106 protein-coding genes, 4 tRNA genes and 1 pseudogene (2 of these 111 running past the window's edge) are annotated in these 115,343 nt (G+C 74.8%); 78 read left to right on the top strand and 33 right to left on the bottom strand.

Annotated elements, in window-relative coordinates; genetic code table 11:
* The 3 genes from G1H19_RS06815 to G1H19_RS06805 all read left to right on the top strand — a co-directional run.
* A protein-coding gene (locus G1H19_RS06815) for an amidohydrolase family protein (protein WP_202925844.1) crosses the window boundary here: on the top strand, positions 1 to 443 show its 3' portion. 622 nt of this gene lie to the left of the window's left edge; 443 of the gene's 1,065 nt are visible here — the last part of the coding sequence; its start codon lies off the left edge, out of view; it ends in the stop codon at positions 441 to 443.
* Complete coding sequence (locus G1H19_RS06810; protein ID WP_162392648.1) at positions 440 to 853, top strand: metal-sulfur cluster assembly factor; 414 nt, start codon at positions 440 to 442, stop codon at positions 851 to 853. The genes G1H19_RS06815 and G1H19_RS06810 overlap by 4 nt, the downstream gene beginning before the upstream one ends.
* A gap of 199 nt (positions 854 to 1,052) precedes the next feature.
* Positions 1,053 to 1,688: a hypothetical protein gene (locus G1H19_RS06805; protein ID WP_152728408.1), complete on the top strand. Its 636-nt coding sequence runs from the start codon at positions 1,053 to 1,055 to the stop codon at positions 1,686 to 1,688.
* Between the two features lie 140 nt (positions 1,689 to 1,828).
* Here the strand turns inward: G1H19_RS06805 and G1H19_RS06800 are convergent.
* A tRNA-Gly gene (locus G1H19_RS06800) sits at positions 1,829 to 1,902 on the bottom strand.
* Positions 1,903 to 1,989: 87 nt separating this feature from the next.
* On the opposite strand from G1H19_RS06800, the gene G1H19_RS06795 reads away from it, so the two are divergent.
* The 5 genes from G1H19_RS06795 (at position 1,990) to clpX (ending at position 6,794) form a co-directional block, all read left to right on the top strand.
* A tRNA-Pro gene (locus G1H19_RS06795) sits at positions 1,990 to 2,063 on the top strand.
* A 97-nt stretch (positions 2,064 to 2,160) separates the two neighbouring features.
* Positions 2,161 to 3,600 carry a trigger factor gene (gene tig, locus G1H19_RS06790; RefSeq protein ID WP_163638792.1) on the top strand — a complete coding sequence of 480 codons (1,440 nt, stop codon included), beginning with the start codon at positions 2,161 to 2,163 and terminating at the stop codon, positions 3,598 to 3,600.
* A gap of 278 nt (positions 3,601 to 3,878) precedes the next feature.
* Positions 3,879 to 4,529, top strand: coding sequence for an ATP-dependent Clp protease proteolytic subunit (locus G1H19_RS06785; protein ID WP_456071368.1), 651 nt, complete (start codon positions 3,879 to 3,881; stop codon positions 4,527 to 4,529).
* Positions 4,530 to 4,531: 2 nt separating this feature from the next.
* Positions 4,532 to 5,170: an ATP-dependent Clp protease proteolytic subunit gene (locus G1H19_RS06780; protein WP_152728409.1), complete on the top strand. Its 639-nt coding sequence runs from the start codon at positions 4,532 to 4,534 to the stop codon at positions 5,168 to 5,170.
* Positions 5,171 to 5,516: 346 nt separating this feature from the next.
* The gene (clpX, locus tag G1H19_RS06775; RefSeq protein ID WP_162392646.1) at positions 5,517 to 6,794 is read left to right on the top strand and encodes an ATP-dependent Clp protease ATP-binding subunit ClpX; all 1,278 of its coding nucleotides are present in this window, start codon (positions 5,517 to 5,519) and stop codon (positions 6,792 to 6,794) included.
* A 435-nt stretch (positions 6,795 to 7,229) separates the two neighbouring features.
* Here clpX and G1H19_RS06770 read toward each other — a convergent pair whose 3' ends face one another.
* Both G1H19_RS06770 and valS read right to left on the bottom strand, forming a co-directional pair.
* Positions 7,230 to 8,081, bottom strand: coding sequence for a DUF559 domain-containing protein (locus G1H19_RS06770; RefSeq protein WP_162392645.1), 852 nt, complete (start codon positions 8,079 to 8,081; stop codon positions 7,230 to 7,232).
* 1,046 nt (positions 8,082 to 9,127) lie between these two features.
* Positions 9,128 to 11,716 carry a valine--tRNA ligase gene (gene valS, locus G1H19_RS06765; protein ID WP_152728415.1) on the bottom strand — a complete coding sequence of 863 codons (2,589 nt, stop codon included), beginning with the start codon at positions 11,714 to 11,716 and terminating at the stop codon, positions 9,128 to 9,130.
* Between the two features lie 88 nt (positions 11,717 to 11,804).
* Between valS and G1H19_RS06760 the strand changes: the two genes are divergently transcribed.
* Positions 11,805 to 13,193 (top strand): bifunctional folylpolyglutamate synthase/dihydrofolate synthase, encoded by a 1,389-nt coding sequence (locus G1H19_RS06760; protein ID WP_235928031.1) that lies wholly within the window; start codon positions 11,805 to 11,807, stop codon positions 13,191 to 13,193.
* Positions 13,190 to 13,585, top strand: a complete 396-nt coding sequence (locus tag G1H19_RS06755) for a DUF4233 domain-containing protein (protein WP_162392644.1) — start codon at positions 13,190 to 13,192, stop codon at positions 13,583 to 13,585. Before G1H19_RS06760 ends, G1H19_RS06755 begins: the two co-directional genes overlap by 4 nt.
* A gap of 6 nt (positions 13,586 to 13,591) precedes the next feature.
* Here G1H19_RS06755 and G1H19_RS06750 read toward each other — a convergent pair whose 3' ends face one another.
* On the bottom strand, positions 13,592 to 14,113 hold the full coding sequence (locus G1H19_RS06750) for a Clp protease N-terminal domain-containing protein (RefSeq protein WP_152728419.1): 522 nt from the start codon (positions 14,111 to 14,113) through the stop codon (positions 13,592 to 13,594).
* A gap of 1 nt (position 14,114) precedes the next feature.
* Positions 14,115 to 14,339 (bottom strand): helix-turn-helix domain-containing protein, encoded by a 225-nt coding sequence (locus G1H19_RS06745; protein WP_152728421.1) that lies wholly within the window; start codon positions 14,337 to 14,339, stop codon positions 14,115 to 14,117.
* 75 nt (positions 14,340 to 14,414) lie between these two features.
* Here G1H19_RS06745 and ndk point away from each other — a divergent pair, with 75 nt between their 5' ends.
* The 16 genes from ndk (at position 14,415) to G1H19_RS06665 (ending at position 32,682) form a co-directional block, all read left to right on the top strand.
* Positions 14,415 to 14,831 carry a nucleoside-diphosphate kinase gene (gene ndk / locus G1H19_RS06740; protein WP_162392643.1) on the top strand — a complete coding sequence of 139 codons (417 nt, stop codon included), beginning with the start codon at positions 14,415 to 14,417 and terminating at the stop codon, positions 14,829 to 14,831.
* Between the two features lie 79 nt (positions 14,832 to 14,910).
* On the top strand, positions 14,911 to 16,836 hold the full coding sequence (locus G1H19_RS06735) for a TIGR03960 family B12-binding radical SAM protein (RefSeq protein ID WP_152728423.1): 1,926 nt from the start codon (positions 14,911 to 14,913) through the stop codon (positions 16,834 to 16,836).
* A 2-nt stretch (positions 16,837 to 16,838) separates the two neighbouring features.
* Positions 16,839 to 17,606 (top strand): TIGR03936 family radical SAM-associated protein, encoded by a 768-nt coding sequence (locus G1H19_RS06730; RefSeq protein WP_162392642.1) that lies wholly within the window; start codon positions 16,839 to 16,841, stop codon positions 17,604 to 17,606.
* 310 nt (positions 17,607 to 17,916) lie between these two features.
* Positions 17,917 to 21,435, top strand: a complete 3,519-nt coding sequence (locus G1H19_RS06725) for an Rne/Rng family ribonuclease (protein WP_235928030.1) — start codon at positions 17,917 to 17,919, stop codon at positions 21,433 to 21,435.
* A gap of 270 nt (positions 21,436 to 21,705) precedes the next feature.
* The gene (gene rplU, locus G1H19_RS24430) at positions 21,706 to 22,020 is read left to right on the top strand and encodes a 50S ribosomal protein L21 (protein WP_162392641.1); all 315 of its coding nucleotides are present in this window, start codon (positions 21,706 to 21,708) and stop codon (positions 22,018 to 22,020) included.
* A 4-nt stretch (positions 22,021 to 22,024) separates the two neighbouring features.
* The gene (gene rpmA, locus G1H19_RS06715) at positions 22,025 to 22,300 is read left to right on the top strand and encodes a 50S ribosomal protein L27 (RefSeq protein WP_152728425.1); all 276 of its coding nucleotides are present in this window, start codon (positions 22,025 to 22,027) and stop codon (positions 22,298 to 22,300) included.
* 151 nt (positions 22,301 to 22,451) lie between these two features.
* Positions 22,452 to 23,975 (top strand): GTPase ObgE, encoded by a 1,524-nt coding sequence (obgE, locus tag G1H19_RS06710; protein ID WP_152728427.1) that lies wholly within the window; start codon positions 22,452 to 22,454, stop codon positions 23,973 to 23,975.
* An 88-nt stretch (positions 23,976 to 24,063) separates the two neighbouring features.
* Positions 24,064 to 25,188 carry a glutamate 5-kinase gene (proB, locus tag G1H19_RS06705; protein WP_202925843.1) on the top strand — a complete coding sequence of 375 codons (1,125 nt, stop codon included), beginning with the start codon at positions 24,064 to 24,066 and terminating at the stop codon, positions 25,186 to 25,188.
* 12 nt (positions 25,189 to 25,200) lie between these two features.
* Positions 25,201 to 25,683, top strand: a complete 483-nt coding sequence (gene def, locus G1H19_RS06700) for a peptide deformylase (RefSeq protein WP_162392640.1) — start codon at positions 25,201 to 25,203, stop codon at positions 25,681 to 25,683.
* Between the two features lie 29 nt (positions 25,684 to 25,712).
* A complete protein-coding gene (locus G1H19_RS06695; protein WP_162392639.1) occupies positions 25,713 to 26,969 on the top strand; it encodes a glutamate-5-semialdehyde dehydrogenase in 1,257 nt (418 codons plus the stop codon).
* Positions 26,970 to 27,030: 61 nt separating this feature from the next.
* Positions 27,031 to 27,933, top strand: coding sequence for an AAA family ATPase (locus G1H19_RS06690; RefSeq protein WP_162392638.1), 903 nt, complete (start codon positions 27,031 to 27,033; stop codon positions 27,931 to 27,933).
* A 15-nt stretch (positions 27,934 to 27,948) separates the two neighbouring features.
* Positions 27,949 to 29,364 (top strand): vWA domain-containing protein, encoded by a 1,416-nt coding sequence (locus G1H19_RS06685; protein WP_152728431.1) that lies wholly within the window; start codon positions 27,949 to 27,951, stop codon positions 29,362 to 29,364.
* A gap of 294 nt (positions 29,365 to 29,658) precedes the next feature.
* Positions 29,659 to 30,444, top strand: coding sequence for a nicotinate-nucleotide adenylyltransferase (gene nadD / locus G1H19_RS06680; protein WP_235928029.1), 786 nt, complete (start codon positions 29,659 to 29,661; stop codon positions 30,442 to 30,444).
* The gene (gene rsfS / locus G1H19_RS06675; protein ID WP_235909499.1) at positions 30,441 to 30,923 is read left to right on the top strand and encodes a ribosome silencing factor; all 483 of its coding nucleotides are present in this window, start codon (positions 30,441 to 30,443) and stop codon (positions 30,921 to 30,923) included. The genes nadD and rsfS overlap by 4 nt, the downstream gene beginning before the upstream one ends.
* Entirely contained in the window at positions 30,920 to 31,681 is a 762-nt protein-coding gene (locus tag G1H19_RS06670) for a histidine phosphatase family protein (RefSeq protein WP_162392637.1), read from the top strand. Before rsfS ends, G1H19_RS06670 begins: the two co-directional genes overlap by 4 nt.
* A gap of 68 nt (positions 31,682 to 31,749) precedes the next feature.
* Entirely contained in the window at positions 31,750 to 32,682 is a 933-nt protein-coding gene (locus tag G1H19_RS06665; protein ID WP_152728433.1) for a DegV family protein, read from the top strand.
* 46 nt (positions 32,683 to 32,728) lie between these two features.
* On the opposite strand, the gene G1H19_RS06660 is transcribed toward G1H19_RS06665, so the two are convergent.
* The gene (locus tag G1H19_RS06660; RefSeq protein WP_152728435.1) at positions 32,729 to 34,324 is read right to left on the bottom strand and encodes a hypothetical protein; all 1,596 of its coding nucleotides are present in this window, start codon (positions 34,322 to 34,324) and stop codon (positions 32,729 to 32,731) included.
* Positions 34,325 to 34,417: 93 nt separating this feature from the next.
* Between G1H19_RS06660 and G1H19_RS06655 the strand changes: the two genes are divergently transcribed.
* From G1H19_RS06655 to holA, 3 genes and pseudogenes are all read left to right on the top strand, one after another.
* Entirely contained in the window at positions 34,418 to 35,404 is a 987-nt protein-coding gene (locus tag G1H19_RS06655; protein WP_162392636.1) for a ComEA family DNA-binding protein, read from the top strand.
* A 1,001-nt stretch (positions 35,405 to 36,405) separates the two neighbouring features.
* A pseudogene (locus G1H19_RS24860) lies at positions 36,406 to 37,761 on the top strand (ComEC/Rec2 family competence protein); the annotation flags it as partial.
* Positions 37,762 to 38,213: 452 nt separating this feature from the next.
* Positions 38,214 to 39,281, top strand: a complete 1,068-nt coding sequence (gene holA, locus G1H19_RS23035; protein WP_407647109.1) for a DNA polymerase III subunit delta — start codon at positions 38,214 to 38,216, stop codon at positions 39,279 to 39,281.
* A gap of 184 nt (positions 39,282 to 39,465) precedes the next feature.
* Here the strand turns inward: holA and rpsT are convergent, their stop codons facing one another.
* On the bottom strand, positions 39,466 to 39,726 hold the full coding sequence (gene rpsT, locus G1H19_RS06645; protein ID WP_162392635.1) for a 30S ribosomal protein S20: 261 nt from the start codon (positions 39,724 to 39,726) through the stop codon (positions 39,466 to 39,468).
* A gap of 295 nt (positions 39,727 to 40,021) precedes the next feature.
* Here rpsT and G1H19_RS06640 point away from each other — a divergent pair, with 295 nt between their 5' ends.
* The 5 genes from G1H19_RS06640 (at position 40,022) to G1H19_RS06620 (ending at position 46,834) form a co-directional block, all read left to right on the top strand.
* A complete protein-coding gene (locus G1H19_RS06640; protein ID WP_152728439.1) occupies positions 40,022 to 41,407 on the top strand; it encodes a glycoside hydrolase family 36 protein in 1,386 nt (461 codons plus the stop codon).
* Positions 41,408 to 41,552: 145 nt separating this feature from the next.
* On the top strand, positions 41,553 to 42,905 hold the full coding sequence (locus G1H19_RS06635) for an ABC transporter substrate-binding protein (protein WP_202925842.1): 1,353 nt from the start codon (positions 41,553 to 41,555) through the stop codon (positions 42,903 to 42,905).
* A 22-nt stretch (positions 42,906 to 42,927) separates the two neighbouring features.
* Positions 42,928 to 43,878, top strand: coding sequence for a carbohydrate ABC transporter permease (locus tag G1H19_RS23030; protein ID WP_217269518.1), 951 nt, complete (start codon positions 42,928 to 42,930; stop codon positions 43,876 to 43,878).
* Positions 43,875 to 44,783: a carbohydrate ABC transporter permease gene (locus G1H19_RS24425; protein ID WP_202925841.1), complete on the top strand. Its 909-nt coding sequence runs from the start codon at positions 43,875 to 43,877 to the stop codon at positions 44,781 to 44,783. The genes G1H19_RS23030 and G1H19_RS24425 overlap by 4 nt, the downstream gene beginning before the upstream one ends.
* Complete coding sequence (locus G1H19_RS06620) at positions 44,780 to 46,834, top strand: beta-galactosidase (protein WP_152728443.1); 2,055 nt, start codon at positions 44,780 to 44,782, stop codon at positions 46,832 to 46,834. Before G1H19_RS24425 ends, G1H19_RS06620 begins: the two co-directional genes overlap by 4 nt.
* A gap of 8 nt (positions 46,835 to 46,842) precedes the next feature.
* Here G1H19_RS06620 and G1H19_RS06615 read toward each other — a convergent pair whose 3' ends face one another.
* Positions 46,843 to 47,049 carry a hypothetical protein gene (locus G1H19_RS06615; RefSeq protein WP_152728445.1) on the bottom strand — a complete coding sequence of 69 codons (207 nt, stop codon included), beginning with the start codon at positions 47,047 to 47,049 and terminating at the stop codon, positions 46,843 to 46,845.
* Between the two features lie 66 nt (positions 47,050 to 47,115).
* Positions 47,116 to 47,793, bottom strand: a complete 678-nt coding sequence (locus G1H19_RS06610) for an aminoglycoside phosphotransferase family protein (RefSeq protein WP_152728448.1) — start codon at positions 47,791 to 47,793, stop codon at positions 47,116 to 47,118.
* Positions 47,794 to 47,871: 78 nt separating this feature from the next.
* On the opposite strand from G1H19_RS06610, the gene lepA reads away from it, so the two are divergent.
* From lepA to G1H19_RS06590, 4 genes are all read left to right on the top strand, one after another.
* Positions 47,872 to 49,707, top strand: a complete 1,836-nt coding sequence (gene lepA, locus G1H19_RS06605) for a translation elongation factor 4 (protein WP_235928028.1) — start codon at positions 47,872 to 47,874, stop codon at positions 49,705 to 49,707.
* Positions 49,708 to 49,724: 17 nt separating this feature from the next.
* Positions 49,725 to 50,357, top strand: a complete 633-nt coding sequence (locus tag G1H19_RS06600; protein WP_235928027.1) for an MOSC domain-containing protein — start codon at positions 49,725 to 49,727, stop codon at positions 50,355 to 50,357.
* A 110-nt stretch (positions 50,358 to 50,467) separates the two neighbouring features.
* On the top strand, positions 50,468 to 51,178 hold the full coding sequence (locus tag G1H19_RS06595; protein WP_152728452.1) for an LppX_LprAFG lipoprotein: 711 nt from the start codon (positions 50,468 to 50,470) through the stop codon (positions 51,176 to 51,178).
* Positions 51,147 to 52,931: an MFS transporter gene (locus tag G1H19_RS06590; protein ID WP_152728454.1), complete on the top strand. Its 1,785-nt coding sequence runs from the start codon at positions 51,147 to 51,149 to the stop codon at positions 52,929 to 52,931. Before G1H19_RS06595 ends, G1H19_RS06590 begins: the two co-directional genes overlap by 32 nt.
* Before the next feature lie 29 nt (positions 52,932 to 52,960).
* On the opposite strand, the gene G1H19_RS06585 is transcribed toward G1H19_RS06590, so the two are convergent.
* Positions 52,961 to 53,926: a zinc-binding dehydrogenase gene (locus tag G1H19_RS06585; RefSeq protein ID WP_152728456.1), complete on the bottom strand. Its 966-nt coding sequence runs from the start codon at positions 53,924 to 53,926 to the stop codon at positions 52,961 to 52,963.
* A gap of 65 nt (positions 53,927 to 53,991) precedes the next feature.
* Complete coding sequence (selD, locus tag G1H19_RS06580) at positions 53,992 to 54,990, bottom strand: selenide, water dikinase SelD (protein WP_162392633.1); 999 nt, start codon at positions 54,988 to 54,990, stop codon at positions 53,992 to 53,994.
* Positions 54,991 to 55,271: 281 nt separating this feature from the next.
* Here selD and G1H19_RS06575 point away from each other — a divergent pair, with 281 nt between their 5' ends.
* From G1H19_RS06575 to selB, 6 genes are all read left to right on the top strand, one after another.
* Positions 55,272 to 56,243: a carbohydrate ABC transporter permease gene (locus G1H19_RS06575; RefSeq protein WP_174278023.1), complete on the top strand. Its 972-nt coding sequence runs from the start codon at positions 55,272 to 55,274 to the stop codon at positions 56,241 to 56,243.
* The gene (locus G1H19_RS06570) at positions 56,240 to 57,133 is read left to right on the top strand and encodes a carbohydrate ABC transporter permease (RefSeq protein WP_152728458.1); all 894 of its coding nucleotides are present in this window, start codon (positions 56,240 to 56,242) and stop codon (positions 57,131 to 57,133) included. Before G1H19_RS06575 ends, G1H19_RS06570 begins: the two co-directional genes overlap by 4 nt.
* Before the next feature lie 70 nt (positions 57,134 to 57,203).
* On the top strand, positions 57,204 to 58,586 hold the full coding sequence (locus G1H19_RS06565) for an ABC transporter substrate-binding protein (protein ID WP_152728460.1): 1,383 nt from the start codon (positions 57,204 to 57,206) through the stop codon (positions 58,584 to 58,586).
* Between the two features lie 239 nt (positions 58,587 to 58,825).
* Positions 58,826 to 58,921: transfer RNA gene (locus G1H19_RS06560), tRNA-OTHER, on the top strand.
* A gap of 85 nt (positions 58,922 to 59,006) precedes the next feature.
* Positions 59,007 to 60,350: an L-seryl-tRNA(Sec) selenium transferase gene (gene selA / locus G1H19_RS06555; RefSeq protein WP_162392632.1), complete on the top strand. Its 1,344-nt coding sequence runs from the start codon at positions 59,007 to 59,009 to the stop codon at positions 60,348 to 60,350.
* Between the two features lie 10 nt (positions 60,351 to 60,360).
* The gene (gene selB / locus G1H19_RS23850) at positions 60,361 to 62,106 is read left to right on the top strand and encodes a selenocysteine-specific translation elongation factor (protein WP_152728462.1); all 1,746 of its coding nucleotides are present in this window, start codon (positions 60,361 to 60,363) and stop codon (positions 62,104 to 62,106) included.
* 10 nt (positions 62,107 to 62,116) lie between these two features.
* Here selB and G1H19_RS22545 read toward each other — a convergent pair whose 3' ends face one another.
* The 4 genes from G1H19_RS22545 to G1H19_RS06535 form a co-directional block, all read right to left on the bottom strand.
* Positions 62,117 to 62,272, bottom strand: a complete 156-nt coding sequence (locus tag G1H19_RS22545; protein WP_174278022.1) for a hypothetical protein — start codon at positions 62,270 to 62,272, stop codon at positions 62,117 to 62,119.
* Between the two features lie 77 nt (positions 62,273 to 62,349).
* Positions 62,350 to 62,520: a hypothetical protein gene (locus G1H19_RS06545; protein WP_162392631.1), complete on the bottom strand. Its 171-nt coding sequence runs from the start codon at positions 62,518 to 62,520 to the stop codon at positions 62,350 to 62,352.
* Between the two features lie 91 nt (positions 62,521 to 62,611).
* The gene (locus tag G1H19_RS06540; protein WP_152728464.1) at positions 62,612 to 63,445 is read right to left on the bottom strand and encodes an SDR family oxidoreductase; all 834 of its coding nucleotides are present in this window, start codon (positions 63,443 to 63,445) and stop codon (positions 62,612 to 62,614) included.
* A 14-nt stretch (positions 63,446 to 63,459) separates the two neighbouring features.
* Positions 63,460 to 64,260 carry an enoyl-CoA hydratase-related protein gene (locus G1H19_RS06535; RefSeq protein WP_152728466.1) on the bottom strand — a complete coding sequence of 267 codons (801 nt, stop codon included), beginning with the start codon at positions 64,258 to 64,260 and terminating at the stop codon, positions 63,460 to 63,462.
* A 39-nt stretch (positions 64,261 to 64,299) separates the two neighbouring features.
* On the opposite strand from G1H19_RS06535, the gene hemW reads away from it, so the two are divergent.
* Complete coding sequence (gene hemW, locus G1H19_RS06530) at positions 64,300 to 65,544, top strand: radical SAM family heme chaperone HemW (RefSeq protein ID WP_152728468.1); 1,245 nt, start codon at positions 64,300 to 64,302, stop codon at positions 65,542 to 65,544.
* 90 nt (positions 65,545 to 65,634) lie between these two features.
* Here hemW and G1H19_RS06525 read toward each other — a convergent pair whose 3' ends face one another.
* From G1H19_RS06525 to recQ, 3 genes are all read right to left on the bottom strand, one after another.
* The gene (locus tag G1H19_RS06525; RefSeq protein ID WP_152728470.1) at positions 65,635 to 66,180 is read right to left on the bottom strand and encodes a hypothetical protein; all 546 of its coding nucleotides are present in this window, start codon (positions 66,178 to 66,180) and stop codon (positions 65,635 to 65,637) included.
* Between the two features lie 1,069 nt (positions 66,181 to 67,249).
* A complete protein-coding gene (locus tag G1H19_RS06520; protein ID WP_162392630.1) occupies positions 67,250 to 67,405 on the bottom strand; it encodes a hypothetical protein in 156 nt (51 codons plus the stop codon).
* A gap of 23 nt (positions 67,406 to 67,428) precedes the next feature.
* Positions 67,429 to 69,309 (bottom strand): DNA helicase RecQ, encoded by a 1,881-nt coding sequence (gene recQ / locus G1H19_RS06515; protein WP_152728472.1) that lies wholly within the window; start codon positions 69,307 to 69,309, stop codon positions 67,429 to 67,431.
* A gap of 148 nt (positions 69,310 to 69,457) precedes the next feature.
* Between recQ and G1H19_RS06510 the strand changes: the two genes are divergently transcribed.
* The 4 genes from G1H19_RS06510 to G1H19_RS06495 are packed head-to-tail and all read left to right on the top strand — an operon-like array spanning position 69,458 to position 72,912.
* Positions 69,458 to 70,381: an ABC transporter ATP-binding protein gene (locus tag G1H19_RS06510; protein WP_152728474.1), complete on the top strand. Its 924-nt coding sequence runs from the start codon at positions 69,458 to 69,460 to the stop codon at positions 70,379 to 70,381.
* Complete coding sequence (locus tag G1H19_RS06505) at positions 70,378 to 71,139, top strand: ABC transporter permease (protein ID WP_152728476.1); 762 nt, start codon at positions 70,378 to 70,380, stop codon at positions 71,137 to 71,139. The genes G1H19_RS06510 and G1H19_RS06505 overlap by 4 nt, the downstream gene beginning before the upstream one ends.
* Positions 71,140 to 71,164: 25 nt before the next feature.
* Positions 71,165 to 72,310: a sensor histidine kinase gene (locus G1H19_RS06500; protein WP_162392629.1), complete on the top strand. Its 1,146-nt coding sequence runs from the start codon at positions 71,165 to 71,167 to the stop codon at positions 72,308 to 72,310.
* On the top strand, positions 72,307 to 72,912 hold the full coding sequence (locus tag G1H19_RS06495; protein ID WP_162392628.1) for a response regulator transcription factor: 606 nt from the start codon (positions 72,307 to 72,309) through the stop codon (positions 72,910 to 72,912). Before G1H19_RS06500 ends, G1H19_RS06495 begins: the two co-directional genes overlap by 4 nt.
* A 7-nt stretch (positions 72,913 to 72,919) precedes the next feature.
* Here G1H19_RS06495 and G1H19_RS06490 read toward each other — a convergent pair whose 3' ends face one another.
* Positions 72,920 to 73,651 (bottom strand): class I SAM-dependent DNA methyltransferase, encoded by a 732-nt coding sequence (locus G1H19_RS06490; RefSeq protein ID WP_162392627.1) that lies wholly within the window; start codon positions 73,649 to 73,651, stop codon positions 72,920 to 72,922.
* A 60-nt stretch (positions 73,652 to 73,711) separates the two neighbouring features.
* A complete protein-coding gene (locus tag G1H19_RS06485; protein ID WP_456071367.1) occupies positions 73,712 to 74,077 on the bottom strand; it encodes a type II toxin-antitoxin system VapB family antitoxin in 366 nt (121 codons plus the stop codon).
* A gap of 240 nt (positions 74,078 to 74,317) precedes the next feature.
* Between G1H19_RS06485 and hrcA the strand changes: the two genes are divergently transcribed.
* From hrcA to G1H19_RS06470, 3 genes are read left to right on the top strand one after another with little or no spacing between them, the layout of a single operon-like run.
* Positions 74,318 to 75,340: a heat-inducible transcriptional repressor HrcA gene (gene hrcA, locus G1H19_RS06480; RefSeq protein ID WP_235928025.1), complete on the top strand. Its 1,023-nt coding sequence runs from the start codon at positions 74,318 to 74,320 to the stop codon at positions 75,338 to 75,340.
* A gap of 14 nt (positions 75,341 to 75,354) precedes the next feature.
* Positions 75,355 to 76,497, top strand: a complete 1,143-nt coding sequence (dnaJ, locus tag G1H19_RS06475; protein WP_162392626.1) for a molecular chaperone DnaJ — start codon at positions 75,355 to 75,357, stop codon at positions 76,495 to 76,497.
* A gap of 5 nt (positions 76,498 to 76,502) precedes the next feature.
* Entirely contained in the window at positions 76,503 to 77,261 is a 759-nt protein-coding gene (locus G1H19_RS06470; protein ID WP_202925840.1) for a 16S rRNA (uracil(1498)-N(3))-methyltransferase, read from the top strand.
* A gap of 15 nt (positions 77,262 to 77,276) precedes the next feature.
* Here the strand turns inward: G1H19_RS06470 and G1H19_RS06465 are convergent, their stop codons facing one another.
* Genes G1H19_RS06465 through G1H19_RS06455 form a run of 3 tightly spaced genes read right to left on the bottom strand, consistent with a single transcriptional unit; the run spans position 77,277 to position 80,619 of the window.
* Positions 77,277 to 78,887: a PhnE/PtxC family ABC transporter permease gene (locus tag G1H19_RS06465; protein WP_162392625.1), complete on the bottom strand. Its 1,611-nt coding sequence runs from the start codon at positions 78,885 to 78,887 to the stop codon at positions 77,277 to 77,279.
* Positions 78,884 to 79,597, bottom strand: coding sequence for a phosphonate ABC transporter ATP-binding protein (locus tag G1H19_RS06460; RefSeq protein ID WP_235928024.1), 714 nt, complete (start codon positions 79,595 to 79,597; stop codon positions 78,884 to 78,886). Before G1H19_RS06460 ends, G1H19_RS06465 begins: the two co-directional genes overlap by 4 nt.
* 29 nt (positions 79,598 to 79,626) lie before the next feature.
* Positions 79,627 to 80,619, bottom strand: a complete 993-nt coding sequence (locus G1H19_RS06455; protein WP_235928023.1) for a putative selenate ABC transporter substrate-binding protein — start codon at positions 80,617 to 80,619, stop codon at positions 79,627 to 79,629.
* Between the two features lie 151 nt (positions 80,620 to 80,770).
* Between G1H19_RS06455 and G1H19_RS06450 the strand changes: the two genes are divergently transcribed.
* The 5 genes from G1H19_RS06450 (at position 80,771) to G1H19_RS06430 (ending at position 84,978) form a co-directional block, all read left to right on the top strand.
* A complete protein-coding gene (locus G1H19_RS06450) occupies positions 80,771 to 81,130 on the top strand; it encodes an HIT domain-containing protein (protein WP_174278021.1) in 360 nt (119 codons plus the stop codon).
* Between the two features lie 203 nt (positions 81,131 to 81,333).
* Positions 81,334 to 82,389 (top strand): PhoH family protein, encoded by a 1,056-nt coding sequence (locus tag G1H19_RS06445; RefSeq protein ID WP_235928022.1) that lies wholly within the window; start codon positions 81,334 to 81,336, stop codon positions 82,387 to 82,389.
* A gap of 5 nt (positions 82,390 to 82,394) precedes the next feature.
* Positions 82,395 to 82,931: an rRNA maturation RNase YbeY gene (ybeY, locus tag G1H19_RS06440; protein WP_162392624.1), complete on the top strand. Its 537-nt coding sequence runs from the start codon at positions 82,395 to 82,397 to the stop codon at positions 82,929 to 82,931.
* Positions 82,928 to 84,631 (top strand): hemolysin family protein, encoded by a 1,704-nt coding sequence (locus G1H19_RS06435; protein ID WP_174278020.1) that lies wholly within the window; start codon positions 82,928 to 82,930, stop codon positions 84,629 to 84,631. The genes ybeY and G1H19_RS06435 overlap by 4 nt, the downstream gene beginning before the upstream one ends.
* A 5-nt stretch (positions 84,632 to 84,636) precedes the next feature.
* Positions 84,637 to 84,978, top strand: a complete 342-nt coding sequence (locus G1H19_RS06430; RefSeq protein WP_162392623.1) for a cytidine deaminase — start codon at positions 84,637 to 84,639, stop codon at positions 84,976 to 84,978.
* Positions 84,979 to 84,983: 5 nt separating this feature from the next.
* Here G1H19_RS06430 and G1H19_RS06425 read toward each other — a convergent pair whose 3' ends face one another.
* Both G1H19_RS06425 and G1H19_RS24855 read right to left on the bottom strand, forming a co-directional pair.
* Positions 84,984 to 85,580, bottom strand: a complete 597-nt coding sequence (locus G1H19_RS06425) for a hypothetical protein (protein ID WP_152728487.1) — start codon at positions 85,578 to 85,580, stop codon at positions 84,984 to 84,986.
* Between the two features lie 48 nt (positions 85,581 to 85,628).
* Positions 85,629 to 86,630 carry a methyl-accepting chemotaxis protein gene (locus G1H19_RS24855; protein ID WP_162392622.1) on the bottom strand — a complete coding sequence of 334 codons (1,002 nt, stop codon included), beginning with the start codon at positions 86,628 to 86,630 and terminating at the stop codon, positions 85,629 to 85,631.
* 205 nt (positions 86,631 to 86,835) lie between these two features.
* Here G1H19_RS24855 and era point away from each other — a divergent pair, with 205 nt between their 5' ends.
* From era to G1H19_RS06405, 3 genes are read left to right on the top strand one after another with little or no spacing between them, the layout of a single operon-like run.
* Complete coding sequence (gene era / locus G1H19_RS06415; RefSeq protein ID WP_162392621.1) at positions 86,836 to 87,753, top strand: GTPase Era; 918 nt, start codon at positions 86,836 to 86,838, stop codon at positions 87,751 to 87,753.
* Between the two features lie 28 nt (positions 87,754 to 87,781).
* Entirely contained in the window at positions 87,782 to 88,609 is an 828-nt protein-coding gene (gene recO / locus G1H19_RS06410; RefSeq protein ID WP_162392620.1) for a DNA repair protein RecO, read from the top strand.
* Complete coding sequence (locus G1H19_RS06405; RefSeq protein ID WP_162392619.1) at positions 88,606 to 89,370, top strand: isoprenyl transferase; 765 nt, start codon at positions 88,606 to 88,608, stop codon at positions 89,368 to 89,370. The genes recO and G1H19_RS06405 overlap by 4 nt, the downstream gene beginning before the upstream one ends.
* Positions 89,371 to 89,396: 26 nt before the next feature.
* Here G1H19_RS06405 and G1H19_RS06400 read toward each other — a convergent pair whose 3' ends face one another.
* Positions 89,397 to 89,795: an ArsR/SmtB family transcription factor gene (locus tag G1H19_RS06400; RefSeq protein ID WP_152728491.1), complete on the bottom strand. Its 399-nt coding sequence runs from the start codon at positions 89,793 to 89,795 to the stop codon at positions 89,397 to 89,399.
* Positions 89,796 to 89,863: 68 nt separating this feature from the next.
* Between G1H19_RS06400 and G1H19_RS06395 the strand changes: the two genes are divergently transcribed.
* Positions 89,864 to 90,139, top strand: a complete 276-nt coding sequence (locus G1H19_RS06395) for an antibiotic biosynthesis monooxygenase family protein (RefSeq protein ID WP_162392618.1) — start codon at positions 89,864 to 89,866, stop codon at positions 90,137 to 90,139.
* A 108-nt stretch (positions 90,140 to 90,247) separates the two neighbouring features.
* Complete coding sequence (locus G1H19_RS06390) at positions 90,248 to 91,501, top strand: hypothetical protein (RefSeq protein WP_162392617.1); 1,254 nt, start codon at positions 90,248 to 90,250, stop codon at positions 91,499 to 91,501.
* A gap of 97 nt (positions 91,502 to 91,598) precedes the next feature.
* Here G1H19_RS06390 and G1H19_RS06385 read toward each other — a convergent pair whose 3' ends face one another.
* Positions 91,599 to 93,524, bottom strand: coding sequence for a methyl-accepting chemotaxis protein (locus tag G1H19_RS06385; RefSeq protein ID WP_162392616.1), 1,926 nt, complete (start codon positions 93,522 to 93,524; stop codon positions 91,599 to 91,601).
* A gap of 259 nt (positions 93,525 to 93,783) precedes the next feature.
* On the opposite strand from G1H19_RS06385, the gene G1H19_RS06380 reads away from it, so the two are divergent.
* The 12 genes from G1H19_RS06380 (at position 93,784) to G1H19_RS06325 (ending at position 106,086) form a co-directional block, all read left to right on the top strand.
* Positions 93,784 to 95,205 (top strand): glycine--tRNA ligase, encoded by a 1,422-nt coding sequence (locus G1H19_RS06380; RefSeq protein ID WP_268895986.1) that lies wholly within the window; start codon positions 93,784 to 93,786, stop codon positions 95,203 to 95,205.
* 10 nt (positions 95,206 to 95,215) lie between these two features.
* Positions 95,216 to 95,875, top strand: a complete 660-nt coding sequence (locus tag G1H19_RS06375) for a class I SAM-dependent methyltransferase (RefSeq protein WP_162392615.1) — start codon at positions 95,216 to 95,218, stop codon at positions 95,873 to 95,875.
* Positions 95,876 to 95,989: 114 nt separating this feature from the next.
* Positions 95,990 to 96,985, top strand: coding sequence for an ABC transporter ATP-binding protein (locus tag G1H19_RS06370; RefSeq protein ID WP_152728496.1), 996 nt, complete (start codon positions 95,990 to 95,992; stop codon positions 96,983 to 96,985).
* Positions 96,982 to 97,779: an ABC transporter permease gene (locus G1H19_RS06365; RefSeq protein ID WP_152728498.1), complete on the top strand. Its 798-nt coding sequence runs from the start codon at positions 96,982 to 96,984 to the stop codon at positions 97,777 to 97,779. The genes G1H19_RS06370 and G1H19_RS06365 overlap by 4 nt, the downstream gene beginning before the upstream one ends.
* 97 nt (positions 97,780 to 97,876) lie before the next feature.
* Complete coding sequence (locus G1H19_RS06360; RefSeq protein ID WP_202925839.1) at positions 97,877 to 99,073, top strand: sensor histidine kinase; 1,197 nt, start codon at positions 97,877 to 97,879, stop codon at positions 99,071 to 99,073.
* Positions 99,070 to 99,687 carry a response regulator transcription factor gene (locus G1H19_RS06355; protein ID WP_162392614.1) on the top strand — a complete coding sequence of 206 codons (618 nt, stop codon included), beginning with the start codon at positions 99,070 to 99,072 and terminating at the stop codon, positions 99,685 to 99,687. The genes G1H19_RS06360 and G1H19_RS06355 overlap by 4 nt, the downstream gene beginning before the upstream one ends.
* Before the next feature lie 28 nt (positions 99,688 to 99,715).
* Positions 99,716 to 100,873, top strand: a complete 1,158-nt coding sequence (gene dusB / locus G1H19_RS06350; RefSeq protein ID WP_162392613.1) for a tRNA dihydrouridine synthase DusB — start codon at positions 99,716 to 99,718, stop codon at positions 100,871 to 100,873.
* A gap of 81 nt (positions 100,874 to 100,954) precedes the next feature.
* The gene (locus G1H19_RS06345) at positions 100,955 to 101,407 is read left to right on the top strand and encodes an Rv0361 family membrane protein (RefSeq protein WP_162392612.1); all 453 of its coding nucleotides are present in this window, start codon (positions 100,955 to 100,957) and stop codon (positions 101,405 to 101,407) included.
* 80 nt (positions 101,408 to 101,487) lie between these two features.
* Positions 101,488 to 102,102: a YdcF family protein gene (locus G1H19_RS06340; RefSeq protein ID WP_235928021.1), complete on the top strand. Its 615-nt coding sequence runs from the start codon at positions 101,488 to 101,490 to the stop codon at positions 102,100 to 102,102.
* A 101-nt stretch (positions 102,103 to 102,203) separates the two neighbouring features.
* Complete coding sequence (locus tag G1H19_RS06335; protein ID WP_162392611.1) at positions 102,204 to 102,671, top strand: hypothetical protein; 468 nt, start codon at positions 102,204 to 102,206, stop codon at positions 102,669 to 102,671.
* A complete protein-coding gene (gene dnaG / locus G1H19_RS23000) occupies positions 102,671 to 105,508 on the top strand; it encodes a DNA primase (protein WP_152728504.1) in 2,838 nt (945 codons plus the stop codon). Before G1H19_RS06335 ends, dnaG begins: the two co-directional genes overlap by 1 nt.
* Positions 105,505 to 106,086, top strand: coding sequence for a hypothetical protein (locus G1H19_RS06325; protein ID WP_152728506.1), 582 nt, complete (start codon positions 105,505 to 105,507; stop codon positions 106,084 to 106,086). Before dnaG ends, G1H19_RS06325 begins: the two co-directional genes overlap by 4 nt.
* Positions 106,087 to 106,111: 25 nt before the next feature.
* Here the strand turns inward: G1H19_RS06325 and G1H19_RS06320 are convergent, their stop codons facing one another.
* Positions 106,112 to 106,393: a hypothetical protein gene (locus G1H19_RS06320; RefSeq protein WP_152728507.1), complete on the bottom strand. Its 282-nt coding sequence runs from the start codon at positions 106,391 to 106,393 to the stop codon at positions 106,112 to 106,114.
* 149 nt (positions 106,394 to 106,542) lie between these two features.
* On the opposite strand from G1H19_RS06320, the gene G1H19_RS06315 reads away from it, so the two are divergent.
* Positions 106,543 to 106,615 (top strand) — tRNA-Asn (locus G1H19_RS06315).
* A 230-nt stretch (positions 106,616 to 106,845) separates the two neighbouring features.
* Here the strand turns inward: G1H19_RS06315 and ppsA are convergent.
* The 3 genes from ppsA to G1H19_RS06300 form a co-directional block, all read right to left on the bottom strand.
* Entirely contained in the window at positions 106,846 to 109,266 is a 2,421-nt protein-coding gene (ppsA, locus tag G1H19_RS06310; protein WP_152728509.1) for a phosphoenolpyruvate synthase, read from the bottom strand.
* Positions 109,263 to 110,177, bottom strand: a complete 915-nt coding sequence (locus G1H19_RS06305; RefSeq protein WP_235928020.1) for a pyruvate, water dikinase regulatory protein — start codon at positions 110,175 to 110,177, stop codon at positions 109,263 to 109,265. Before G1H19_RS06305 ends, ppsA begins: the two co-directional genes overlap by 4 nt.
* A gap of 184 nt (positions 110,178 to 110,361) precedes the next feature.
* Positions 110,362 to 110,844, bottom strand: coding sequence for a nucleoside deaminase (locus G1H19_RS06300; protein WP_162392610.1), 483 nt, complete (start codon positions 110,842 to 110,844; stop codon positions 110,362 to 110,364).
* Positions 110,845 to 110,990: 146 nt separating this feature from the next.
* On the opposite strand from G1H19_RS06300, the gene G1H19_RS06295 reads away from it, so the two are divergent.
* Positions 110,991 to 112,637: a serine/threonine-protein kinase gene (locus G1H19_RS06295; protein WP_202925838.1), complete on the top strand. Its 1,647-nt coding sequence runs from the start codon at positions 110,991 to 110,993 to the stop codon at positions 112,635 to 112,637.
* Here G1H19_RS06295 and bluB read toward each other — a convergent pair.
* Together bluB and G1H19_RS06285 are read right to left on the bottom strand one after the other, a co-directional pair.
* Positions 112,604 to 114,322, bottom strand: coding sequence for a 5,6-dimethylbenzimidazole synthase (bluB, locus tag G1H19_RS06290; protein WP_162392609.1), 1,719 nt, complete (start codon positions 114,320 to 114,322; stop codon positions 112,604 to 112,606). The genes G1H19_RS06295 and bluB overlap by 34 nt on opposite strands.
* Positions 114,323 to 114,483: 161 nt before the next feature.
* A complete protein-coding gene (locus G1H19_RS06285; protein ID WP_162392608.1) occupies positions 114,484 to 114,789 on the bottom strand; it encodes a hypothetical protein in 306 nt (101 codons plus the stop codon).
* 125 nt (positions 114,790 to 114,914) lie between these two features.
* Here G1H19_RS06285 and G1H19_RS06280 point away from each other — a divergent pair, with 125 nt between their 5' ends.
* Both G1H19_RS06280 and G1H19_RS06275 read left to right on the top strand, forming a co-directional pair.
* Positions 114,915 to 115,166: a hypothetical protein gene (locus tag G1H19_RS06280; RefSeq protein ID WP_162392607.1), complete on the top strand. Its 252-nt coding sequence runs from the start codon at positions 114,915 to 114,917 to the stop codon at positions 115,164 to 115,166.
* Positions 115,167 to 115,331: 165 nt separating this feature from the next.
* Positions 115,332 to 115,343, top strand: partial view of an ATP-dependent Clp protease proteolytic subunit gene (locus G1H19_RS06275; protein ID WP_152728511.1) — the 5' portion only. The gene runs 618 nt beyond the window's last position; 12 of the gene's 630 nt are visible here — the first part of the coding sequence; its start codon is at positions 115,332 to 115,334; the stop codon falls past the right edge of the window.

Raw genomic sequence — 115,343 nt, 5'->3', positions numbered from 1 at the left:
CCTTCGAGGTGGTGCACGGTGGGATGGCCTTCGTCGAGGAGACCGCCGTCCAGATCGAGGCGTTCCCGAACATCATGATCAACCTCGAGGCGACCACGAACATGCTGCGCTACGCGCCGCGGCGCTTCGCCGAGGCCATCGGCGCCTTCCTCGAGCGGGGCGGCGCCGACCGGCTGATCTGGGCGACCGGCTGCAACGCCGTCCACCCACGTCCGGTGATCGAGGCGTTCTGGGACTTCGAGATGCCCCGGGACCTGGTCGAGGGCCACGGCTACCCGGAGCTGACCCGGGAGATCAAGATCGACGTCCTCGGGCGCAACTTCCTGCGCATGCACGGCATGGACGAGGACGTCGTGCGGGCACGGATCGCCGGTGACGAGTTCGACACCGGCGACCTCGCCGAGCCCTGGGGTGGCCTGCTCGACGCGGCGGCCGCGCCGTGATCGGCGAGGCGGAGGTGCGGACGGTCCTCAACGAGATCGTGGACCCGTGCAGCGTCACCGCGGGCGTCCCGGCGGGACTGTGCGACATGGGGCTGATCCGCGCGGTGCACGTGTCGGGCCCCCCCGGCAGGCAGCGGGTGGCGCTGACCGTGGGCGTCACCGAGCCGGGCTGCTTCATGATCGGGCCGTTCGCGGCGGAGGCCCGGGCCCGGCTGCTCGGACTGGCCGGTGTCGAGGAGGTCCAGCTCGAGCTGGACAACGGCTACGACTGGACGGAGTCGATGATGGCGCCGGACTACCTCGCCCGCCTGACCGAGCACCGCGAGCGCGAGTCGGCTAGGCGGTCGCTCCCGCTGCACGTCGTCCGCCGTGAGGCCGGTGACACCCCTCGACCCACCACCAGCTCGTAGTCCCTGGTCGCGGGGTGCCGGGACTCGACCGGCTGCCGGCCCGCCCGTCGCGAGCCGGCGACCCCGGGGGAGCACCTGGCCACCGGGACGGCCCCGCGGTGTGGTCCGGGCTGCCATGCTGCTCGCTGAGGCGCCATCCAGGTGCCGAGAGGGGGCCATGGTGCTGAGGGTTCTCCGGGTGTGGGTGGCGGGGACGCTGATGACGTCCGGAGGCCTGCTGTTCGCAGCCTCCTGGCAGCGCTGGGCCGGTGCGTGCCCGTGGGCTGGAGACCACGAGACCCCGGCCTGCGCGACGCGGATGGACCACCTGTACGACTTCCTCCCACCCACCGAGCCCTGGGCGCCCGCCGGGGAGGCAGCACAGCTGGCGGGTGCGTCGCTGCTCGTCCTGGCCGTCGCCGTCCTCCTCCTGCCGTGGGCCCTGACCGGGCGGAAGCCGGGGCCGGTCGTCACCGGCCTCCTCCTCGCGACCGCGGCGATCACGGTCGACGTCGGACTTGCGACGCTGCGCTCCGGTCTGGACGGCGCGGTGGTCGGCCCCCTGGTCCCGGGCGTCGGCAGCTGGCTCTGGCTCCTCGCACCGCCGGTCCTGTTCGGGCACCTCGCGGTGTCCGCTGGCGGCCGGGCAACGCGCGCGGCAGCGGTCCTGCTGCTCCTGGCGACACCACTCGTCGCCTTCTCCACCTACGCGATCGGTCCCTGGGACGCCCGGCCGTGGTGGGAGGCGGTCTCCGGCCTGCTGACCTGCGCGGCCGGGGCGTCCGTGCTCGTGGCGGTGGCGCGCCGGCCGGCCCCACGTCCGGTCGCCCCCGCTGAGCCGGCTCTGGCGCGCTGACGACGGCAGTGGCTCCGTGGACCTCCGTCGTGCCACCCGCCGTGGTCGGGGCAGGGCTCCAGGTGCAGCAGGGGTTTCTATCGGCCCGCCGCACAGTTCGGTCGAGTCGGGAGGTGAGCCGCGCAGACGCAGGTCGGGAGTGGAGCGGGTGACCGGGATCGAACCGGCATGGCCAGCTTGGAAGGCTGGGGCTCTACCATTGAGCTACACCCGCGAGGCGCGCACCGAGGTGCCCGGGCAGCTTATCCCGCGCCCGAGCCCCGGTGCCCCCGGGCCGTCGGCCTAGACTCCTGCCAGGCCACGGGGTGTAGCGCAGCTTGGTAGCGCACCCGCTTTGGGAGCGGGGGGCCGTGGGTTCGAATCCCGCCACCCCGACACTGCCGCGAGGTCTGGAACACTCGCGGGCACGAGCGGACGGCGCCTGGCACGACGTCCGTGTCCACCTGATCTCGCACCTGAGGAGCACTGCGCTGTGAAGAGCACCATCGAGAACCTGGGCCCGACCCGGGTCCGGCTCGCCATCGAGGTGCCGTGGGGCGACCTGGACCATGCCTTCGGCGAGGTCTACAAGGAGCTCGGTCGGCAGGTCAAGGTCCCCGGCTTCCGGCCCGGCAAGGTGCCCAACCGCATCATCGACCAGCGCGTGGGCCGTCCTGTCGTCCTCGAGCAGGTCGTGCAGCACGCCGTCCCCGAGGTCTACTCCGAGGTCGTCCGGGAGAACCAGGTGCGCGTGCTGGGCCAGCCCGAGGTCGAGGTCACCCGGCTGGACGACGGCGACATCCTCGCCTTCACCGCCGAGGTCGACGTCGCCCCGACCGTCGAGGTGCCCCCGCTGGACGACCTGGCCGTGACCGTCGACGACGTCGAGGTGAGCGACTCCGACATCGACGAGCAGATCGGCGTGATGCGCGAGCGCTTCGCCATGCTCACCGGCGTCGAGCGGGCCGCCCAGGACGGCGACTTCGTCTCCATCGACCTCGCGGCCTCGCTGGACGGCGAGGTGCTGGAGGACGGCACCACCAGCGGCATGTCCTACGAGGTCGGCTCCGGCCAGCTGATGGCCGGTCTGGACGACGCCGTCCGCGGCCTGTCCGTCGACGAGTCGGCGACCTTCTCCACCGAGCTGCTGAACGGCGAGCACGCCGGCGAGTCCGCCGACGTCGAGGTCACCGTCCGCTCGGTCAAGGTCAAGGACCTCCCCGAGCTCGACGACGACTTCGCGTCCACCGCGAGCGAGTTCGACACCCTCGAGGAGCTGCGCGCCGACGTCCGCAGCCGGCTGTCCCGCGGCAAGGTCCTGCAGCAGGGCGCCCAGGCCCGCGACAAGCTGGTCGAGCACCTGCTCGCCTCCACCGACGTCGCGCTGCCCGAGGGCATGGTCGAGCGCGAGCTCGCCTGGCGCAACGAGGCCATGGAGCGCGAGCTCAAGCAGGCCGGCATGGACTGGGACACCTACCTGGAGATGACCGGTGGGCAGAACCGCGAGGACTACGACGCGGAGATGCGCAGCAACATCGAGAACGCCGTCCGCACGCAGTTCCTGCTCGACGCCATCGCCGACGCCCGCGAGGTCACCGTCGACAACGACGACCTCTCGGCGCAGATCATGGCCCAGGCCCAGCGCAACCGGATGAGCCCGGAGCAGTACGCGCAGCAGCTGCAGCAGGGCAACAACATCGCCGACTTCGTCGCCGACGTGCGCCGCACCAAGGCGCTGGCCCAGCTGCTGGAGCAGACCACGATCACCGACGCCTCCGGCGCCACCGTCGACCTCGAGGCGCTGCGCGGGACCACCACCCGCGCAGCCGCACCGGCCGTCGAGGACGACGCCGCCGAGACCATCGAGGTCGAGGCTGGTGGTCGACGACACGCTCCCGAGGCCGACGCTCCCGAGGCCGACGCCAAGGCCTGATCAGCCCCTCGCAGCACCCGACGCCGCCTGTCCCCGCACCCCGGGGGCAGGCGGCGTCGTCGTGTCCGGGACCGGCCGGCCGGGGGCGCTGCTGCGCCCACGGCGAACACCGCCCGGTACGGGAGTGGTGTCGTCGGTGCGCGCGTTAGGGTCGTCGTGACACCGAGAGGCCCCCGCCGGAGCGCCGGCGGAGGCGTCGGCGGCAGCAGGTCCGCACCACCGACCCACCCGTTCCACGAGACCGACTGCCCAGCAGTCCTACGGAGGTCACCACACCCGTGAGCACCCCTGATCTCATCACCCCGAGCTCCCCGCTGATGCGTGGCGGCGGCGGCATGATGAACCTCAACGACTCCGTCTACGAGCGCCTGCTGCGCGAGCGCATCATCTTCCTGGGCAGCCAGGTCGACGACGTCATCGCCAACCAGCTCGCCGCCCAGATGCTGCTGCTGTCCGCCGAGGACCCCAAGCGCGACATCCACCTGTACATCAACTCGCCCGGTGGCTCGGTCACGGCCGGCATGGCCATCTTCGACACGATGCAGTTCATCGACTGCGACGTCGCCACCTACACGATGGGCCTCGCCGCCTCGATGGGGCAGTTCCTGCTCACCGCGGGCACCCCCGGCAAGCGTTACGCGCTGCCGCACGCCCGGATCCTCATGCACCAGCCCTCGGCCGGCGTCGGCGGCACCGCCTCCGACATCGCGATCCAGGCGCAGCTGTTCAAGAACACCAAGAAGCAGCTCAACGAGCTCCAGGCGCAGTTCACCGGCCAGACCGTGGAGCAGATCGAGAAGGACTCCGACCGCGACCGCTGGTTCACCGCCCAGGAGGCGCTGGAGTACGGATTCGTCGACCACGTGGTCACCCGCGCGGACAGCATGACCTCGACCGACAACCCGGTCACCGACGGACCGGAGAAGTGACGATGAGCGACTTCCAGATGCCTTCCAGCCGCTACATCCTGCCCTCCTTCGTGGAGCGCACGAGCTACGGCATGAAGGAGTCCAACCCCTACAACAAGCTCTTCGAGGAGCGCATCATCTTCCTCGGGGTGCAGGTCGACGACGCGTCCGCCAACGACGTCATGGCCCAGCTGATCACGCTGGAGTCCAACGACCCCGACCGTGACATCACCATGTACATCAACTCGCCCGGTGGCTCGTTCACCGCGCTGACGGCGATCTACGACACGATGATGTTCGTCCGGCCCGACATCCAGACCGTCTGCATGGGCCAGGCGGCCTCCGCGGCCGCTGTCCTGCTCGCGGCCGGGACGCCGGGCAAGCGCCTGGCGCTGCCGTACTCGCGGGTGCTGATCCACCAGCCCTCGGGTGAGTCCGGTGGTCAGGTCTCCGACCTGGAGATCCACGCCAACGAGATCGAGCGCATGCGCGTGCTGCTGGAGATGATGCTGGCCCGGCACACCGGCCAGCCCCAGGAGCAGGTCCGCCTGGACATCGAGCGCGACAAGATCATGACCGCCGAGCAGGCCAAGGCCTACGGCATCGTGGACGAGGTCATCTCCAGCCGGAAGCTCAACGCGCTGCCGCCGCCGCCGGCCTGACGAAGGGCCCCTCGCTTCCCACCCCCCGTACCTCGGGGTGGGGCTCCGCGGGGGGCAGCGGGCCAGGGGGGTGCACCAGAGCCCCTCTGGCCCGTACCGTCACCGCATGACCACGGGCCGTCGCCAGACGGACCGGAACGACCCGAAATGACCGCCGCGCGAGGGTGCGTCACTGCCCGGAAGCGTCGGTGGGGGCCGGTACGTTCGACGGACGCCCGACCCCCGCACCGTCAGAGGTGGGGGACGCAGCCGGCGCCCACATGGCGGACGGCACACGCGGGGTGAGGACGAGAGCACAGCGGGCCTGCACCACGCAGCAGCCCGATCCGAGGTGGAGGTCAGCCAGGTGGCACGTATCGGTGAGAGCGGTGACCTGCTCAAGTGCTCGTTCTGCGGGAAGAGCCAGAAGCAGGTCAAGAAGCTCATCGCTGGGCCAGGGGTCTACATCTGCGACGAGTGCATCGACCTGTGCAACGAGATCATCGAGGAGGAGCTCTCCGAGTCCTCCGATCTCAAGTTCGATGAGCTGCCGAAGCCGAAGGAGATCCACGACTTCCTCGAGCAGTACGTGATCGGCCAGGACAAGGCCAAGCGCACGCTCGCGGTCGCCGTCTACAACCACTACAAGCGCATCCAGTCCGGTGCCGCCGAGCGTGGCAGCCGCGACGAGGGCGTCGAGCTCGCCAAGTCGAACATCCTGCTCATGGGCCCCACCGGCTGCGGCAAGACGCACCTGGCGCAGACCCTGGCCCGGATGCTCAACGTGCCGTTCGCCATCGCCGACGCCACCGCGCTCACCGAGGCCGGCTACGTCGGTGAGGACGTCGAGAACATCCTGCTGAAGCTGATCCAGGCCGCCGACTACGACGTCAAGCGGGCCGAGACCGGCATCATCTACATCGACGAGGTCGACAAGATCGCCCGGAAGAGCGAGAACCCGTCGATCACCCGGGACGTCTCCGGCGAGGGCGTGCAGCAGGCCCTGCTGAAGATCCTCGAGGGCACCACCGCCTCGGTGCCGCCGCAGGGTGGCCGCAAGCACCCGCACCAGGAGTTCATCCAGATCGACACCACCAACGTGCTGTTCATCGTGGGCGGCGCCTTCGCCGGCCTGGACCAGGTCATCGAGCAGCGCATCGGCAAGCAGGGCATCGGCTTCGGTGCCGAGGTGCGCGGCAAGGCCGAGATCCAGGAGGCCAACGCCTTCGCCGAGGTCATGCCGGAAGACCTGCTGAAGTTCGGCATGATCCCCGAGTTCATCGGCCGGCTCCCGGTGATCACCAGCGTGCAGAAGCTGGACCGCGAGGCGCTGATCAACATCCTCACCGAGCCGAAGAACGCCCTGGTGCGCCAGTACCGCCGGCTCTTCGAGCTCGACGGGGTGGAACTGGAGTTCGAGAGCGACGCCCTGGAGGCCATCGCCGACCAGGCCATCCTCCGTGGCACCGGTGCCCGCGGGCTCCGCGCCATCATGGAGGAGGTGCTCCAGTCGGTGATGTACGACGTGCCCAGCCGTGAGGACGTCGCCAGCGTCGTCATCACCCGGGACGTCGTCCTCGAGCACGTCGCCCCGACCCTGGTGCCCCGCAAGCCGGCCCGCGAGCGTCGCGAGAAGAGCGCCTGACGCCGGACCCGCGGCCCCCAGGGGCTGACGCAGACGCCCGCCGCGCCCCTCGGGGCCGGTGGGCGTCCGCGCGTCCGGGTCAGTGGCCCGGGATCGGCCACGCGCGGGCGATTGGTGGCCGGTGGCAGGCCGATGCTCCCCCGGGGCTGGGCTCGCGCGGGGTGGGTGTGCGTTTCCCGAGCGGTTGGCCCACGAGCGGCCAGTATTGGGCTGGTCGTGGCCGGTGGCGGGCCGATGCTCCACTGGGTCGGCGGGCGAGGTCGGCGGACCGTTCCTGAGCAGTGGCCCGAGAGAGGCCAAGACCGTCGCGGTCGTGGCCGGTGGTGGGCCAGTGCTCTCGTGGGTGGACCGGCGGGACCGCGCGGACGGGTTTGCGGGCGGTGGCCAGGAGTGGTCACAGGGTCGGGGTGATCGTGGCAGGCCACGGGAAGCTGGTCAGCCGAGCAGGTGACGGCGAGCGCGCCAGGCGGCCTCGATCTCGGCGCGGCACGCGTCCGGCTCCGTGGTGAGCCGGTGGTGGCTGAAGCGGATGACCAACCAACCTGCGGCCGCCAGCCCCGCGTCGCGGCGCAGGTCCCGCTCCCGCTGCTCACGGCTGCCGTGGAACGCGGCGCCGTCCAGCTCGACGGCCAGCTTCACGTCCTCCCATGCGGCGTCGAGCACGTACCGCCGTCCGCCCACGTCCACCGGCACCTGCTGCCGGGGCGCCGGGACCGTCAGCCGGTCGAACACGTGCACCACGCCGTACAGCTCCAGTGGGCTCTGGCACCCGCGCCGCACCAGGCCGAGCAGGACGCCCAGCTCGGCGCGGCCCGGCAGCTCCGGACGCGCCGTCCACTCTTCCTCGATGAGCGCTACGTGGGCGTAGCGGTCGCGCGTCGCCTCCAGGAGCGCCGCCCGTACGTCGTCCACCTCGCGGGGGAGTCGCCCGGCCGAGCAGGCAGCGCCCCACGCCTCGACGAGTGCCCGCTCGACGGGCGTGGTGGGCAGGCCCTGGACGAGCAGTCCCCGTGGCGGCCGGACGGTCCGGTGCACGACGAGACCGGGCCCCGAGCGGACCCGCCTGCTCGGGGCGACCGTGACGTGCAGCGGGGCCGCGTCCGGTGGGCGCAGGCCGTGGGCGGTCAGTGCGGTGCCGTGACTGAGCAGGCCCGCGGTGTAACCGACAGCGGCCCGAGCACGCACCTGCCAGTCCGCGGCCAGGTCCGGGACGGTGACCCAACCCGGGTGCAGTCGCACCAGCTCCCCAGCGGCCAGCCACCGTCCGACGCTGCGCGGGCTGGTCACATCGGTGAGCTCGGCAGTGCGCACTGCCCCGCGCGGGCGGACGAGAGCTGAGACGTCATGCACGCCCACACCCTGACCCTCAGGCCCACCTCGTGGGGGACGGCCCAGCAACCTGTGGACAACCGGAGGCAGGGACCGTCCCGCAGCCGCTCCGGTGACGCATCTGGCCGGCCGAGGGCAGATGCCCCCGCGACGACCGGGTCACCTCGATCGCGCCCGACCCGAGCGCCCTACGCCGCCGACCTACGCCGCCGACTTGCGTTGCCCCGCTCCGCTGCCCCGCGCAGCCTCTCGCTCGCCGGCGACCAGCACCGGCAGTGGCCCGCCAACAGCCACGAGCGGGTCACTTCCGGCCGACCACGGGTCACTGCTGCCGACTCCGGAGCGGGCTGAGGCCAGGATCCCGCCACGGGGCGGTCGGCGCGCCCGGCGCCCCTGGCGCTCACCCGTCGACATGCGGCGCTCGCCTCACCAGCACTGGCCCGCCGTCGGCCAGAGATCGGGCGCTACTGGCCCGCCGCGGGCCAATGCCGATGACCCAGCTGAGATCTCGTGACGAGGCCCGGCGCCAGCCAGTGCCCGGTAGTCGCATCGCCAGTGACCTTCCACCGGCGGTGGCCCGCCGACGGCCAGGCGCGGGGCGTTCCTGGCTCACAGGGGGCCACTGCCGCGGAGCGAGCGGGGATCAGGTGACGCTCCAGGCAGGCACTGCCCTCGGTAGCCGCACTCGCTGGCCTCCACCCGCCGGCACTGGCCCCACGCCGGCCAGGCGCGGGGCGCTCCTGGCCGGCCAGGGGCCACTGCTGCGGACCCAGAGGGGATCAGGTGACGCACCAGCGCAGGCGCTGACCCGACGGCCGCACACCCGGCCACCACTCGTCGGCCACCACCCGTGGCAGTGGCCCGCCATCGGCCAGGCGCGGGGCACTCCTGGCCGACCACGGGCCACTGGCCCGACTCCCGAACCGACCGGCGTCCCGGCGCGACGCCCCCGGCACGGGGCGGGAGCGGCAGCCGGTCCGCCGGCACGGGCCGCGGCCGGGCGGTCAGGCGTCGGGCGGGGTCTCGGCGAGCTCGACGTCCACGGTCAACGGGCCGTCACCCGGGACGACGGACAGCGTCGCGATCCGGCCGGCGTTCTCCAGGTCGACACGGGCCGCCTCGACCAGGGGCACCCGGTCGGCCGGGGCGTGCACGGTGGCGGTGGCGACGTCGGCCCGCATCGACACCTGGGCCTCGGACTTCGCCTTGCGGACCGCGGCCAGCGTCTCGGCGGCGGCCAGCAGCACCGCCGGGTCGCCACCGGACGGCAGCTCACCGGCCACCGGCCACGGGGCGCGGTGCACCGAGCCGGTCTGCCACCAGCTCCACACCTCCTCGGTGACGAACGGCAGCACCGGGGCGAACAGCCGCAGCTGCACCGACAGCGCCAGGGCCAGCGCGGCCTGCGCGGACGCCGCGGCCTCGTCCGACCCGTAGGCCCGGGTCTTGACCAGCTCCACGTGGTCGTCGCAGAACTGCCAGAAGAAGGCCTCGGTCACCTCCAGGGCCCGGGTGTAGTTGTAGGCGTCCAGCGCGGCGGTCGCCTCGGCCACCACCACGCCCAGCCGGGCCAGCAGCGCCTGGTCCAGCGGCTCGGTCACCAGGTCCGCCGACGACGACGCCGAGGCGCCCAGCCCCAGCACGAACTTGCCCACGTTCAGCAGCTTGATCGCCAGCCGCCGGCCGACCTTCATCTGCGCCTCGTCGAAGGGCGAGTCCGCGCCCGGGCGGGCACCGGCGGCCCGCCAGCGCACCGCGTCGGTGCCGTACTTCTCCAGCACGTCGATCGGCGTCGTCGCGTTGCCCTTGGACTTGCTCATCTTCTTGCGGTCCGGGTCGACGACGAAGCCGGAGATCGCGGCGTGCGACCACGGCACGGCGCCGAACTCGTAGTGCGAGCGCACCACGGTGGAGAACAGCCAGGTGCGGATGATGTCGTGGGCCTGGGGGCGCAGGTCCATCGGGAACACGTGGGCGAACAGCTCCGGGTCGGTGTCCCAGCCCGAGGCCACCTGCGGCGACAGCGACGACGTCGCCCAGGTGTCCATCACGTCCGGGTCGGCCGCGAAGCCGCCCGGCACGCCCCGCTGCTCCTCGGTGTAGCCCGCCGGCACGTCGGAGGAGGGGTCGACCGGCAGTGACTCCTCGGGCGCCAGAATCGGCTGGTCGAACACCGGCTCGCCGGCCTCGTCGAGCGGGTACCAGACCGGGAAGGGCACCCCGAAGAAGCGCTGCCGGCTGATCAGCCAGTCGCCGTTGAGGCCCTCCACCCAGTTCTCGTAGCGGTGCCGCATGTGCTCGGGCACCCAGTGGATCTCCCGGCCGCGGGCCACCAGCGCCGCCCGGGTGTCGGCGTCCCGGCCGCCGTTGCGGATGTACCACTGCCGGGTGGTGACGATCTCCAGCGGGCGCTCGCCCTTCTCGAAGAACTTCACCTGGTGGGTGATCGGCCGCGGGTCGCCGTCCAGGTCACCGGACTCGCGCAGCATCTCCACGATGCGCTGCTGAGCGCTGAACGCGGTCTTGCCGGCCAGTTCCGCGTACGGCCCGGCCGGCACACCCGCCGGCGGGTCGGCCAGCACGCGGCCGTCCCAGCCCACGATCGCCCGGGTGGGCAGCTGCAGCTCCCGCCACCACGTCACGTCGTTGAGGTCGCCGAAGGTGCAGATCATCGCGATGCCGGAGCCCTTGTCCGGCTCGGCCAGCCGGTGCGCCACCACGGGCACCTCGACGTCGAACAGCGGCGTGCGCACGGTGCTGCCGAACAGCGGCTGGTACCGCTCGTCGTCGGGGTGTGCGACCAGGGCCACGCAGGCCGGCAGCAGCTCGGGCCGGGTGGTCTCGATGAACACCGGGCCGGCAGGACCGTGGAAGGAGATGCGGTGGTAGGCGCCCGGGCGCTCCCGGTCCTCCAGCTCGGCCTGGGCCACGGCGGTGCGGAAGGTGACGTCCCAGAGGGTGGGCGCCTCCTGCGCGTACGCCTCACCGCGGGCCAGGTTGTGCAGGAACATCCGCTGCGCGGTCGCCCGGGACGACGCCGAGATCGTGCGGTAGACGTTCGACCAGTCCACCGACAGCCCGACCCGGCGCCACAGCTCCTCGAACGCCGCCTCGTCGACCGCGGTCAGCTGCTCGCACAGTTCCACGAAGTTGCGCCGGGAGATCGGCAGCTGGTCCTTGCCGGGCTTCTCCGGCGGCTGGAAGCCCTCGTCGTAGGGCAGCGAGGGGTCGCAGCGCACGCCGTAGTAGTTCTGCACCCGGCGCTCGGTCGGCAGGCCGTTGTCGTCCCAGCCCATCGGGTAGAAGACGTGCTTGCCGAGCATCCGCTGGTAGCGGGCCACGATGTCGGTGTGCGTGTAGCTGAACACGTGCCCCACGTGCAGTGAGCCGCTGGCCGTGGGCGGCGGGGTGTCGATCGAGTACACCTGCTCGCGCGGGGCGGTGAGCGCGGCGGCGCGGTCGAAGGCGTACGGGTCGACCTCGGCCCAGCGCGCGGTCCACTTCTCCTCGATGCCGTCCAGCGTCGGCTTCTCGGGTACGTCCACACCGGCGGCCGGGGGGGTGCTGTCCGGGGTGAGGGTGTGGGGAGGCATGCCCGCCATCCTAGGAACCCCGCCTCCGACCGAACTCCCCGACCGAACCCCGGAGTGCCCGGCCGCAGCCCACTGGCATCCTGGGGCGGTGAGCACCTCCCCTCCGGACGGGCGCCCCGCCGCCGCCCCGCACGCCCCGCGCACCGCCGCGCAGGTCGAGGCGGCGCTGCTCGGGCGCTGGCCGGAGACCCGGCTCGAGCCGTCGCTGACCCGCATCGCCGCGCTGCTGGACCTGCTGGGCTCGCCCGAGCGCGCGGCCCCCGTCGTCCAGGTGACCGGCACCAACGGCAAGACGACGACGGCGCGGATGATCGACGAGCTGCTGCGCGGCTTCGGCCTGCGGGTCGGCCGGTTCACCAGCCCGCACCTGACGTCGATGCGGGAGCGGATCGTGCTGGACGGCCAGCCGATCAGCGAGGAGCGCTTCCTCGCCGCCTACACCGACGTCGCCCCGTACGTGGACCTGGTGGACGCCGCCAACGACGTGCCGATGTCGTTCTTCGAGGTGATGGTGGCGCTGTCGTTCGCGTTCTTCGCCGACGCGCCGGTCGACGTCGCCGTCGTCGAGGTGGGCATGGGCGGCAGGTGGGACGCCACCAACGTGGCCGACGCCCGGGTTGCGGTGATCACCCCGGTCGCCCTGGACCACGCCGAGTACCTGGGGCCGGACGTCGCCACGATCGCCGCCGAGAAGGCCGGGATCATCAAGCCCGGCTCGGTCGCGGTGCTGTCCCACCAGCCGGCCGGGGCGATGGACTCGCTGCTGCGCCGGGTGGTCGAGGTCGAGGCCACCGTGGCGCGGGAGGGCACCGAGTTCGGCGTCCTGGAGCGGCGGGTGGCCGTGGGCGGGCAGCAGCTGCGGCTGCAGGGCCTGGGCGGGGAGTACGAGGAGGTCTACCTTCCGCTTTTCGGGGCGCACCAGGCGCAGAACGCCGCCACCGCGCTGGCCGCGGTGGAGGCCTTCCTGGGTGCCGGTGCCGCCACCGGCACCGTGGCGATGGAGGTCGTGCGCGACGCGTTCGCCGCGGTCCGCTCCCCGGGTCGGCTGGAGCGGGTGCGCACCTCGCCCACCGTCCTGGTCGACGCCGCGCACAACCCCGCCGGCATGGCCGCCACCGTCGAGGCGGTGCGGGAGTCCTTCGACCTGACCCGGGTGGTCGGGGTCGTCGGCTGCGTCACCGGCAAGGACGTCACCGGCATGCTGACCGCGCTGGAGGGACTCTGCGCCGACCTGGTGGTCACCCAGAACAGCTCGCCGCGGGCGATGCCGGCCGACGAGCTGGGCGCGCTCGCCGTCGACGTGTTCGGTGCGGACCGGGTCAGCGTGCACCCGCAGCTGGCCGAGGCGCTGGAGTCGGCGATCGAGCTGGCCGAGGCCGGCCCGGACGACGCCCTCGGTGGCTCCGGGGTGCTGGTCACCGGCAGCGTGATCACCGCGGGGGAGGCCCGCACGCTGCTGACCGGGCGACGCCGGTGACCGCACCGGACCCGGTCCGCGCCGGCCGGGCGCTGAACGGCGCGGCCGCGGCCCTGCTGTTCCTGGAGGGCCTGGCCGTGCTCTTCGTGCCCCGGGCGATTGCGCAGACCGAGCAGGGCCTCGGTGGCGTGCGGCTGACCCTGCTGCTGGCGCTGGCCGCGGTGCTCATCCTGTCCAGCGGGGTGATGCGCCGCCCGCAGGGGCTGCTCATCGGCACCGCGCTCCAGGTCCCGCTGCTGCTCACCGGCCTGCTGGCGTCGGCCATGTGGTTCGTCGGCGTGCTGTTCCTGGCGCTCTGGTACTACCTGCTGCAGGTGCGCAAGCAGCTCATCGGGACGACGTTCGGCACTGTGCCGCCGACCACCCCGCCCGCCACCCCGCCGGCCGGCTGAGCCCGCTCAGGCCACGTCCGGCTCGATCCTGGCCCGCAGGACGTCGGGGTCGCCGTCCAGCTGGTGCAGCACCCGCACCACCACCGGGTCGGCCAGCGACAGCACGCCGTGCAGCAGGCAGCCGGAGTCGATCACGCGCCGGCCGGGTCGCCGCATCGCCAGCCGCAGCGACAGCTCCAGCGCCTTCTTGCTGCCCGCGGTGAAGCGCAGGTGCCCGCGCGGGGCGGCCCCGCCGTCCAGGGCGCCGGGTCCGAAGGTGGCCTCGGTGGCGGCTCGCACCTGGTCCAGGTCGATGCCCAGGGCGGCCAGCGCGTCGGCGTCCAGCGCGGTGCCGCTGCGCTCGGCCGCCGTCCGGAGTCGGTGGTGGTCCAGGCCCGCGGCCTCGATGGCCTCGCGTCCCGGGCCGGGGACGGCGGCCAGGGCGAGCAGCAGGTGCACCGGCTCGATCCGGTCCGCCCGGAGGTCGCGGGCCTGCTGCTGGGCGGAGACGACGGCCTGCTTGGCCTCGTCGGTGAAGCGCTCGAACACCTCAGTCGTCCTTCCTGCCGTGGGCGTGCTTCTTGTGCGCGGCCTGCCGGGTGACCCCGAGGGCGTCGGCGATCTGCTGCCAGGACCAGCCGCGCCGCCGGGCGCTGGCCACCTGGAGCACCTCCAGCCGCTCGGCCAGCTCCCGCAGCGCGCGGACCGCCCGGAGGCCGACCGCCGGGTCGTCGGCGGCCGCGGCCGCCGTGACGTCGTGCGTCGGTGTCGCCATGCGTCAACCATGGTTGACACGACGACGTCTGTCAACCCCGGTTGACACGTCCGGGCGTGCGTAGGCTGACCGACCGTGTCCGCCACTGCTGAACGCTCCCTCGTCCTCGTCAAGCCCGACGGCGTCGCCCGCGGCCTGGTCGGTGAGGTCGTCTCCCGCCTGGAGGCCAAGGGCCTGCGCCTGGTCGCCGCCGAGCTGCGCACCCTGACCGCCGAGGTCGCCGAGACCCACTACGCCGAGCACCAGGGCAAGCCGTTCTTCGCCGGCCTGGTCGAGTTCATCACCGGCGGCCCGCTGCTCGCCCTGGTCGTCGAGGGCCCGCGGGCCATCGAGGCCTTCCGTGCCCTGGCCGGCGCCACCGACCCGGTCAAGGCCGCCCCGGGCACCATCCGCGGCGACCTCGCCCTCGAGGTCGGCGAGAACATCGTGCACGGCTCGGACTCCCCGGAGTCCGCCGCCCGCGAGATCGCGCTCTTCTTCCCGAACCTCTAGGGCAGGACCCCCTCGCAGGCCCACGGTGGGACCTGCGAGGGGGCGGGGGCCTGCGAGGGGGGCGGCTACCCTGGGCGACATGACGGTCGAGTCCCTGTACCCCCGCCTCGAACCGCTGCTCGCCCAGGTCCAGAAGCCGATCCAGTACGTCGGCGGTGAGCTGAACGCCCAGCTCACGGACTGGGACGACGCCGAGGTGCACTGGGCGCTCATGTACCCCGACGCCTACGAGGTGGGCCTGCCCAACCAGGGCCTGATGATCCTGTACGAGGTCCTCAACGAGCGGCCCGACGCCCTCGCCGAGCGCACCTACGCCGTGTGGCCCGACCTCGCCGCCCTCATGCGCGAGGCCGGCGTCGGCCAGTTCACCGTCGACGGGCACCGGCCGGTGCGGGCGTTCGACGTGCTCGGGATCAGCTTCGCCACCGAGCTCGGCTACACCAACATGCTCGAGGCGCTCGACCTCGCCGGCATCCCGCTGCACGCGGTGGACCGGGACGAGACGCACCCGGTCGTCGTCGCCGGTGGGCACGCGGCCTTCAACCCCGAGCCGATCGCCGACTTCGTCGACTGCGCCGTGCTCGGCGACGGCGAGCAGGTCGTCGGGGACATCACCGACGTCGTCGCCGCCTGGAAGCGCCAGGGCCGGCCCGGTGGCCGGGTCGAGCTGCTCGCCCGGCTGGCCCGGGTCGAGGGCGTCTACGTGCCCCGGTTCTACGCGGTCGCCTACGCCGAGGACGGCACGATCGCCTCGGTCACGCCGTCCGGGGACGCGCCGGCGACGGTCGCCAAGCGCACCGTGATGGACCTCGACGAGTGGCCCTACCCCAAGCAGCCGCTGGTGCCGCTGGCCGAGAGCGTGCACGAGCGGATGAGCGTGGAGATCTTCCGCGGCTGCACCCGCGGCTGCCGCTTCTGCCAGGCCGGGATGATCACCCGCCCGGTGCGCGAGCGCACCATCACCGGCATCGGCTCGATGGTCGACGCCGGCCTCAAGGCGACCGGGTACGAGGAGGTCGGGCTGCTGTCGCTGAGCAGCGCCGACCACTCCGAGATCGGCCAGCTGGCCACCGAGCTCGCCGACCGCTACGAGGGCACCAACACCGGCCTGAGCCTGCCGAGCACCCGGGTGGACGCCTTCAACGTGACGCTGGCGAACGAGTTCTCCCGCAACGGCCGCCGGTCCGGGCTGACCTTCGCCCCGGAGGGCGGCAGCGAGCGCATCCGGCGGGTGATCAACAAGACGGTGTCCAAGGAGGACCTCGTCCGCACGGTCACCACCGCCTACGCCAACGGCTGGCGCCAGGTGAAGCTCTACTTCATGTGCGGTCTGCCCACCGAGACAGACGAGGACGTGCTGGAGATCGCCGAGCTCGCGGTCGAGGTGATCCGCGCCGGCCGGGAGGCCAGCGGCACCAAGGACGTGCGCTGCACCGTCTCCATCGGGGGCTTCGTGCCCAAGCCGCACACGCCGTTCCAGTGGGCGAGCCAGGCCAGCGCGGAGACCATCGACCACCGGCTGCGGCTGCTGCGCGCGGCGATCAACGCCGACCGGCGGATCGGGCGCTCCATCGGGCTGCGGTACCACGACGGCAAGCCCGGCATGATCGAGGGCCTGCTGTCTCGCGGCGACCGCCGCGTCGGCCGGGTCATCGAGCGGGTGTGGCGTGAGGGGGGTCGCTTCGACGGCTGGAGCGAGCACTTCTCCTACGAGCGCTGGACTGCGGCCGCGGCCGAGGAGCTGCGCCCCTTCGGCCTCGACCTCGACTGGTACACCACCCGGGAGCGCGGCCAGCACGAGGTGCTGCCCTGGGACCACCTGGAGTCCGGCCTGGACAAGGAGTGGCTCTGGGACGACTGGCAGGAGGCCCTCTCGGAGGAGGAGGTCGCCGACTGCCGGTGGACCCCCTGCTACGACTGCGGCGTCTGCCCGACCATGGGCACCGAGATCCAGATCGGGCCCACCGGACGCAGCCTCATCCCGCTGACACCGGTCCGGAGCTAGGGGTGGCCCGGCAGCCGGAGGGCCCGCCGCCGCCGCCGACCGTGCAGAAGCTGCGCATCCGCTACGCCAAGCGCGGCCGGCTGCGGTTCGCCTCGCACCGGGACCTGGCGCGCGCCCTGGAACGGGCGCTGCGCCGGGCCCAGGTGCCGATGGCGTTCTCCGCCGGCTTCAGCCCGCACCCCAAGATCTCCTACATCGGGGCCGCCCCCACCGGCACCGCCAGCGAGGCGGAGTACCTGGAGATCGGCGTGTCCCGGCGCTGCGACCCGGACGCGGTGCGCGTCGCCCTCGACGAGTCCCTGCCCCCCGGCATCGACGTGCTCGACTGCGTGGAGGCGCAGGCGGGGACCGGTTCGCTGGCCGAGCGGATCGACTCCTCCCGCTGGCGGGTCGAGCTCGTGGACACCCCGGTGGACGACGTCCGCGCGGCGGTCGAGGCGTTCCTCGCCGCCGACGCCGTGATGGTCACCAAGCGCACCAAGGACGGCACCCGCGACGTCGACGCCCGGGCCGCCGTGGTCAGCGCCGAGGTCGCCGGGGGAGCAGGTTGTGCCATACTGCAGCTGGTGGTACGTCAGCTCACGCCGACCGTACGACCCGACGACGTGTTGGCCGCCCTGGCGGCCGTCGCCGACCTGCACCCGCCGTTGCCCCCCCGGGCCGTGCGTGAGGCGCAAGGCCGGCTCGACGGTTCCGGGAACGTGGCCGATCCGCTCGACCCGGACCGAGAGGTACGCGCCCACTGCCAGGGGGAGCGCACCCCGGCCTGACACGGGCGGAGCCGGGTGGCCCGCGACGTCGAGCACCACGACTGCCAGTCGTGACGCGCCGATGCCCCGCATCGCACAGCTCTGCACCACCGCTCCACACACGCTCTGCACGACAGCACCACGGCACCACCGCGAACGGCACCACGGCTCCGGTCTGTGCACCACGACCGGCCGGTAGCCGCACCCAGACTTCGCGGGCCGGGCAGACCCACCGCACCCGTGCGGTGCGCCCGTCCCGCCCTACCGTGCTCCTGCGCGGCCGCCAGTCCTCGTGATCGGCGCCCGGGAGCCATGAGGAGGCGAGCCCTCAGTGGCCGACCAGGACAACGACAGCACCCCCACCGCCGATGAGGACCCGGCGTCCGACGGCCCGGCCCAGGACGCGGTCGTCGCGCCCCTGGAGGGTGAGGACCCCGCCGACACCGGACTGCCGTCCGCCGAGGACGCGCCCGGCGAGCCCGAGGCGCCGACCGAGCCGGAGCCCGAGCCGGCAGGGGAGGCCGCCCCCGGCCCGACGGTGCTGACCGCGGACGAGGAGACCCTCGCCGCGGCGGCGATCCCGGTCCGCTCTGCTGTCAGCGAGCCGGCCGCGCCCCGCTTCGGTGCCCAGTTCAGCTCGCCCGAGCCCACCACGGTGACCGCGCGCCCCCGCCGGCGCGCGACCCGTCCCGCGCTCGCCGCCGACCCCGACTCGGTCGAGCCGGCTCCCTCCGCGGCACCCACGCTGCCCGCCTTCATCACCTTCGTGGCGCCGGCCGAGGTGCCCGCGGAGGCGCCGGTCGCCCCGCGCCGGCGCAGCCGCCGCACCGCCGCCGAGACCCCGGCCGAGCCGGCCGAGCCCGTGGTGGAGCCCGCCGGCCGGCCCGACGCCGAGGTCGAGGGCCCGCCGGAGGGCGCCCGCTGGGCACCCCGCCGCGGCCGCGGGGCGGCAGCGGCCCGTGCGGCCGCCGCCCGCGAGGAGGAGCGGGAGACCGCCCAGCCGGACGTCGACGACGTCCAGGACGAGACGCCGGAGCCGGTCCGGCCGGCCCCCCGGCGCAGCCGCTCCCGCCGGCGCGCGATCGACCCCGACGCCGTCGCGGACGAGACCGACGAGACCCCCGTCGTCGACGACGGTGCCGACGAGCCGTCCTCGGACCGGTCGGAGGACGCCGAGACCACCGAGGACCCCGACGAGGCCGGCGACGACGAGGACAACGCCGGTGGCACCAGCCGCCGGCGCCGTCGCGGCCGTCGTGGACGCGGTCGTGGCCGCACCGGTGAGGACGCCGGCGAGGACGACACCGACGACGACGCGCGCACCGGCGAGCAGGCCGCCGGCGAGCCCGACGACGAGGCACCCGAGACCGGGGACGCCGCTGACGCCGACGAGCCGGAGACCGCCTCCAGCACGCGCCGTCGCCGTCGCCGTCGCCGCCGGGGTGAGAGCAGCGGCACCGCCACCGAGGACGCCGTCGAGGAGACCGAGGAGCGCCCCGAGCGCGCCGGCCGCGGTGGCCGCACCAGCGAGGACGACGTCGTCCGGGGGATCGCCGGGTCCACGCGGCTGGAGGCCAAGCGCCAGCGCCGCCGGGACGGGCGGGACACCGGCCGCCGTCGCGCCCCGATCCTGTCCGAGTCCGAGTTCCTCGCCCGGCGCGAGGCCGTGGACCGGGCGATGGTCATCCGCCAGCAGGGCGACCGCACCCAGATCGCCGTGCTCGAGGACGACGTCCTGGTCGAGCACTACGTCACCCAGGCGCAGGCCACCTCGTTCGCCGGCAACGTGTACCTGGGCCGGGTGCAGAACGTGCTGCCCAGCATGGAGGCGGCGTTCGTCGACATCGGCAAGGGCCGCAACGCGGTGGTCTATGCCGGTGAGGTGAACTGGGAGGCGGCCGGGCTGACCGGCAAGTCCCGGTCGATCGAGCAGGCGTTCTCCTCCGGGGACAAGATCCTCTGCCAGGTCACCAAGGACCCGATCGGGCACAAGGGCGCGCGGCTGACCCAGCAGATCAACCTGCCGGGCCGCTTCCTGGTGTACGTGCCCGGCGGCTCGATGACCGGGATCAGCCGCAAGCTGCCCGACAACGAGCGCCAGCGGCTCAAGGACATCCTGAAGAAGATCGTCCCCGAGGACGCCGGCGTGATCATCCGGACCGCGGCGGAGGGCGCCTCGGAGGAGGAGCTCACCCGCGACGTGGCCCGGCTGCAGGCGCAGTGGGACGTCATCCAGAAGAAGGCCGAGTCCAGCAGCCAGGCCCCGGCCCTGCTGTACGGCGAGCCGGACCTGGCCATCCGGGTCATCCGCGACGTCTTCAACGAGGACTTCAAGCGCCTGGTCGTGCAGGGCGCCGACGCGTACGACACCGTCGAGCAGTACCTCGGGCACGTGTCCCCGGAGCTGTCGCCCCGGCTGCAGCGCTACACCGGCACCGGCGACGTGTTCCGTGACCTGCGGGTCGACGAGCAGCTGATGAAGGCACTGGACCGCAAGGTCTACCTGCCCTCGGGTGGCTCGCTGGTGATCGACCGCACCGAGGCCATGACGGTCGTCGACGTCAACACCGGCAAGTTCGTCGGCTCTGGCGGCAACCTCGAGCAGACCGTCACCCGCAACAACATCGAGGCCGCCGAGGAGATCGTCCGCCAGCTGCGGCTGCGCGACATCGGCGGGATCATCGTCATCGACTTCATCGACATGGTGCTGGAGAGCAACCGCGACCTGGTGCTGCGGCGGCTGACCGAGTGCCTGGGCCGGGACCGGACCAAGCACCAGGTCGCCGAGGTCACCTCGCTGGGCCTGGTGCAGATGACCCGCAAGCGCGTGGGCCAGGGCCTGCTCGAGGTCTTCTCCGAGCCCTGCGAGCACTGCCGCGGGCGCGGCGTGCTCGTGCACCTCGACCCGGTGGAGCCCGGTCGCCGCTCGAGCGGCAACGGTCCCGGTGGCAACGGCTCGGGTGGCAACGGCACGGGTGGCAGTGGCTCGGGTGGCAGTGGGTCGGGCCCGGCCCTGCCCGGCCCCGGTCGCGGTGGCGAGCAGAACGGCCGCCAGCGTGGGCAGGAACGTGGCCGTGACGGGGCCGGGGCCGGGGACGTCGTCGCCGTCGCCGAGAACGCCGGCACCGAGGCGGAGGTCGTGGAGGAGATCCCCCGCAGCGGGAGCCGGCGCAGCCGTGGCCGGCGCAACCGCGGCCAGTCCGGCGAGGCCCGGGCGGCCGAGGACGCCGCGGTCGTCGCCACCCTCGGGGACGACGTGGAGCTGGTCGACACCGCGGTCGACTCCACCGGCGACGACGCTGCCGCCGACACCCAGGCCGCCGACACGCAGGCCGCCGACACGGCAGTCGACGACGCGCCCGCCGCGGACGCATCGGCCACCGGCACGTCCGTAGTCGACGACGCCGTGACCGTGCCGGGGCCCCAGGGCGACGTGCCGGACGCGGTCGCGCCGGTCGAGGGGACCGGGACGCCCGTCGGGGAGCCCGAGGTCGTGGAGCTGGTCGTGGCCGAGGTGGTCGAGGGCTCCGGCGAGCCGGAGGTCACCGAGGTGCCGGCACCGGTGCACGCCACCGACGCCTACGTCACCGAGATCCGGCTGGCCGACGTCCAGGGCGAGGTCCAGCGCGATGTCCAGGGCGATGTCCAGGGCGAGGTCCAGGACGGGACGACGCCGTCCGGTCCCGAGCCCCGGGAGCCCGCCGTCGACCCCGCGGCCGAGGCGTCGGAGCGCCCGGCGGCCGCCGGGCCGGTGGAGCCCGCGGTGGAGCCCGCGGTGGAGGTCGCGGCACCTCAGGCCCGCCCCCGTCGGCGCCGCGCCGCATCCCGTCCCGCCGGGCCGCCGGCCTGAGCAGGCACCCCTGCCCGTCCCGACGCGCCGGCGCGCGGCGGGGCAGGCAGGGGCCCGCCCGGCCTGCCCCGACGGCCGGCCGGCGGGAGTTCGACCCCACAGCACCGCGGTTCGACCGGGCCGCAGGGCCTCGGGTACGCTCGACAGGCTGCATCGCCACGGGCCGGGCACCACTGGGTGTCCCTCGACGATGCGACGCAGCCGTCCAGCACCCGGGTCCGAGCACCTGGTCGTGCGCGCAGGACACGAGAACCGATCGAGGAGTCAGTGGTGTACGCAGTCGTCAAGTCCGGTGGCAAGCAGCACAAGGTGGTCGTCGGTGACACGTTCACCATCAACCGCGGAGCAGGCGAGCCCGGTGACACCGTCGCCCTGCCCGTCGTGCTCCTGGTCGACGGGGACACCGTCACCACCGACGCCGCGGCCCTGGCCGCCGTCACCGTGACCGGTGAGATCGTCGGCCACGGCAAGGGCCCGAAGATCAAGATCCACAAGTTCAAGAACAAGACCGGGTACCACAAGCGGCAGGGGCACCGTCAGCCGCTGACCGACGTCCGGGTCACCGACATCTCCACGAAGGGCTGACGACATGGCACACAAGAAGGGCGCATCGTCCTCCCGCAACGGTCGCGACTCGAACGCCCAGCGCCTCGGCGTCAAGCGCTTCGGTGGCCAGGTCGTCAAGGCAGGCGAGATCATCGTCCGCCAGCGCGGCACCCACTTCCACCCGGGTCTCGGCGTCGGCCGCGGCAAGGACGACACGCTGTTCGCGCTGCTCCCCGGCGCGGTGACCTTCGGGTTCCGCCGCGGGCGCCGCGAGGTCACCATCACCCCGGTCGCCGCGCAGGTCCCGGTCTCCGTCTGACGGGGACCCGTCCTCGTGCGGACGGGTCCCGGGTCGCCCTGTTGACGGGCCGCTCCAGCAGCATCAGCACTGTCGCCGGTGGCGGCGTCGACCCGGCGCCGCCACCGGCGTTTCCATTCGCAGCAGTCGTAGTACAGGAAGGGCGGCGATCATGGCCGCTTTCGTCGACCGCGTCACGGTCCACGTGTCCGCGGGCAACGGGTCCCACGGTGTCAGCTCGGTCCACCGCGAGAAGTTCAAACCGCTCGGCGGGCCCGACGGGGGCAACGGCGGTGACGGCGGTGACGTCGTCCTCGAGGTCGACCCCAACGTGCACACCCTGCTGGACTTCCACCACTCGCCGCACCAGAAGGCCGGCAACGGCAAGCAGGCCGCCGGCGACTTCAAGAACGGCGGCCGGGGCGAGGACCGCGTGCTGCGGGTCCCGCCCGGCACCGTGGTCTCCGTCGGCGGGGAGGTCGTCGCCGACATGATGGGCGCCGGCACCCGGGTGGTGCTCGCCCACGGTGGCCGCGGCGGGCTCGGCAACGCCGCGCTGGCCAACTCCCGGCGCAAGGCGCCCGGCTTCGCGCTGCTCGGCGAGCCCGGCGAGGCCGTCGACGCCGTCCTGGAGCTCAAGAGCATCGCCGACGTCGGCCTGGTGGGCTACCCGTCCGCCGGGAAGTCCTCGCTGGTGGCGGCCATGTCCGCGGCCCGGCCGAAGATCGCCGACTACCCGTTCACCACGCTCGTCCCGCAGCTGGGCGTGGTCCGCTCCGGCGACGTCACCTACACCATGGCCGACGTCCCGGGGCTCATCCCCGGTGCCTCGACCGGCAAGGGCCTGGGACTGCAGTTCCTCCGCCACGTCGAGCGCTGCGCCGTGCTGGTGCACGTGGTCGACATGGCGACGATCGAGCCCGGGCGCGACCCGGAGAGCGACATCGCCGCGCTGGAGCACGAGCTGCGCGAGTACGGCGGCGACGAGCTGGACCTCGTCGGCCGGCTGCGGATCGCCGTGCTGAACAAGATCGACGTGCCGGACGCCCGCGAGCTCGTCGACCTGGTGCGCACGACGCTGGAGGACCGCGGCCTGCTGGTGTTCCCGATCAGCGTCGCCACCCGCGAGGGCCTGGACGCCCTCGGCTTCGCCCTGGCGAGCGCGGTCGAGCGGCACCGCGCCGAGCTGCCCGAGATGGAGCCGGTGCGGATCACGCTCACCCCCCGGGCGGTCGACGACGGCGGCTTCACCGTCGAGGCCGACCCGCGCACCGGCGGCTGGGTGGTCCGTGGCGTCAAGCCCGACCGCTGGGTGCGGCAGACCGACTTCACCAACGACGAGGCCGTCGGCTACCTCGCCGACCGGCTCAACCGGCTCGGCGTGGAGGACGCCCTGGCCAAGGCCGGAGCGGTGCCCGGTGACGCGATCACGGTCGGCGACGTCACCTTCGACTGGGAGCCCAGCCTGCCGGCCGGGACGCTCACCGCGGAGGAGAGCATGTCGCTCGGTGGCCGCGGCAGCGACTCCCGGCTCGACAGCCCCTCGCGCATGCGGGCCGACGAGCGGCTGGCCGCCAAGAAGGCCCGCCGCGTGCCCTACGAGGTCGGCGTGGCCGAGGACTGGCCGGTGGAGGCCCTGGACCCCGACGAGCTGGACGACGAGCAGCGGGCCGCGCTCGAGGGCGACCGCTCGTGACCGCCGGCCGCCGGTCCGCGCCACGATCGACACGAACCCCCCGCCAAGATGGCCATCTTGGCGGGGGTGTGGTGCTGGGCGCCGCGGGGTGAGCGGGGTGCGCCCGGAGATCGCCGGCGCGCGCCGCGTCGTGGTGAAGGTGGGCTCCTCCTCGCTCACCACCCTGGCCGACGGGCTCGACGTCGAGCGGCTGCAGGCCCTGGTCGACGTCCTGGGTGCGCTGCGGGCCGGCGGCCGCGAGGTCGTGCTGGTGTCCTCCGGCGCGATCGCCGCCGGGCTGGCGCCACTGGCGCTGTCCGGCAAGCCGCGGGACCTGGCGACGGCGCAGGCCGCGGCCAGCGTCGGCCAGCTGCGGCTGGTGCAGACCTACGCCGACGCCTTCGCCGGGCACGGGGTGACCGTCGGCCAGGTGCTGCTCACCGCCGACGACCTCACCCGGCGCAGCCACTACCGCAACGCCCGGCAGACCGTGGAGCGGCTGCTGGCCCTGGGCGTGCTGCCGATCGTGAACGAGAACGACACCGTGGCCACCGAGGAGATCCGGTTCGGCGACAACGACCGGCTCGCCGCGCTGGTCGCGCACGTCGCCGTCGCCGACGCGCTGGTGCTGCTGTCCGACGTGGACGGCGTCTACGACGGCGACCCGCGGGTCGGCCCGGCGCAGCGGATCGACACCGTGCACGGCGCCGACGACCTGGCCCACGTCGTGCTGGGCTCGGCGTCCCGCAACGGCGTCGGCACCGGCGGGATGGCCACCAAGGTGGAGGCCGCGATGATCGCCGCGCACGCCGGGGTGCCCGTGGTGGTCACCTCGGCCGAGCAGGCCGGGGCGGCGCTGGCCGGCGAGCCGGTGGGCACGCTGTTCGCGGTGCGCGGACGCCGTCCCTCGGCCCGGCAGTTCTGGCTGCGCTACGCCAGCCGCCCGCGCGGTGAGGTCCGGCTGGACGCCGGTGCGGTCGCCGCGGTGCGGGAGCGGGGGGCCTCGCTGCTGGCCGCCGGCGTCACCGGGGTCAGCGGGGAGTTCCTGGCCGACGACCCGGTGGACCTCGTCGGACCGGACGGCGTCGTGGTGGCGCGCGGGCTGGTGGCCTACGACGCCCGCGAGCTGCCGGCACTGCTGGGCCGCAAGACCGCCGACCTGGACCCGGAGCACCGCCGCGAGGTCGTGCACCGCGACGAGATGGTCCTCGTCGGCCGGCGCCCCGCCTCCTGAGACACTGGGCCCGTGGCCGTCCGTCCCATCCGCCTGCTCGGCGACCCCGTCCTGCGCACCCCCGCCGAGGACGTCCGGTCCTTCGACCGGGAGCTCGCCGCCCTGGTGCGCGACCTCGAGGAGACCGTCACGCTGCCCGGGCGCGCCGGCGTGGCCGCACCGCAGATCGGGGTCAGCGCCCGCGTCTTCTCCTACAACGTGGACGGCGTGATCGGGCACCTGGTCAACCCGGCGATCACCGAGCGGTCGGAGGAGGTGCAGGACGGCGACGAGGGCTGCCTGTCCATCCCCGGGCTGTACGCCCCGACGGTGCGGGCGATGCACTGCGTGGCCGAGGGCTTCGACGTGCACGGTGAGCCGCTGACCCTGCGCGGGTCCGGGCTGCTGGCCCGCTGCCTGCAGCACGAGGTCGACCACCTCGCGGGCTCGGTCTTCATCGACCGGCTCACCGGGGAGGCCCGCAAGCGGGCCCTCCGCGCCCTGCGCGACAGCTGAACCGGGCGCGGTACGCCTATCCTCGGCTGGTGGTCGACACCGCTGACTTCCCGCTGATCGGCGCGCCCGCGCTGCGTGCCCGCGAGGCCGCCCGGGTGCTGCGCACCCTGCCCACCGCGGCCAAGGACGCCGCCCTGCTCGCCATGGCCGACGCGCTGGGGGAGCGGGCCGCCGAGGTGCTCGCCGCCAACGCCGCCGACGTCGCGGCCGCCACCGCCGCCGGCACCCCGGCCGCCATGGTGGACCGGTTGCGCCTGGACGAGGCCCGGCTGGCCGGCGTGGCCGACGCGCTGCGCGCCCTGGTGGCGCTGCCGGACCCGGTGGGTGACGTCGTCCGCGGGTCGACGCTGCCCAACGGTCTGACGCTGCGCCAGGTGCGGGTGCCCCTCGGCGTCGTCGGCATGGTCTACGAGGCCCGGCCGAACGTGACCGTCGACGCCGCCGGGCTGTGCGTCAAGAGCGGCAACGCGGCGCTGCTGCGCGGCTCGGCGTCCGCGCACGGCACGAACACCGCGCTGGTGGCGGTGCTGGGCGAGGCGGGGGAGAAGGCCGGGCTGCCGGCCGGGTCCATCGCGCTGCTGTCGGCCGACCGGGCCTCGGTCGCCGAGCTGCTGCGGGCCCGCGGCCTGGTCGACGTGGTCATCCCCCGGGGCGGTGCCTCGCTGATCCAGCGGGTGGTGACCGAGGCGCGGGTGCCGGTGATCGAGACCGGCGTGGGCAACTGCCACGTGTACGTCGACGCCTCCGCCGACGCCGCGATGGCCGAGGCGGTGGTGCTCAACTCCAAGACGCACCGGGTCAGCGTGTGCAACTCGGCCGAGACGCTGCTGGTGCACCGCGACGTCGCGTTCCTGCCGCGGCTGCTCACCGCGCTCACCGACGCCGGCGTCACCCTGCACGGCGACGCCGCCGCCCGGGCCGCCGTCCCCGGTGTGCTGCCGGCCACCGACGAGGACTGGGCCACCGAGTACCTGGCGATGGACATGGCGGTGCGGGTGGTCGACGACCTGGACCAGGCGCTGGAGCACATCCGCACCTGGGGCAGCGGGCACAGCGAGGCCGTGGTGGCCGACTCGGCGCGAGCGATCGCCGACTTCACCGCCGGGGTCGACGCGGCCGCCGTGCTGGTCAACGCCTCGACCCGGTTCACCGACGGCGGCGAGTTCGGCTTCGGCGCCGAGATCGGCATCTCCACCCAGAAGCTGCACGCCCGGGGCCCGCTCGGGCTGCCGGAGCTCACCTCCACCACCTACGTGGTGACCGGGGCTGGGCACGTGCGGTCGTGACGTGGTCTGCTGGGGCGTCCACCACCTGACCCGCGCCCCCCACCCACCGACTGGAGCCACCGTGCCGCGCCCGATCACCCAGCCCGCCCAGTTCGCCTCGGTCGCGGACGTCACCGCGCGGCTGTCGGCGGCGGGCTACCTGCCCGACGAGCAGATCGCCACCACGGTCTTCCTGGCCGACCGGCTCGGCAAGCCGCTGCTGGTGGAGGGCCCGGCGGGTGTCGGCAAGACCGAGCTGGCGAAGGCGCTGGCCACGGCCACCGGCTCGGAGCTGATCCGGCTGCAGTGCTACGAGGGCCTGGACGAGGCGCGGGCGCTGTACGAGTGGAACTACAAGAAGCAGCTGCTGCGCATCCAGGCCGCGCAGTCCGGCAGCGGCACCCCCGGGGACGGCGCCGACTGGGACAGCGTGCACGACGACATCTTCAGCGAGGAGTTCCTGATGTCGCGGCCGCTGCTCACCGCGATCCGGCGCTCGGAGCCCACGGTGCTGCTGATCGACGAGACCGACAAGGCCGACGTCGAGGTCGAGGGTCTGCTGCTGGAGGTGCTCAGCGACTTCCAGGTCACCATCCCGGAGCTCGGCACCATCGCCGCGACCCGCCGCCCGCTGGTGCTGCTCACCTCCAACGCGACCCGCGAGCTGTCCGAGGCGCTCAAGCGCCGCTGCCTCTACCTGGCCCTGGACTACCCCAGCGCCGAGCGGGAGCGGGAGATCGTGCTGTCCCGGGTGCCCGAGTTGGCCCCGGCGCTGGCCGACCAGCTGGTCAGGACCATCCGGGCGCTGCGGGCGCTGGAGCTGAAGAAGTCGCCGTCGATCTCGGAGACCCTGGACTGGGCCGAGACCCTGCTGGCGCTGGGCTTCGACACGCTGGACTCCTCGGCGGTGCGGGCCACGCTCGGTGTGGTGCTCAAGCACACCAGCGACCAGACCCGGGCCGCCGCCGAGCTCCGGCTCAACTGAGGACGGGGCGCGGCGATGACCACCACCACCGGCGGGCTGCCCGCGCACCTGGACGGTTTCGTGCGGGCGGTGCGCGCGACCGGCATCCCGGTCGGGATCAGCGCAGCCGTCGACGCCGCCGAGGTGCTCACCGTCGTGGACCTGCTGGAGCGGGAGCAGCTGCGGCACGCCCTGGCCGCGGTGCTGCTCACCCGCGCCGCGCAGCGCCCCGCCTACGACGTGCTGTTCGACCTCTGGTGGCCGCTGACCGACCGCCCGGCGGTGGCGGCCGAGCCGGACGCGGGAGTCGACGGCGACGGCGAGGCCGACGGCGCACCGGGCGAGGCCCCGGACCCCGCGGAGCTGGCCCGGCAGCTGCGCGACGAGCTGCTCGACCTGCTGCTGGACGGCGACGAGGAGGCACTGCGCCGGTTCGCCCGGCTGGCCGTGGACCAGCTCGGGCAGGGCCAGCCGTCGCCGACCGGCCAGTCGTTCTTCGCCTACCGCGTGCTGCGCGCCCTGTCCCCGGACACCCTGGTGGCCCAGCTGCTGGCCGGCCTGCTCGGGGACGCCGAGCGCGGCGGGCTGGCCGAGCAGGTGGCGCGGCAGGCGATCAAGGAGCGGCTGGCGGCGTTCCGGGCGGCCGTGGAGGCCGAGGTGCGCCGGCGCACCGCCGCCGAGCGGGGCCGGGACAAGGTGGCGAAGACCGCGGTGAAGCCGCTGGCCGACCAGGTCGACTTCCTGCGCGCGCAGACCGCCGACCTGGCCGAGCTGCGCCGCTCGGTCGCCCCGCTGGCGCGCCGGCTCGCCTCCCGGCTGGCCGCCAAGCGCCGGCTGGGCCGGGAGGGCCGGCTGGACTTCCGCACGACCGTCCGGGCCTCGCTGGCCACCGGCGGTGTGCCCGTGGTGACCCACCACCGGCCGCGGGCGGTGCACAAGCCCGAGCTGGTCGTGCTCTGCGACATCAGCGGCTCGGTGGCCGGGTTCAGCCACTTCACGCTCATGCTCACCCAGGCGCTGCGCGAGCACTTCACCGGTGTGCGCGCCTTCGCCTTCGTGGACTCCACCGACGAGGTCACCCGCTTCTTCTCACCCGGCGTGGACGTGGTCGACGCGATCGCCCGGATCGGCCGGGAGGCCGACGTCGTCTCCTTCGACGGGCACAGCGACTACGGCAACGCGCTGGAGGTCTTCGCCGAGCGGTGGCCGGCGGCCGTGGGCCCCAAGACGTCGCTGCTGGTGCTCGGCGACGGGCGCACCAACTACCGGCAGCCGGGGTTGCCCGCCCTCGCGGACCTGGTGCGGCGGTCCCGCTCGGCCTACTGGCTGAACCCCGAGCCGCGGCGGATGTGGGGCAGCGGCGACTCGGCCGCCGACCGCTACGGCGAGGTGATCCCGATGGTCGAGTGCCGGACGGCGGCCCAGCTGGCGGACTTCGTCACCACCCTCTGACCCACCCCGGGCGCTCCGTGCTGGCACGCGAACCCGAGCAGCACCTGTGCCGACCCGTAACCCCGGGCCCCCGGACGCGTTGGGCACGACGGAGAGCGCGACGCCCTCCCGCACCACGCGGTGGTGGGCCGGCGACGCGGGCCCACGACCGTGGGTCCGACCGACCGCACGGGGGGGCCGGTGACCGGGTGCGGGTGGCGTCGCCTCGCACCACCCGGTGGCCGCCGGCCCGGTCCGGGCCGCCGGCCGGGTGCTCGCGGGCCCGCGGTGGCGGCCCCGGGCTAGGCTCGGGCGGTGGCTGGCACTCGACTCGGCGTGATGGGCGGGACCTTCGACCCGGTCCACCACGGCCACCTCGTCGCCGCCAGCGAGGTCGCCGGCCTGTTCGGGCTGGACGAGGTCGTCTTCGTGCCCACCGGTCTGCCGTGGCAGAAGAGCGACCGCGAGGTCAGCCCGGCCGAGGACCGCTACCTCATGACCGTCATCGCCACGGCCTCCAACCCGCGCTTCTCCGTCAGCCGGGTGGACGTCGACCGGGACAGCCCGACGTACACCGTGGACACCCTCACCGACCTGCACCGCCAGCGCCCGGACGCCGAGCTGTTCTTCATCACCGGCGCCGACGCGCTGGCCCAGATCGTCGGCTGGCGCGACTCCGACCGGCTGTTCGACCTCGCCCGCTTCGTCGGCGTCACCCGCCCGGGCTACCAGCTGGAGGACACCGACCTGCCCGCGGGCGCGGTGAGCCTGGTGGAGATCCCGGCGCTCGCGATCAGCTCCACGGACTGCCGGGAGCGGGTGGGCCGCGGGATGCCGGTCTGGTACCTCGTGCCCGACGGCGTCGTCCAGTACATCGAGAAGCGCGGGCTGTACCGCACCGGCCGGCCCCAGCAGCGGGCGGGCACGGGGCAGACCCCCGCGCGCACCGCCCCGCACCTGGCCCCGGCCGGCGCCGGGCTGCCCGCGCGCGGCCCGGCCGGCGCGGAGACGCCCGACCCCGCGGTGGACGGTGCCGCACCCGACCAGCTCGACCGGCCAGGGGACCCGCCGTCCCCCGAACTGCAGGAGATGCCCCGATGACCGCCTCGACCGAGGCCCGGGAGACCGCGCTGCTGGCAGCCCAGGCTGCCGCGGACAAGCTCGCCACCAACGTGTCCATCGTCGACGTCAGCGACCGGCTGGCCATCACCGACGCCTTCGTCCTGGCCGCCGCGCCGAACGAGCGCCAGGTGCAGGCCATCGTGGACGGCGTGGAGGAGCGCCTGCGGGCGCACGGCGTGAAGCCGGTCCGCCGGGAGGGCGTGGCCGAGTCGCGCTGGGTGCTGCTGGACTTCGTCGACGTCGTGGTGCACGTCCAGCACGCCGAGGAGCGGGCGTACTACTCCCTCGAGCGGCTCTGGAAGGACTGCCCGCAGATCCCGTTCACCGACTCGGCCCTGCCCACCGGTGCCGCCGCTCCCGACGCCACGCCGGCCGTCACCGACGCCGGCGACCCCGCGAGCGGCGACCCCGCGAGCGGCGAGGCCGTCACCGCCGAGGGCGGCGAGCCCCGCCCGTGAGCGGCCGGCCGCTGCCGGACATCGCCGTCCCGCGGCTGGTCCTGTGGCGGCACGGCCGGACGGCGTGGAACGCCGCCGGCCGGTTCCAGGGGCAGCTGGACCCGCCACTGGACGCCACCGGGCACCAGCAGGCCCGGGAGACCGCGCCGCTCCTGGCCGCCGCCGGGGTGGGGGCGGCCGACTCCGTGCTGGTCAGCAGCGACCTGGTGCGCGCGGTGCAGACGGCCACCGCACTCGGGGACCTCCTGGGCCTGCCGCTGCGCTGCGACGAGCGGCTGCGGGAGAACGGGCTCGGCTCGTGGGAGGGCCTGACCCGGGACGAGGTGGCCGAGCGCTTCCCCGACCAGTTCGCCGACTGGATGGCCGGGCGGCCGGTGCCCGGGCGCGGCGGTGAGCAGCCGCCCGAGGTCGCCGCCCGCGCCCTGGCCGCGCTGGCCGACCTGCCGCCGGCACCGGTCGCCGTGGTGGTCACCCACGGGGGCACCAGCCTGCGCATGATCGAGGCGCTGCTCGAGCTGGGGTCGCAGCAGCGCCGGGTGCTCGGGCCGCTGGGCAACTGCCGCTGGAGCGAACTGCGGTCGCGGGACGGACGGTGGCGGCTGACCCAGCACAACACCGGGCTGCCACCGGGCACCGCGACCGGCAGCGTCCTGCCCGACCGGCGCTCCGGCGGGGACGTCGGCGTCGACGTCGGCGGGGCACCGGCGACCGTCGACGACGGCACGGCCCCCGCGCAGGACGCCGACGCGAGCAGCTGAGGGCCCCGTGGCGGGCCCGGGCAGCGATGCCGCGAGAGCGCGCGCCGCGGGACCGATAGCCTCACCGGATGCGGGTCGCCGTGGTCACCGACTCCACGGCCTACCTGCCCCCGGAGCTGGTCGAGCGGCACGGCATCGAGGTCGTCCCGCTCTACGTGGTGCTGGCCGGACGGTCGGGCACCGAGGGCCGGGACGTCAGCCCGGCCGACGTGGCCCAGTCGCTGGCGGTGCGCGGCCAGCAGGTGTCCACCTCGCGGCCCACCCCGGGCGACTTCGTCACCGCCTACCGGCGCCGGCTCGCCGCCGGCGCCGACGCGATCGTCTCGGTGCACCTGTCCGGTGAGCTGTCGGGCACGTGGGACGCCGCCCGGCTCGCCGCGGCGCAGGTCGGGGAGCACGTCGTCACGGTGGTGGACTCCCGCTCGGCCGGGATGGGCGGTGGCTTCGCCGTGCTGGCCGCTGCCCGGGCCGCCGCCGCCGGTGCGGACGCGGCCGGGGTCGCGGCCGCGGCGCGGGAGACGGCCGCCGGCACCAGGACGTTCTTCGTCGTCGACACACTGGAGCACCTGCGCCGCGGCGGCCGGATCGGGTCGGCCGCAGCCGTGCTGGGCACCGCGCTCGCGGTGAAGCCGGTGCTGCACGTGGAGGACGGCCGGATCGTCGTGCTGGAGAAGGTGCGCACCAGCTCCCGTGCCCTGGCACGGCTGGTGCAGCGCGCCGTGGAGGTGGCCGGGGACTCGTCCGCCGTGGCGGTGCACCACCTGGCCGCCCCGGAGCGCGCCGAGCGGCTCGCCGAGCAGCTGCGCGAGCGCCTGCCGCACCTGACCGAGCTGCACGTCAGCGAGCTGGGCGCGGCCATCGGCGCGCACGTCGGACCCGGTGCGGTGGGCATCGTGGTGGACGCGCCGCGCCGCCCGGGCCCGCCGGACGGCGCCGGCGACACCCACCCGGGACCGGCCGGCTCCGGCGCCGAGCGACCGGCCGCCCCGTCCGACGACTGATCGGCGGCCCCCGACCCTGCCGCCGGCTGACCGGCGCGCGACCCGCTCAGCAGTGACCGGAGGGCAGCCAGGCGCTGGTGACCCGGTAGGTGCCCGGCTCGGCGGCGTCCAGCCGGACCCGGCCCTCGCCGTCGCCGGGGCGCAGGCACCCGTCCGGGCCGCGCACGGTCAGCGCCCGGTTCCAGAACAGCGACAGGTCGACCACCCCGGCGTGCTCGACGTCCAGCACCAGGCCCTCGCGGTCGGAGGACACCAGCGTCGCCGGGCCCTGCACCAGGTCGCCGCCCTGGACGGCGTAGAGCGTCCAGTCGGCGTCGCGCCACACCTGCTGCAGCCAGGGCTGCCCGGCCCGGACGATCGCGGCCTCCCGGTGGTCGGGCCAGTCGACCCGGGCCCGCGGCAGGGCGACGTAGCCCACCCCCCGCTCCAGCAGCCAGGCCCGGTAGCTGGCCGGGTCCAGCGAGCCGTCGTAGAACAGCGGGTTGCGGACCATGTCGACCTGGCGCAGCCATCCCCGCGCGATCGGGAACTCCTCGGCGACGGCCTGGGACTCCAGGTGGCTGTTCAGCGGGACGACCTCGACCCGGCCGACCGGCGTGCGCTCGCGCAGCGCAGCCAGCAGGCCGTCGGCCCGGGCGGTGGCCACCGGGGGACCGTCGTCGTTGAGGTCGGCGGGGACCAGCGGCGGCAGCACCCACACCACCAGCGCCGCCGCCAGCGCCAGCTCCACCGGACGCCGCGGACCGATCGCCACCACCAACGGCGGTGCGAAGAGCAGCACGATGCGGGTCAGGTTGGACCCCACCGGGTCGGGCAGCACCCAGACCAGGACCAGGGCCAGCAGGGTGAGCAGCACCCCGACGCGCACCGCGGGGTGGTCGCGGGCGGCGGCCAGGACGACCAGCAGCGCCAGCGCCATCCCCAGCACCTGGTGGCTGCTGGCACCGCTGAGCCCCTGCGCGGCGCCCAGCAGCGTCATCGCCAGCAGCGGCGCCAACGCGCCACCGGCCAGGCAGACGCTCTCCGGCAGCCGGGCGCGGACGCCCGCGCGCCCACCGGCGAGCAGCCAGGCGCCCGCGGGCACCAGCAGGAGCGCGCTGGCCACCGGGCTCAGCGCCCCGGCGAGCGCCGCGGCCGCGGCCACGCCGGTGCACCGCGCCACCCGCCGGGCCCGGGTGCGCGCCGGCAGCGTCAGCAGGCACAGCGCCCCCACCCCGGCCGCCGCGCCCATGCCGAACGTGATCCGCCCGGACAGCTGGTCGGCGGCGAACATCACCGCGGCCACCGCCGCTCCGGCGGCCGGGCGCCGGGTGCCCGAGCGCGCCAGCAGCACCCCGGTGAGCACCGAGCCGACCACCGTGCCGGCCACCCCGGCCCCGGCCACCCCGACCAGCGCCATCACCCACGGCGTCACCAGGCTGTAGGACACCGACGGGGTGCCGCCGTACCAGCTGAAGTCGACCGGTGAGCCGCTGTGGGAGGCGCCCCAGCCGGCCCAGAAGCGCTGGGCGACGATGTCGCCGCCGGCCACCGGCAGCAGTGGCACGGCCAGCGCCAACGGGACGCCGACCAGCAGTGCGACGGCGACGGCGCGGCGGGTGGGGGTCGAGGTGCACCGCCGGAGGATGGACCGAGACGGCACGGCGCTGGCTCCTCCTGTCCACATGCGGGGTCGTCGTCCACAGATCCTCACAGGTGGCTCCGCTGCCCGCCCGTCGCCCCTAGCGTCCGGCGGGTGCTGACCTCCCCACGCCGCTCCGACGACGCCGACGTGATCCGCGCCCGGCTGCGGGTGCTGCTCGACGAGGGCGGCGGGCCCCGCGGGTGGCTGCCCGACGACGAGGACGACCCCGCGCTGGTCGGTGAGCTCGCCCCGGCGCCGGACCCGGACGACGAACCGGACGATGACGATGACGAGGCCTCGTGGGACGCGGGGACCGTGCCGGTCCCCGCGGGGCGGCACGCGCCCGGGCGCCCGGTGCGGGTGGACCGACTGCGGGTGGACCGGCTGCGGGCGGCGCTGCCCGACGGCCTGGGCAGGCACCGGGCGCCGGGTGCGGCGGCCCGGGTCGACCCCGGCCGGCCCGGGGCGTGGGCGATGTGGGTCGTCGGGCTGCTCGCTGCACTGGCGGTGGCCGGCTGGAGCTGGCTGGGCCGCCCGGACGTCGAACCGGTGCCCGCCGGCGTCGACACGGTGCCCGCGGCGACGGCAGACGCCGCGCCGGGTCAGGCGCCCGCATCGGGCCAGGCGCCGGCACCGGGTCAGCCGCCGGGGACCGAGGCAGGCGTCGGCCCGTCGACGCCCGCAGTGGTGGTGGTCTCCGTGGTCGGGCTGGTGCGGACGCCCGGGCTGGTCTCCCTGCCGACGGGCTCCCGGGTGGCCGACGCCCTCACCGCCGCCGGCGGCCTGCTGCCCGAGGCCGACCCCGCGTCGGTCAACGCGGCCGCGCTGGTCGTCGACGGCCAGCAGATCGCGGTCGGTGTGCCCGGGGCGGCCGCGGCCCCGACGGCGGCGGGCGCGGCCACCAGCGGGCCGGTCGACCTGAACACGGCCACGGTGGCCGACCTGGACGCCCTGCCGGGCATCGGCCCGGTGCTGGCCCAGCGGATCGTCGACCACCGCACCAGCGAGGGCCCGTTCACCTCGATCGACCAGCTGGACGACGTGGAGGGCATCGGCCCGGTGGCGTTCGAGGAGCTGGCCCCCCTGGTCCGGGTGTGAGCGGCCCGCCGGCCGGAGACGCCGCACCGCCCGGGCGCCCCGGCAGGCCGTTCGCCGTGTGGCGCACTCCAGCGCCGGGGACTCGGGCGCGGGGGACCCGGGTGCGAGGGACCAGCGGGCAGGGCGCTCGGGGGCAGGGCGCTCGGGGGCAGGGCTCTGGGGGGCAGGGCTCTCGGGGACCGGTGGCTCGGGGAGAGGCAGCTCGGGGGCAGGTGGCTCGGGAGCCGGCGGCTCGGCGGCGGGCGACCAGGGTGCAGGGGGCGCAGGTGCGGCGGGCAGCGCCGGACGGGCGGTGGTCGTGGCTGGACGCCCGGCTGGTGCCGGCGGCGGCCACCGTCTGGGCCGTCACGCTCGCGGCCGCCCGGGTGTCGCCGGTGGTGCTCGCGGGGGTGGCGCTGGGGGCGGGCGCCGCAGCCGCACGGGTGCTCGGCTCCGCGCGCCCGAGGTGGCCCCGGGCCGGGCGTCATCCGGAGTGGCGGCGGCCGGCGGCCGTGGCCCTGGTGCTGACCGCGCTCGCGGTGACCTGCGCGCTCGGGGCGGTGCGGGGCCAGCTGCAGCGGGAGTCCGCGGTGCACCCGGTGGCCGCGGCCGGTGGCACGGTGGTCGCCGAGCTGGTGCTGCGGTCGGACCCGCGGCCGCTGCCCACCGCCGGTCCGGGGCGCGCCATCGCCGACGCCGACCTGACCCGGCTCGACCAGGGCGGGCGCAGCACCGGGCTCGGCGGCGACCCGGTGCTGCTGTTCGTCCCGGCCGACGGGTGGGTGGGGCTGCTGCCGGGGCAGCAACTGCGGGTCCGGGCCGAGGTCGCCGCGCCCCGGGAGCCCGGCGACGTCGTCGCGGTGCTGACCGTGCAGGGCCCGCCGGAGCTGCTCGGGGACGCGGGCTCGGTGCAGGAGCTGGCCGGCGCCGTACGCTCCGCGCTGGCCGACTCCGCGCAGCGGGTGCTGCCCGCGCCGGCCGCCGGCCTGCTGCCCGGGCTGGTCGTCGGCGACACCAGCGAGATGGACCCCGGTCTGGAGGACGAGTTCCGGGCGGCCGGGCTCTCCCACCTGACCGCGGTGTCCGGGGCGAACGTGGCGATCGTGCTCACCCTGCTGCTGTGGCCGCTGCGCCGGCGGCTGGTCGACCGGCGCTGGCAGGCGGTGGCCGGTGCGCTCGGCGTGCTGGGTTTCGTGGTGCTCGCCCGGCCCAGTGCCAGCGTCGTCCGCGCGGCGGCCATGGCCGGGGTGACCCTGCTGGCGCTCGCGTCGGGCCGGCCCCGCGCCGCCGTGCCGGCGCTGTGCGCCGCGGTCGTGGTGCTGCTGCTCGGCCGGCCCGGGTTCGCGACCGACCCGGGCTTCGCGCTGTCGGTGGCCGCGACGGCCGCGATCGTGCTGCTGTCCCCGGGCTGGGCCCGGGGCCTGCGGCGGCGCGGCGTGCCCGCACTGCTCGCCGACGCGCTGGCCGTGAGCGCCGCCGCCGGGGCGGCGACCGCCCCGCTGGTGGCCGGCCTCTCCGGTCAGGTGAGCCTGGTGTCCCTGCCGGCCAACCTGCTGGCCGCGCCGGCGGTGGCGCCGGCGACCGTGCTGGGCCTGCTCGCCGCCCTGCTCGCGCCGCTGGTGCCCGGCGTCGGCGACCTGCTGACCTGGTGCGCCGGCTGGCCGGTCCGGTGGCTGGTGCTGGTGGCCGAGCGTGCGGCCGCGGTGCCCGACGGCACGGCCCGCTGGCCGGCCGGCACGCTCGGCGCCGCGACCCTGACCGTGGTGCTCGTCGCGGTGGTGTGGGCGCTGGTGCGCTGGCCCCGGCTGCGGCCGCTGTCGCTGGCCGCGCTGGTCGGGGTGCTGGCCCTCGGCTGGCCGGTCCGGCAGGTCACCCGCGGCTGGCCGGTGCCCGACACCGTCGTGGTGGCGTGCGACGTCGGGCAGGGCGACGCGCTGGTGCTGCCCACCGGCCCCGGCAGCGGGGTGCTCGTCGACGCCGGCCCGGACCCGGGCCTGGTGGACGCCTGCCTGACCCGGCTGGGCATCGACGCCCTGCCGCTGGTGCTGCTCTCCCACCTGGACGCCGACCACGTCACCGGGCTGGCCGCCGCGCTGGACGGCCGCACGGTGGGGGAGGTGGCCACCGGCGCGCTGTCGCCGTCCGACGAGCGGGTACCGGCGCTGGACGAAGTCCTCCGGGACGCCGGTGTCGAGCGGGTGACCCTGCTGCCGGGGGACCACCGGCAGGTCGGGACCGCGACGTTCGAGGTGCTCGCACCCGATCCCGGACGGGCGACCGCCGCCGCGGACCCCAACGACCTCTCCATGGTGGTCCGGGCCACGCAGCGCGGGGTGCGCGTGCTGCTCACCGGAGACCTCGGCGCCGACTCCGAGCGCCGGGTGCTGGCCTCCGGTGCCGACCTGCGGGCCGACGTGCTCAAGGTGCCGCACCACGGCAGCGGCGACGTCGACCCGGACTTCCTCGCCGCGACCGGGGCCGCGGTGGCGCTGATCTCGGTCGCCGCGGACAACACCTACGGCCACCCCGCGCCGACGCTGCTCGCCGAGCTCGCCCGGGACGGGATGCGGGTGCTGCGCACCGACCAGGGCGGCGACCTGGCGGTGGCCGGGTCCGCCGGCGACTGGGGGGTGGCCGAACGGGGTCGCGGGACGGCACCGCGGGCCGCCCCCGGGGCTGCCACGCCGCCCGCCCCCGGACCACCGGCGTCACCGACGGCGACGGCCCGGTCGACGCCGCAGGCCCCCTGGCCGCGGGCACCGGGGAGCCCGACCCGGTCACCCGACCGACGACCGTGGCCAGCGCGGGGTCGGGCGTGGCCGGCCGGCCGGTGGGGGAGCAGGCGTTCCCGGCCGGGGCCGTCGGAGGTGCGTGGCACGATGCCCGGGTGGCTGCGACCCCGGTGGAACCGACGTCCCGGCTGCGGGTCGTGCTGGGTGAGGAGGAGCTGCTGCGGTCCCGCGCGGTCGCCGCCGTCCGGGCAGCCACCCGAGCCCGCGACCCGGACGCCGAGGAGCACGAGATGGCCGCGCTCGGGCTCCCGCTGGGCACGCTGGCCGACGCGCTGGCGCCCTCGCTGTTCGGTGGGCACCGGCTGGTCGTGGTCACCGGGGTGCACGAGGCCGCCGGCGCCCTGGTCGACGCGCTGGCCTCCTACGCGAAGGACCCGGACCCGACGCTGACCCTGGTGCTGGTGCACAACGGCGGCAAGCGCAACGAGGCGCTGGTGAAGGTCTTCCGCGCGGCGGGGGCGGCGGTCGACGACTGCCCGAAGGTGACCAGCGCCGGTGAGCGCATCGCCTTCGTGCGCAACGAGGTGCGGCTGCACGGCGGGCGGATCACCCCGGACGCCGTCACGGCCCTGGTGGAGGCGGTCGGCAACGACCTGCGCTCGCTGTCGGCGGCCGCCGGCCAGCTCGTCTCGGACTTCGGCGGCGTGGTCGACGCCGAGGCCGTCGCGCGCTTCCACCGGGGCCAGGCCGAGGTCACCGGGTTCACCGTGGCCGAGCGCGTCCTGGTGGGGGACACCGCCGGGTCGATCGAGATGCTGCGCTGGGCGCTGGACCGCGGCGTCCCGCACGTGCTCATCGCCGACGCGCTGGCCGACGGGGTGCGCACCGCCGCCCGGGTGGCCTCGGTGGGCAGCCGGGACGTCGGCGAGCTGGCCCGCACCCTGCGGCTGCCACCGTGGAAGGTGAAGAAGGCCCAGTCACAGGCCCGCGGGTGGTCCATCGAGGGGTTGCAGCAGTCGCTGGTGGTCACCGCCGAGCTCAACGCCGACGTGAAGGGCATGGCCGCCAGCGCCGACTACGCGCTCGAGCGGGCGGTGCGCCGGATCGTCGCGATCCGCTCCGACACGTCGGCGGCCCGCGCCGGCCGGGTCCCACCTCGCCGCTGAGCACCGCCCGGCGCCGCTGAGCACGGTCCCACGCCGCTCGGCGACGCTCAGTGGTGCCGGGCAGCACCGCACGCCGCCGGGCCCGGGCACGCCGTCCTGCCGCTCCAGGGCCGGGAACGCGACGAGCCCCCGTCCCGACGGGGGACAGGGGCTCGGGCACCACCGCGCGTGCGCGGCGGGGAGGTCAGAGAGCGGCGACGCGCTTGGCCAGGGCCGACTTGCGGTTGGCGGCCTGGTTGCGGTGGATGACGCCCTTGCTGGCGGCCTTGTCCAGCATCTTGCTGGTGGCCTGCAGAGCCGTGGTGGCGGCGTCCTTGTCACCGGACTCGGCCGCGGTGCGGAAGCGCCGGACCGACGTCTTGAGGGCGGAGCGCACCGCGACGTTGCGCTGGCGCGCGATCTCGTTGGTCTTGATCCGCTTGATCTGGGACTTGATGTTCGCCACGCGTGAGCCTCGGTTGTCTCGCAGGGAGGTGTACTTCTGACAGTGCGTCCGCGGCCAGCGTCGAGCCGCCGGCGGACCGGTCTCCCAAGGTACCAGTGACGTGGTCACCACGGCACACCCGGCTGCTCGCCCGGTACCTGGGCCGGCTGCTCGCCCGGCACCTGGGCGGCGTCGCCCCCCGGCCTCACGGACAGGCGCCTGGGTGCGGCCCGTGAGGCGGGCCCGTGCCAGCATGACCGACCATGACGACGCCTCCGTGTGCCCGCTCCCACCGAGCCGGACGGGCGGTCCTGCGATGACGTCCGGGCAGGGGCCCGGCGGTGCTGCGGCCACGACGGTGCAGGTCGAGGTCGACCCGGACGCCGCCCTGGTCTACGAGCACGGCTGGCAGTCGTGGAGCCCGACCGCTGCCTACCGGCTCGACGAGGACCCGTTCCGGCCGGTCAGCGACTTCCGCCGGGTGGGCAACTACCACCCCGACCGGGCGGCGCCCCAGGGCGCCTTCTGCGGGGAGGGCCTGCTGGCCGTCGACCCGGGCACCGGGGAGGGCGTCCACGTCTTCGGCGCGGTGGACCCGGCCGGGCCGGTGCCGCAGGTCACCGCCACGGTGCAGGACGGACACGTGGTCGTGCGCAGCACCGGGGAGTGCGCGCACCAGGTCGTGGACCCGGGCCCCGTCGGGGCGACCGCACCGGCCGGCGCGACCCGGCTGGACGTCGCGCTGGCCCGCTGGGCCGACGGCGTGGCCCGCACCGCGGGCGTGCCGCCGCTGCGGGCGGCGCCCACGGTGTGGTGCTCCTGGTACCACTACTACACGCGGGTCACCCAGGACGACGTCGAGGAGAACCTGCAGGCGATCGAGGACCTCGCGCTGCCCGTGGACGTCGTGCAGATCGACGACGGGTACCAGGCCGAGATCGGGGACTGGCTGACCCTGTCCGACCGCTTCTCCTCCCTGGCGGACGTGGTCGACCGGATCCGGGCGCGGGGCCGGCGCGCCGGCATCTGGGTCGCGCCGTTCCTGGTGGGTGCCCGGTCGGCGACGGCGCGCGAGCACCCCGGGTGGCTGGTCGGCGGGGCGGAGCCCGCGGAGGGCTGGGACCAGGCACTGGCTGCCCTGGACGTCACCAGCCCCGGGGTGGAGGACCACCTGCGTGAGGTGTTCGGCACGCTGCGGTCCCTCGGCATCGACTACTTCAAGATCGACTTCCTGTACGCCGGGGCGATGGAGGGGCAGCGCGCCGACCCGGCCGTCACCGGCGTCCCGGCCTACCGCCGCGGGCTCGAGGTGATCCGCGAGGCCATCGGACCGGAGTCCTACCTGCTCGGCTGCGGGGCCCCGGTCCTGCCCAGCGTGGGCCTGGTCGACGCCATGCGGATCGGGCCGGACATCGACGCCCGGTACGAGCCGTCGGACGGCGACCTGTCCCAGCCCTCCCAGCGGGCGGCCGCCCAGAACAGCCGCTGGCGGGCCTGGCAGCAGGGCCGGTTCTGGGTCAACGACGCCGACTGCCTCGTCGCCGGGCCGCACGTGGAGCGACGGGAGGACTGGGCGGACGTCGTCGAGCGGTTCAGCGGCCTGCGGGCCAGCAGCGACCGGCTGGTCGACCTCGACGAGTGGGGTCTGCAGACCACGCGCCGGCTGCTGGCGGACAGTCCGGTGGACCCGTTCGTGCCCTGAGGGATCGCAACTCCCCGCTCGCCGACCGGCCGACCGGCGGTCGGGGAGGGCCCCCGCCGTCCGCGCAGATCACGGACTGGTGACGGCCCATTGACGCGATCGTCACGTCTCCGCAACCTGTGGGACACATCCCTCTCTCGACGTTGTGGAGTCCTCCCTGATGTACCGGCGCACCCTGACCGCGGCCCTCGCCGCCGTCCCCCTGGTCCTGCTCTCCGCCTGCGGCGGTGGTGGTGACGACGCGGACGGCGGCAGCGGCTCGGCGGCCGCGTGCGAGCCGTCGGGTGAGGACGTCGAGCTGACGTTCGTGACCTGGGTGCCCGGGATGGACCAGGTGGTCGAGCTGTGGAACCAGAAGAACCCGGACATCCAGGTGACGGTGCAGGAGACCCCGGCCGGCAACGCGGGCACGTACAACAACCTGTTCAACGGCCTGGAGGCCGGCACGTCCCCGGACCTCAGCCAGATCGAGTACGACTCGCTGTCCAGCTTCCGGCTGCAGGACGGCCTGACCGACATCTCGGCCTGCCCGGGCGTCGCGGACGCCGAGGGCCAGTTCGCGGACTGGACCTGGCAGCAGACCAAGCTCGGCGACGACGGCGTCTACGCGATCCCGCAGGACAGCGGCCCGATGGCCCTGTACTACCGCAAGGACCTCTTCGACCAGGCCGGCATCACCACGCCGCCGACGACCTGGGATGCCTACTACGAGGCCGCCAAGCAGCTCAAGCAGGCGACCGGCGCGTACATCACGCACTTCCCGCAGGCCGACGCCAACTGGTTCACCGGTCTGCTCTGGCAGCGCGGTGCCAGCCTCTTCGAGCTCGACGGCGACCAGGTCCGGGTCACCGTGGACAGCCCCGAGGCGCAGGAGGTGGCGCAGTACTGGCAGCGCATGATCGACGAGGACCTCGTCGCCACCAACCTGCAGGGCTTCTCCCCGGAGCTGTACGCGGCCTGGACCAACGGGTCGGTGGCCAGCTGGCCGTCGGCGGCGTGGGGCTACTCCACCATCCGCGACAACGCCGCCTCCACGACCGGGAAGTGGGCCGTCGCCGACCTGCCGCAGTGGGCCGAGGGTGACCAGGCGGCCGGCAACTGGGGTGGCTCGACCACCGCGGTGCTGTCCAGCAGCGACCACCCGGCCGAGGCCGCGGAGTTCGCGCTGTGGCTGAACACCGACCCCGAGGCGCTGGCGCTGGAGAACGAGCTGGGTGGCCTGTACCCGGCCGCGACCGCCGGTGCCGACCTGCCCGCCCTGGAGCAGGGCATCGAGTTCTACGGCGGCCAGACGATCTTCGACGTCTTCAACGCCGCCGCCGGCGAGGTCGACACCGACTTCACGTGGGGTCCGACCATGACCGACACCTACACCGCCATGAGCGACGGCTTCACCGACGCGCTCAACGGCCAGGGCACCCTGGTGGACACGCTCACCGCTGCCGAGTCCGCGTCGCGCGAGTCGCTCGAGGCGCAGGGCGTCCCGGTCGCGGACTGACCCGGCCGACACCCGAAGCATCGTGGCCACCGTCATCGAACCGGCCACGGCCGACCCGTCCGCCGGCGCCCCCGCGCGCCGGCGGACGGGTCGGCCGGGCCGCTCCAACCGCGCGTGGATCGGCTTCGTCCTGCCGTTCCTCGTCCCCTTCGTGCTCTTCTACGTCGTCCCCATCTGCTATGCGATCGGGCAGAGCCTCACCAAGACCGAGCGCACCGGCGGCATCTTCGGCGAGGCGACCACCCGGTTCGCCGGCCTGGAGCAGTACGGCCGGGTCTTCAGCGACCCGGGGTTCCGCGAGGGTGTCGGGCGGGTGCTGCTCTTCGGCGTCGTCCAGGTGCCGGTGATGCTCGGGTTCGCCCTGCTGCTGGCCCTGTTGCTGGACTCCACGGCGGCCCGGCTCAACCGCTTCTTCCGGATCGCGTACTTCCTGCCGTACGCCATCCCCGGGGTCATCGCGGCGCTGATGTGGGCCTTCCTCTACAGCCCGCAGCTGAGCCCGATCGTCAAGGCGCTGGACGACGGGGGGATCGGCATCGACTTCCTCGGTTCCGGCACCATCCTGTGGTCCATCGCCAACGTGGTGACCTGGACCTACACCGGCTACAACATGCTGATCATCTTCGCCGCCCTGCAGGCCATCCCGCAGTCGGTCTACGAGGCGGCCAAGGTCGACGGCGCCGGTGCCCTGCGCACCGCCTGGTCGATCAAGGTCCCGCTCGTCCTGCCGGCGCTGGTCCTCACCGCCGTCTTCTCGATCATCGGGACGCTCCAGCTGTTCACCGAACCGGTGGTCTTCCGCGCCATCTCCACCAACGTGCCGTCGGACTTCACGCCCAACCTGCTGGCGTTCAACACCGCCAGCGCGAACAACTACCCGCTGGCGGCGGCCATGTCGGTGGTGCTCGCCCTGGCGACGTTCATCCTGTCCTCGACCTTCCTGCGCTCGACGTCCAAGCGGGCCGGGCTGTGAGCGGCAGCCTGGCGCAGCGGGCGTCCCGGGCGCAGGCCTCGGCCCGGCAGGACGGCCGCCGCTCCACCACCGACTCCCCGCTGGCCATCGGCATCGCGATGGTGCTGCTGATCATCGCCGCCGTGTACTTCCTGGTGCCGATCTACTGGCTGGTCGTCAACGCGACGAAGACCCAGCCGGACCTCATCGGGTCCAACGGCTTCCTGTTCAGCACCTGGAACCTCGGCAGGAACCTGTCCGACCTGTTCTCCCGCAGCGACGGCATCTTCCTGCGCTGGGGCCTCAACAGCCTGCTGTACGCCGGGCTCGGTGCCGCCGTCGGCACGTTCCTGTCGGCGATGGCCGGCTACGCGCTGGCCAAGTACAGCTTCCGCGGCCGGGAGGCGCTGTTCACCCTGATCCTGGGCGGGGTGCTCGTGCCGGCGACGGCGCTGGCGCTCCCGCTGTTCCTGATCTTCGCCCGGGTGGGTCTCACCGACACGTACTGGTCGGTCTTCCTGCCCAGCGTGGTCAGCCCGTTCGGGGTGTACCTGTCCCGGATCTTCGCCGCCGCCTCGGTGCCCGACGAGCTGATCGACGCGGCCCGGCTGGACGGCGCCAGCGAGTGGCGGGTGTTCGTGACGGTCGGGCTGCGGCTGATGAGCCCGGCGCTGGTGACGATCTTCCTGTTCCAGTTCGTGGTCATCTGGAACAACTTCCTGCTGCCGCTGATCATGCTGCGCAGCTCCGAGCTGTGGCCGATCACCTACGGCCTGTTCTCCTGGCAGTCGCAGGTCTCCCGCGACCCGTCCCTGCAGATCCTCACGGTGACCGGCTCGCTGGTCTCCGTGATCCCGCTGATCGTCACCTTCCTGGCGCTGCAGCGGTACTGGCAGGCGGGCCTCACGGCCGGGTCGGACCGATGAGCGTGGCGCGGCCGGCGGCGGGCCGCTGGCCCACCGACTCGATCTCCTTCGGCGGGGACTACAACCCCGAGCAGTGGTCGCCGGAGGTCTGGGTCGAGGACGTCGCCCTCATGCGCGAGGCCGGGGTCGACCTGGTCACCGTCGGGGTGTTCAGCTGGGCGCTGCTGGAGCCCGAGCCCGGCCGGTACGAGTTCGGCTGGCTGGACCAGGTGCTGGACCTGCTGCACGCCGGCGGGATCCGCGTCGACCTGGCCACCGCGACCGCGTCGGCGCCGCCCTGGCTGGCGCGGCTGCACCCGGAGGTGCTGCCGGTCGCCGAGGACGGCACCCGGTACGCCATCGGCGGCCGGCAGACCTGGTGCCCGTCCTCACCGGTCTACCGGGAACGCTCCCTGCTGCTCGTGGAGCAGCTGGCCGCCCGCTACGGGCAGCACCCGGCCCTGGCGATGTGGCACGTGAGCAACGAGCTGGGCTGCCACAACGTGCACTGCTTCTGCGACGTGTCGGCGACGGCGTTCCGGGCCTGGCTGCAGCGCCGGTACGGCACCGGCGAGGCCGGGCTGGCCGAGCTGAACCGGGCGTGGGGCACCGCGTTCTGGAGCCAGCACTACGGCGACTGGGCGGAGGTCGGCGTGCCCCGGCGGACGACGGCCACCGGCAACCCCACGCAGCGGCTGGACTTCCTGCGCTTCTCCTCCGACGCGCTGCTGGAGCAGTACGAGGCCGAGGCCTCCGTGCTGCGCCGGGTCACCCCCGAGGTCCCGGTCACCACGAACTTCATGGTGACCAGCCACCAGTGGGCGATGGACTACGGCACCTGGGCGGCCGGGCAGGACGTCGTCTCCAACGACCACTACCTCGACCACCGGCTGCCCGACCCGCACGCCGAGCTGTCCTTCTGCGCCGACCTCACCCGCGGCCTGGCCGGCGGGGGGCCGTGGTTGCTCATGGAGCAGGCGACCTCCGCGGTCAACTGGCAGCCGGTGAACGTGGCCAAGCGACCCGGCGAGACGCTGCGGGACAGCCTGGTGCACGTGGCGCGGGGCGCCGACGGGGTCTGCTTCTTCCAGTGGCGGGCCAGCGTGGCCGGGGCGGAGAAGTACCACTCCGCGCTGCTGCCGCACGCCGGCACCCGCACGCGGCTCTGGCGGGAGGTCCGCGAGCTCGGCCGGGCGCTGCGGAGCATCGACGAGGTCCGCGGCACCCGGGTGCAGGCGGACGTGGCGCAGCTGTTCGACCACCAGGCCTGGTGGGCGTGTGACGCACCGAACCGGCCCAGCGAGCTGATGGGCTACACCGACGCCGGCCGGGCGGTGCACCGCGCGCTGCGGGCCGCGGGCGTGACGTCCGACGTGGTGCCGGTGGCGACGCCGGACCTCGCCGGGGTGCTCGCCGCCCACCGCGTCGTGGTCGTGCCGACGCTGCACCTGTGCACCGACGCGACGGCGGCCGCCGTCGCCGACGCGGCCGCGGCGGGCGCCACCGTGGTCGTCACCTGCTCCTCCGGCATCGTCGACGAGGACGACCACGTGCGACCGGGTGGCTACCCCGGTGCCTTCGCCGACCTGACCGGCGTGCGGATGGACCAGTTCCACCCGCTGCCGGCCGGGGAGCGCCTGGAGCTGGAGAACGGCTGGGCGGGCACGGTGTGGTCGGAGGAGGGCACGGTCGACGACGACGTCGAGGTGGTCGCCCGGGTCACCGCCGGCCCGCTGCCCGGTCAGCCGGCGGTCACCCGCCGCCCGCTGCCCGGCGGTGGCGCCGCCTGGTACGTCGCCACCCAGCTGGACGACGCCTCGTGGGCTGCGCTGCTGGACCGGGTGCTGCAGGAGGTCGGCGTGGGCCCCGCAGCGGTGGCGCCCGCCGGGGTCGAGGTCGTCCGGCGGGTGTCGGCCGACGGCGAGCGCTCCTACCTGTTCTGCCTGGACCACACGGGTGCCGAGCAGCGGGTGGCCGCCCGGGGCGTCGAGCTGATCACCGGCGCCACCGTCGACGGCGAGGTCACGGTGCCGGCGCGAGGTGCCGCGGTGGTGCGCGAGACCGCCGGCTGACCTGCGGGTCAGCCGGCGGTGCGGCGCACCAGCCAGTCCAGGCAGGCGTCGTGGAACCGGCGCTGGAACGCCCGCAGCGTCGGCAGCCCCGGCGGGGGCGGTTGCCGCATCCGGTGCGCCCACATGCCCATCAGGCCGGCGAGCAGGTCGGTGACGTCGGCCGGGTCGGCGGCGGAGACCAGCGGGCTGGCGGCGACCAGCTCCTCCGGGTCCACGCCGCCGTGGCCTCGTCCAGGGGCCCGCGGCGAGCTTGCGAGTCGTGGGGAGGACGAGGTCCTTTCTCAGTCGAGGAGCACGAGTTCGCCGTCCGGGGCGATCAGCAGGTTGTCCGCCCGCAGGTCCAGGTGCACCAGGGTGTCGCCCTCCAGGCCACCCCGGTCGGCCAGCCGCTGCTCGGCACCGGCCAGCCAGTCCAGCCGGTCGCGCTCCCACGGGTCCAGGTCCGGGGCGTCGCCGAGCTCCCGCCAGCCGGCGAACGGCCCGGCCAGGCCCTCGGCCAGCGACCGCAGTCCGGGCACCGGGCAGGGGGTGGCGGAGCGGCCGAACCGGTCGACCGCCCGCATCGCCGTCCGGGCGCGGTCGGTGGTCCAGGGCAGGGCGGGTGGTGCGCCGTCCTGGACGTCGAAGAGCAGCGCGATCCAGTCGCCGCCGTCGTCGGACCACTCGACCTGGTCGCGGAGCCGGGGGACCGGCAGCCGGCCGGGCAGCGCGGCGGTCACCCGCCCCTCCGCCCGGAGGATGTCCACCGAGTCGGCGTTCACCGGGGTGCCGACCGCCTTGACGAACGCCCGGCGGCCGTCGGCGCAGGTCAGCACGGCGGCCGGGCCGGGGGAGAAGCCACCCTGCCGGGGTGAGACGCCGGTCACCGGCGACCCGAGTGCGGCGTCGACCGCGGCACGGAGCCCGGCCGGGAGTGCGGCGTAGGGCAGGCGCGGGCTGCCGGGGAGGGCGGGGGGCATGTCGAGCAGGATCCGGGGAGCCGCGCCGCGAGGCGAGCTCTTTACCGCGCGCGCGGGCGTGGGACCATGGCAGGCACTGTGACTGAACCAGCCCGTACGGACCCGGCCCGCATCCGGAACTTCTGCATCATCGCCCACATCGACCACGGCAAGTCGACGCTGGCCGACCGGATGCTCGAGGTGACCGGCATCGTCGAGGGGCGCAACATGCGCGCCCAGTACCTCGACCGGATGGACATCGAGCGCGAGCGCGGCATCACGATCAAGGCGCAGAACGTGCGGCTGCCCTGGCGCACCGCGCCGGACACCGACGACGCCGGCATCGTGCTGCACATGATCGACACCCCGGGGCACGTCGACTTCACCTACGAGGTGTCCCGGTCGCTGGCCGCCTGCGAGGGTGCGGTGCTGCTGGTCGACGCCGCGCAGGGCATCGAGGCCCAGACGCTGGCCAACCTGTACCTGGCGCTGGAGAACGACCTCACGATCATCCCGGTGCTCAACAAGATCGACCTGCCGGCCGCGCAGCCGGAGAAGTTCGCCGAGGAGATCGCGCACATCATCGGCTGCGAGCCCGACGACGTGCTGCGGGTCAGCGGCAAGACCGGGGTCGGCGTCCCGGAGCTGCTGGACGAGATCGTGGCGAAGATCCCGGCGCCCACCGGCGACGCCGACGGCCCGGCGCGGGCGCTGATCTTCGACTCGGTCTACGACATCTACCGCGGCGTGATCACCTACGTCCGCGTGGTCGACGGCCGGATCTCCGGCCGCGAGAAGATCAAGATGATGTCCAACGGCGTCACCCACGAGCTGCTGGAGATCGGCGTCATCTCCCCGGACCCCAAGCCGGTGGAGTCCCTCGGCGTGGGGGAGGTCGGCTACTTCATCACCGGGGTGAAGGACGTCCGGCAGTCCCGGGTCGGGGACACCGTCACCCTGCAGCACAAGGCGGCGGCCGAGAGCCTGGGCGGCTACCGCGACCCCAAGCCGATGGTCTACTCCGGCCTGTACCCGATCGACGGCAGCGAGTACCCGCTGCTGCGCGAGGCGCTGGACAAGCTGCTGCTCAACGACGCCGCCCTGGTCTACGAGCCGGAGACGTCGGCGGCGCTGGGCTTCGGCTTCCGGGTCGGTTTCCTGGGCCTGCTGCACCTGGAGATCGTGCGCGAGCGGCTGGAGCGGGAGAGTGGGCTGAGCCTGATCTCCACCGCGCCCAACGTCGTCTACCGGGTGGTGATGGAGGACGGCACCGAGCTGGTCGTCACCAACCCCAGCGACTGGCCGCACGGCAAGATGGAGAAGATCTTCGAGCCGATCGTCAAGGCCACGTTGATCGCCCCCAGCGACTACACCGGCGCGATCATGGAACTCTGCCAGGGCCGCCGCGGCGCGCTGACCGGGATGGACTACCTGTCCGAGTCCCGGGTCGAGCTGCGCTACACCCTGCCGCTGGGCGAGATCATCTTCGACTTCTTCGACGCGCTGAAGTCGCGCACCCGCGGCTACGCGTCGCTGGACTACCAGGAGGCCGGCGAGCAGGAGTCGCAGCTGGTCAAGGTGGACATCCTGCTGCAGGGCGAGGCCGTGGACGCCTTCTCGGCGATCGTGCACAAGGACAAGGCCTACGCCTACGGCGTGATGATGGCCGGCAAGCTCCGCGAGCTGATCCCGCGCCAGCAGTTCGAGGTGCCCATCCAGGCCGCGATCGGCGCCCGGGTCATCGCCCGCGAGACCATCCGCGCCATCCGCAAGGACGTGCTGGCCAAGTGCTACGGCGGTGACATCAGCCGCAAGCGGAAGCTGCTGGAGAAGCAGAAGGAGGGCAAGAAGCGGATGAAGATGGTCGGCCGCGTCGAGGTCCCCCAGGAGGCGTTCGTCGCCGCGCTCTCCAACGCCGAGCCGTCCAAGAAGTGAGCGGCACGGGAGCACGCGTGAGCGCCGTCTGCGTGGTCGGCGAGCTGCTCCCGCTGCCGGGGAAGCGACCGGCCACCAGCGGCATCGACAAGCGGCCCGTCGCCGGCCGGGTCGCCGTCGGCGAGCTCGGCCTGGACGGCGACGTGCAGGTCAACAAGAAGCACCACGGCGGCGAGGGCCAGGCCGTGTACGCCTACGCCCAGGCCGACGCCGACCACTGGGCGGCCGAGCTGGACCGGGAACTGCCGCCCGGGCGCTTCGGGGAGAACCTGCGCACCGAGGGCCTGGACCTGGTCGGTGCGGTGGTGGGGGAACGCTGGCGGATCGGCACCGCGCTGTTCGAGGTGACCGCGCCGCGCACGCCCTGCGCCAACTTCGCCCGCTGGTGGGACGTGCCCGACCTGGTGAAGCGGTTCGCCCGGCACGGCGCGACCGGGGCCTACCTGCGGGTGCTGGAGACCGGTGAGCTGGGGGCCGGTGACGCCGTGCAGGTGGTCGCCCGCCCCGACCACGGCATCACGCTCGGGGAGCAGTTCCTGATCACGACGTTCCAGAAGCACCGCGTCGCCGAGCTGGCCCCGGTGCTGCCGTACGTGCCGGTCAAGGACCGGGCGCGGCTCGAGCAGCGGATCGCGGCCCGGCTGCGCTGACCTGCACCGTCCGGCGCGCTACTGTCCGCGCCGGACGTCGCGCCGCACGGCGCCGTCCCGGGGCACGTCGCCCCGTCCGGGCCCGCGTGGCCCCTGTCCCGGGAGGTCCCATGCGAGGCCGACGACTGGTCACCGCCGCCGTCACGCTGCTGCTCGGCGCCGGCGTGCTCGCCGGCTGCGGGGGCGACGACGGCGAGGACGGCGGGGAGTCCGCGGCCGATCTGCTGACCCGGGCCAAGACCACCCTGGACGCCGCCCCCAGCCTGGCGTTCGAGCTGAGCAGCGAGGGCGCCCCCGACAGCGGTCAGGCCGTGCTCGGCGGTCGCGGGTCGATCGCCCGGCCGTCCTCCTTCGACGGCACGCTGCAGGTGCAGTCGGTCGCCGGCACCTTCGACCTCGACGTCGTGTCGATCGACGGCACCGTCTACGCCCAGCTGCCCTTCGCGCAGACGTTCAGCGTCGTCGACCCGGCGACCCTGGGCTTCGGGGACCCGGGCGCCCTGATCGACCCGGACACCGGCATCTCCCAGTTGCTCACCGCCGCCGAGGACCCGCAGCTCGGTGGGGAGTCCCGGGTCAACGGCGAGGTGGTGCGCGAGGTGACGGCCGACGTGCCGGGCGAGCTGATCGACCAGCTGCTCACCACCGCCGACGCCGACGCGCCGGTGCAGGCCGTGCTGTCGGTGGTCGCCGACAGCGGGCAGCTGCGACGGGTGCAGATGACCGGCCCGTTCTTCGAGGCCGGCACGGACGCCACGTACACCATCGAGCTCACCGACTACGGCTCCGATGTCACGATCACCGCACCCCCGACCGGCTGACCTGGCCGCCGCGGCGGGCACGGCGCCGCGGGCCCCGGGCCTGGGCGCGGTGGTGCTGGCCGCGGTGGCGGTGCTGGTGTCGGCGGCGGACACCTACGTCGTCGTCCTGGCGTTCCCGGACATCCTCAGCGGCGTCGGGATCGACGTCGACGAGCTGCAGCGCGCCACCCCCATCGTCGGCTGCTTCCTGCTCGGCTACACCGCCACCCTGCCGCTGCTCGGCCGGCTCGCCGACCTGCGCGGCCGCGTGCCCGTGCTGGTCGGCTGCCTGGTGCTCTTCGCCCTGGGTTCGCTGGTCACGGCCACCGCGAGCGACCTGGCGCCGGTCGTGCTCGGCCGTGGCCTGCAGGGCATCGGCGCGGGTGGCATGGTGCCGGCCACGCTGGCGCTGGTCGCCGACCGGTGGCCGCCGGAGCGCCGGGCGGTGCCGCTGGGCGTCGTCGGGGCGGTGCAGGAGGCGGGCGCGGTGCTGGGCCCGCTCGCCGGCGCCGCCGTGCTCGCGGTGTCGGACTGGCGGGCCGTCTTCTGGCTGAACCTGGTGCTCGCCGCGGTGCTCGCGGTGGGCCTGCGGGTCACCGGGGAGCGGGCCGGCCGGCGCACCGACTGGGCCGGCCTGCTGCTCGGTGGCCTCGCCGCCGGTGCGCTCGCGCTGCAGCTGGCGGCCCCGGCCGCGCTGGTCGACGACGTCGACCTGGGCGTGGCCTACCTGCCGCTGCTCGACGGGGTGCCGGCCTCGACGCCGCTGGTGCTGGTCGTGCTCGGCGCCGCCGTGCTGCTGGTGGTGCGCTCGCTGACCGTGCCGGAGAGCACCCGTGCGGCGCTGCCGCTGCGCGGGCTGCCCCGGCTGGCGGGCGAGGTGGACGTGCTGGGCTCGGTGCTGCTCGTCGTGGCGCTGGGCAGCCTGGTGTGGGCCTTCGCCGCGGCCGACGGGGAGACCCAGGTGGTCGCGCACGGCGCGGTGCTGCTGCCGCTGGCCGCCGTGGCCACGCTCGCCTTCGCCTGGCACGAGCGGCGGGCGGCGGACCCGATCGTCCCGCTGCACGCACTGACCCCGCGCGCCGCCTGGGGTGCGCTGCTGGTCAACCTGTTCGTCGGGGTGGCGCTGGTGGCGGCGCTGGTCGACATCCCGCTGTTCGCCCGCAACACCACCGAGCCCGGGGACCAGCTCGGTGCGGCGCTGGTGCTGATGGAGCTGCTGGTGGCGGTGCCGGTGGGCGCCGTCGCCGGCGGGTGGCTGTGCCGGACCGTGCCCCCGCGGCTGGTGGCCGCCGGCGGGATGCTGCTGGCCACGGTGGCCTTCGTCGTCATGACCGGGTGGGGCGAGCGCTCGCTGGACGGCGCGGGGTCCACCGTCACGCTGCTGGCCGCCGGGCTCGGCTTCGGCCTGGCCATCGCGCCGGTGACCAGCGTGCTGCTGGCGGTCACCCCGGCCTCGGTGCACGGCAGCGTCAGCGCGCTGGCCGTCGTCGCCCGCACCATCGGCATGCTGGTGGGGCTCTCGCTGCTCACCGCGATCGCGCTGCGCCGGTTCACCGCCGAGGTCACCGCGATCGGCTCGCCGTTCGAACTCTGCCCGGACTCGCCGACCGACTGCGCCGTCTACGACCAGGCCACCAGCGCCGCGGTGCTCACCCAGCTGCACACCGTGTTCGCCGGGGCCGCGGTGGCCGCCGCGCTGGCCGCCGTCGCCGCGCTGGTCCTGCTCCGCGCGCCTGCTGCCGCACCGCAACCGGTCGCCGTCCCCGCTCGCTGAGCGGGGGACGGGTCCCGGGGCGCCAGGGGTCAGACGGTGAAGACGATCTTGCCGGCGGTGCGGCCCTCGAGCATCCGCTCGAAGCCCTCGCGGGCGCGCGCCAGCGGCAGCTCGACGTCGATCTGCGGGCGGATGCCGGTGACCCGGCACAGCTCGACCAGCGACTCCAGCTCACCGCGGGTGCCCATCGTCGAGCCGATCACCGACAGCTGGGTGAAGAAGACCCGGTTCAGCTCGGCGCCGGGGTTGAAGCCGGTGGTGGCGCCGGAGGTCACCAGCACGCCGCCGGGCTTCAGCGACTTGATGCTGTGCGACCAGGTGGCCTCCCCGACGGTCTCCATCACGCCGTCGACCCGGGCCGGCAGCCGCGCACCGGTCTCGAACGCCTGGTCGGCGCCCAGGGCCAGGGCGGCGGCCCGCTTCTCCTCGCTGCGGCCGGTCACCCACACCCGCAGGCCCGCGGTGCGGCCGAGCACGATCAGCGCCGTCGCCACGCCCCCGCTGGCGCCCTGCACCAGCACCGTCTGCCCGGGGCGCAACCCGGACTTCACGAACAGCATCCGGTAGGCGGTGAGCCACGCGGTGGGCAGGCAGGCGGCCTCGGCGAAGCTGAGCTCGGCGGGCTTGGGCAGCACGTTCCGCTTCGGGACGACGACCTGCTCGGCCAGCGCCCCCTGGTGCACCTCCGACAGCAGCGAGCGCTTCGGGTCCAGCGTCTCGTCGCCCTGCCAGTCCGGGCTGGCGATCACCGCGTGCACCACCACCTCGTTGCCGTCCGGGTCGAGGCCGGCCGCGTCGCAGCCGAGGATCATCGGCATCCGCTCGGCGGGCAGGCCCACCCCGCGCAGGCTGAACAGGTCGTGGTGGTTCAGCGACGCGGCCTTGACGGTGATCGTGGTCCAGCCGTCAGGGGCCTCCGGCGCGGGCCGGTCCGCCACCTCCAGCACCGAGAGCGGGTCCTTCGGGGCAGGGGTGGAGACGAAGGCTGCGAGCATGGCCGGACCGTATTACACCCGCCGGAGCCGTCCCGGCCCGGGCGTCGGGTCCCCCGCCCGGCCGTTCAGCGCAGGACGACGACGGCCTCCCCGCGGGGCACGAACTCGCCGATCACCGGCGCCCCGGGCACCTCGCCGCCGAGCAGCAGTCCGCCGGAGGTCTGCGCGTCGGCGAGCAGCAGGGCGTCGTCCTCGCTGGCCGCGGACAGGTCGGTGTGCGGGCGCACCCAGTCCAGGTTGCGCCGGGTGCCGCCGGCGACGTACCCGGCGGCGACGGCCTGCCGGGCGCCGGTCAGGTAGGGCACCGACGCCGCGTCCACCACCGCGGTGACGCCGGAGGCCCGGGCCATCTTGTAGAGGTGCCCCAGCAGCCCGAAGCCGGTGACGTCGGTGCCGGCGCGGATGCCGGCGGCCACGGCGGCCCGGCCCGCCTCGGCGTTGAGCGTGGTCATCGAGGCGATCGCCTCCGCGGACACCTCGCCGGTGGCCTTCATCCGGTTGTTCAGCACGCCCACGCCCAGCGGCTTGGTCAGCGAGATCGCCGTCCCGGCCTCGGCGGCGTCGTTGCGGATCAGCCGGTCCAGGTCGACCAGCCCGGTGACCGCCATGCCGTAGGTGGGCTCGGGGGAGTCGATGGAGTGCCCGCCGCCCACGTGGCAGCCCGCCGCCTGGGCCACCTCCAGTCCGCCGCGCAGCACCTCGGCGGCCAGCTCCGCCGGCAGCACGTCGCGCGGCCAGCCCAGCAGGTTGACCGCGACGACCGGGGTGCCGCCCATGGCGTAGACGTCGGAGAGCGCGTTGGCTGCCGCGATCCGGCCGAAGGTGTGGGCGTCGTCGACGACCGGGGTGAAGAAGTCGGTGGTCAGTACCAGGCCCTGGCCCCCGGGCAGGCGCACCACGGCCGCGTCGTCGCCGTCGTCCAGCCCGACGACCAGCTCGGTGGCCGGGTCGCGGGGTCCGGTGCCGGTCAGGCCGGCCACGACCGCCTCGAGCTCGCCGGGCGGGATCTTGCAGGCGCACCCGCCGCCGTGCGCGTACTGGGTCAGCCGGACCGTCGTCGTCACAGGACGAACCTAGGCCGCCCACCGCCGGTCGGCCTGCGGTGGTCAGCGCGACGCGACCGGTCCCGCGACGGTGGGACGCGACGGGACGGCTGCCCTGCCCGGGTCGTCCACGGCGCCCCGCGTCCGGCGGGTGGTCAGGCGCTGGCTGGACGCCCCGAGTTCGCCCACCGGTCACCTGCCGGTCGTCGGTCGGCCGCGCACGACCTGCACCGTCTCCTCCGGCCGCCGCGGTGGCGGCCGTCCCGGAGAGCGGAGTCCTCACGCGTGGTGGTGGAGCAGTCATGGCTGCGGTGACCGCCCCGGCGGACACCGGCACGACCACCCCGGCCGGCGCGACCGCCACCCCGGCCGGCCGCCGCCGCCGGCGCCGCGGACCCAGCGCGCGGGACCGGCGCGACTACCTGGTGTTCATCGCCCTGGCCGGACCCAACCTGGTGCTGATCGCGCTCTTCACCTACCGGCCGCTCTTCGAGAACATCTACTACTCGACGCTGAACTGGACCCTCGGGGCCACCACGGCGACGTCGGTGGGCCTGGCGAACTACCGGGAGTTCTTCACCTCACCGGACGCTGCCTCGATCCTCACCACCACGGCGGTGTTCACCGTGGCGACCGTCGGCGGCTCGATGGTGCTGGGTCTGATGGTGGCGCTGGTCCTCAACCGCCGGGTCCGCGGCGTCGGCTTCGCCCGGGCAGCGGTCTTCTCGCCGTTCGTGCTGTCCGGTGTCGGGGTCGGCCTGGTGTGGCTGTTCATCTTCGACCCCGTCGTCGGCGTGATCGGCGCGCTGCTCCGGGCGGTCGGCCGGACCAGCCCCGAGTGGTTCAACGACCCGACGCTGACGCTGGTGATGGTGATCATCGTCTACGTCTGGAAGAACCTCGGCTACGTGGCGGTGATCTACCTCGCCGGGCTGCAGTCGATCAACAAGGACCTGCTCGAGGCGGCCGCCATCGACGGCGCCGGCCCGCGGCGGACGTTCTTCTCCATCGTCCTGCCGCTGCTCTCACCGACGACCTTCTTCGTCCTGCTCACCAGCATCCTCAACTCGCTGCAGGCCTTCGACCTTCTGCGCATCATGAACCCGCTCGGGCGAGGGACGAACACCCTGATCTACGAGGCGTACCTGCAGGCGTTCGCCGGGTCCAACCGGGTCGGCTACTCCGCGACGATCTCCACGGTGCTGTTCGGGCTGCTGGTCGTGCTGACGATCGTGCAACTGGTCCTGCTCGAGCGACGGGTGCACTACCGATGACCGCCGTCCTCACGCCGGCGACGGCCGATCAGCCGCCGCCCCGGCCGCGCCCGCTGTCACGCACGAACCTGGTCGCCACCATCACGACCGGCTACGTGCCCCTGGTGCTGGCGACGCTCGTCGTCGTCCTGCCGCTGGTCTGGATGGTCCTGGCGTCGTTCAAGACGTCCTCGGAGCTGCTCACGCAGCGGCTCGACGTGCTGCCGAGCTCCTTCGCCCCGACGAACTACACGACGGCGGCCGACCGGGTGCCCTTCGGGCGCTTGTTCCTCAACTCGCTGGTGGTCACCGCGGTCGGGTCGGCGATCAAGGTCGTACTGGCGATCATGACCGCCTACGCGCTGGTGTTCGTGCGCTTCCCGTTCAAGAAGGTCGTCTTCGGGCTGGTCCTGGCGACGCTGATGGTGCCGCCGCAGGTGTCGGTCGTGCCGAACTACGTGCTGATCGTCGGGCTGGGCGGCGCCAACACCTACTGGGGGATCATCCTGCCGGGCCTGGCCACCGGGTTCGGGACCTTCCTGCTGCGCCAGCAGTTCATGAGCCTGCCCGCCTCGATCATCGAGGCGGCGGAGCTCGACGGCGCCGGTCACTGGCGGCGGATGACCCAGATCGTCGTCCCGATCTCGACGCCGGCGATCGCGACGGTGGCCCTGGTCAACATCGTGTTCGAGTGGAACGAGTACCTCTGGCCGCTGGTCATCGTCACCGACCCGGACATGATGACGCTCCCGGTCGGACTGACCCTGCTCACCAACAGCGAGAACGGCGCGGACAGCTACGGCATCCTCATGGCCGCCACGGTGATGGTCGTGCTCCCGGTTCTGCTGGTCTTCGCCGCCTTCCAGCGCTACATCGTCGCGGGCCTCACCCAAGGGGCGGTCAAGGACTGACCCGCCCGCGGTCCCGCCTCCCGCGCCACCTCGTCCCGACCCCAGCTCGCCAGACCCGAGGAGCACTCGCATGTCCCAGTACCCGTTCCGCCCCGCACCGCTGTCCGGCGTGGGCCTCGACCGCCGGCGGTTCCTCTCCCTGGCCGGCCTCGGCCTGTCCGCCGCCGCGCTCGCCGCCTGCAGCGGCGGGCCGGACACCTCCGGTGCCGGTGCCTCGGCTGCCACCGACGACACCGACTGGTCGACGGTGAGGCCGGCCGCGGCGATCACCTTCTGGTCCAGCAACCCCGGCGCCTCGCAGGCAGTCACCCAGCAGCTGATCGACGCCTACAACGCGTCGCAGTCGGAGACGAAGGTGACGCTGGTGACCGCCGGCGCCAACTACGAGGAGATCGCGCAGAAGTTCCAGACCGCGCAGGCAGGCGGTGGGCTGCCCGACGTCACGATCTTCAGCGACGTCTGGTGGTTCCGGTACTACATGCAGAAGACGATCATCCCGCTCGACGGCCTCGCCGAGGCCGTCGACATGGACCTCGGCGACTACCGCGACCAGTTCGTCGCCGACTACCAGTACGAGGGTGCGCAGTGGGCCATCCCGTGGGCCCGGTCGACGCCGATCTTCTACTACAACAAGGACCACTGGTCGAAGGCCGGCCTGGAGGACCGCGCGCCCGAGACGTGGCAGGAGTTCGAGGAGTGGGCGCCGAAGCTGCTCGCCGCCGGCACCGGCGTGCAGGCGGCCTTCCAGCTGCCCGCCCTGGCCGGCTACGCCGGGTGGACCTTCCAGAACAACCTGTGGGGCTGGGGCGGTGGCTGGGGGTCCCCGGACGACTTCGACGTGCGCTGCGACGCCACGGAGTCCATCGCCGCCCTGCAGTTCCTCCAGGACGCCGTCTACAAGGGCGGGTGGGCGGGGGTGGCCAGCAACTCGGCGCCCAACGACCTCACCGCTGCCGCCGTGAGCGCCACCATCTCCTCCACGGGTGACCTCGTCGGCATCCAGAAGTCCGCGACGTTCCCCGTCGGTGCCGGCTTCCTGCCCGGCGGCCCGGCGGAGACCTCGCCGGTCTGCATGACCGGTGGCGCCGGCATGGGGATCCCCAAGGACATCCCGAAGGAGAACCAGCTCGCCGCGGCGAAGTTCATCAAGTTCATGACCGAGCCGGAGAACGCCGTCACCTTCTCCGCCGCGACCGGCTACATCCCGGTCCGGAAGTCGGCCGACGTGTCGCAGCTGACGGCGACCAACCCGCTGCTGCAGATCGCCATCGACCAGCTCGAGGTCACCCGTACCCAGGACCGCGCCCGGGTGTTCTTCCCCGGCGCCGACCAGGCGATGGCCAACTCCTGCGCCAACATCCTCACCCAGCAGGCCGACGTGGCCGGTGAGATGAGCGCGCTCAAGGCGGCCCTCACCACGATCTACGACCGGGACGTCAAGCCCAACCTCTGACCCGGCGTACCACTCGCGCCCGCCCCGGCACCCGCCGGGGCGGGCGCGGACACGGACGCTCATCGGTGTGACCGGAGCGTCCCGCATCGTGCTCGGTGGGCGCCGGCACGGGCCGGATCGGACGGTGGCACGGGCCGGCACGATCGCGGTGGCGGGAGCGGTCGCCCGCCTCGCCACCGTCTGGGCGCCCGCACTGGCTCTGAGGGCGTGGGACCCCGGGGCGGACGTAGGCTGCCCTCGGAGGCGTCAGGGTGTCTGGTGGCCCCCGCGGCCTCTAAAGCCGACGTGGCCGAGCAGCTCGGTCAGGCGGGTTCGATTCCCGTCCGCCTCCGCCACCTCCACCCGCCCGCCCGGTGCGCGACCGGGCGGGCGGCGGGGCTCCATCGGCCCACCTACGCTGACCGGGATGGGCAGCACACCGTGAACCCGGACCCGCGCCGTGCCGTGCCGCGCACCGACGCCCTGCTCGCCGAGCCGCCGATCGCGGCCGCCGTCGACCGGCTGGGCCGGGACCTGGTGCGGGCCACGCTGCACGACGTCCAGCAGCGGGTCCGGACCGGCGACCTCGACCCGGACGACGCGGTGGCCGCCGCCGTCGCCGGCCTGCCGGGCAGCGCCGGGAGCCTGCGCCCGGTGCTCAACGCCACCGGCGTGCTGGTGCACACCAACCTCGGCCGGGCACCGCTGTCGGCCGCCGCCGTGCAGGCGATGACCGCGGCCAGCGGCACCACCGACGTCGAGCTGGACCTGGGCACCGGCCGGCGCGGCCCGCGCGGGGAGGGAGCGATCGGCGCGCTGCTCGCCGCGGTGCCGGCGGCGGAGACCGCGATCGTGGTGAACAACTGCGCGGCGGCGCTGGCCCTGGTCGCCACCGCCCTCGGCGGGGAGCTGGTGATCGCCCGCGGTGAGCTGGTCGAGATCGGCGACGGGTTCCGCATCCCCGAGCTGCTCACCTCCACCGGCGCCCGGCTGCGCGAGGTGGGGACGACGAACCGGGCGTCGGTCGCGGACTACCGCGCGGCGCTGGGCCCGGACACCGGCGCGGTGCTCAAGGTGCACCCGTCCAACTTCGTGGTGCGCGGGTTCACCCGGTCGGTCGAGGTCGCCGAGCTGGCCCCGGTGCTCGCCGGCACCGGCGTGCCCCTGGTGGCCGACGTCGGCTCCGGGCTGCTCCGGCCGCACCCGCTGCTGCCCGACGAGCCCGACCTGCAGACCACCCTGGCCGACGGCGCCGACCTGGTCGTGTGCAGCGGCGACAAGCTGCTCGGCGGGCCCCAGGCCGGGCTGCTGCTGGGCCGGGTCGAGCTGGTGCAGCGGCTGCGCCGGCATCCGCTGTACCGGGCACTGCGGGTGGATAAGACGACGCTGGCCGCGCTCGAGGCGACGCTGCGCGGCCCCACGCCCCCGGTGCCGCAGATGCTCGCCGCCGACGTCGCGGGGCTCCGGGCGCGCGCCGAGCGGCTGGCCGACCGGCTGGTCGCCTCCGGGGTCGCCGCCGCGGCGGTGAGCAGCACGGCGCGGATCGGTGGGGGAGGGGCGCCGGAGTTCCCGCTGCCCAGCGCCGCCGTCGCGCTGCCGGCGGCGTACGCCGCGGCACTGCGCGCCGGCTCGCACCCGGTGGTGGGTCACGTCGCCGACGGGAGCACCTTGCTCGACCTGCGCAGCGTGCTCCCGCAGGACGACGACGCGCTGGCCGCGGCGGTGCTGGAGACCGCCGACCGGCTCGCCGCGCCGTCCCGGCACGCCGCCGTCCCCCGCCGGTGAGCCGGGGCTGATGGACGTCGTCGCGACGGCGGGGCACGTGGACCACGGGAAGTCCACCCTGGTCCGTGCCCTGACCGGCATGGAGCCCGACCGGTGGGCCGAGGAGCGACGCCGCGGGCTCACCATCGACCTCGGCTTCGCCTGGACGACGCTCGACGGCGGGCGCACGGTCGCGATGGTCGACGTGCCGGGGCACGAGCGGTTCGTGGGCAACATGCTGGCCGGCGTCGGGTCGGTGCCCGCGGCGCTGGTGGTGGTGGCCGCCGACGACGGCTGGTCGGCGCAGACCGCCGAGCACGTCGCCGTGCTGGACGCGCTCGGGGTTCGGCACGCGCTGCTGGCGGTCACCAAGGCCGACGTCGCCGACCCCGGCCCGGTCCTCGCCGACGCCGTGGCGCGGCTGGCCGCGACGTCGATGGGGCGGGTGCGCGGGCTGCCCGTCGCCGCGCCGACCGGGCGGGGGGTGCCGGAGCTCGCGGCCGCCCTGGAGGAGCTGCTCGCCGGCCTGCCGGCGCCGGACCGGTCGGCGCCGGTCCGGATCTGGCTGGACCGGGCGTTCACCATCCGGGGAGCCGGCACGGTGGTGACCGGCACGCTCGCGGCGGGCTCGGTCGCGGTCGGGGACCGGCTCGTGCTGGGCGGCCGGGAGGTGACGGTCCGCGGGATGCACGCCCTGGGCGAGCCGGTCGAGCGTGCCGGCGCCACCGCCCGGGTGGCCCTCGCCCTGCGTGGCGTGGCCGTGGAGCAGGTCGCCCGCGGCGACGCCCTGCTCACCCCGGGGGCCTTCCGCGCGACGTCGGAGCTGGACGTCGTGCTCACCAGCGGGGACGCCGGCACCCTGCCGGCCGAGCCGGTGCTGCACGTGGGCTCGGCCACGGTGGCCACCCGGCTGCGCCCGCTGGACGCCGGCGCGGCGCGGCTGCGGCTGGCGGCACCGCTGCCGCTGCGGGTGGGCGACCGGGTGCTGCTGCGGGACCCGGGCACCCGCACCGTGCTGGGCGCCGACGTGCGCGACGTCGACCCGCCGGAGCTGCGCCGCCGCGGCTCGGCGCGGCTGCGCGGTGCCGAGCTGGCCGGGCGGGCACCGGGTGGGGCGGCGGCCGGTGCGGAGCTGGCCCGCCGCCGGGTGGTGCGGGCCGCGGACTTCACCGCGATGGGCTGGCCGGTGCCCGCCGACGCCACCGCCGTGGGTCCGTGGCTGCTGGCGGCCGGGCTGGTGGACGAGCTGGCCGCCCGGGTGCCGCAGGTGGTGACCCGCTACCGGCAGCTGCGCCCGTTGGAGCCCGGGCCGCCCGCCGAGGTGGTCCGCCGGGCACTGGAGCTGCCCGACGTGGACCTGGTGCCGGCGGTGGTGCGGCCCCCGCTGGCGCTGCGCGAGGGCCGGGTGGTGGCCGCCGAGGCCGCGCTGCCGCCGGCGGTGCAGCGCGCGGTGGACGGTGTCCGGGCGCGGCTGGCCGAGGCACCGTTCGCCGCGCCGGACGCCAACGAGCTCGCCGCCGCCGGGCTGGGTCCGCGTGAGCTGGCGGCGGCGGTCCGGGACGGCCAGCTGCTGCGCATCGCCGACGGGGTGCACCTGGCCCCCGGTGTGGAGCGGGAGGCCCGGGCCCGGCTGGCGGCACTGCCCCAGCCGTTCACGCTCAGCCAGGCCCGGCAGGCGTGGGGCACCAGCCGCCGGGTGGCGGTGCCGCTGGCCGAGTGGCTGGACGCCCGCGGGGTGACCGAGCGGCTGCCGGACACCACCCGCCGGCTGCGCTGAGCGTCTCCGGTCAGCCCGCGGCGCCCGGGCCCAGCAGCACCCGCTCGCGCGCGTCGGCCGGGTCGCCGTCCGGCAGCCGGCGGGTGTCGACGCTCTCGACCACGTCGGCCGGCCGGACCGGCTCGGGCAGGTTGCGGTAGCGGGTGCGCGGGTCGTCCTGGGTCATGGGTGCAGCGTCCACCCGCGGCCCGCCCGGCGCCAGGCCCGGCGCCGCGCCCCGCGCCAGGTCGCGCCGCGCCCGGGTCAGAGCGGACCCCAGCCGGTCAGCCGGAGCACCGCCTCCCGGTCGTCCGGCTCCTGGCCGGCCGGGGTCTGCACGACGTTCACGCTGATCGTGAACTGGTCCAGCGGCACCGGCTCCGGCAGCCGGCGGTAGCGATCGGTGGGCGCGGGGGCCGTCTGCGTCGAGGTCATGCAGGCGAGACTGGCCACGGCGGCTGGACGCTCCCGGGGAACGGCCGGTCAGCCCGCTGCGAGGTCCCTGCAGGTCCGCTGTGCGGGCTGCTCAGGCCGGCGGGTCGACGTAGACGTCGTACTCCGGGTCCTCGCCGCCGCCGTAGCGGGCGAAGTCGGTGACACCGGCGGCGCGCAGGACGTCGACGTCCAGGTGGGTGTGGCCGGTGTGCTCCCGGGCCGGCTTGGTGAGCACCTCGATCGCGGCGTCGGCCATGATCTCCGGCTCGCGGGACCGGGCGGTCAGCTCCTCGCCGCCCAGCAGGTTGGCCACCGCGGCGGTCTTGATGGTGGTCTCCGGCCACAGGGTGTTCGACGCGACCCCGGCCTCGGCGTACTCCGCCGCCCAGCCGAGCGCTAGCAGCGTCATGCCGTACTTGGCCAGGGTGTACGGCGGGTGCGCGCCCATCCAGCGCGGGCTGAGGTTCAGTGGCGGGGAGAAGGTCAGCACGTGCCCGTTGGCCGAGCGGCGCAGGTGCGGCAGGCAGGCCCGGGTGAGCAGGAAGGTGCCGCGCAGCTGGATCTGCTGCATCAGGTCGAACTTCTTGACGCTGAGGTCCTCGGTCTTGTCCACGGCCAGGGCGCTGGCGTTGTTCACGCACACGTCGATGCCGCCGAAGCGCTCGACGGCCAGGGCCACCACCCGGTCGACCGACTCCTCCTCGCGCACGTCGCCGACGACGGCGAGGGCCTGACCGCCGGCGGCCTCGATCTCGGCGGCCGCGGTGTGCACCGTGCCGGGCAGCCGCGGGTGCGGCACGTCGGTCTTGGCCAGCAGGACGACGTTGGCCCCGAGCCGCCCGGCGGCGATGCCGACGGCCAGTCCGATGCCGCGGCTGCCGCCGGACATCACGATGGTGCGGCCGGCCAGGCTCGTCTCGGTCATGTGCTCTCCTCCGGTCACGGGTGCTGCAGGTGGTCGGTGGGGACCCAGCGGGCGGGGCGCTTCTCGCGGAACGCCGCCATGCCCTCCTGGCCCTCCTCGCCGGCGAAGAACCGGGCCGAGAGGCCCAGCAGGCCGGCGAACTGGTCGGCGATCGGGCCGCTGCGCTCGCTGCGCAGCAGCCGCTTGGTCTCCGCCAGCGCGGTGGGGGCGCCGGCGGCCAGGGCCCGCACCTGCGCCTGGACGGTGGCCGACACCTCGTCGTCGGCCACGGCGAGGTCGACCAGCCCACCGGCGGTGGCCGTGGCGGCATCGAACACCTCACCGGTCAGCATCAGCCGGTGCGCCACGTTGGGCAGCATCCGGGGCAGGCACACCGCCGAGATCACCGCCGGCACCACCCCGATGCGCACCTCGCTGAACGCGAACGTGGCCGACGCCCCGGCCACCACGACGTCGCAGGCCGCCAGCAGGCCCACGCCGCCGGCGCGGGCCGGGCCGCGGACGGCGGCGATCACCGGCTTGGGCGCCTGCCACAGCAGCTCCAGCAGCGCCGGGAACTCGTTGACGCCCTGCTCGGCGGCGGACCCGCCGGAGCCCTCGGTGAGGTCCATCCCGGAGCAGAACACCCGGCCGGTGTGGTCCAGCACCAGCACCCGGACGGCGTCGTCGGCCAGCGCGTCGGTCACCGCGGCGCGCAGCCGGGCGCGCATCGCGCGGGACAGGGCGTTGCGGTTGGCGGGGGAGTCGAGGGTCAGCGTGGCCACACCACCGTCCACCCGCACCTGCAGTACGTCGTCGGAGCTCACAGCAGGCATCCTGCCGTCGTCCCCGTGGGGCGGTCACACTGGGAGCAGATGAGCACCCACCTGCCCCTGCTGCCGGCGCCCGAGCCGCCCCCGCCGGACAGCCGGCCGGGCCCGTCCTGGCTGCCGGCGTCGGCGCGGGAGCAGCTGGCCACGACGCCGTTCGGTCTGTACGTGCACGTGCCGTTCTGCGCGACCCGGTGCGGCTACTGCGACTTCAACACCTACACCTCCGACGAGCTGGGGCCCGGCGCCAGCCGCAGCGAGTACGCCGACACCGCGATCAGCGAGCTGCGGATGGCCGCCCACGTGCTGGGCCCGGACCTGCCCACCGTGCAGACCGTGTTCGTCGGGGGCGGCACGCCCACGCTGCTGCCGGCCGCCGACCTGGCGGCGGTGCTCGCCGAGGTGCGCGACCTGTTCCCGGTCGCCGCCGACGTGGAGGTGACCACCGAGGCCAACCCGGAGTCGGTGACCCCGGCGTCGCTGGCGCGGCTGCGCGAGGCCGGCTTCACCCGGCTGAGCCTCGGCATGCAGTCGGCGGTGGAGCACGTGCTGGCCGTGCTCGACCGGCGGCACACGCCGGGCCGGCCGGCGCAGGCCGCCGCCGAGGCCCGCGCGGCCGGCTTCGAGCACGTCAACCTGGACCTCATCTACGGCGCACCGGGGGAGACCGACGCCGACTGGGACGCCTCGCTGGACGCGGTGCTCGCCGCACCGGTGGACCACGTGTCGGCGTACGCGCTGATCGTCGAGGACGGCACCCGGCTGGCCCGGCAGATCGCCCGCGGCGAGCACGCCATGCCCGACGACGACGTCCTCGCCGACCGCTACGAGCGGGCCGACCGCCGGCTGAACGCGGCCGGGCTGGGCTGGTACGAGGTGAGCAACTGGGCCACCGGCCGGGCGGCCCGCTGCCGGCACAACGAGCTGTACTGGGCCGGCGGCAACTGGTGGGGCGTCGGCCCCGGGGCGCACAGCCACGTCGGCGGGCTGCGCTGGTGGAACGTCAAGCACCCCGCGGCCTACGCCGACCGGCTGCTGCAGGGCTACAGCCCGGAGCACGACCGGGAACTGCTGGACGGCGACCAGCGCGCCATGGAGCGGGTCATGCTCGGCCTGCGGCTGCGCGACGGGCTGCCCCTGGAGCACCTGTCGGACGCCGGACGGGTGCGGGCTGCCGAGCTGGTGCACGAGCGGCTGCTGGAGGCCACGCCCTGGAGCCGCGGCCGCGCCGTGCTGACCGCCCGGGGACGCCTGCTCGCCGACGCGGTCGTCCGCGACCTCACCGACTAGGCCGACCCAGAGGCGATCGGACAGCATGTGTGCTGGCTTGTCTCTCGCCTGGGCTCGAACCTCTGGCTGGCTCGCGGCAGCTGCCTCTGATCACTCCGACCACGGGGTCTCGGCCTTCAGCACGTGGATGCTGGGGCGCATGCCCCTGACCTCCATCACGCGCACCGAGGTCAGGTTCGGCAGCGCGAGAAGAGGCGCGTAGTCCAGGTCGTCAGCAGCGATGGAGTGCAGCAGCAGTGAGCGCAGCTGCGGCATCTTCCGGAGGAAGCCGAACGACTCGACATGAACGACGCGGGGTGTCATCCAGTCACCACCGAGTTCCAGGTGCTTCACGCCGATCATGTCCCCGATGGGCGACAGGTCCCTCGCCCGCCGGAGTCCCTCGATCAGCAGGTCCTCGACACAGGACAGACCGGCGAGCGGCTGGAGATCCTCGACCGAGGAGGCGCCGCGGAGGTGCAACTCCCGTAGGTGGGTCATCGCGGCGAGCGGTGTGAGATCGGCGTAGTCGCCCCACTTGACCGACAGTGCCTCGAGCTGCGTCTGCCCGCGCAGCGCCTCGAACATTCGCTTCGAGGTCCGGCTGACGAACCTCAGGTCGCGGATCGGGGAGGGGGCGGTACCGAAGAACTCCACCCACTCGTCGACGATGCGCCGGGCCTCGGACCGGCTGTGGTCGCCTCCGAGTTGAGTCGCCGCCAGGGCGACGTGGGCTGCGCCCGGCGGTACTCGGCCAGGCGCGTGATCATGCGGGGCTCGGCCCGACCCCTGCCCGTCGACAGCCATCCCACCTCTCGACGATAGATCGTTCTGGCGTTGACACCGAGCTGATGCCACCTCCGCCGACGTCGCGCTGCGCTGGCGCCCCCAGGGTCGTCGCCCTGAGTGGGTTGTTCCGGGACGTCTTGGCTGGAACGCTCGTCGGATGCCGGAGGAGGACCGAGCCGAGGACCGACGCGTGCTGCAGCGTCTCGCTCTCGAAGGCTGGTCCCCGACCGCCGGTGCACAGGTCGTGTCCGTTGCCATCACGGGACACCGCGCCGAGGTGGCCCTCCTGGTGAACGGCGACTACGGCTACTGGACGTACTTCCAGCGCGTCGACCACATCTGGTACGAGACCGTTCCTCGAGTGGCCCCACGAGCGGCTGGGACGATCCCACCGTCATCGAATGGGGCGTCGAGTTCGATCCGCCGACGACGCCGTTGCCCTCGGTGAGCGTCGATGACGCGCATGGTGCACATGCGGGTGCCCTCGAGTGTCGCCAGGAGTAGCGAGAGGCATGGGACCTGGGGTCACGCCGGTGGTCGGACCGTCACGACCGTGGAGGTCATCGGCGCACCGGATTCGCGCGTCGGCGGTCAGCAACGAGGTCTGCTGCCACTCCACGGCCGCCACGCACAGGGTGTCGGCGTACCTGAGCGACCTGCCCGCGAGGACCCGCGCCCGGCGGACGTCGGCCCAGGGCGTGGACTCGATCCGGATGCCCAGGCCGGCGGCGTCGTCGACGGCCTGCTCCACCTGCTCGACACCCAGCGGGTGCCCGGGCCGGCCTGCTGCCGCGGCCAGCCCGGACGGCACCTCGATGGCCAGGTGTCCCGGGGCGGTCCGTCGTCCGGTGGCCGGTACGGCGCCGAGGGTCGCGGGCGGCGACGCCCCGGGGTCCGGCATCGGTCACCGCGTCGATGACGAACGAAGCGTCGACGATCACGTACCAGCACGGTCGGCGGACCGCCGGGCATCGGCGTCCTGTTCGACGGCGATGACGTCCAGCACGGCGGCCCGTTCCGCGTCGGGCACCGCCGGGCCGTCAGCCAGCCGCCGGGCGGTCTGCTCCAGCGTCTCCCGTCGACGCAGGTGCACGACCTGAGCGCTGACATCGAGCATCACTCGTGCAGGGCGTCCAGCACCTGCGGCCCGAACTTCTCCAGCTTGGCCGCCCCGACGCCGCTGATCGTGCCCAGCGCGGCCAGGTCGGCCGGGGCCTCGGTGGCGATCTGCCGCAGCGTGGCGTCGTGGAAGACGACGTAGGCCGGGATGCCCTGCTCCTTGGCCGTGGCGCCCCGCCAGGCCCGCAGCCGCTCGAACGCCGCGGACGCCTCCGGCGGCAGCTCGGGCGCCGCTGCCCGGTCGCCCCGCGGGCTGCGGCCCGAGGAGCGCGCCGGCCGCTCCGGCTCACGGCGCATCAGCACCGTGCGCTCCCGGCGCAGCACGGTGCCGCTGGCCTCGTTGAGCACCAGCGTGCCGTACTCGCCCTGCACGGTCAGCAGCCCCTGAGCCAGCAGCGCCCGGACGACGCCGCGCCACTGCGACTCCGACAGGTCGGTGCCGATGCCGAAGGTGGTCAGCTCGTCGTGGGCGTGCTGGGCCACCTTCTCGGTGCGCCGGCCGAGCAGGATGTCGATCGACTGCCCCGCGCCGAAGGACTGGCCCCGCTCGCGCTGCAACCGCAGCACCGTGGACAGCAGCTTCTGCGCCGGGATCGTGCCGTCCCAGCTCTCCGGCGGGGTGAGGCAGGTGTCGCAGTTGCCGCACGGCCCGCTGTCCTGCCCGAAGTAGGCCAGCAGTCGCACCCGCCGGCACTCGACCGTCTCGCAGAGCGCCAGCATCGCGTCCAGGTGCGCGGCCAGCCCGCGCCGGTGCGCGAGGTCGCCCTCGGAGGAGTCGATCATCTTGCGCTGCTGCACGACGTCCTGCAGGCCGTAGGCCAGCCACGCCGTCGACGGCAGCCCGTCGCGGCCGGCGCGGCCGGTCTCCTGGTAGTAGCCCTCCACCGACTTCGGCAGGTCCAGGTGGGCCACGAAGCGGACGTCGGGCTTGTCGATGCCCATGCCGAACGCGATCGTCGCCACCATCACCAGGCCGTCCTCGCGCAGGAACCGGGACTGGTTGGTCGCGCGGGTGCCCTGGTCGAGACCGGCGTGGTACGGCAGGGCGGGGATGCCGCTGCGCACCAGGAACTCGGCGGTCTTGTCCACCGACGCGCGGGACAGGCAGTAGACGATGCCGGCGTCCCCGGGGTGCTCGGTGCGCAGCAGGTCCAGCAGCTGCTTGCGTGGCTCGTTCTTCGGCGCGATCCGGTACTGGATGTTCGGCCGGTCGAAGCTGGCGACGAAGTGCCGGGCGTCCTCCAGCTTCAGCCGGCTGGCGATCTCGGCGTGCGTGGCGCTGGTGGCGGTGGCGGTCAGCGCCACCCGGGGCACGTCGGGCCAGCGCTCGTGCAGCATCGACAGGGTCAGGTAGTCCGGCCGGAAGTCGTGCCCCCACTGGGCCACGCAGTGCGCCTCGTCGATGGCGAACAGCGCGATCCGGCCCCGCTCGAGCAGCCGCACGGTCGGTGACGAGCCGCCGCCCAGGGACTCCGGCGCCACGTAGAGCAGGTCCAGATCGCCGGACAGGAACGCCTGCTCGACCTCCCGGCGCGCCTCACGGTCCTGGCTGGAGTTGAGGAAGCCGGCCCGCACACCGAGCGCCCGCAGCGCGTCGACCTGGTCCTGCATCAGGGCGATCAGCGGTGAGACGACCACCCCGACGCCCTCGCGCACCAGTGCCGGGACCTGGTAGCACAGCGACTTCCCGCCGCCGGTGGGCATCAGCACCAGGGCGTCCCCGCCGGCGACCACGTGGTCGACCACCGCGCGCTGGTCGCCGCGGAAGGCGTCGTAGCCGAAGACCCGGCGCAGCACCTCCAGTGCCGCGTCCGTCCCGGCGCCGGTGGGCGACGGGACGGAGGGGGTCGGGACGGCGACGGTCCCCGGCACGGGCATGCCGCGATCGTAGGTGCCGGGGACGACGCGACGCCCGGCCCGCGCACCACCTGGGGACGACGCCCGCCGGCGCGCGTGACAGACGTCAGACGCGGCCGACGACGTCTCGCACTGGTCGGCGGGCACGCCCGCCCGCGAGGCTCGGACCATGACCGCACCGGCACTGGAGATCACCGGCCTGACCGTCCGCTACGGCGACGTGACCGCCGTGCACGACCTGGACCTGGAGCTCGCCGCCGGTGAGACCGTCGCCCTGCTCGGCCCGAACGGCGCCGGCAAGAGCTCCACGGTGAACGCCGTCCTCGGCCTGGTGCCGCCCAGCGCCGGGCAGGTCCGGGTGCTCGGCCGGCGCCCCCGCGAGGCCGTCGAGGCCGGCTGCGTGGGCGTCATGCTCCAGCACGGCGGGCTGCCGTCCCAGGCGCGGGTCGGTGAGGTGGTGCGGCTGGTGCGGAGGTCGTTCCCGAGCCCGTGGCCGGCCGAGGACCTGCTGGTGGTGACCGACGTCGCCGGGCTGGTCGACCGCCGCGTCGACCAGCTCTCCGGCGGTCAGCGGCAGCGCGTGATGCTGGCCCTGGCCCTGGCCGGCACCCCACCACTGCTCGTGCTGGACGAGCCCACCGCGGCCATGGACGTCGAGTCCCGCCGCAGCTTCTGGACGACGATGCGCGAGCTCGCCGCCCGCGGGCACACCGTCGTGTTCGCCACCCACCACCTGGAGGAGGCCGACGCCGTCGCCGACCGGGTGGTCGTCGTCGCCGGCGGCCGGGTGGTCGCCGACGGCTCCGCAGCCCAGGTCAAGGCCTCGGCGTCCGGGCGCACCATCCGGTTCACCGCCGACCCCGCCACCCGGTTCGGCGGGCTGCCCGCGGTGACCGACGAGCAGTGGCACGGCACCAGCGTCACCCTGCGCACCGCCGACCCGGAGACCACGCTGCGGGCACTGCTCGCCCGGCACGACCGGCTGCCGGACCTGGAGGTGCGCGGGGCCAGCCTGGAGGACGCCTTCGTCAGCCTGACCGCAGCCGCCGTCACCACCGCCACCCCCACCGCCACCGCAGGGGACCCCCGATGACCGACCTGCTCGTCTTCCAGCTCCGCCGGGTGCTGCGCAACTGGCAGTTCGTGCTGTTCAGCGTGCTGCTGCCGGCCGCGTTCACCGTCTTCTTCACCCAGGTGTTCGGTGGACAGGCGGCCGGCGGCACCGCGCAGGACCGGGCCGACTTCCAGCGGTACGCCACCGACTACATGGTCTCGATGATGGCCTACGGCGCGATCGGCGCCGCCCTGGGCGCGACGGTGCGGCTGGCCTTCGACCGGCACTCCGGGTGGCTGCGCCAACTGCGGGTCACCCCGGTGCCCACCGCGCGCATCGTCGGGGTGGACATCGCCGTCGGCATGCTGCTGGCGCTGCCCAGCGTGCTCGTCGTGGCCCTGGTCGGGCGGTTCGTCAACGGCGTGCAGCTGCCGCTGGGCACCTGGGTGGTGCTGGTCGGGGTCATGTGGGCCGGTGCCGCGCCGTTCGTGGCGCTGGGTCTGCTGCTGGGCCTGGCGCTGGACGAGCAGGCCGCCGGTGCGGCCATCGGCATCCTCGGCGTGGTGCTCGCCGCGCTCGGCGGGCTGTGGTTCCCGGCCGAGCTGTTCCCGCCGGTGCTGCGCTCGGTGGCCCACCTGCTGCCCTCCTACTGGTACGGCGAGCTGGGCCGCGGGGCGGCCGCCGACGGCGTCCCCGGTGCCGGCGCCGTGCTGCTGCTGGCCGCCGCCGCGGTGCTGTTCGCCGCGCTGGCCGGGCTGGTGTCCCGGCGGCGGCCGCTGTTCGCGGTGTCCGGGTGAGGCCCGCAGTGGCTACGGTCGGCACGTGATCGCCTGGCTGCGCCGCTTCGGGTGGGCGGCACCGTGGTTGTTCTTCCTGTGGTTCCCGGTCGAGGACCTCGTGTCCACGCCCCGTCCCGGCTGGGCCGTGGCGCTGGGCGGCGTGGGTCTGCTGGCCTTCGTCGCCGCCTACGTGATCAGCTGGACCGGCCCGCTGGCCGACATCGCCGACGGCGGCCCGATGACGCCGGCGTGGCTGCAGGAGCTGGGCGTCTGGGCGGTCGCCGTCCTCGGCTCGTCGCTGGCGGTCGGCTTCGGGATCAACTGGACCGGGCTGTGCATCTACGTCAGCGTGGCCGCCGCGATGGTGCTGCCCAACCGGACGGCGTGGTGGGTGACCGGGGTGTGCTCCGTGGTCAGTGCCTGGGTGCTGCTGTCCGCCGGCGCCGAGGGCATCGGGCTGCTGTTCCTGCCCGGCATCGCGGTGCTGACCGGCTTCGCCATGCGCGGCACCCGCTACCTGGTCCAGGTCAACGGCGAGCTGCGGGCGGCCCGGGAGGAGCTGGCACGCACCGCCATCGCCGAGGAGCGGTTGCGCTTCTCCCGCGACCTGCACGACCTGCTCGGGCACAGCCTGTCGCTGATCGTGCTGAAGAGCGAGCTGGCCCGCCGGCTCGGCGAGCGTGACCCGGCGGCCTCGCTGCGCGAGATGGCCGACGTGGAGCAGGTCGCCCGCCAGGCGCTCACCGAGGTGCGCGAGGCGGTCAGCGGCTACCGGCAGGTGAGCGTCGCGCAGTCGCTGGCCGAGGCCCGGTCGGCGCTGTCCGGTGCGGGCATCGCCACCGACGTCCCGGCCCGGTTGCCCCAGCTGCCCGCCGAGGTCGACGTCGCCCTGGGCTGGGTGGTGCGCGAGGCCACCACCAACGTGCTGCGGCACAGCGGCGCCCGGCGGGTCACCGTCCGGCTCTCCCGGGCCGCGGACGCCGTCGAGCTGGTCGTGGACGACGACGGCTGCGGGCCCACCCGGGAGGCCGGGTCGGGGCTGCGGGGCCTGCGCGAGCGGGTCGAGGCGCTGCGCGGCAGCCTGGCGACCTCGCCGGCGCCCGGCGGCGGCTTCCGGCTGACCGCGCGGGTGCCGGTGCCGGAGGCGGCACCGGTGGCCGCCGCGGCGCCGAGCGGGGCCGCCCGGTGATCCGGGTGCTGCTGGCCGAGGACCAGGCGATGGTGCGCGGGGCGCTGCGCACCCTGCTGGACCTGGAGGACGACATCTCGGTCGTCTGCGAGGTCGGCCGCGGGGACGAGGTGGTGCCCGCCGCCCGCACCTGCCTGCCCGACGTCGCCCTGCTGGACATCGAGATGCCCGGCGGGGACGGCATCGAGGCCGCCCGCGAGCTCACCGCGGCACTGCCGGACTGCCGTGTCGTCGTCCTCACCACGTTCGGGCGCCCGGGCTTCCTGCGCCGGGCCATGGAGGTCGGTGCCGCCGGGTTCCTGGTGAAGGACTCCCCGGTCGCCGAGCTGGCGGTGGCCATCCGCAAGGTGGTGGCCGGCGAGCGGGTCATCGACCGCGACCTGGCCGCCGCCGCGCTGGCCATGGGGGCGACGCCGCTGTCCACCCGGGAGGCCGACGTGCTGCGGGCCGCCGCCGACGGTGCCACCGTGGCAGACATCGCCCGGTCGCTCTACCTGTCCGAGGGCACGGTGCGCAACTACCTGTCCAACGCGATCGGCAAGACCGGCGCCCGCACCCGGGTGGAGGCGGCGCGGGTGGCCGAGGACAAGGGCTGGCTGTGACCCGGCCTCAGCGCCCGTAGACCGACACGTGCCGGGTGCTGCGGCCGTCGAACGGCTCGCCCGCCCAGCCCGCCGAGCGCTGCACCAGCCGCAGCCCGGCGATCCGCGCCATCAGGTCCATCTCGCTGGGCCACACGTAGCGGGTGACGATCGGTGCCACCCGGACACCGCCGGCGCCCAGGGTGACGTGGCACTCGTCGAGCAGCTGGGTGGCCGGGTCGAACCGGCCGACGTCCAGGGTGACCGAGGACAGGCCGACGGCCTCGGCGTCCACGTACTGGTCCTCGCGCAGCCGGTAGAGGAACGCGGGCACCTGCGCCTCGACCAGGAAGACGCCGTCCTCGGTGAGGTGGGCGGCGGCGTTCTCGAAGCACCGCACCTGACCGTCCTGGGTGAGCAGGTTGTAGAGCGTGTTGTAGACCAGGTAGACCAGCCGGTAGCGCCCGGGCAGCCGCTCGGTCGCCATGTCCCCGTGCGCGACGGTGAGCCGGTCCCCGCCCGGCTTGGCGCGCAGCCGGGCGATCATCGCCGCCGACTGCTCGATGCCGTCCACCGGCACGCCCCGGGCGGCCAGCGGCAGCCCGATCCGGCCGGTGCCGACGGCCAGCTCCAGGGCCGGGCCACCGCGGGCCCACCGCTGCAGGCAGTCGACGGTCTGCTGCTCGTCCCCGCGCAGCGCGTCGTCGTAGGTGGCGGCGGTCTGCTCGCCGAAGCTGGCCAGGGGGTCGAAGCCGTCCACCCGCCCAGTCCCGCACGGCCCCCGGCTGCGTCGCAACGGGGTTTCCGCCGCGGCTGGCGGCTACCCGACGGGCGTGGGCGGCATGAGGGCGTCGAGGTCGAGCACCCGCACGTGGATCACGTTGCGCTGCTGCAGCGCGGCCCGCAGCGCGCGGTGCAGCCCGTCCTCCAGGTAGAGCTCGCCGTGCCACTGCACCGCGTGCGGGAACAGGTCGCCGTAGAAGGTCGAGTCGTCGGCCAGCAGCGCGTCCAGGGCCAGCTCGCGCTTGGTGGTGGTCATGGTGTCCAGCCGGACCTGCCGGGGCGGGATCAGAGCCCAGTCCTTGGTGGAGAAGCCGTGGTCGGGGTAGGGGCGCCCGTCTCGAACCGCCTTGAAGATCAGGGACCGACCTCCGCGTCCAGCCCGGGTCCCCGCGTCTGGGGTCACGGTAGGGACCCCACCCTAGTGGCCGTCGAGAGGCCGGCGGCGGCGCGGTCGGGGTGGTCCCCGGGGGTGGGCCGGTGCCGCGCGCCACAGCGCGCCGGAGCGGTCCGGTCGTATGCTGGGCTGGCACTCTGCCCTGCGGAGTGCCAGTCTCCGAGGGGTCCGCCCCGGATGGCCCGCCCGTGGCCGCCGGCCCGGACGGCCGCCCCGCACGCACGTCGACCGGTACGGGAGGTGTCAGGAGTGGCACACGACGACCGCCGTCTCCAGGTCCTGCGTGCCATCGTCCAGGACTACGTCTCCACCAACGACCCGGTCGGCAGCAAGGCCCTGGCCGCCCGGCACGACCTCGGCGTCTCCCCGGCCACCATCCGCAACGACATGGCGGTGCTGGAGGAGGAGGGGTACATCACCCAGCCGCACACCAGCGCCGGGCGGGTGCCCACCGACAAGGGCTACCGCTTCTTCGTCGACCGGCTGTCGGCGGTCAAGCCGCTGTCGGTGGCCGAGCGCCGCGCGATCGAGAAGTTCCTGGACGGCGCGGTCGACCTGCACGACGTGCTCGGGCGCAGCGTGCGGCTGCTGGCCCAGCTGACCCGCCAGGTCGCCGTCGTCCAGTACCCGACGCTGTCGCGCAGCGCCGTCCGGCACCTGGAGCTGGTGCACCTGGGCCCGCACCGGTTGCTGGTCGTGCTGATCACCGACACCGGCCGGGTCGAGCAGCGCGTGGTGGAGTGCCCGGCCGAGGTGGGTGCCGAGGCGGTCGCGGAGCTGCGCACCCTGCTGAACTCGGCCTTCGTCGGGGCGAAGCTGGCCGAGGCCAGCTCCACGGTGCCCGACCTGGTCGAGAACGCGCCCCCGCACCTGCGCGCGCTGGTGGCCACGGTGGGCGCCACGCTGGTCGAGACGCTCGTCGAGCCCGGCGAGGACCGGCTGGTCGTCGGTGGCACGGCCAACCTGACCCGCGGCAGCGCCCTGGACTTCCCGGGCACGGTCCGCCCGCTGCTGGAGGCGCTGGAGGAGCAGGTCATCGTGCTGCGCCTGATCGGCGAGGTGGACCCCAGCACGGTCTTCGTGAGCATCGGCGAGGAGAACGCGCACGAGGCCCTGACCGGCGCCTCGGTGGTGTCGGTGGGCTACGGCTCGGGCGACCGGGCACTCGGTGGGCTCGGTGTCGTCGGGCCCACCCGCATGGACTACGCAGGGAACATGGCCGCGGTACGAGCCGTGGCCCGCTACGTCGGCCAGTTGCTGGCCGAGAGCTGAGGGGCGAGAACCACGTGCCAACCGACTACTACGGCGTGCTCGGTCTCTCCCAGGGAGCGACCGACGCCGACATCAAGCGCGCCTACCGCAAGCTGGCGCGCGACCTGCACCCGGACGTGAACCCCGCGCCCGAGGCCAAGGAGCGCTTCCAGGAGGTCAGCCGCGCCTACGAGTGCCTGACCGACCCGGACAAGCGCCGGATCGTCGACCTCGGTGGCGACCCGTACGAGACCGGCGGGGGTGGGGGCAGCCCGTTCGGCGGCGGCGCGGCCGGCTTCGGTGGCCTCGGCGACATCATGGACGCCTTCTTCGGTGGTGCCGGTGGCGCGGCGCGCGGCCCGCGCAGCCGCACCCGGGCCGGGGGCGACGCCCTGCTGCGCCTGGACCTCGACCTCGACGAGACCGTCTTCGGGACGACGAGCGACATCACCGTGGACACCGCCGTGCTGTGCGACCTGTGCGCCGGCGCCGGCACCGCCGCGGGCACCCACCCGACCACGTGCACCACCTGCAACGGCCGCGGTGAGGTGCAGAGCGTGCAGCGCTCCTTCCTCGGCCAGGTCGTGGCCAGCCGGCCCTGCCCGACCTGCACCGGCACCGGCCAGGTCATCCCGGAGCCGTGCTCGCAGTGCGGCGGTGACGGCCGGGTCCGCGCGCGGCGCACCATCCCGGTGAAGATCCCGGCCGGGGTCGAGGACGGCATGCGCATCCGGCTCACCGGGCACGGCGAGGTCGGCCCCGGCGGCGGCCCGGCCGGCGACCTCTACATCGAGGTGCACGAGCGCCCGCACGACGTGTTCACCCGCGACGGCGAGGACCTGCACTGCCGGGTCACGCTGCCGATGAGCTCCGCCGCGCTGGGCACCACGCTGAACCTGAAGACCCTGGACGGCGACGAGGAGATCGACGTCAAGCCCGGCACCCAGGCCGGCAGCCTGATCACGCTGCGGGCGCACGGCGCGCCCCGGCTGCGCGGCACCGGCCGGGGCAACCTGGTGGTGCACGTCGACGTGCAGACGCCCACCCGCCTGGACGAGGAGCAGGAGCGGCTGCTCCGCGAGTTCGCCGCGCTGCGCGGGGAGGACCGGGCCGACTCGCACCGGGAGGCGCAGGGCGGGCTGTTCTCCCGGGTCCGCGACGCCTTCAACGGCCGCTGAGCCCGGTGTCCGCCGCCGACCCCGGCCCCGCACCGGACGGGACGCCGCTGTTCCTGCTGGACGAGGTGCCCGACACCGACCTGATCACCGTCGCCGGCCCCGAGGGCAAGCACGCCGTCGACGTGCTGCGGCTCGGTGCCGGCGAGCGGGTGCGGGTCGGCGACGGCGACGGCGTGCTCGCCGAGTGCGAGGTCGTGTCCACCGCCCCGGGCCGGCTGCAGGTGCGGGTGCTCACCCGGCACGAGCTGGAGGCGCCGGACCCGGAGTTCGTGCTGGTCCAGGCGCTGCCCAAGGGCGACCGCGGGCAGCTGGCGGTGGAGCTGGCCACCGAGCTGGGCGTGGACCGCGTGGTGCCCTGGCAGGCGGCGCGCTGCGTGACGCGGTGGACCGAGGACCGGGTCGCCCGCGGCGTGGGGAAGTGGCGGGCCGCCGCCCGCGCGGCCACCAAGCAGTCCCGGCGTCCGCGGGTGCCCGAGGTGACCGAGCCGATGACCACCCGGCAGGTGTGCGGCGTGCTGGCCGACGTCGACCTGGCCGTGGTGCTGCACGAGCAGGCCCGCACCCCGCTGGCCGGGCTCGCGCTGCCGACCTCCGGCACCGTCGTCGTGGTCGTGGGCCCGGAGGGTGGGCTCACCGACGGCGAGGTCGTGGCCTTCCGGGCGGCCGGGGCGACCCCGGTCCGGCTGGGCCCGGAGGTGCTGCGCACCTCCACCGCCGGCGCCGCCGCCCTCGCCGCGCTGAGCGCCCGCACCCGCTGGGCCTGACCCGCCCGGGCGCGGTCAGCGCAGGACGGCGCGGACGCGGGCGCCGACCAGGTCGACGGCGAGGGTGAGCAGCACCGTCGCGGCCAGCACGGTGGCCACCGCGGGCCAGTCGAAGGCGGCCAGCCGCGCGCTGAGCAGCACGCCCAGCCCGCCGGCGCCCAGCAGGCCGACGAGCACCGTGTCCCGCAGCGCCACCTCCCAGCGGTACAGGGCGAACGCCGTCGCCGGCCGGGCCACCCCGGGCAGCACCCCGTACAGCCAGCGGCCCAGCGGGGCCGCGCCGAGCGCGGTGAGCGCGGCGACCGGCCGCGGGTCCAGCTCCTCCACTGCCTCGGCGCTCAGCCGGCCCAGCACGCCGAGGGTGTGCACGCCGAGCGCCAGCGCGCCGGGCAGCGGGCCGGGCAGCAGCACGAAGACGAACACCAGCGCCCAGACCGGCGCCGGCACCGCGCGCAGCAGCAGCAGCCCGGCGCGCACCGCGGCACCGGCGGCCCACCGGACGGCGCCCGTGCCGCGCGGTGCCCGGGCCGCGACACCGGCCAGCACCAGTGACCCCGCGACGGCCACCGCGATCGCCAGCACCGACATCTGCACCGTCTCCACCGCCCGGACGGCGATCTCGCTCAGCAGCGGCCCGTCGCCGGCCGGCGGCCAGGCGGCGCGCAGCAGCGTGCCCAGCTGGTCCAGGGTGCGCCCGTCGACCAACGTCGCCGGGCGCAGCGCCAGGAACCAGGCCGACCACAGCGCCAGCGCCGCCGTGGCCAGCACGGCGCCGGTGAGCACCGGGTCGCGGCGGCCGGTGGCCCGGGGCGGCGGCGCGGCGACCCGGCGGCGCACCGCCCGGCCGGCGACGTCGGCCAGCAGGCAGAGCGCGGCCAGGGCGTAGACGGCCGACCACACCTGCTCCCAGCGCAGCGAGGTGAACGACAGCGCCAGCTCCTGCCCCAGCCCGCCGGCACCGATGAGGCCCAGCACCACGGCCGAGCGCACCGCGCACTCCAGCCGGTAGAAGGCGTAGGACAGCATCCCGCCCGAGGCCTCCGGCACCAGCCCGTACAGGACGGCGACCCCGGCCCCGGCGCCCGCCGCGCGCAGCGCCTCGTACCCGCCGTGCGGCGCCTCGTCGAGCAGGTCGGCGAACACCCGGGCGGTCACCGCCCCGTACGGCACGCCGATCGCCAGGACGCCGACCCACGGGTCCAGGCCCAGCACGCCGACGAGCAGCAGCCCCCACACCGCCTCGTGCAGGCCGCGGGGCACGGCCAGCGCGCCGCGCACCGCCACCCACCCGGCCCGCCGCCGTCCCCAGGTGGTGCGGGCGGCGGCCACGGCGCCCAGCGCACCGAGCGCCACGGCCAGCCCGGCACCGAGCACCGCGTAGGCGACGGTCACCAGGGTGGCCCGGGCCAGCACCCCGAGCAGCTCGCCGGAGAGGTCGGGGTGCAGCGCGCCGGCGGCGAACCGGGTGAGCTGGCCGACCCCGGCCGGGTTGAGCACCGGACCGCCGAGCACACCGCTGCCGGCCAGCGACCACAGCAGCAGCGCGCCGGCGCCCAGCCCGCACAGCAGCCGCGCCCGGTCCCGTGCCGGCCGCAGCACGGGTGGGCGCTCCAGCACCGTGGTCACCGGTGCACCCCGAAGAAGGACTCCAGCCCCGCGACGGTGAGCGTGCCGGCCGGGGCGTCCAGCACGACCCGGCCGCCGACCAGCCCGACCACCCGGTCGCAGTGCCGCAGCGCCAGGGCCGGGTCGTGCAGGCAGGCCAGCAGCGCGCCGCCGCGCTCGCCGGCCAGACCGGCCAGCAGGGTCAGCGCGGTGTCGGCCAGCGCCGGGTCCAGCGCCGAGGCCGGCTCGTCGGCCAGCACCAGCTCCGGGCGCTGCACCAGCAGCCGGGCCAGCGCCACCCGCTGCTGCTGGCCACCCGACAGCCGGTCGGTGCGCTCGTGCAGCCGCCCCGCCAGCCCCACCCGGTCCAGCGCCTCGGCCACCTCGGCCACGCCCTGCGGGTGCAGCAGCGACCACGCCGCCCGCGGCCCGGACCAGCTGCCCAGCCGGCCGGCGTTGACGTTGTGCACCACCCGCAGCGGGCCGACCAGCTGCAGGTGCTGGTGCACAGTGCCCACCCGGGCGCGCAGCCGGCGCAGCTCCCGGCCGCGCAGCGCCGCGGGGTCGGCGCCCAGCACCCGCACCGACCCCGACGACGCCGCGACCGTGCCGTTGGCCACCGCGAGCAGCGTGGACTTGCCGGCACCGGAGGCCCCGACCACCGCCACCCGCTCACCGGCCCGCACGGTCAGGTCCACGCCGTCCAGGGCGGTGCTCGGGCCGTACCGCACCGCGACCCCGCGCAGCTCCAGGGCCGCGCTCAGGTGATCAGCCCCAGCTCGCGGCCGATCGCCTCGATCTGGTCGTAGGCCGAGGCGTCGGTGGGCAGGAACGACCCGGCGCCGAAGAGCTCCAGCACCTCGTCGCCGGGCGGCAGGCCCAGCAGCCAGGAGCGCACCCGGTCGGGCAGGTCGGCGCCGAGGCGGTCCACGGCCGCGGGCCCCAGCAGCCAGTGGTAGTCGTGGTACGCCGGGGTCCGGGCGTACTCCACCACCGATGGGGCGACGCTCCCGTCCGCGGTCCGCGCAGCCCACACCTGCTCGTTGAGCACGCCGGCCTGGTAGCTGCCCGAGCCGACCAGGGCCAGGGTCGCGTCGTGCGAGCCGGAGAAGCCGGGCCCGCCCGGGAAGCCCTGCGGGTCGACGCCGGCCCGGCGCAGGAACCACGCCGGCATCAGCCGGCCCGACGTCGACGTCTCGCTGCCGTAGGTGAAGCGCAGCGGCGCCAGGGCGCGCAGGTCGTCGGCCGGGGCGAGCCCGGTCGCGGCGTCGACCACGAACACGGAGTGGAAGGCGGCGTCGACGTCGCGCTGGGCGACCGGCACGGCGCCGGGGGTCTGCAGCCGGGCCTGCACGCCGGTCAGGCCGCCGAACCAGACCAGGTCCAGGTCGCCGGTGCGGAACAGCGACACCGCGGCGGCGTAGTCGGTGACCGGCCGGTACACGACCTCCAGGTCCAGGGCCGCGGACATCGCGTCGGCGACCGTGCCGTAGAGCCGGGCGAGCACCTCCGGGTCCTGGTCCGGGATCGCGCCGACGGACAGCGCGCCGGAGGGGGCCGGGCCGACCGGCGAGCGCCGGTCGCCGCAGCCGGCGAGCGCGGCGGCCATGGCCAGGGCGCTGCCGGTGAGGAAGCCGCGGCGGCCGAAGGTGGGGCGGCCGGGGCCGGGGCCGGGGCGGCGGGGGGCGGGACGGCCGATGGCGGTGCGGGCGTGCTCGGGGCCGCCCGACCGGGCGGCGCGGGGGCGGGGCACTACGGCGTCCTGGACGGGCTCATCGACGATCTCCTCGGTCGACGGGGGGGCGGTCCCGGCGCTGGGGACCGCAGCCGATCCTCCGCGCAGGCGAGGGGTCGCCGCCCGCCGGGCCCGTGCGTGCAGGTTGCACGCCCTATCGTCTCCCGACGTGACCGACTGCCTGTTCTGCCGCATGGTCGCCGGGGAGATCCCGGTCGACGCCGTGCACGAGACCGAGCGCACCCTCGCCTTCCGCGACATCGCCCCGCAGGCGCCCACGCACGTGTTGGTGGTGCCCAAGGACCACCACGCGACGGCGGGCGCGCTCGTGGGCGCGGACCCGGCGCTGATGGCCGAGGTCGTGGCCGCCGCGCACGCGGTCGCCGTCGCCGAGGGGCTGGCCAGCGCCGACGGCCCGGAGCCCGGCTACCGGCTGGTGGCCAACACCGGCCCGGCCGCGGGCCAGTCGGTGCACCACCTGCACCTGCACGTCCTGGGTGGCCGGGACCTCGGCTGGCCGCCCGGCTGAGGTCACCTCCGGCGGTCTCCGGGACGAGCGCACCGGCCGGCCACGGTCGCGCGTAGACTCGCCCGGGTCACAGCCCCGTCGCAGGAAGGCAGGGTCGAGGGTTCTTGCCCGACACCGCCCCAGGCACCACCCCACCCGGCGCCAGCGCGTCCCGTGAGGCGTCGGCGCGAGCCGTCGGCCTCGACGCAGCTGGCCCGGCCGCGGTGCCCGCTCCCGCGGACGGCCGCACCGCCGCCGTCCGCGCCACCATCACCGTCCCCGAGTCCGTCTCCATGGTCGCCCTGCTCGGCTCCGGCGACGAGCTGCTGCGCCTGATCGAGACCGAGCTGGACGCCGACGTGCACGTGCGCGGCAACGAGATCTCGGTGACCGGCCAGCCGGGGGACAACGCCTTCGCCGTCCGGGTGTTCGACGAGCTGATCGCCCTGCTCGGCACCGGTCAGGCCCTGCGCCCGGACTCGGTGCGCCGCGTCGTCGGCATGCTCAAGACCGGCGGCAGCGAGCGCCCGGCCGACGTGCTGAGCCTGGACATCATCAGCCGCCGCGGGCGCACCATCCGGCCCAAGACGCTGAACCAGAAGCACTACGTCGACGCCATCGACACGCACACCATCGTCTTCGGCATCGGCCCGGCCGGCACCGGCAAGACCTACCTGGCGATGGCCAAGGCGGTGCAGGCGCTGCAGACCAAGCAGGTCAACCGGATCATCCTCACCCGCCCGGCGGTCGAGGCCGGAGAGCGGCTGGGCTACCTGCCGGGCACGCTGAGCGAGAAGATCGACCCCTACCTGCGGCCGCTGTACGACGCGCTGCACGACATGGTCGACCCGGAGTCCATCCCGCGATTGATGCAATCCGGAACAATTGAAGTCGCGCCATTGGCATATATGCGTGGCAGAACTCTGAATGATGCATTTGTCATTCTCGACGAGGCGCAGAACACCACCGCCGAGCAGATGAAGATGTTCCTCACCCGGCTCGGCTTCGGGTCCAAGATCGTGGTCACCGGTGACGTCACCCAGGTCGACCTGCCCGGCGGCGCGCAGAGCGGCCTGCGGGTGGTCCGCGACATCCTCGACGGCATCAACGACGTGCACTTCTCCCTGCTCACCAGCTCCGACGTCGTCCGGCACCGGCTGGTGGGGGACATCGTCGACGCCTACGAGCGCTGGGACAGCGGCAAGCAGGCGCACCCGGCCACCGGCCCGCAGGTGCGCAACCCCGTCGTGAAGCGCCCCCGTCGTCAGCAGGGGAGCTGACCGGCGTGGCCGTCGAAGTCGCCAACGAGTCCGAGATCGCCGTCGACGAGACGGCGCTGGCCGGCATCTGCCGCTTCGTGCTCGGTGAGATGGACGTGAACCCGCTGGCCGAGCTGTCGGTGCTCTGCGTCGACGGCGAGTACATGGCCAGCCTGCACGAGCGGTGGATGGGCGAGAAGGGCCCCACCGACGTGCTCGCCTTCCCGATGGACGAGCTTGACACCGCCCGGCCCGACGACCCCGAACCCGGGCCGGCGCTGCTCGGCGACGTGGTGCTCTGCCCGTCGGTGGCGATCCGGCAGGCCCGCGCGGCCGGCCACTCGATGGACGACGAGCTGCTGCTGCTCGCCACCCACGGCGTGCTGCACCTGCTCGGCTACGACCACATGGAGCCCGAGGAGGAGAAGGAGATGTTCGGCCTGCAGCAGCAGCTGCTGGACAGCTTCCGCTCCACCCCGCGCGACCAGGTCACCGGCGAGCCGGTCACCGGCACGACCGGGGACGGCCCGCCCGCCGGCGGACAGGAGCCAGGACGGCGATGAGCTCCACCGCGGTGGTCCTCCTGGTCATCGCCGTCTGCCTCGTCCCCGTCGCCGGCCTCTTCGCCGCGATGGACGCCGCCCTCCAGCGCGTCTCCAAGGCCCGCGTGGAGGAGATGCGCCGGGAGGGCACGAAGCGGTCCGACGCCCTGGCCCAGGTGGTCGAGGACCGGGCCCGGCACGTCGCCCTGCTGCTCCTGCTCCGCACGCTGTGCGAGATGACCGCGGCGGTGCTCGCCACCGTGGTGGCGGTCGAGCTCGCGGCCCCGCTGACGGCCGGCATCGCGCTGGCCGCGGGCGTCATGACGGTGGTCAGCTACGTGCTGGTCGGCGTCGGCCCGCGCACCCTGGGCCGGCAGCACGCCTACGGCGTGGCGCTGGCGACCGCCGGCTTCACCCGGCTGCTCGGGCGGCTGTTGGGCCCGGTCGCCACGCTGCTCATCCTGGTCGGCAACGCGATCACCCCGGGCCGCGGTTTCCGGGACGGGCCGTTCTCCACCGAGGTCGAGCTGCGCGAGCTGGTGGACATGGCCGAGGAGCGCGGCGTCGTGGAGTCCGGCGAGCGCAACATGATCCACTCCGTGTTCGACCTGGGCGACACGATCGCCCGCGAGGTCATGGTGCCGCGCACCGACGTCGTCTGGATCGAGCAGACCAAGTCGCTGGGCCAGGCGCTCGCGCTGGCGCTGCGCAGCGGTTTCAGCCGCATCCCGGTGATCGGGGAGAACGTCGACGACGTCGTCGGGGTGGTGTACCTCAAAGACCTCGTGCGCCGGTCGCAGAACTCGGCCGAGGGCCGCAACGGCCCGCGCGTGGAGGAGCTGATGCGCCCGCCCACGTTCATCCCGGAGTCCAAGCCGGTCGACGTCCTGCTGCGGGACATGCAGGCCCGGCGCATCCACATGGCGGTCGTCGTCGACGAGTACGGCGGCTTCGCCGGCCTGGTCACCATCGAGGACATCCTCGAGGAGATCGTGGGTGAGATCGCCGACGAGCACGACACCCGGGAACGCCCGCCGGTCGAGGAGCTGCCCGACGGCTCGATGCGGGTCACCGCGCGCATGTCGGTGGAGGACCTGGCCCACCTGTTCCGCGTCGACCTGCCCGAGGACGACGACGTCGAGACCGCCGGGGGGCTGCTGGCCCGGGCGCTGGGCCGGGTGCCGATCGAGGGCGCGGCCGCCGATGTCGGGCCGCTGCACCTGGTGGCGGAGAGCTCCGGCGGGCGGCGCAACCGGATCGACACGCTGCTGGTCAGCCGGGTCGCCGACGAGGAGGAGCCCGAGGAGGACGGCGAGCCCGAGTCCGACCGGGACGCCGAGCGGGAACGGGAGAAGGAGCGCAAGCGGGAGAAGCGCCGGGAGCGGGCGGCCGAGCGGGAGCGCGCGGCCGAGCGCGAGCAGCGGGCCGCGGAGCGCGAACAGCAGGCCGCCGAGCCGGCCGCCCGGTCCGGGCCGGCCGCCGAGCACGTACCGGCCGCCGAGCACGTACCGGCCGCCGAGCACGTACCGGCCGCCGAGCACGTACCGGCCGTCGAGCCCGAGCCGGCCGCCGAGCACGTGCCGGCCGCCGAGCCGGAGCCGGCCGTCGAGCAGCCCGAGGCTGCCTCGACGGCGACCCACCAGCAGGAGGCGCCGGAGCCCGCGGTCACCGCGCACGGGGCGCACGCCCGCGGGACGCAGCCGGCCGCTCTGGAAGGCTGACCGGCGTGGACACCGCCGACCTGCACCCCGAGGACCTCAAGCTCGTCACGCTGGCCCGCTCCGCGCGGGGCCGCACCGGTGCCGCCGAGGGGGCTGCCGTCCGGGACACCGACGGCCGCACCTACCTGGCCGCGACGGTGACGCTGCCCTCGCTGCAGCTGTCCGCGCTGCAGGCCGCGGTGGCGGCCGCGGTGAGCAGCGGGGTGGCGGGTCTGGAGGCGGCCGCCGTCGTCTCCACGGCCGACGACGTCGAGCCCGCCGGCCTGGCCGCGGTGCACGACCTGACAGTGGCCGCCCCCGTGCACCTGGCCGGGCCGGACGGCACGCTGCGCCGCACCGTCGGCTGAACCGCTCAGTCCAGCGGCCGCCCGAGGGCGTCGGCGAAGTCCTCCGGCGAGCGCACCCACACGGTGAAGCAGCGGTCGGTCACGCCGTCGTCGTCGAGGTGCCGGACCGACACCCGGCTGCGCCCGGGCCACCAGCCGCCGCGCCGCCTGGGCCGCGGCCAGCCGGCCGGCGGCGGGCCCGGCACGACGTCCTCCACCAGCACCAGGGCGACGACGCCGAACGGTGAGGTCTGCCGCACCCCGGCGACGTCGGTGGAGACCGCGTGGTCGGAGACGGTCAGCCGGCCGGTGGCGAGCACCAGCACCAGCACACCGAGCCCCAGGGCCAGCGGCAGCTCCTCGACCAGCGCGGCCGAGCCGTCCCGCCAGCCGAGGAAGCCCAGCCAGGCGGCCACCGCGAGCACGGTCAGCAGGACCAGTCCTGGGCTGGCCGCGACGTACTGCCAGTACCGCAGCGGCGGCGGGGTGACCGTGACCGAGCGCTTGGGCCCGAGCCGGGCGAAGTACCCGTAGGACGTCGTCTGGGTGCGGTGCTGTTCACGCTGCAGCGCCGCGCGCACCGCCGGCGGCTCGTCGGTGTCACGCCTGCGTCGTCGGGCCATGCGCCCATCGTCCCAGCCCCGCCCAGGGGCCCGGTCGCGGACGCCGGGTCAGGTGGCGGGGGTGCGCTGGGCGCCCACCAGCTCGTCGATGGACTGCTGCGCGGAGGACAGGGTGGCGACCGCGGCCTCGATCTCCTTGATGGCCTGCACCGCCTCCCGGGTCTGCTCGCGGATCATCGACACCTGCTCCCCGATGCTGCCGGTGGCCCGGCCCGTCTCGTTGGCCAGCTCCTTGACCTCGTTGGCCACCACGGCGAACCCGCGGCCGGCGTCCCCGGCGCGGGCCGCCTCGATGGTCGCGTTGAGGGCGAGCAGGTTGGTCTGCGACGCGATGCCGGTGATCAGCTTGACCACGGCACCGATCTCGGTGCTGCTGGCGTCCAGGGCGGTGATCGTCGCGGCCGCCGAGGCCGCCCGTGCCACGGCCAGGGCGACCGCCTGCGACAGGTTCCTGCTCACCCCGGCCAGCTGGCTGGACCCGCTGGTGAGCGCACCGAGACGCTGCTCGGCGGTCTCGGCGAGCACCCGGGCCTCGTGCACGTCGCGCATGCCCCCGGCGATGCGTCGCGGCACGCCGTGCGCGTCCCGGGCGGCGAGGCCGGACAGGGCGAACCAGCGGTGGCTGCCGTCCCGCATCCGCATGCGGGCCTCGTGGTGGTAGGGGGTGCGGCCGCTGCGGTCGGCCAGGTGCGCGCCGATCGCGGCCCACAGACCGTCGGCGTCGTCGGGGTGGATGCGCGAGGTGAAGCTCTCCATCGTCGCGGGCAGGTCGCGCTCGTCGGCGAAGCCCAGCGCCTGGGCCATCTGCGGGGAGTACCAGACGACGTTGTCCGGGTGCCCGACCTCGCCGCCGACCACGGTCGAGTCCCAGAGCGCCACCCGGCTCGCCGCCGAGGTGAGCGTGAAGCGCTCGGTCAGCTGCGCGAGCTCGGCGCGCAGCGCGTCCCGCTCGGACTCCAGCTCCTGCACGCGGTGGTCGGTGACCTCGATGGCCGGTCCGGTCGCCCGAGGCGGCTCGAGGTGCTGCTGGGATGCGGTACGGCGTCTCATCACGACTCCTTCTCCCTTGTTCCCGGCGGACGCCGGTGTGGTCGGGTCCGGTGGCCACATCGGCAGGACCGTGCCGGCCTGGCACCGGGTGCCACCTCTCACTTCGGCCGCCGCCCACCGCCCGGGACGCCCGCCCGGCCCGGCCGGCACGGACGCCACCGGCGGCGCGGGCGGGGACGTCGGCGGTCGGTGGGAGACTGGCCCGGTGACCTCGCCGGCAGACACCCCGTACCGCAGTGGCTTCGCCTGTCTGGTCGGCCGCCCCAACGCCGGCAAGACGACGCTGACCAACGCCCTGGTGGGGGAGAAGGTCGGCATCGTCAGCAACCGGCCGCAGACCACCCGGCACGCCATCCGCGGGGTGGTGCACCGCCCCGGCGGCCAGCTGGTGCTGGTGGACACCCCCGGCCTGCACAAGCCGAAGAGCCTGCTCGGCCAGCGGCTCAACGACGTCGTCCGGGACACCCTGTCCGAGGTCGACGTGATCGTGTTCTGCATCCCGGCCGACCAGCCGGTGGGTGCCGGTGACGCGTTCATCGCCCGCCAGCTGAAGGAGATCAGCACCCCGGTGGTCACCGTGGTCACCAAGACCGACGCGGCCGGCAAGAAGGCGATCACCCAGCAGCTGATCGCCGCCAGCCAGCTCGTCGACGCCGCCGAGATCGTGCCGGTGAGCGCGGTGTCCGGTGAGCAGGTGGAGCTGCTGGAGCGGCTGCTGATCGGCATGCTGCCCGAGGGGCCGCCGCTCTACCCGCAGGAGCAGACCACCGACGAGGACACCGAGCGGCAGATCGCCGAGCTGGTCCGCGAGGCCGCCCTGGAGAAGGTGCGCCAGGAGGTGCCGCACTCGCTGGCGGTGACCGTCGAGGAGATCACCCGCCGCCCCGACACCCGCAACCCCGGCAGGGACCTGGTGACCGTGCACGCGTCGCTGCACTGTGAGCGGGCCAGCCAGAAGCCGATGCTGCTCGGGAAGGGCGGGGAGACGATCAAGGCGATCGGCAGCGAGGCGCGGGTCGGCCTGGAGGTGCTGCTCGGCTCCCGGGTGCACCTGGACCTGCACGTCACGGTGCTGGGGGAGTGGCAGGACGACCCCAAGAAGCTCCAGCGGCTGGGCTACTGATGTCCCGTGTCCCGGCCGGGGCCGGCTCGTGAGCGGCGTCCCGCAGTCGCTGTACCGCGACGAGGGCGTCGTGCTCCGGGTGCAGAAGCTCGGCGAGGCCGACCGGATCATCACCGTGCTCACCCGGCGCACGGGCAAGGTCCGGGCCGTCGCCAAGGGCGTGCGCCGCACCAAGAGCAAGTTCGGTGCCCGGCTCGAGCCGTTCAGCCACGTCGACCTGCAGCTCTACACCGGCCGCAACCTGGACATCGTCAACCAGGCCGAGTCGATCCGCTCCTACGGCCCCGCCGTGGTCGGCGACTACCGCGCCTACACCGCGGGCACCGCGGTGCTCGAGACCGCCGACCGGCTGGCCGGTGAGGAGAAGGAGCCGCAGCTGCGGCTGTTCCTGCTGGTCATCGGCGCGCTGCGCAGCCTCGCCGAGCAGACCCACCCGCCCGGTCTGGTGCTGGACGCCTTCCTGCTGCGGGCCATGTCGGTGGCCGGCTGGGAACCGGCGCTCACCGACTGCGCCCGCTGCGCCGAGCCCGGCCCGCACCGGCACTTCTCGGTGCCCGGCGGTGGCATCGTCTGCCCGTCCTGCCGGCCCACCGGCTCGGCGATGCCCTCCCCGGTGACCGTGGGCCTGCTGGAGGCGCTGCTGACCGGCGACTGGGCGCTGGCCGAGGCCAGCCAGGGCACCAACCGCCGCGAGGCCAGCGGCCTGGTGGCGGCCCTGCTGCAGTGGCACCTGGAGCGCAGCCTGCGCTCGCTGGCGCTGGTCGACCGCAGCGAGCCCGGGGCGCCGGCGCCGGTGGCGCTGCCCGACGTGCACCGGCTGGTCGGCGCGGCCCAGCTCGCCGGGGAGCCCTCGTGAACCGCCCCGTCCGGGCACCGTCCCCGCACCCCTCCGGCGCGCGTCCCCCGGCCATCCCGGCCGACAAGGTGCCCGGGCACGTGGCCATCGTGATGGACGGCAACGGCCGCTGGGCCAAGCAGCGCGGGCTGCCCCGCACCGCCGGGCACACCGCGGGGGAGTCCTCGCTGTTCGACTGCGTGGAGGGCGCCATCGAGCTCGGCATCGGCGCGATCAGCGCCTACGCCTTCTCCACCGAGAACTGGAAGCGCAGCCCCGAGGAGGTGCGCTTCCTGATGGGCTTCAACCGCGACGTGATCCGCCGCCGCCGCGACGAGATGCACGAGCTCGGGGTGCGGGTCCGCTGGGCCGGCCGGCGCCCCCGGCTGTGGGGCTCGGTGATCAAGGAGCTGGAGGTCGCCGAGGAGCTCACCCGCGACAACGGCGTCCTCACGTTGACGATGTGCGTCAACTACGGCGGCCGGGCCGAGATCGCCGACGCGGCCGCGGCGATCGCGCGCGAGGTGGCCGCCGGCCGGCTGCGGCCGGACAAGGTCGACGAGTCCACGGTCGCCCGGTTCCTCGACGAGCCGGACATGCCCGACGTCGACCTGTTCGTGCGCAGCTCGGGGGAGAACCGCACCAGCAACTTCCTGGTCTGGCAGTCGGCCTACGCCGAGCTGGTCTTCCTGGACACGCTGTGGCCCGACTTCGACCGCCGCCACCTGTGGCAGGCCTGCGAGGAGTACGCCTCCCGGCAGCGTCGCTTCGGCAGCGCCTGAGCCGGCGGCCCGCGGTGGCGCCCGCCTCAGCCCGCTGCCGGGAGGGGGGCGGCCGTCGCACCGGGTGCGGCGTCCCCGGCCCTGGCGGGCGCCGCGGGGTCGGTGACCGCGTGCCGGGCGTGGTCGACGGCGGCGCGGACGATCGCCCCCACGTGAGCGTCGACCAGCCGGTAGTGCACCTCGCGGCGGCGGCGCTCGCCGACCACCAGCGAGGCGCCGCGGAGCACCCGCAGGTGCTGGGAGACCAGCGGCTGCGGAGCGCCCAGGGCCTCGACGAGCTGGTGCACGCAGCGGGAGCCGTGCTCGTCCAGCAGCGTGATGATGGACAGCCGCAGCGGAGCCGACAGCGCACCGAGCAGCTCGGCGGCGGCCTGCACGTCGGCCGCCGGGCCCACCCGGGCGGCGGCCGGCGGGTCGGGGTGCATGGCACCATCGTGGCACCAGGGACGTCGTCGTCGCACCCGGCGGTGGTCCCCGTCGAGGAGGGTGGACCGTGTTCGCCGTGCTGAGGCTGCGGGTGCCCGACGGGGGCGCCGACGAGCTGGCCGCGCAGGTCACCGAGCTGCTCGCCGCCCTCGCCGGGCGCCCCGGGTTCCTGGGCGGCGAGTCCGGCCGTGCCGTCGACGACCCGTCGCTGTGGGCGGTGGTCACCCGCTGGGACGGCGTGGGCGCCTACCGCCGCGGCCTGTCCGCCGCCGAGGTGAAGGTGGCCGGGGCCCCGGTGTGGCTGCACGTGGTCGACGAGCCCGGCGCCTTCCTCACCGACTGACGACCCCGTGCGAGGGAGTTCTCGTCGCGTCGTCCCCCCGGACGCCGTGGCGGTCAGTAGCCTCACGGGGCGCTCCTCCCGGGTGCGCCCCCCGAACGAGGAGCACCCATGACCCAGCCGCCCGCTGACCCGTGGAGCACCCCGGACGACGGTGAGGACCGCACCCGCGAGGTGCAGCTGCCGCCGGCACCGCCCGGCCCGACCGCCCCGCCGCAGGCCCGGGCGGACACGCCCGGGCCCACCACGCCGACCGGTGCCCCGGCGTGGGGCGCCCCGCCGCCCGCGTACGGCGCGCCGGCCCAGCCGCCCCACGGCGCCCAACCGCCCTACGGCGCGCCGGCGCAGCCGCCCTACGGCGCCTCTCCGCAGGCTCCCTCCGGCGCCGCGCCCGCACCGAGCCCGTACGGCCATCAGCCCCACGCCACGCCGGCCCATCAGCCCCACGCCACGCCGGCCCAGCCGCCGTACGGCACGCCGGCCCAGCCGTCGTACGGCACGCCGGCCCAGCCGTCGTACGGCACGCCGGCCCAGCCGCCGTACGGCGCGCCGGCCCAGCCGCCGTACGGGCAGCAGCCACCCGGCGCCCCCGCGCAGCCCGGGTACGGGCAGCCGCCGCACGGCGTCCCCCCGCAGGGCGGCTGGGGTCAGCCCGCCGCCGGTCCACCGCCGGCCGCCCAGGGTCCCTACGGCACCGCGGTCTTCGGCCGGCCTGACTTCGGCGCGCCGCCACCCGGTGGCCCGTACGGCCCCGGCACCCCGGGCGGCGGCCGGCCGGGCGGGCGCAACCCGCTGCCCTTCGTCGTCGGCGGGGTGGTGCTGCTGGTCGTCGTCGTGGGCGTCGTCCTGGCGCTGGTCCTGGGCAACGGCGACGGCAGCACGTCCGCCCGCGGGACGGACACCACCACCGCGTCGACCACGACGTCCAGCCCGACCACGAGCGCCTCGCCGTCCCCTTCGGCCAGCACGTCGTCCAACCCGGTGGGCGGGGGCGCGTCGGTGTCCAGCGCGCCGCCCGTCCCGGGGGACGCCGAGCTCAACGACCCGGCCAGCCCGGAGTTCGCCGTCACGTGGCTCGCCTACTTCGTCATCGACGACGACCAGGCCGCCTTCGACGCGCTGTGCGCGGAGGGCCAGGACTCGTTCGTCGACGCGGCCACCCTGCGCGCGGACTTCGACGCCTTCGTGGGCGGGCGCATCGTCGACGGCGACATCACCGACGAGAGCTCCGACGCCGACGGTGACTACATCTCCTTCACGATCGACCTGGAGGACGGCTCGACGTTCGACCTGGCCGTCTTCGTGGTGCAGGACGTCGCCGGCCTGTCGGTGTGCGGGTACGTGCTGCCCTCCGACGTTCCCTGACCGGGCGCCCTCCCGGTCCACGCTGCGGACGAGTTCCCCGGACCGCTCTCGCGGCGGCGCTGTCCTGATCGCTGGTCGTCTCCGCTGACCGGTCGGGTCAGGGGAGCTGGAAACGGTCGGTCAGGCTGCGCAGCTCGTCGGTGATGGCGGCGAGGTCGGCTGCGGTCCGCCGGATGGACTCGGTCGACCGAGCGGTCGAGGCGGCCGCCTCGGCCACCGTGCGGACGTCGCCACTGACCCCGGCCGTGCCCACGGCGGCCTCGTTGACGTTCCGGCTCATCACCGTCGTGGTGGCGCTCTGCTCCTCGACCGCCGAGGCGATGGTCTGCTGGAAGTCGTTGACCCGGCCGACGACGGCGGCGATGTCGTCGATCGCGGCAGCGGCGTCCGCGGTGCCCGACCGGATGGCCGCGACCCGGCGGACGATGTCCTCGGTGGCCCGGGCCGTCTCCTGGGCCAGCTGCTTGACCTCGTCGGCGACCACCCCGAACCCGAGGCCCGCGTCGCCCGCCCGCTCTGCCTCGATCGTCGCGTTGAGCGCCAGCAGGTTGGTCTGCCCGGCGATGGTGGTGATCAGCCGGACCACGTCGCCGATCTCCTGCGTGGAGACGTCGAGCTGGGCCACCGTGCCCCGGGTCGCCGTCGCGACGTCCACCGCCTCGGCCCCTGCCTGAGCCGCCTGCGCGGCGTTGTGTGCGATCTGCCGGATCGACCGGCCCATCTGCTCGGCTCCGTCCGCCACCGTCCGCACGTTGTCGAGCACGGCCTGGGTGGCGGTGCTCGCCGTGGTCGCGACGGCGGTGCCCCGGGAGGCGTCCCGGGCAACGGTGTCGAACACCTCGGTCAGTCGCGCCGATGCCCCCGCGAGCTCGCCCGTCCGGGAGCGCACGGCACCGAGTGCGGCACCGACGTCGTCCAGCGACCGGTTCACCGAGCGCGCCAGCGCACGCATCTCCGAGGTGCCGGTCTCGGTGAGCCGCGTCCGCAGGTCCCCGTCGGCCACGTCGCCGAGGGCGCCCACGGCCCGGTCCAGCGGGCGGCTGAGCGCGCGGGCCACCAGGAGCGCGACGACGACGGCCACCGCGGCGACGACCAGCACGGTGAAGACGATGAAGCCGAGCAGTCCCGTGGCGGGCGCGACGGCACTGCCGGCGTCCTCGCTGAGCACGACCCCCCAGCCGTACCCGGCGAAGCCCAGGGCACCCTCGGAGGCAGCCCAGCCGCGCACCTGCGCGGACCCCCCGGTGCCGTCGGGGCCGCCGTCGTCCGATCCGTGCCCCGACCGGCCGTCGGCGATCGCGGCGGCGGCAGGTGAGCCCGCGGCCAGCAGGTCGAGCTGACCCCCGGCCCCGCTGCCCAGCAGCACCACCCCGTCGCCGCGCAGCAGCTGGGCGTGCACGTCCAGCGACCGGTCCGCCAGCCCGGCCACCTGCTCGTCCACGATCTGGCCGACGATGCGCGGCACGGACGCCCAGTTGACCCAGATGCGGCTGACGGTGCCGTCGGCTGCGAACACCGGTGCGGCGTACAGAAGCGTCGCCTCCCTGCGCCCGGTCGCGGCGACGACCAGGGGGTCGACCTCGGGTTCCTGTACGTACGTCTTCCCGGCCGGGAGCGCGGCGACCTCGGCGAGCCACGCCCGGTCGGACAGGTCGGCGTCGGTGAGCGCCCGGGCGTCGACCGGGGCACCGTCCCCCGTGACGGTGTTGCCGGCGACCACCCGGCCGTCGAGGTCGAGCACGACGAGCAGGTCGTAGATGCCGTAGTTGGTGCTGTAGAAGTCGGCGGCCGCGCTCACCGTGGGGGGTGGGCCGCTGGCATCGGGGTTGAAGGCGAACGCCTGGACGTCGCCGTAACGCTCGAACAGGTTGCGGTCGATCTTGTTGATCGCCGAGCGGGCCTCGCTCTGCAGCAGCTGCCCCGAGTTCTCCAGCCAGTCGTGGTTGCTGCGGCTCCAGGCCGTGGCGCCCAGACCGGCCATCGGCACGATCGCGCAGGCGGAGACGACGAGGACCAGCAGCACACGCAGCGAACGGAGCCTGCCTCGGCCAGCAGGTGGATGCTCGGACACGCTTCTCCCTCGGCGACGGGCGCCCGCCCCTACTGACCGGCCTCCCTTGCTTCGGCAGGCCGCGGCCGATGTCACGTCGGGATCCGGAGATCGGCGTCCGGTGGGTCGGGTGGGGACGGAGGGGAGCATCGGCGTCTGCTCGTAACGCGGTCCGGCTCGGCGACTAGCGTCTAGGGGTCCCCCGCCGACCGCCAGCCGGATGGAGCCCACCGTGGCCGCGCCCGAGAACGACACCACCACCCCCCGCAAGGCCGACCCCGCGCGCCTGGACAAGGTCGTGAACCTCTGCAAGCGCCGGGGCTTCGTCTTCCCGTCCGGGGAGATCTACGGCGGCACCCGCTCCGCCTGGGACTACGGGCCCCTCGGCGTCGAGCTGAAGGAGAACATCAAGAAGCAGTGGTGGCGCACCGTCGTCCAGAGCCGGGACGACGTCGTCGGTCTGGACTCCTCGGTGATCCTGCCCCGCCAGACCTGGGTCGCCTCCGGCCACGTCGGGGTGTTCACCGACCCGCTGACGGAGTGCCAGAGCTGCCACAAGCGCTTCCGGGCCGACCACCTGGAGGAGGCCTACGAGGAGAAGAAGGGCCGGGCCCCGGCGAACGGCCTGGCCGACATCAGCTGCCCGAACTGCGGCACCACGGGTGCCTGGACCGAGCCGCGCGACTTCAACATGATGCTGAAGACGTACCTCGGCCCGGTCGAGGACGAGTCGGGCCTGCACTACCTGCGCCCGGAAACCGCCCAGGGCATCTTCGTCAACTTCGCCAACGTGATGGGCGCCGCGCGCCGCAAGCCGCCGTTCGGCATCGGCCAGATCGGCAAGAGCTTCCGCAACGAGATCACGCCCGGGAACTTCATCTTCCGCACGCGTGAGTTCGAGCAGATGGAGATGGAGTTCTTCGTCCAGCCCGGCACCGACGAGACCTGGCACCAGTACTGGATCGACGCCCGCACCGAGTGGTACACCGACCTGGGCATCTCCCCGGACAACCTGCGGCACTTCGAGCACCCGAAGGAGAAGCTGAGCCACTACTCGACCCGCACCGTCGACATCGAGTACCGCTTCGGTTTCCAGGGCTCGGAGTGGGGCGAGCTGGAGGGCATCGCCAACCGCACCGACTTCGACCTGAAGACGCACTCGGAGCACTCGGGCACCGACCTGTCCTACTTCGACCAGGCCTCCGGTGAGCGCTGGACGCCGTACGTCATCGAGCCGGCCGCCGGGCTGACCCGCTCGCTGATGGCGTTCCTGGTCGAGGCCTACCGCGAGGACGAGGCCCCCAACGCCAAGGGCGGCGTCGACACCCGCACCGTGCTCGCGCTCGACCCGCGGCTGGCGCCGGTGAAGGCCGCCGTGTTGCCGCTGTCGCGCAACGCCGACCTCTCGCCCAAGGCCCGCGACCTGGCCGCCACGCTGCGCAAGAACTGGAACGTCGAGTTCGACGACGCCGGCGCCATCGGCCGCCGCTACCGCCGCCAGGACGAGATCGGGACGCCGTTCTGCCTCACCGTCGACTTCGACACCCTCACCGACGACGCGGTGACCGTGCGGGAGCGGGACACGATGACCCAGGACCGGGTCGGCCTGGACGCCGTGCCCGGCTACCTGGCGTCCCGGCTGATCGGCAGTTGAGCGGCCCTCGGTGCTGGTCACGTCCCGGTCTTTCGCGGAGTACGAGGCGTTCTTCGCCCTCACGCCGGCCGACCTGTCGGGCCGGGTGCTGGACTGCTCGGCCGGCGCCTCGGGGTTCGCCGCGGTCGCGAACGCCCGGGGCGGGCGGGTGACCGCGGTGGACCCGGCCTACGCCGCCGGCGTGGCGGGGGTGCTCATGGAGTCGGCGCCCGCGACCGCCCGCGGTGCCGCCGTCGTCCGGGACCACGAGGACCGCTTCGTGTGGCACTGGTACGGCTCGCGCGAGCGCCGCGAGGAGCTGCGCCGGGACGCCCGCGCGGCGTTCGAGCGGGACCTGCGCGCCCACCCCGGCAGGTACCTCGCCGGTGCGCTGCCGCGGTTGCCGCTGGCCGACGGCTCAGCTGACCTGGCGCTGTGCTCCCACCTGCTCTTCACCTGGTCCGACGTGTTCGACGAGGCGTGGCACGAGGCCGCCCTCACCGAGCTGCTCCGGGTCGCCCGGCAGGTGCGGGTGTTCCCGCTGGTCGTGCAGGCCACCGGGGACGCCGTCGGCTTCCTGCCGCAGCTGCTCGACCGGCTGCAGGCACGAGGGCACCGGGTCGACGTCGTCCCGGTGCCCTACGAGTTCCAGCGCGGCGCCGACCACATGCTCGCGGTCACCCGAGGCTGAGCCCGCCGCAGCCGCGCGGAGCTCCGCCGGCCGTCGGCGGCCATGACAACCGTCATGTCGAGGTCGTGATCGTCGGCCGAGGTCCGGCGGCCGGCCCGGCGCCAGGCTGTCGGCATGACATCGCTGCAGGTGGACGCCTCGCCGTCCCGGACGACCGTTGCCCGCGGGACCCCGTCCCGCACCGTTGCCGCCGAGCTGCGCGGCCTGGTCAAGCGCTTCGGCGGCGTCACCGCCGTCGACGGTCTGGACCTCACCGTCACGCAGGGCGAGGTGGTCGCCTTCCTGGGTCCCAACGGGGCGGGCAAGACCACCACCATCGACATGCTGCTCGGGTTGAGCACCCCGGACAGCGGGTCGGTGCAGGTGTTCGGCACGGGCCCGCGACAGGCCGTGGCCGAGGGCCGGGTCTCGGCGGTCATGCAGTCCGGCGGGCTGCTGCGCGACCTCACCGTGGCCGAGACCCTGCGGCTGACCGCCTGCCTGTTCAGCCACACCCGCAGCGTCACCGAGGTGCTCGAGCGTGCCGGGATCACCTCGATCGCCGACCGCCGGGTGGGGAAGTGCTCCGGCGGCCAGCAGCAGCGGGTCCGTTTCGCGATGGCCCTGCTGCCCGACCCCGACCTCATCGTGCTCGACGAGCCCACCACCGGCATGGACGTCGAGGGACGGCGGGACTTCTGGAACGCCATGCACGCCGACGCCACCCGCGGGCGCACGGTCGTGTTCGCCACGCACTACCTGGAGGAGGCCGACGCCTACGCCGACCGGATCGTGCTGGTCAGCGGTGGCCGGGTGGTCGCCGACGGGACGCCGGCGGAGATCAAGGCGATGTCCGCCGGGCGCCTGGTCACGGCCACCTGGCCGGGCGCCGGCACCGGGGAGGCGCTGCAGCTGCGGGCGCTGCCCGGCGTCGAGGACGTCGAGCTGCGCGGCGAGACGGTGCTGGTGCGCGCCGCCGACTCCGACGCCGTCGCCCGCCACCTGCTCACCCACACCCCCGCGCACGACCTGCAGGTCACCTCGCGCGGCCTGGAGGACGCCTTCATCGCCCTCACCGGCCACCCGCACACCACCCCCGACACCGTCGACCTGACCGGAGCGACCCGATGACCGCCACCGCGCTGCCCACCACGACCGCCCCGGTCCAGCGGGGGGTGCCCGCGCTGGGCGGGTTCTCCCTCACGTTCCTGCAGCTGGAGACCCGGCGGCTCCTGCGCAACCGGCGCACGCTGGTCTTCAGCCTGGTCATGCCGCCGGCGTTCTTCTTCCTGTTCGGCGGGAGCGCGCAGAGCGGGGAGAGCGCCGGCCGGGGCAACGTCTCGGCCTACATCATGATCAGCCTGATGGTGTACGGCGCGATGCTGGCCACCACCAGCGCCGGGGCGTCGGTCGCCGTCGAGCGTGCGCAGGGCTGGTCCCGGCAGCTGCGGCTGACCCCGCTGGACCCGGTGGCCTACATGGCCACCAAGGCGCTGAGCGCCCTGGTGCTGGGCGCGATGTCCATCGCCACCGTCATGGTCGCCGGCGCCGTCGGCGGGGCCAGCATGCCGGCCTGGGCATGGGTCGTCGCTGCGCTCGTCGCCTGGGTCGGTGCGATGGTGTTCGCCGCGTTCGGCCTGTTCATGGGCTACCTGCTGCCCTCGGAGAACGTGATGCAGCTGCTCGGTCCGGCACTGGCGCTGCTGGCCTTCCTGGGCGGGCTGTTCGTCCCGCTGGACCTGCTGGGCAGCACGTTCCGCAGCATCGCCCAGTTCACCCCGGCCTACGGCGTGGGGGCGCTGGCCCGGCTGCCGCTGACCGGGGACCCGATGAGCTGGGGTGCGCTCGCCAACGTCGTCGTGTGGACGGCGGTGTTCGTCACCGGGGCCGTGCTCCGCTTCCGCCGCGACACCGCGCGTGTCTGACCTGCTCTCCGGTGCCCACCCCGGCCCACCCGTCGGGGTGGGCACCGGGCCGTCCGCAGCTCCCGCAGCGGCAGACTGGGCGCCGGAGGTGAGCGTCATGGCGCTGGTGGAGCAGCAGGCGACGGACGCGGCCGGGCGCCCGCGGACCGCACCCGCAGCCCCCGCGGACGACGGCGAGGGGCTGCGGATGGGCACGTCGCGGGCCGGGGCGTTCTTCGCGGCGATCTGGCTGGTCTACCTGACCGATCCGCTGTCCGCGGCCTGGCGCGAGCCGTCGCTCCCGTTGCGCTGGCTGGGCGTCGTCTCCCTCGCGGCCTTCGCCGTCCTCTTCGCCGGGTCGTTCGCGGTCTGGCGCGGGCAGCGCAGCCGCGGTGGGATGCCCGCCGCTGCCGTCGTCTGGGCTGTCCTGGGACTCGAGGTCGTGCTGCTCGCACTGGCCGCCCCCGCCGCCCGCGACCACGTGCTGGTGGGGTTGCTCTACATCGCCGTGAGCGCCGCGATGATGCTCCCGCTCCGCCCGGCCGCCGGCGTGCTCGCCGCGCTGCTGGTGATCACCGTCCTGCTGCCCCGGGCCGTCCCCGGGTGGGCGTCGGCCGACGACCTCGTGTCCGAGCTGGTGCTCGCCTCCGTCGCCGCCTACGGCATCTCCCAGGTGCTCATGCGCAACGCCCAGCTGGCCCTGGCCCGGGAGCAGCTCGTGGAGCTCGCGGTCACCACCGAGCGCGAGCGGCTGGCCCGCGACGTGCACGACATCCTCGGGCACAGCCTGACCGTGATCACCGTCAAGGCGGAGCTGACCGGCCGCCTGCTGGAGTCCGTCGAGCCGGCACCGGCGCTCGACCGGGCCCGCGCCGAGGTGGCCGACCTGGAGCAGCTGGCTCGCGGGGCGCTGGCCGACGTGCGGGCGACCGCGGCCGGTACCCGCCAGGTGTCGCTGGCGGGGGAGCTGGCCGCGGCGCGGCGGGCCCTGGACGCCGCGGGCATCGAGGCCGACCTGCCCACCTCGGTCGACGTGGTCCCGGCGGAGCTGCGCGAGCTGTCCGCCTGGGTGCTGCGCGAGGGCGTGACCAACGTCGTGCGGCACTCGGGCGCCCGGAGGTGCGTCGTCCGGTTGTCGTCGGAGGGCGTGGAGGTCGGTGACGACGGCCGCGGCCCGACCGGCGGTGGCTGCGGCACCGGGCTGGCCGGCCTGCAGGCGCGCGCCGCAGCCGTCGGCGCGCGGCTGGAGGTCGGGGCGTCGCCGTCCGGGGGCTTCCGGCTGCGGGTGACGACCGCGGGGCGGGGGCGCGGGTGAGCATCCGCCTGCTGCTCGCCGACGACCAGGCGCTGGTGCGCGGGGCGCTCGCCGCGCTGCTGTCCATGGAGCCGGACCTGGAGGTCGTGGCGGAGGTCGGCCGCGGCGACGAGGTGGTGGCCGCCGCGGTCGCCGCCCGGGTGGACGTCGCGCTGCTCGACGTGCAGATGCCGGGGCTGGACGGCATCGCCGCCACCGCCGCGCTGCGGCAGGAGCTGCCCACCTGCCGGGTGCTGATCGTGACCACCTTCGGCCGGCCCGGCTACCTGCGCCGGGCGCTGGAGGTCGGGGCGAGCGGTTTCGTGGTCAAGGACACCCCGGCCCGGGCGCTGGCCGACGCCGTCCGGCGGGTGCACGCGGGCCTGCGGGCCGTCGACCCGGCACTGGCGGAGGAGACGCTGGTGGCCGGCTCCAGCCCGCTGTCGGCCCGGGAGGCCGACGTGCTGCGCGCGGCCCGGGACGGCGGCACGGTGGCCGACCTCGCCCGCGCGCTGCACCTGGCCGAGGGCACGGTGCGCAACCACCTGTCCGCGGCCATCGGGAAGACCGGGGCCCGCACCCGCGCGGAGGCCGTGCGGCTGGCCGACGAGCACGGCTGGCTGCTCGGCGGGTGAGCTGCGCCGCCCGCCTACCCTGGGCACCGTGACCAGCACCCTCGACCGGCCGACGGCGCTGCCCGCGCTGCAGGTGGGGAGCCTGACGGTCGACCCCGCCGTGGTGCTCGCGCCGATGGCCGGCATCACCAACCCCGCGTTCCGCACGCTGTGCCGCGAGTTCGGCGCCGGCCTCTACGTGTGCGAGATGATCACCACCCGGGCGCTGGTGGAGCGCAACCCCAAGACGCTGCAGATGGTCCGGGCGACACCTGCCGAGCACGACGCCTTCTCCGTGCAGCTCTACGGCGTGGACCCGGCGACGGTCGGCCGCGCGGTCGAGATGCTGGTCGACGAGCGGGTCGCCGGCACGCGGCCTGCGCACATCGACCTCAACTTCGGCTGCCCGGTGCCCAAGGTGACCCGCAAGGGCGGCGGCTCGGCACTGCCGTGGCGCCGGGTGCTGTTCGCCGACATCGTGCGGGCCGCGGTGCGCGCCGCCGGCGACGTCCCGGTGACGGTGAAGACCCGGGTCGGCATCGACGCCGCGCACCACACCTACGCCGACGCCGGCCGGATCGCCCAGGACGAGGGCGCCGCGGCGATCACGCTGCACGGGCGCACCGCCGACCAGCTGTACAGCGGCACCGCGGACTGGTCGCACATCGCCCGCCTGGTCGAGCTGGTGGACATCCCGGTGCTGGGCAACGGCGACGTCTGGGAGGCCGACGACGCGCTGCGGATGGTCGCCGAGACCGGCTGCGCGGGCGTCGTCGTCGGGCGGGGGTGCCTGGGCCGGCCGTGGCTGTTCGGCGACCTGGCCGCGGCCTTCGCCGGGTCGCCGCGGCGCACGCTGCCGACGATGGCCGAGGTGGCGGCGATCATGCACCGGCACGCCGCGCTGCTGGCCGAGGAGCACGGCGAGGTGCACGGCTGCACCGACTTCCGCAAGCACGTCGCCTGGTACCTCAAGGGCTTCTCGGTGGGCTCGGACACCCGGCGCGCGCTGGCCATGGTCAGCGGCCTGGACGAGCTCGCCGAGCTGCTCGCCGGCATCCCCGACCAGGCCTACCCCGCCGCCGTGCTCGGTGCCCCGCGCGGTCGCACCAGCCCGCCGAGGCCGGTGTCGCTGCCCGAGGGCTGGCTGGACGACCGGGACGACCCGCGGCCACCGGCCGGCGCCGAGCTGCTGGTCGGCGGGGGCTGACCGCCCGCCGGGCGGGATCCGGGGGCGGGGCGATGGGCGGGGTCCGGGGGCAGGGCGGGGCAGTGGGCGCATGCTGGAAGGGTGAGCAGCCCTGATTACCTGTACGACGACGACCCGGCCCCCCTCCACACCGGGACGCCGCGCGGCCGCAACCGCTGGATCGTGGCCGCGCTGCTGGGCACCGGTCTGGTCGCGCTGCTGGCCGCCTACCTGCTGCCGGTGGTCAACGGGTCGGCGACGGAGCAGTCCGAGCAGGCGGCCGGCGTGTTCGTCTCGGCCCTCTCCCAGGGCGACGTGGGCACCGCCTACAGCCTGCTGTGCGACGCCGAGCGGGCCCGGCTGGAGGAGGTCCAGCTGAACGCGGAGTACCTGCAGCCGGGCACCCCGCGGGTGGTCGGCTCCACCGAGCTGGACACCGACGACCCGACCGTCGAGGTGCAGGTGGAGTGGACCGACGGCGGCGCCACGACCCGCACGACGCTGACGATGGTGCCGCAGAGCGGCGCCAAGGTCTGCGGCGTCGCCGTCGGCTGAACCGGGTCGTCGTCCGGGGTGTCGCCACGCCCCCTGTGGGTGACTGCGCTGGGCGCCGGGGGGCGTGGTACCCATGTCGGGTGGCACGGCTGGTTCGGGTCCTGGGCGCCCTGGTCCTCGCGTGCGTGCTGATGGTGGGCGCCACGGCCACGGCGATCTGGTGGACCGCGCGTCAGGACGACCGCCCGCGCAGTGACGCCATCGTGGTGCTCGGCTCGGCGCAGTACAACGGCGTCCCGTCGTCGATCTTCGAGGCGCGGCTGGAACACGCACTGGCGCTCTACGAGCAGGGCGTCGCGCCGGTCGTCGTCACCGTCGGCGGCAAGGCGGCCGGGGACGCCTTCACCGAGGCCGACGCCGGCCGGGAGTACCTGGCCACCGCCGGGGTGCCGGACGACGACCTGCTGGCGGTGCCCGAGGGCGTGGACACGCTGGAGAGCATGCAGGTGGTGGCCGACGCGTTCACCGAGCGGGGCTGGCGCACCGCGGTGCTGGTGACCGACCCGTGGCACGCCATGCGGGCCGAGCGGATGGCCACCGACAGCGGCCTGGAGGCCACCAGCTCGCCGACCCGGCAGGGCCCGGCCGTGCAGACCCGCGGCACGCAGGCGCGCTACATCTTCCGGGAGACCGCGGCCTACCTGGTCTACCGGGTCACCGGCGCCAGCGTGGCCGGCGCGCCCGGCGTCGGCTGACCGCACGTCCTCCGGGACGGCCGGCAGGACCGTCGGACCGGCGGAGGATGATCGGTGCGGGAGCCACGGCGGGACGGTCGGTGGCCCCGGGGAGGGGAACGGTGCTGGAACTCGGCAGGAGCGGCGGCCACGGCGTCGGCAGCGGGGTGCGCCCTGTGCTGTCCGGTGACGCCGTCGTCGCGACGGTGCGCGCGTCGAACTGGAAGGAGGCGGCGACCGCCGCGGTGGGCGACCGCGAGTGGGTCTTCACCAGGCGCCGCGGGCGACTGACCGGACGCTGGGCCTCGGACCCGGAGACGGCGGAACGGTTCTGCGCCCACCGGCCCTCCCGGTGGAAGGACCTCTGGACCCTTCAGCTGGAGGACACCACCCTGCACATGGAGCACGCCTCCCGGTGGAAGGGCACGCACCGCTACCTCCGTGACGGGCGGCCGGTTGCCGAGAGCGGTCGTACCGGCTGGGGCAACCGGCCCACCCTCGCGGCGCAGCAGCTGCCGGTCGAGCACCAGGTGTTCCTGCTGTGGGTCGAGCTGCTGCTGATCCGGCGCTCGGCCGCGGCGGCCTCCTGATGGCAGGCGAGCGCCGCGGCCGCATCCGCGCCGCCGACATCGTCACGGTGCGCGAGCGGGCCAAGATCGACGAGATCGTGGGCGAGCACCTGCAGCTCAAGCGGGCCGGCGGCGGGAGCCTGAAGGGCCTGTGCCCGTTCCACGACGAGAAGAGCCCGTCCTTCCAGGTCACCCCCTCGCGGAACCTGTTCCACTGCCTGGCGGGGGAGACCGGGGTGCTCACCGAGGACGGGGTCGTTCCGATCCGCGAGCTGTCCGGCCGCACGGTCCGTGTCCTGGACGGCACGGCGCACTGGGTCGAGGCACCTGTCCGGTCCTACGGGGTCCAGCGCCTGATGAAGGTCCAGCTCACGCGCAACGGCCGGGTGAAGGACCTGTACGCCACCGATGAGCACCGCTGGTTCGTCCGGGCCGACAAGACCCGGGGACGCCTCGAGCGGCTGACCAAGGACCTGCGGCCCGGCGACCGCCTGGTCACCAGTTTCCCGCGCAGCCGGCTCTTCCACGCAGCCACGGTGCCCTCGCCCGTCGGCGTCGCGCGAGGCCTGGTCGCCGGCGACGGCACCCGGTCCGACGCCGGCTCGATCGCCGTGCTCTTCGGCGACGAGGACGCCGAGCTGACGCGCTTCTCCCAGGGGTGCCGGTCCCGGACGGAGGAACGGGGGATGCGCTTCTACGGCATGCCGGCGCACTACGAGGACGAGCGGCCGGCGCTCGAGGACGACACGTCGTACCGCTTCGGCTGGCTGGCGGGGTACGTCGCCGCCGACGGCTGCGTCGCCGAGGACGGTGACGCGATCCTCGATCCCGCGTGCCTCGACGACCTCGAGTACGTCCGTGCCCTGTGCACCCGGCTGGGCATCGGCACCTCCGGCATCGCCAGGCAGACGCGCATGGGCATCCACGGGGTGCCGAGCGACGTCTACGACCTGCGGCTGACGACCAGGGGGCTGCCCGAGTCGTTCCACCTCCCCCAGCAGCACCGCGAACGTGCCACACGACGGACCAAGGCCTACGAGCGCACCCACTGGGTCGTGAGATCGGTCGAGTGGTCCGACCGCGTGGAGGAGGTCTTCTGCGCCGAGGTGCCGGGGACGCACGCGTTCACGCTCGAGGACGACATCCTCACGGGCAACTGTTTCGGGTGCGGAGTCGGTGGCGACGTCATCTCCTTCGTCCAGCAGATCGACCACCTGAGCTTCACCGAGGCGGTGGAGCTGCTGGCCGGCCGGACCGGTGTGCAGCTGCAGTACGAGGACGACGGCGGTCGGCCCACCGGGGCCCCGGACCGGGCCGCCGCCGGGCAGCGGGCCCGGCTGGTGGCGGCGAACACCGCGGCCGCCGCGTTCTACGCCGAGCAGCTGATGACCGCCGACGCCGCACCGGCGCAGCAGTTCCTGGCCGACCGCGGCTTCACCCGGGAGATGAGCCTGGACTTCGGCTGCGGGTTCGCCCCCGGCGGCTGGGACGGCCTGACCCGGCACCTGCGCCAGCTGGGCTTCAGCCAGGGCGAGCTGGAGACGGCGGGGCTGTCCAAGCAGTCCAGCCGGGGCACCTACATCGACCGGTTCCACCGCCGGCTGCTCTGGCCGATCCGTGACATCACCGGTGACGTGATCGGCTTCGGTGCCCGCAAGCTGATGGACGACGACCCGGGCCCGAAGTACCTGAACACCCCGGAGACCCCGCTGTACAAGAAGAGCTCGGTGCTCTACGGCATCGAGCGGGCCAAGCGGGAGATCGCCCGCAAGCACCAGGCCGTCGTCGTCGAGGGCTACACCGACGTGATGGCCTGCCACGTGGCCGGGGTGACCACCGCGGTCGCCTCCTGCGGCACGGCGTTCGGCACCGAGCACATCGGCGTGCTGCGCCGGCTGCTGATGGACCAGGACTCCTTCCGCGGCGAGGTGATCTACACCTTCGACGGCGACGCCGCGGGGCAGGCCGCGGCGATGAAGACCTTCAGCGAGGACCAGCGCTTCGTCGCCCAGACGTTCGTGGCCGTGGAGCAGGAGGGCCGCGACCCGTGCGAGCTGCGCCAGGCGCACGGCGACGCCGCGGTGCGCGACCTGATCGCCCGGCGCAGCCCGCTGGTGGAGTTCGTGCTGCGCACCACGCTGGCCGACTACGACCTGGACACCGTGGAGGGCCGGGTCGCCGCCCTGGAGAAGACGGCGCCGATGGTGGCGGCGATCAAGGACCACGCGCTGCGCCCGGCGTACGCGGCCCGGCTGGCCGGGATGATCGGCAACACCGACGAGGCGGAGGTGCGGGAGCGGGTGCGGGTGCTCAGCGGGGACACCGGGCAGGGCCAGCGCCCCCGGCCCCGCCCGCGCGCCGCGCAGCGCACCCCGGACGACGCCGCACGGGAGGTCGAGCGGGAGGCGGTGAAGGCCGCGCTGCAGAGCCCGGAACTGGCCGGCCCCTCCTTCGACGCCGTCGACCCCGGCGCCTACACCGACCCGGACTACGCGGCGGTGGCGGCCGCCGTCGCCGCCACCGGGGGAGCGGCCGCGGCGACCGTCCGCGGCGCCGACTGGCTGGAGCTGGTCACGACCCAGTGCACCCGGGACACCGCCCGGGCCATGCTCACCGCGCTGGCCGTGGAGCCGATGCGCTCGGTGGGGGAGAACGACGCCGGGTACGTCAACGCGCTCATGGCCCGGCTCCAGCTGATGGCCGTCGAGCGTGACCTCGCCACCCTGAAGGGGAAGTTGCAGCGGATGAACCCGGTCGAGCAGGCCGACGAGTACATGGCGCTCTTCGGCCGGCTGATGGCCCTGGAGCAGCTGGCCCGGTCGCTGCGCGAGCGGGCCGCCGGCGGGCTGGGCGCATGAGCCTGCTCGACCGGCTGCGACGGCGGCTCGTCCCGCCGCCGGAGGCCGTGCGCACCGTGCTGGCCGCCTCACCCGACCCGTACGAGCGGGTGCTCGCCGTGGCCACGCTCGACCCGGACGGCTGGCTGGTCGCGACGTCCCGGGGGCTGCGCGAGGTGCCCGCCGCGGTGGGCGCGGCCGACGCCGCCGCGCTGCCGGTGCTCCGCTGGCACGAGGTGGGCCGGGCCACCTGGAAGGCGAGCGCCGCGGGCGGCGGCAGCGTCACCGTCGTCCCGCTGACCGAGGTGGAGCCCGGCGTCCAGACCCGGGGCGCGGCGGTGCGCCACCTGCTGACCGACGCCGGGCAGCTGCCGGCGGTGCTGCGGCGGCGGGTCGACGAGACGGTGGTGGCCAGCCAGCGGCACCCGCTGCCGACCGGCGGCTCGGTGCTGCTGGTGGCGCGCCGGGTGCCGGGTCAGCCGGCCCGCGAGTGGTCGGTGGTCTTCGACGACGACGCCGACCGGGCCGACCCGGAGGCACGCGAGGCCGCCCGCGCCCGGCTGGCCGCAGCGGTGGAGGCCGAGGACCCCACCCGCTGAGCCCGGCGCGGGCCGGCCCGCGGCGTCAGCGCGTGGTGCCCGCTCCGTTCACCGGGACGCGGTCGCTCATCTGGCTGACCGTGTTCGGCGGCGTCGTCGTGCTGGAGGTGTCGCTGCCCATCCGGGTCTTCACCGAGCTCACGATGGCGTCGGCACGGGCCTGCGCCATGCCCGCGACGCTCTGCAGCCGCGGGTCGTCCTTGGCGTGGTCGTAGAAGGTGCGGATCTGCTCGTACCTGCCCCGCCCGGCCTTCGCGCCGAGGACGTAGCCGGTGCCGAGACCGACGAGGAACGACAACTTGGCCACGGGATCCCCCTGGATCGTGGACCGGCCCCCAGGCCGGTCGCGAAGGCCTGACGCTACCGGCGACGGAGGTCCGCGGCACGCCGGGAACCCTCTCCGTGTGGCCCGGTGCAGTGGGGTAACCTCTCCCAGGCGAGTACGACAGCCGATGGTCCCCCGTAGCTCAATTGGCAGAGCATTCGACTGTTAATCGAACGGTTTCTGGTTCGAGTCCAGACGGGGGAGCAGCAGCAGGGCCCTGACCGGCAGCGATGCCGGGTCGGGGCCTTCACTGTTCCCGGGCCCGGGGCTCCGCGGCCGGCGTCAGCGCTGAGGGCCACCGCCGTCCGCGGTCGCTCCGGCAGCCGGGAGTACGGGTGCTCGTCGACGCCCAGTAGCTGGCCGGCCTCATCCTGCACGCCGCCGACACGACGGGGCCCGGACTGCTCGGCGGTCCGGGCCCCGGCGCGGGCGGGTCAGCCCGGCGTGGCGGTCTTGGCCAGGTGCAGCCAGGTGTCGACCACGGTGTCCGGGTTCAGCGACATGGTCTCGATGCCCTGGGCCACCAGCCACTCCGCGAGGTCCGGGTGGTCGCTGGGGCCCTGGCCGCAGATGCCCACGTACTTCCCGCGCGCCAGGCACGCCTTGATCGCCATCTCCAGGACGGCGAGCACCGCCGGGTCGCGCTCGTCGAAGCCGGCCGCGACCAGGCTGGAGTCGCGGTCCAGGCCGAGCACCAGCTGGGTCATGTCGTTGGAGCCGATGGAGAAGCCGTCGACGTGGTCCAGGAAGGCGTCGGCCAGCAACGCGTTGGAGGGCAGCTCGCACATCATCACCACCGACAGGCCGTTCTCCCCGCGGCGCAGACCGTGCTCGCCGAGCAGCGCGACCACGCCCTCGATCTCCTTCACCGTCCGCACGAAGGGGATCATGATCTTGACGTTGGTCAGGCCCATCTCGTCCCGCACGTAGCGCAGCGCCTCGCACTCCATCGCGAAGCAGTCGGCGAAGTCGGCCGACAGGTACCGGGAGGCGCCCCGGTAGCCCAGCATCGGGTTCTCCTCCTCGGGCTCGTACAGCGTGCCGCCGAGCAGGTTGGCGTACTCGTTGGACTTGAAGTCGCTCATCCGCACGATCACCGGCTCCGGGGCGAACGCCGCGGCGATCATCGAGATGCCCTCCGCGACCCGCTGCACGAAGAAGTCCCGGGCCGAGGGGTAGGCGACGATGCGCTCCTCGACCTGCTTCCTCAGCGGCGCGTCCAGGGTGTCGATGTCCAGCAGCGCGCGGGGGTGGATGCCGATCTGCCGGTTGATGATGAACTCCAGCCGGGCCAGACCCACCCCGGCGTTGGGCAGTCGGGAGAAGGCGAACGCCTGCTCCGGTGTCCCGACGTTCATCATGATCTTGGTGCTGATCTCCGGCATCGCGTCCAGCCGGGTCTCCTCGACCTCGAAGCCGACGTCGCCGGTGTAGACGATGCCGGTGTCGCCCTCGGCGCAGGACACGGTGACGGCGTCGCCGTCGGACAGCACCCGGGTCGCGGTCCCGGTGCCCACCACGGCGGGGATGCCGAGCTCGCGGGCGATGATCGCCGCGTGGCAGGTGCGGCCGCCCCGGTTGGTGACGATCGCCGAGGCGCGCTTCATGATCGGCTCCCAGTCGGGGTCGGTCATGTCGGCGACCAGCACGTCGCCCGGGGTGAAGCCGTCCATCTGGTCGATGTCGGTGAGCACGCGCACCGCCCCCGCCCCGATCTTCTGGCCGATGGCCCGGCCCTCGATGACCGGGGTGCCTGTGCCGGTGAGCCGGTAGCGCTCGGTGGTGTTGCCCGAGCGCGACTGCACGGTCTCCGGCCGGGCCTGCAGGATGTAGATCTCGCCGGTCAGCCCGTCCTTGCCCCACTCGATGTCCATCGGGCGGCCGTAGTGGTCCTCGATCCTGAGGGCCTGCCGGGCCAGCTCGGTGACCTCGTCGTCGGTGAGCGAGAGCTGCCGGCGCTCGGCCGGGGCGACGTCGACGAACTCGGTCGTGCGGCCCACCTCGGCGTGCTCGGTGTAGACCATCTTGGTGGCCTTGTCGCCCACGCCGCGCTTGAGGATCGCCGGCCGCCCGGCCAGCAGGGCCGGCTTGTAGACGTAGAACTCGTCGGGGTTGACCGCCCCCTGCACCACGCCCTCGCCCAGCCCGTACGCCGAGGTGACGAACACGGCGTCCCGGAAGCCGGACTCGGTGTCCATGGTGAACAGCACCCCGGAGGCGCCGACGTCGGAGCGGACCATGCGCTGCACCCCGGCCGACAGCGACACCACGTCGTGGTCGAAGCCGTGGTGCACCCGGTAGGCGATCGCCCGGTCGTTGTAGAGCGAGGCGTAGACCTCGCGGACTGCCTGCAGCACGGCGTCGATGCCGCGCACGTTGAGGAAGGTCTCCTGCTGCCCGGCGAACGAGGCGTCGGGCAGGTCCTCGGCCGTGGCGCTGGAGCGCACGGCGAACGAGGCCTCGGCGTCGTCGCCGGCCAGCTTCGCGTAGGCGCTGCGGATGTCGGCCTCCAGGGCCGGGGGGAACGGCTGGTCGACGACGGCCTGCCGGATCTCCCGGCCCGCCGCGGACAGCGCGCGGACGTCGTCGGTGTCCAGGGTGCGCAGCCGCTCGGAGATCCGCTGGGCCAGGCCGGTGTCGCCCAGGAAGCGCTGGTAGGCCGCGGCGGTGGTGGCGAAGCCGTCCGGGACGCTGACCCCGGCGTCGGCCAGGTTGGAGATCATCTCGCCCAGCGACGCGTTCTTGCCCCCGACCACCTCCAGGTCGTCCAGCCCGAGCTCGGCGAACCAGCGGACGTTGTCGGCGTCCGCGGACGGGTGGGCGGCGGCTGCCGCGGGTGTGCTGTCGGTGCTCATGGGCGGGGCGTCCTTCCTCTGTGGGTGTCACGGCCGACCGGGGGGCGGGCTGCGGCGCTCCGCCGTTGACGGGCCAGGGTCTGGATCACCACGGCGGCGATCTCCTCGACGGAGGCCGCCGAGGTGTCCACCGTGGGCAGGTGGTGGGTGGCGTACATCTCGGTGGCGCGGCGCAGCTCCAGGCGGCACTGCTCCTCCGAGGCGTACCGGGACTCCGGGCGCCGCTCCTGCCGGACCCGGCTGAGCCGGGCCACGGTGGTGGTCAACCCGAAGCACCGGTCGGCCAGGCCGGCGACCGGTCGCGGCAGGTCGGTGGTCTCCAGGTCCTCGTCGACCAGGGGGTAGTTGGCCACGAACAGGCCGTGCTGCAGCGCGAGGTACATGGCGGTCGGCGTCTTGCCGCACCGCGACGGCGCCAGCAGGACGACGTCGGCCCGGTCCAGCCCGCGCGGGCTCAGCCCGTCGTCGTGCTCGATGGCGAACTCGATGGCCGCCATCCGGTCGTTGTAGCGCCGGACGTCGCCCACCCCGTGCAGCCGCCGGGCCTCGCGCAGCCCACGGGACCCCAGCTGCTGCTCGACCTGGGCCATGTGCAGCCCGAAGAAGTCGATGATCGGCGCCCTGGTGCGCAGCAGCTCCTCGCGCACCTCGTCGACCGCGGCGGTGGTGAAGCACAGCGGGGTGACCGGGCCGTCCATCACCGCGTCCAGCTGGGCGACGACCTCCCGGGCCTCCTCGACGGTGGAGATGAACGGGATCAGGGTGCGCTCGAAGTGCACGTCGGGGAACTGGATGAGCAGGGCGTTGCCCATGGTCTCGGCGCTGATGCCGGTGCTGTCGGAGAGGAAGAAGACCGGCACCACCTCGTCCGGGTCCCGCGCGCCGCGGAGCTCCCCCAGCGGGTCGGTCACCGCGCACCACCGCCCGCGGCCCGGCCGTGCCCGTGGCCCGAGCCGGGGCAGCCGCCGGTCCGATCGGTCGTGCCTGGACCTTCGGTGTTCACGCCACCTCCCAGCGGAGCAGCCAGCTCGGGGGGTGAGTATGACCTGCCGGTGGCCGGTGGGGGCACCCGCGCTTCGCCCCGGGGGGCGCTGGTCAGCCGGTCGTGTGCAGGGTCACGTGCAGCGCCCGCACCCGCGCGGACAGCTCCTCGTCCGGCCCCGCGACGGGCACCGCCGGTGCGACCGTGGTGACCGGCAGTGTCGCGACCGGCCCCGCCGGCACCCCCAGCTCACCCAGCCACCGGCCCAGCTGGGCCGAGGAACTGGCGTACACCAGCCGGCCCAGCCCCACCCACGCGTGCGCGGCCGCGCACATCGGGCAGTGCTCGCCGGACGTGTAGACGGTCGCGGCGGCCCGCTCGTCCGGGTCCAGGTGCGCGGCGGCCCAGCGGGCGAGGGCGAACTCCGGGTGCCGGGTGGCGTCGCCGCCGGACACCTCGTTGCGCTCCTCGGCGCGGACGGTGCCGGCGGCGTCGACCAGCAGCGAGCCGAACGGCTCGTCCCCGGCGGCCAGTGCCTGCTCGGCGAGCTCGACGCAGCGGGTGAGGTGGGCGCGGTCGACGGGGGAGAGGGTCACGGGGGCAGCCTGCCAGGCACGACCCGGGCCGGGCGCGGGCCGCCGCGGCCGCGCGACGCCACCCTCAGCGTGTCGGGCCGGCGACCCGTCCGGCCGGTCGAGGTGTCGCGTCGACCGGTGGTCGGCGCCAGTGGTTGAGTTGTCGGGTGACCACCGGACCCGACGACGTCGTCGCCGGGCGCTACCGGCTGCGGTCGCAGATCGGCGGCGGCGCCATGGGCGCCGTGTGGCTGGCGCACGACGAGCGGCTCGGCCGGGACGTCGCCCTCAAGCAGGTGCTGCTGCCGCCCGGCCAGAGCGCCGCGCACGCCGAGGAGAACCGGCAGCTGGCCATGCGCGAGGCCCGGATCGCCGCGCGGTTGCAGCACCCGCACGCCGTCGTCGTCTACGACACCGTCGTGGCCGAGGGGCAACCGTGGCTGGTCATGGAGTACCTGCCCTCGCGCAGCCTGGCCGAGGTGGTGGCGGCCGCCGGCGTGCTGCCGGTGGAGCAGACCGCCCAGGTCGGCGCCCAGGTGGCCGACGCGCTGAGCGCGGCGCACGCCGCGGGGATCGTGCACCGGGACGTGAAGCCGGGCAACATCCTGATCGGCGAGGGCCCCGGCGCCGACGGCCTGGTGAAGATCACCGACTTCGGCATCGCCCGGGCCCGGGGGGACGTGCGGCTCACCCAGACCGGGATCGTGAAGGGCACCCCGGCGTTCCTGGCCCCCGAGGTGGCGCGTGGTGAGGAGCCGGGCAGCGCCAGCGACGTGTTCTCCCTGGGGGCGACCCTCTACGCCTGCCTGGAGGGCCAGCCCCCGTTCGGGGTCGCCGAGAACAGCCTGAAGATGCTCTACCGGGCCGCCGCCGGCGACATCTACCCGCCGGAGCGCTCCGGGGCGCTCACCAAGCCGCTGCTGCGGATGCTCTCCGGCGACCCGGAGCAGCGCCCCACGATGGTCGAGGTGCGCGACGAGCTGATCGCCGTCGCGCGGGACGACGGTGACGCCACCGCGGTGCTGACCACGCCGGCGGTGCTGAGCCCCGTCCCGCCGTCGGCGGTGCGGGCCACCACGGCCCGCAGCGCCGCGCCCCGGCAGCAGCCGGCCGCCGCACCGGGGGCGACCGGCCGGCCCCCCGAGCGCACCGCGACCCGCACCGACCTGCCCGCCGGGTCACCGCCGCGCGGGCCGGCGCCGTCGGTCGCCCCGGCGACGCCCCGCCCGGCGCCGGCCCTGCGGCGGTGGCCGCTGCTGGTGGCCGGCCTGCTGCTGCTGGCGCTGGTCGGTGCCGGCATCGCCCTGGTGGTGAGCACCCTGGGCGACGGCGAGGCGGGCTCGAGCGCCGCGAGCAGCAGCGCCAGCACGTCGGCGCAGGAGCCGGCGCCCGCGCCCGCACCGGCCCCCGAGCCGACGGCGCCGTCCACCACGCCCAGCCCCCCGGCCAGCACGATCGCCAGCACCACGGCGGCCCCGGCGCCGACCACGCCCGGCGCGGAGGTGACCGCGAAGGACCTGCAGAAGGAGCTGGAGGAGTACTACAAGCTGCTGCCGGGCAACGCCGACGAGGCCTACGACCGCACCGGCCCCACCCTGCGGGCGCGGCTGGACCGGGAGTCCTACCGCGGCTTCTGGAGCGGCTTCGAGAAGGTCGAGCTGGGCGAGGTCCAGGCCACCGACGGCTCGCTGGTGGTCACCGCCCCGGTCACCTTCGTCCGGCGGGGCGGTGAGGAGGTGCGCGAGCAGCACCAGATCACGTTCGTCCGCGGCCCGGAGGGTCAGCTGCTCGTGGACGTCGACGTCCCCGTCTGAGCAGCCGTGCGTGCGGTGCCGGCGCGCAGCCGCAGGCCGGTGAGCAGCAGCTGGGCGCCGAGTGCCGCGCCGACGCCCTCCCCGGCGCGCAGCCGCAGGTCCAGCAGCGGCTCCAGGCCGAGGCAGCCGAGCACGAGCGGGTGCGCGCGCTCCCGGCTGCGGGACCCGGCGACCAGCGACGCCGCCACCGCGGGCTCGGCCCGCACCGCCACCAGGGCCGCGACGCCGGTGGCCAGCCCGTCCAGCACCACCACCGCCCCGGCTCGGGCCGCGCCGCCGACCACGCCGGTGAGCAGGGCGAACTCCGGTCCGCCGAGTGCGGCCAGCAGCGCCTCGGGGTCCCGGGAGGCGCCCGCCGCCCGCCAGCGGTGCAGCGCCGCGGTGACGACGGCGGCCTTCCGGGCGAGCGTGGCGGAGTCCGCCGAGGTGCCCAGGCCGACCGCCTCGGCCGGTGGCAGGTCCAGCAGCGCCGCGGTCAGCGCCGCGGCCACCGTGGTGTTGCCCACCCCGATCTCGCCCAGCGCGACCAGCCCGGCGGCGGCCAGCTCCGCGCCGAGCCGGGTCCCGCGGTCCAGCAGCTCGCGGGCGGCGGCCGGGGTCAGCGGGTCGGTGTCCCGCAGGTCGCCGGTCGCGCTCCCGGCGTCCACGACGGCGACCGCCAGACCGGCCGCGCGGGCAGCCACCGTGCCCATCGCCCGGCCGGCGCGGGCGGCGTCCAGCAGGTCGTCGGTGACCGACCCGGCGAAGGCGGTGACGCCCAGCCCGGCCACCGGGTGCCGGCCCGCGGCGACGAGCAGCGTGCCGCCGGTGAGCCCGCCGTGGCCGAGGGCGACGACGCGGTCCACCGCCCGGTCCAGCACGCCCAGCGACGACGGCGGCGTCAGCAGGGTGTCCGCGTCGTCGCGCGCGCCGACCACGGCGGCCCGGCCCGGGGCCCGCAGCCGGGACGGCGGGGGAGCGGGGTCGGCCGCCCCCGGCCAGCGGTTGCGGAAGACCACGCTGTCCACCGGCGTGCGCCGCGACCACCCGGCCCGCTCCAGCCCGGGGGCCGGCGGCCGCTCGTCCGGCCAGCCGAGGCACAGCCAGCCCAGCGTCTGCACCCCGTCCGGCAGCCCCAGCAGTCCGGCCAGCTCGTCGGGGCGGAACAGCGTCACCCAGCCGGTGCCCAGCCCCTCGGCGCGGGCGGCCAGCCACAGGTTCTGCACGGCGCACGCGCAGGACCACAGGTCGGCGTCGGGGAAGGTGGCCCGGCCCAGCACGCCGGCGGCCGGCGTGCGCCGGTCGCAGCAGACCACGACGCCCAGCGGTGCCTCCCGGATGCCCTCCAGCTGCAGGTCCAGCAGCCCGCGCGCGGAGTCGGCGTCCAGCTGCGCGGCCTGGGCCAGCCGGGCGGAGTCGGCCATCAGCGCGGCGCTCTCCCGCAGCGCCGGGTCGTCGACGACGAGGAAGCGCCACGGCTGGGAGTGGCCCACCGACGGCGCGGCGTGGGCGGCGGTGAGCACCCGGTCCAGCACCTCGGTGGGCACCGGGTCCGGGCGGTACCGGCGCACGTCGCGGCGGGCGGCGACGACGTCCTGCAGCGCCTGCCGGGCGGCCTCGGGGAACCGCCAGCCGTCCGGTGCCCCGGCCCGGTCGGCCGCGGAGGTGGTGTCGCCGATCAGCGGCACGGGGCGGGGCCAGACCACCGCCGGAGGTTAGCCCGCCCGACAGCGGCACCCTCGGGGCCGGTCCGCGGCCCCAGGTGGGACCCACCCGAGGTCGGTCCGGCCGAGGTGGCTCCGCCCGAGGTCGGTCCGGCCGGGGGGGTCCGGCGGGGGTCGGGTCCGGCCGGGTGGGTGCGGCCGTGTCAGTCGGCCGGGGGCAGCACCCGGGGGGCGAAGACCTCGTCGATCGGCCGCGGCCCGACGTACTGCCGGCACGGGCAGCGCACCCAGGAGTGGCCCTGCCAGCGGCCGCGCTTGTCGTAGGCGTCGCGCGGCACCTCGGCGTGGCAGGTGCTGCTGCCCGGGTCGTGCTGGCTCAGCGGGTGGGCGCAGCCGCACATGGGCGTCAGCGGTGCACCCGGTGCGGTCGGGCGGCGCCGGCCCAGCCGGCCGCCCAGGTAGCCGACCGCCAGCAGTGCAGCTCCGACCAGCAGGCTCACGGGTTCCACGGGTCCGCCTCCTCCACGTCCGCCCACGACGCTAGCGCGGCCGACGGGGTCCCGTCAGGTCGCGGTCGGCCGTCGCGTGCGGGGGACGAGTGGTCCGCGACTGTGACGGCGGGCACAATCAAGGCGTGGACACGTACGCAGTCGGGTTCGCCCGACCGGACCGATGGAAGGCCGACGCCGAGCAGACCGCCCCGTGGCACGCGGTCGAGGCGCACCGGCCCCCCGGTGAGCTGGACGGGGAGATCGAGCTCGCGGTGTGCGGCGCGATCGTGCAGGTGTGGGGGTCGCAGGACTGGGGGCGGGTGGTGATCGGGCGCCGGGCGTGCCAGGTGTGCCGGCAGGCCAGCGCCTCGCCGTCCCTCAGCCGGGCCGGCTGACCGACCCCACGACCGAGTGGGGAATGGTCGTGTCAAGACCATTCCTCTGTGAGCGCAGGATGTGCGCTGTGCGCTGAAGAAGCCATTTCTGCTCGCTGTTCCCCCGCCATTCCGGTGTGCTGGTCGACGTGCGGCACGGTGCCGCCGACCGGACGAGGGAGAACCATGACGACTGCG

This window comes from Goekera deserti (assembly GCF_010685995.1).
GTDB classification, from domain to species: Bacteria; Actinomycetota; Actinomycetes; order Mycobacteriales; family Geodermatophilaceae; genus Goekera; species Goekera deserti.
The sequence above is the reverse complement of the archived record's forward strand: the minus strand, read 5'-3'. Positions and strand labels throughout refer to the sequence as shown.

Coding starts and splice junctions, on each gene's coding strand:
- G1H19_RS06805 (WP_152728408.1), top strand. CDS start 1,053: ATGACGTCCGGAGGCCTGCTGTTCGCAGCCTCCTGGCAGCGCTGGGCC.
- G1H19_RS06780 (WP_152728409.1), top strand. CDS start 4,532: ATGAGCGACTTCCAGATGCCTTCCAGCCGCTACATCCTGCCCTCCTTC.
- valS (WP_152728415.1), bottom strand. CDS start 11,716: ATGCCTCCCCACACCCTCACCCCGGACAGCACCCCCCCGGCCGCCGGT.
- G1H19_RS06745 (WP_152728421.1), bottom strand. CDS start 14,339: ATGGCGACACCGACGCACGACGTCACGGCGGCCGCGGCCGCCGACGAC.
- G1H19_RS06735 (WP_152728423.1), top strand. CDS start 14,911: ATGACGGTCGAGTCCCTGTACCCCCGCCTCGAACCGCTGCTCGCCCAG.
- rpmA (WP_152728425.1), top strand. CDS start 22,025: ATGGCACACAAGAAGGGCGCATCGTCCTCCCGCAACGGTCGCGACTCG.
- obgE (WP_152728427.1), top strand. CDS start 22,452: ATGGCCGCTTTCGTCGACCGCGTCACGGTCCACGTGTCCGCGGGCAAC.
- G1H19_RS06685 (WP_152728431.1), top strand. CDS start 27,949: ATGACCACCACCACCGGCGGGCTGCCCGCGCACCTGGACGGTTTCGTG.
- rsfS (WP_235909499.1), top strand. CDS start 30,441: ATGACCGCCTCGACCGAGGCCCGGGAGACCGCGCTGCTGGCAGCCCAG.
- G1H19_RS06665 (WP_152728433.1), top strand. CDS start 31,750: ATGCGGGTCGCCGTGGTCACCGACTCCACGGCCTACCTGCCCCCGGAG.
- G1H19_RS06640 (WP_152728439.1), top strand. CDS start 40,022: ATGACGTCCGGGCAGGGGCCCGGCGGTGCTGCGGCCACGACGGTGCAG.
- G1H19_RS06620 (WP_152728443.1), top strand. CDS start 44,780: ATGAGCGTGGCGCGGCCGGCGGCGGGCCGCTGGCCCACCGACTCGATC.
- G1H19_RS06610 (WP_152728448.1), bottom strand. CDS start 47,793: ATGCCCCCCGCCCTCCCCGGCAGCCCGCGCCTGCCCTACGCCGCACTC.
- G1H19_RS06595 (WP_152728452.1), top strand. CDS start 50,468: ATGCGAGGCCGACGACTGGTCACCGCCGCCGTCACGCTGCTGCTCGGC.
- G1H19_RS06590 (WP_152728454.1), top strand. CDS start 51,147: ATGTCACGATCACCGCACCCCCGACCGGCTGACCTGGCCGCCGCGGCG.
- G1H19_RS06585 (WP_152728456.1), bottom strand. CDS start 53,926: ATGCTCGCAGCCTTCGTCTCCACCCCTGCCCCGAAGGACCCGCTCTCG.
- G1H19_RS06575 (WP_174278023.1), top strand. CDS start 55,272: ATGGCTGCGGTGACCGCCCCGGCGGACACCGGCACGACCACCCCGGCC.
- G1H19_RS06570 (WP_152728458.1), top strand. CDS start 56,240: ATGACCGCCGTCCTCACGCCGGCGACGGCCGATCAGCCGCCGCCCCGG.
- G1H19_RS06565 (WP_152728460.1), top strand. CDS start 57,204: ATGTCCCAGTACCCGTTCCGCCCCGCACCGCTGTCCGGCGTGGGCCTC.
- selB (WP_152728462.1), top strand. CDS start 60,361: ATGGACGTCGTCGCGACGGCGGGGCACGTGGACCACGGGAAGTCCACC.
- G1H19_RS22545 (WP_174278022.1), bottom strand. CDS start 62,272: ATGACCCAGGACGACCCGCGCACCCGCTACCGCAACCTGCCCGAGCCG.
- G1H19_RS06545 (WP_162392631.1), bottom strand. CDS start 62,520: ATGACCTCGACGCAGACGGCCCCCGCGCCCACCGATCGCTACCGCCGG.
- G1H19_RS06540 (WP_152728464.1), bottom strand. CDS start 63,445: ATGACCGAGACGAGCCTGGCCGGCCGCACCATCGTGATGTCCGGCGGC.
- G1H19_RS06535 (WP_152728466.1), bottom strand. CDS start 64,260: ATGCCTGCTGTGAGCTCCGACGACGTACTGCAGGTGCGGGTGGACGGT.
- hemW (WP_152728468.1), top strand. CDS start 64,300: ATGAGCACCCACCTGCCCCTGCTGCCGGCGCCCGAGCCGCCCCCGCCG.
- recQ (WP_152728472.1), bottom strand. CDS start 69,309: ATGCCCGTGCCGGGGACCGTCGCCGTCCCGACCCCCTCCGTCCCGTCG.
- G1H19_RS06510 (WP_152728474.1), top strand. CDS start 69,458: ATGACCGCACCGGCACTGGAGATCACCGGCCTGACCGTCCGCTACGGC.
- G1H19_RS06505 (WP_152728476.1), top strand. CDS start 70,378: ATGACCGACCTGCTCGTCTTCCAGCTCCGCCGGGTGCTGCGCAACTGG.
- G1H19_RS06435 (WP_174278020.1), top strand. CDS start 82,928: ATGAGCTCCACCGCGGTGGTCCTCCTGGTCATCGCCGTCTGCCTCGTC.
- G1H19_RS06425 (WP_152728487.1), bottom strand. CDS start 85,580: ATGGCCCGACGACGCAGGCGTGACACCGACGAGCCGCCGGCGGTGCGC.
- G1H19_RS24855 (WP_162392622.1), bottom strand. CDS start 86,630: ATGAGACGCCGTACCGCATCCCAGCAGCACCTCGAGCCGCCTCGGGCG.
- G1H19_RS06400 (WP_152728491.1), bottom strand. CDS start 89,795: ATGCACCCCGACCCGCCGGCCGCCGCCCGGGTGGGCCCGGCGGCCGAC.
- G1H19_RS06390 (WP_162392617.1), top strand. CDS start 90,248: ATGACCCAGCCGCCCGCTGACCCGTGGAGCACCCCGGACGACGGTGAG.
- G1H19_RS06370 (WP_152728496.1), top strand. CDS start 95,990: ATGACATCGCTGCAGGTGGACGCCTCGCCGTCCCGGACGACCGTTGCC.
- G1H19_RS06365 (WP_152728498.1), top strand. CDS start 96,982: ATGACCGCCACCGCGCTGCCCACCACGACCGCCCCGGTCCAGCGGGGG.
- G1H19_RS06360 (WP_202925839.1), top strand. CDS start 97,877: ATGGCGCTGGTGGAGCAGCAGGCGACGGACGCGGCCGGGCGCCCGCGG.
- dnaG (WP_152728504.1), top strand. CDS start 102,671: ATGGCAGGCGAGCGCCGCGGCCGCATCCGCGCCGCCGACATCGTCACG.
- G1H19_RS06325 (WP_152728506.1), top strand. CDS start 105,505: ATGAGCCTGCTCGACCGGCTGCGACGGCGGCTCGTCCCGCCGCCGGAG.
- ppsA (WP_152728509.1), bottom strand. CDS start 109,266: ATGAGCACCGACAGCACACCCGCGGCAGCCGCCGCCCACCCGTCCGCG.